This is a genomic window from Chitinophaga sp. CF418, from assembly GCF_900142925.1.
Lineage (GTDB): Bacteria > Bacteroidota > Bacteroidia > Chitinophagales > Chitinophagaceae > Chitinophaga.
On record NZ_FRCN01000001.1, the window covers coordinates 403699 to 519041 of the forward strand.

The following is a 115343-nucleotide window of genomic DNA, read 5'->3' on the forward strand; positions in this document are numbered from 1 at the left end:
GAGGCACAGGCCAAAGGCGAGCTCATTATCCCACCCCGTACTTTCACACAGGGCGATATAGACAATGCATGGCGGCAGTGTACACATGTCTTTGAAGGCAGCGTGGACATTAACGGACAGGAACACCTGTACATTGAAACACAGGGCGCTTACGCCATTCCGCAGGAGAACAACAGCCTGCGTATTTACTCCTCCACACAGGGACCAGCTGCAGTACAGCGGGCGGTGACTTCCGTTCTCGGACAGCCTATGCATCGCTTTGAGGTCGTCGTTACCCGCCTTGGAGGCGGCTTTGGTGGTAAGGAAGACCAGGCCAACACCTGGGCTGCCCTCTGCGCACTTGCCGCCTGGCTGCTGAAAAAGCCTGTTAAATATGCCCTCCACAGGATGGAGGATATGGCTATGACAGGCAAAAGGCATCCTTATGCAGCAGACTTTAAAATAGGACTGAACGATGATCATAAGATCATTGCCTATGAAGTGTCCTTCTTCCAGAATGCCGGGGCTTCTGCAGATCTTTCAACTGCAGTACTGGCCAGGACATTGTTCCACTGTACCAATTCATATTTCATTCCGCATGTAAAGGCAACAGGCTGGAGCTGCCGCACCAACCTGCCGCCGAACACCGCATTCAGAGGTTTTGGCGGTCCGCAGGGAATGTTTGTCATAGAGGCTGCTATCGCAAAAGCTGCGCAGGCTTTACAGGTAGATGCGGCCATCATCCAGAAAAAGAATCTCATTCAGACAGGGCAGGAATTTCCCTACGGACAAGTCGCTAAAAGCGAAGCGCTGGCCTGCTGGGAAAGAACAGCAGCGCTATACAACCCGGATGATCTCCGAAGAGCGGTCAACAGCTTCAATACAGCACATAAATTACATAAAAAGGGTCTTGCATGCATGCCCATCTGCTTTGGCATTTCTTTCACCAATACCATGATGAACAATGCCCGCTCGCTGGTGCATGTCTACTCCGATGGCAGCGTCGGTATCAGTACGGGAGCCGTGGAAATGGGACAGGGTGTCAATACCAAGATACTACAGGTGGCCGCGCATACATTTGCCATCGCCCCTGAAAGAATAAAACTCAATCATACCAGCACCTATACCATCGCCAACACCTCTCCTTCTGCGGCCAGTGCTACCGCTGACCTGAACGGGAAAGCTACCTTAATGGCCTGCACCGCCATCCTGGAACGCCTGAAACACGTAGCAGCCGATGGTTTGCAGGCGGCACCGGAAGATATTTCGATCGTGAATGAGCAGGTACTGGTGAAAGGCTCTCCTTCATCCTGGGACTGGCAGCAGCTTGTTACTGCCGCCTTCCGGCAAAGGGTGAATCTCTCCGAACATGCACATTATACGACCCCCGAAATATATTTCGATGATGTAAAGGAGAAAGGCCATCCTTTCGCTTACCACGTATATGGTACCGCCATCCTGGAAGTAACGGTAGACTGCCTCAGGGGCACTTATACCGTCGATACAGTAAAGGTGGTGCATGATTTCGGTCACAGTATGAATACAGACATTGACCGCGGACAAATTGAAGGCGGCATTGTACAGGGCATAGGATGGATGACGATGGAAGAAGTGATCTACGACAGAGACGGTAGGTTACGTTCCAATGCCTTATCTACCTACAAGGTACCGGATATTTATTCCGTACCAAAAACTATAGCAATAGACGCATTACAAACCATTCATGATAACCTGGCGATATTCCGTTCCAAAGCAGTGGGAGAACCACCTTTGATGTACGGTATAGGCGTATGGTTCGCTCTCAGTAATGCAATACGGGCATTCCACCCGAACGCTGATATCCCATTCAGTACACCTATGACACCGGAAAAAGTGTTGATGGCGCTATATTCAAAAACCATTCAGGAAACTAATCAGCAACATGAAGAAACAGTTAGCCACCTGGGAATTGATCTGTAAAAGCCTGCGGCAGAATATACCAGTTATGCTGCTCTATGTACTGGACAGCCATGGCAGCAGTCCGGGCAGACAGGGCTTCTTTATGGCCGTAAACCATGCGGGGGATATAGAAGGCTCCATCGGAGGCGGTATCATGGAACACAAGTTTGTGGAAATGGCAAAGGAACAACTGGGCCATTTCGCAACCTCCTACTCCATTCATCAGCAGTTCCACGACAAGGAAGCTGCCAGGCATCAGAGCGGGATGATCTGCTCAGGCGATCAGTCGATCCTGATGTATAAACTGCTGCCGGAAAGTATCTCACCAGTCAATAAGATCATTGCCTGCCTCTCACAGCATCAGCAGGGCATCCTGGAATTATCACCGCTGGGCCTGCGCTTTACTACTGAGATACACGGTGAGCCGGACTTTCATTACACCATACAATCAGAACTGGACTGGGTATACCGGGAAAAGATCGGGTACCGGGATTTCCTGTACATCATCGGCGGCGGACACTGTGCACTGGCGCTGTCGGACATCATGGAGAAGCTGGACTTTTACGTTCACGTCTTTGAAGACCGCCCACAGGTCCATACGCTGCTGCAAAACAGTTCAGCGCATGAAAAGACAGTTGTGCGCGATTATAGCCAGTTGAAAGTAATGATCCCTGCCGGAGACAATCACTATGTGGTGATCATGACCGTTGGTTACCGAACGGATGATATTGCACTGAGAGCACTGTTACATAAATCCTTCAGGTATTGCGGAGTACTCGGCAGCGCCGCAAAAATTGAAAAGATGTTTGACACTTACAGGGCGGAAGGCATCAGCGAAACACTATTGAGCAGGATACATGCACCGGTGGGATTAAACATCAGCAGTCAGACGCCGGCGGAAATTGCTATCAGCATCGCTGCAGAGCTGATCAAAGTACGGCATGACGTTCCGGTACTACATTAGCTGTGGGATGGGATAACACACTTATTCCCTCGTCACAGTCGCCACGATCAGGCCATAAGGCTCGTCAGTGGCAATGAAGATCTCATTCTGGTTCTGTATGTCAAACTGTTCCAGGTTGAATGGGATATGATGTTTATTGGGCATTTGCAGATGGATCTCCCTGATACCGTCATACGCTTCCAATACCGCCTGCCCCATTGCATACAATGTCTGCTGCACAGAAAGGCTTTTATGGCCCGCAAATGTCTGCAGCAACAACTCCCGTATGCTGTTGAACTGTGCTGTGTAGTCAGCAGGCAGTTTATCGTATGTCCAGTTTATATCACACTTTGTAGCAAAGATACGGTCAGCTGTCTCCTTTAGTGTGGTATACTTGTCTTTGATGTATTTTTCAAAACCGGAGTCGGTGGTTTTCAGGATCAGCAGATCTGTAATACCGGACTGCACGCTCACATCGGAAGCATTCTTTATCACCTGGGCCGTCTTTTTTTCAGATCCTCCACCAATATAGGCATGCGGATGTTCCACCCCATCAAACTGCATGCGGTGATAAAGGTGTTCTGTTATTTCAATAGTGGCCGTTTCTACCTGGGGCTGGGTTGTCACAAAGTAATTCGCCAGGTATAAGGCAAAGTCTTCTATAGAAGTCTTAAAATGATCTTTCGCCAGGGCATATACGGTGTTCTTCTGTGTATCTGTCGGCAGGATCTTACTGTTATCTCCTGTTGTATGCGCCTCATCAAAATCCCCCTTCAGCGATACGTTTACCGTTACCTGCCGGAATTCGTGATAGGCAGGGTGGCGGATGATCTTTGACAATTGTACTGCGTTCTTACCGTAGCTGTTCTCTCCTAATTTGATTTTCATAATGGGGCATTTTATTTGATGATAACATACCCTAATATAAAGAATTAATTGCCTACTTTTACTTAGAACCCCTCGATATGTATGACCTCATTATAAAAGGAAACAATATACTCACACCTGATGGTTTACAACAGGCGGTGGTATTGCTCAAAGACGGCAGAATACACGCTATTCAGGCCGATCTGCCTGACAATGCCTCCAGCATCGTTGATATAGGCGATAAGGTCCTGATGCCGGGTATTACCGACCCTCATGTACATATTAACGAGCCGGGCAGAACAGACTGGGAAGGCTTTGACACCGCCACACGCGCTGCCATAGCCGGTGGTATTACCACACTGGTAGACATGCCCCTGAATTCCTCACCCGTTACTACTACCGTACAGGCGCTGGAGCAGAAGATCGCTGCCGCTGCACCACAGTTACATGCGGACTGCGGTTTCTGGGGTGGTGTTATTCCGGGTAATGAAAATGAGATTGAGCCACTGATCAATAAGGGCGTTCTGGGCTTCAAGGCCTTCCTTACGCATTCCGGTATTGATGAATTTCCCAATGTTACAGCAGCTGACCTGGAGAAGGTCATGCCCATCATTGCCAGGTATAACCTGCCTTTACTGGTGCATTGTGAACTGATAGCGGAAGGTCAGCATCTTCCGGTGCAGGAGAACAAACGTTCCTACCGGCAATATATGGCTTCCCGGCCGCAGGCATGGGAGCAGGCAGCCATCAACCTGATGATCCGCCTCTGTGAAAAATACCGCTGCCAGGTACACATTGTGCATCTTTCCGCAGCAAATGCTATTGGAGAGATCATAACCGCAAAGGAAAAAGGATTGCCATTAACTGTTGAAACTGCCCAGCATTATTTGTATTTTAATGGAGAGGAAGTACCCGATGGTAATACCAGTTTTAAGTGCGCCCCTCCCATCCGGGAAAGGGAAAATAATCAGCTGTTGTGGGAGGCTTTGAAAGCAGGTGTGATAGACTTTGTTGCGACAGACCACTCCCCTTCCCCTCCTGAGCTGAAAGCACTGGAAACCGGCGATTTCACCAGTGCCTGGGGCGGCATCTCCTCCCTGCAGCTTGCACTGCCCGCATTATGGACGGCAGGCCGGAGCCGGGATGTGACCTTAACTCAGATAGCACAATGGCTCTGTGAAAAACCGGCGATACTGGCAGGTGTACAAAACAGGAAGGGTAAAATAACGGCGGGATATGATGCAGACTTTGTCATATGGGACCCGGAACGGTTATTCACTGTAAATGCTGAAGATCTGCACCATAAGCATAAACTGACGCCTTATGTTAACGAAACGCTTTATGGTGTGGTAGAACAGACTTATATACGTGGTGTAAAGGTATACGACCAGGGAGCATTTACATCCCCCTGCCAGGGGGAAACGATATTGAAGCGTGATTGGTAAATCTGGATTCCGCCCGTTTATATCCGGGGCTACAAACACAACTCCGGGGAAGAACGCACCTACTGGTAATGTAGGGTACGAACCCGGAGCTGGTCTGACGATAATGAGTTCTTAATTCCCAAACGTCTGACATGGATTATTTACAAAGAGCAAACGCAGTATTGTCCAGGATCCACGAACTGGCATGCATCAGTGAAGATGCTCATTGCGTAACCCGTACATTCGGTTCTTCCGCTTTCATCAGCGGTTGCAGTAAAGTGCTGTCGTGGATGCAGGAAGCCGGTTTACAGGCCAGAATAGATAATATCGGGAATGTAAGGGGACGATGGCCCAGCAATGAACCCAATGCCCATACGCTGGTCATTGCTTCGCATATAGACACGGTGAAAAATGCCGGTAAATTCGACGGTCCCTTAGGAGTAACCATGGCGCTCGACCTCATTACACATCTGCAACAGGAAGGCGTCAACCTTCCTTTCAACATAGAACTGATCGCCTTCAGTGATGAAGAAGGCGTACGCTTTCACACCACCTATCTTGGCAGTGCAACGGTTACCGGTCACTTTGACGCGAAACTGCTGGATAAGACTGACAGCGCCGGTATCACACTCAGGGATGCCATTAAGACCATTGGCGGCAATACAGATGCACTGGCGGCAGATGCAATTCCTGCGGAAGAATGGCTGGGGTACTATGAGATCCATATAGAACAGGGACCTGTGTTATACGACCAACACCTCCCCGTTGCCGTAGTGCAGGGTATAGCTGGTCAGCAACGTATCCGCGTGAGGTTTCACGGCAGCTCTGGCCATGCAGGCACGGTGCCGATGGAAATGAGGAAGGACGCTTTATGTGCTGCAGCAGAGTTTATCCTGGCAGTGGAACGCATAGGCCTGCAATACAATGACAACCTGGTGGCCACCGTGGGCCTTCTGGAGATCACCAATGCAGCCAGCAATGTCATACCGGGAGAGGTGACCTGTTCCCTCGATATCAGAAGTACAGATAAATTACTGCTTAAAAAAGTACGCCGGTCGCTAAAAGATGTTGCTTCGCAGATCTGTGCTGAAAGACAGCTTACTGCCGACTGGGATATCATACAAAAAATAAAACCGGTGGAATGTGATACCGCACTCAATCATCTGCTGGCACAGTCCATCACGGCAGCAGGTTACAATGTGAAAGAGCTGGTGAGCGGCGCCGGACATGACGCGGTTGTAGTAGCCGCCGTAGCACCGGTGTGTATGCTGTTTGTAAGATGTTACAAAGGCATCAGCCATCATCCGGAAGAACATGTGGAAGCAGCAGATATCGCCGTTGCTATACAGGTATCAGATCACTTTATTCATCGCCTTACAGAGGTATACAAAAAGCGCTAATATGGAAATATCAGCATTGACGAGATCAGTAGTAAAAAGAAATCATGCAGTCATCTGCCCGGACGGATATGTGAACAGTGTGGTGCCGGGATGGACACATTGCAAAGTGAACGTTATCATCAATGAACAGATGGGCGCAAGGCTGGGACAAACACTGATCACAGCTGAAAAGGACTGTATCATTGCTGGTGATACCGAAACTGCACAGATCTTTTTCTATGTCATCTCCGGTCAATGCTCCGCAAAGGCAGACATACAAACAAAGGTGCTGACCAGCGGACAGTTCTTCTATGTTCCCGCCAGACATCCTTACCGGCTGGAACACTTCACCGAAGGCACACAGATCGTCACTTTTCACAAAGTATATGAAAAACTGACGGGACATGAACATCCACCTGTGATATTCGGAGACGCAGCTACCGTACCAGGACCATTTTTTCTCGGAGATCCCGCATTACGCTTACAGGTACTGCTGCCGGAAGATCTTTCCTTTGATATGGCCGTGAATATCTTCACCTACGATTCCGGCGGACATCTCCCTTTTGTAGAGACACATATCATGGAACACGGACTGCTATACCTGCAGGGCCAGGGCGTTTACATGCTGGATCACGAATGGTATCCTGTTAAAAAAGGAGACGCTATCTGGATGGCCCCTTACTGCCAGCAATGGTTTACCGCAATGGGAAAAGAACCTGCCGTTTATATCTATTACAAAAACGTGAACAGGTTCCCCACTACTATATAAATTCCACCCAATGACTTTGACAGCGCTTAACGCATTAACACCAGAACAATTAAAAGAAACGCTCAGCACCTGCTGTGGCGCTACCGCATGGATTGAAAAAATGAAAAAAGAATTTCCTGTAACAGATGAAGACACCCTGCTGGCAGCCGCGGCCAAACACTGGCACGCATGCTCGGAACAGGACTGGCGGGAGGCATTCAGCCATCACCCGAAGATAGGCGACCTGCATGCCCTGCAGGAGAAATTTGCCACTACAGCACAATGGACCGCACGGGAACAGGCGGGGACTATTGACGCTTCTACCGTTATTCTGCAGGCACTTGCAAAGGGGAATAAACTGTATGAAGATAAATTCGGTTACATCTTTATTGTATGCGCCACAGGCAAGTCTGCTCCTGAAATGCTGTCTATTCTTACAGAACGGTTAAAGAACAGTCCTGAGGAAGAAATAAAGATCGCTATGATAGAACAGGAAAAGATCACTGCCCTCAGGCTGAAAAAACTATTAAGCGCATGAGCCAGATCACTACACATATTCTCGATACCTCCAGCGGTAAACCTGCACAGGATGTAGCCATCAGCTTATTCCGGCAGGAGGAACAACTCTGGACCTGCGTGGTAGAAGGCATTACCAATAAAGATGGCAGGGTCACAGACCTGCTGGCAAAAGACGTGATCATACCTGCTGGCATTTATAAGCTCAGGTTTGAGACGAAGATCTATTTTGAGAGTCGTGGCATCACTACTTTCTATCCCTTCATAGAAGTAGTCTTTTATATCAGCGGCAGTGAGCATTATCATGTTCCCCTGTTAGTAAACCCATTTGGTTATTCCACTTACCGTGGTACTTAAAACATCCATAAGACTATGCAACTGGCAATAGCAGACAATGAAAAAGAACAATTGCTGCAGGAACTCCGGAAGGCCAACCTGCGATTCCAGCAGGTATATCCGGGCGATAAACCTGACAGGCAGCCCGTACATACTGTATATGGCGGCGCTAATCTCTTTAAGGCCGATACCTGCGTACGGATGGGAGAAATTGCACTGAGACACCTGCATACATATGCGCCCAACTTTGTAGCCCTGGCCAGGGCCTTGCAACTGGAAGGACATGACCAGTTACCCCAACGGCTGGCAGATATCGCCCGCCTGGAGGAAAAGCTGGAAGGACTGTCTGATACGGCCAGAAAACAGGAACCGGCCTGGCTGTATTATACCGTATACAAAAAGATAGCAAGGAAACTTTTTGTGGAAGGAGTAGAAGACTTCCGGATCGACTTTGAGGATGGATTTGGCAACCGTCCGGATGAAGAAGAAGATGCCACCGCCATTGCTGCAGCAAAGGAACTGGCGCAGGGCATGCGGAACGAAACGATCTCCCCATTCATAGGGATCCGTATCAAACCCTTTACGGAAGATCTTAAACATCGTGCTGTACGCACACTGGACCTCTTCCTGGCAACGCTTTTAGATCAGACAGGCGGCATATTACCGGATAATTTTGTGGTGATGTTACCCAAGGTTACCATCCCCGAACAGGTCACTACACTGGTAAGACTGTTTGAGTTGCTGGAAAAAGCGCATGGCCTCACACCGGGTTCCCTCAAAATGGAAACAATGGTAGAGGCTACGCAGATCATCATGGATGATGAAGGCCGGAATCCGTTGATGCGCATCATACGGGCCAGCGAAGGCCGTTGTATTGCGGCTCACTTTGGCACATACGATTATACAGCCTCCTGTGGTATTACAGCGAAGTATCAGACCATGGCGCACCCGGTATGCGACTTCGCACATCATATGACGAAGGTGGCGCTGGGCAGCACCGGTATCTTCCTGTCAGATGGCGCTACCAACGTAATTCCTGTAGCACCTCATAAAGGCGATCACCTCACGTTTGCACAGTTGCAGGAGAACGATGACAACGTACATCATGCATGGCGTATAGGGTACGGACATACCATGCACTCCCTGATCAATGGTTTCTACCAGGGTTGGGATCTCAATCCGGCACAATTGCCGATGCGTTATGCCGCTACCTACCACTTCTTCCTGAGCAACTATGATGACGCCCTTTTCCGGCTGAAAACTTTTGTAGAACGTGCCGCCATCTCTACACTGACAAAAGACATTTTTGACGATGCAGCTACCGGACAGGGCTTGTTGAACTTCTTCCTCAAAGCCATCAATTGCGGCGCTATTTCAGAAGAAGAAGTACTGGCTACCGGCCTCACGCTGGAAGAGATCAGAAGCCGCTCTTTTTACAGGATACTGGAAGGCAGGAGAAAGCACCGCTGAAGCCGCTGACATTGGCCCGGCAATTGTATGACGGATAATATGCCTTCATCTGTTGTGTATAGGATGCATTACGACAGAGATACTGCTACTTTGCGGGTCATCTTCGTTTCAGGACTTGTTTACGACTATAAGAATGTCCCGGAAGAAGTGTATCACGCTATGAAGACTTCCGGCTCCAAAGGCACTTACCTCAACAAATATATCAAGGGGCATTACGAATATGAAAAGGTAGTTGAAACAGGTCACTAGCAGACGTATTGTAACCGGCTCAACGTCTTCCCAGCCACAGCAATGCATCCAGTGTGAACTGGTCCTGTTCTTTATTCCCAAAAGTAAGTGAAAGGTCTTTGTTGGTATGATGCTCGTAGTCAATATCATTATGCCCCATGTTCATATAGATCATCCTGTATTTCCTGTTGGTCCATGCCACAGGATAATAGCCGCTGTGCCAGATCTCATGCTGCTTGGGACCGGTACCAAGCGGGAAACTAGTGGAGTCTATAGACAGCAGAATCGTAATGTCTTTATTGGCCTTCAGATCATTAGACCAGCGATACCATTCATTGGGAGAGGATTTGAAGGTAGTGTGCATATGCTTCAGGGCAGGATGCTGCGGCTGCTCGACCCGCAGGATAGCGGAAGTAGGCCGCCAGGTATTACTGCCATAGGAACCTGACCCCAGGAATACATTATGATACCAGTCCCAGTTCTGTGGATAGTCTGAGGGCGTGAGCGCAAAAGCAGAAAAGTGAAATCCCATCCAGGCGCCCCCATTTTCCATATACTGCCGGAAGGCTTCCCGCTGTGCAGGGGTATCTGGTCTTGTATCAAGAAATAAAACTACCTGGTAATGGGACAGGAATGCGGGGGTCATCTTACTCCAATCATTGGTAGAATCGTAAGTAAAGTTGTATTCTCTGGCTTTGGCAGCAAACCAGCGGTTGGCTTCGTGCACAAAACTGATATGCGCCTGATCGTGCAGGGCAGTATAAAAACCGATCACTTTAAATGGTTTCCCTTTCTTTTGGGCACTGACGATTATAAAAGCCAGACAACAAAGACCTGTTAATATGAGTAGCCATATTCTTTTCATGAGACGTGGATTAATATAATTCCAAAATATAACTTTATCTTTAGGTACACAACATAGCCCAGCCGTCTTCAAACCTCACATTTGCCATGAAAAAGTTATTATGCCTCCTTTTCCTCCTCGGTGGCTTGCACTATGCGCATGCCCAGGATACTACAATCGCAAAGCTGGATACCTTGCTCAGCACCTACAACAGACTGTACAAATTCAACGGTACAGCATTGATAGCACAGCATGGCAGGATACTGCTGCATAAAGGCTACGGCTTCCGTAATATAGCCGAGGGTACCCGTGATGATACAGGCACCATCTTCCAGCTTGGCTCTGTTACCAAACAGTTCACCGCCGTTGTCATACTGAAACTGGAAGAAGAAAAGAAGCTCAGCGTAGAGGATAAAGTATCAAAATACTTCCCTGATTTCCCCAAGGGAGACAGCATTACGATACAACATCTGCTGACGCATACTTCCGGTATCTACAACTATACCAACGACAGGACTTTCATGGAAAACGAGGTCTTTCAACCTGCCAGCCGTGAAAAGCTCATGGCCCTGTTCAAAGACAAACCGCTCGATTTTTCTCCCGGCACCAAATGGAATTATTCCAATTCAGGTTACTGCCTGCTGGGATGTATTGCAGAGAAAGCGGCCAACAAACCTTATGAACAGCTGGTAAGGGAATATATTTTTAATCCCCTGCACATGACCAATAGCGGCTTTGATTTCAAACGCCTTAACAATAAGGAAAAGTCCACCGGCTACTTTTTCATCAACCAGGACAGCAGTAAAGTGGCGCCTGGCGTAGACTCATCCGTCTCATTTGCAGCGGGCGCCATGTACAGTACCACCAGGGATCTGTACAAATGGCATCAGGCTGCACAACAATATAAGGTCATCTCCAAAGCTGACTGGGAAAGAGCTTATACACCGGTCAAAAACAATTATGGCTATGGTATGATCATTGATTCCACGGAAGGCAAGAGAAAGATCTCCCATGGCGGCGGCATTCATGGCTTTATTACTACCCTCATCAGGATCCCTGAAGATGATGTATGTATCATCCTGCTGGACAATGCTTCTGACAATACTATCGGTAGAATAAGCGAATCCGTCCAGTCTATACTCTATAACAGGCCTTATACACTTCCTAAAGTGCGGAATGCCATAACGGTACCTGAGGTTAAGCTACAGCAATATACAGGCGAGTATGATATGAAAGGGTTTACGATCACAGTTGCTGTGAAAGATGGTATCCTGACAGGACAGCCCAGCGGACAGCAACCAACTCCCTTATATGCAGAAAAAGAGGATTTCTTTTTCCTGAAGATAGCTGATGTACAGATCAAATTCACCCGTGGCGAAAAAAATGAAGTGAACGGTATAATCCTCTATGAGAATGACAGAGAGAGAACCGGCACGAAGATAAAATAACAACTACAAGCCTGTCTGGCATTGTTGAAGTTGGGCCTGAGCCGGACTCACATAAGTCCATCTCAGGCCCAACTCACATCTGCCCAGGTGCACCTCAAATCCAGGCCGAAAAGTTCTATATAGGCTTCTTAATACTATTGCTTCACCATCTTTCCCGAATACAGGTTATCTCCGTCCTTCAACTGCTCCATATAGATTCCCCTCGCAAACAAACCTATTACGGCAGTTCCCTGCATTCTGTTTACGCCAGATGGATATTTTCGACTACCGCATGTTCCAAAGGTTGCTGCCGGAGCGCCAGGATCACATTTTTTGCGGCAATCAAGGCCATGGCATTGCGTGTATCTACAGTGGCAGAGCCGATATGTGGCAGAATGGCAACGTTCGGCATGTTCAGTAAGGGATTATCTGCCGCCATCGGTTCAGGATTTGTAACGTCCAGACCGGCTCCCCAGATGGTACCATTTTCCAGTGCCGCTATCAGGTCTTCTTCATTATGTACCCCGCCTCTGGCGGTGTTGATAAAAATAGAGGATGGTTTCATTTTACTGAATGCATTCTTATCAAAAAGACCTTTCGTTTCCGGCGTCAGGGCCGTATGTACGGACACCACATCACTTTGTTGCAACACCTCATCAAAAGAAACCCGTACTGCACCAAATGCTTTTTCCGCTTCCTCATTTCTACCACGGTTATGATAGATGATCTTCATATCATATGCACCCACACATCGCTTTGCCAGTTCAAAACCGATCTTGCCCAGGCCGACAATGCCTAATGTTCTGCCACCCAGCTCAAGACCAAGGTTCGCTGTAGGATCCCAGAAATTCCAGTTGCCACGTATAATTTCCTTATGCATGTGGAATGCTTTCCTGGAAGTAGCCAGCATTAACAGGAAGGCAGTATCTGCTGTTGCACCGCTTAATACGCCAGGCGTATTTCCTACGGCAATGCCTAACGTTCTTGCAGCTTCAGTATCAACATTATCGTAGCCGACTGACATCAATGAGACTATTTTCAGATGACGGCAGGATTCCAGGAAATAACGGTCCACTTTTACCGGACCGGATACCAGGACCGCGTCGTACTGCTGCAACACTTTAATCAGCTCTTCTTCCGGCTGGTGGTACATTTCCGTCCATACCGTAATGTCAAGACCGGCGCCTTTTAACAGCTTCAGCCCTGCTTCGGGAATATTCCTTGTTATATACACTTTCATATCACTATATGGTTTGCATTTACATTCAGTAACAAAATACATAAATGCCGGATTTCAGGGATGTTTTCGACAAACTTGTTCAAGTAATTTTGCACCGCATAACAAAAGATCGCCTTTTCCCTCGTACCATTTGAGAACACAGGTCAATGGTTAAAGCGCTTAGTTTATTTGTTTATTTTTAGTCTAGTCGGGGAAAGCCTTTTAAGTTTTACTTAAGAGGCTTATCCTTTTTGAATAAATTTACAACCCTACAGTTTATTAAGAGAAGGCCATCTTGTTAAATAGCCATGCACTTCTTATAGTTTTGTTAAAGCGCTGAATTCCGTCCCATACAGTTGCAATAATTAGCGAATAATGATAACTTGCACACGGTTCAATTGCCCGCCCATACAGCGTTAACAATTGATTTAAGATACTAACAATCCGTTTAAAATCATAACAATTCATTTAAGATTCTTTAGTATGAGGACGTTCCTGACAGCTATGTTCATTATTGCGATGGGCGGGAAACAACTATATGCACAACAGGTGAAGAGTGAGATACTATCCCCGGCAACTACGTCAACAATATTTACAGACGATGTCATTAAGCAATTCAACCTGCAACACCCCATCAGAAGGGTGTACAATTATCAGGATCAATCCGGCGCCTACTATCTTGTCCTTTGCGAAAGCATAGATGGAGTAACCAAAGATGACACACTCCATCAGAAGATAAACGCTGTCAATCTGAAGAAAGATGGTAACGGTCTTGTCAAAACATGGGAACTGAAAGATTTTATCAACAGCAATAATGCTAATAGCGGCCAGGAAACCTCCATATGGTTCTGGACAAAGTTCTGTGAAGTGAAAGACCTTGATGGTGATGGTAATGTTGATCCATTGATCATTTATGGTAGCAGTGCTGATGATGGGTATGATGATGGAAGGATCAAGTTTATTCTCTACTATAAAGGACAAAAAGTTGCTATCAGACATCAGAACTCAACGATGGATGAAGGACGGAATATCCAGATAGACGCAGCCTTTTATACACTGCCACAAGCGATACAGCAACACATCAAACAACTGATGAAAATGTTGTCTGAAAAGGATTTTGCGTTATACCCAAATGAGTACGAAAAAGCGATGGCCCAAAAGAAGCTGCTGATAGATTAATGAAACTCACAAAACTTTGTATGAAACCAAACTGCTATAAACCTGTTGCCCTGCTGGGCCTACTTTCCCTCCCTCTTTTCATGTCTGCTCAAACAACAACGGCAGCGAAAGACGCTGTACCTGTAGTGAGTAAAGACGCCACACACGAGATCATTGAAAAGATCAGCAAAGGGCTGGATGAAAGCTATCCATTCCCTGATATATCAAAGAAATATATCGCCGCTTTAAAAAGCCAGGAAGCGAAGAAAGCATATGAGAATCTCCCGGCTGACCAACTTGCAAAAAAGCTCACAAAAGACCTGCGCGAGGTGCATAAAGATGTGCATCTGACAATATTCTTCAGTAAAGATTATTTTGAGCAGCTTACCAGAACATATGCCAATACCAGTACGCCGGAAGACGAGCAGAAGGAGCTGGAAAAGAAAAGACGGAATAACTACGGCTTTGATGCAGTTGAACTGGATAAGAAAACATCTACTGCTTATATCAAAATATCCGGTGGTTTCCACGGAGAACAGGAAGCATTCGAAATGGCTGCCAATGCCATGAACATGGCTGCCTATTCAAAGAACATTATTATTGACATCAGGGATAACGGCGGTGGTACCGGTATGATGGGCCGCTTCATCGCTGGTTATTTCTTTAATCCGGGAGATGAGCGTTATTACCTGCATGGCTATCATAAAGACAGAACAAAAGATATCCAGGAATGGACATATCCTTTTGTACCAGGCAAAAGAATGCCAGACAGCAAACTTTATATACTGGTAAATAAACGTACTGCTTCTGCTACAGAAGGTTTCGCTTTTGCTATGCAGAAGATGCACAGGGCTACTGTCATTGGCGACACCACAGCCGGTGCCGGTATTGCAGGCTCTATGATACCGCTGAAGGAAAACCTGGTAGTATTCCTGCCGGTGAAAATGGTAGCAGCGCCAGATTCAGACCAGGGCTGGGAAGGTATTGGTGTGCTGCCTGATGTAGCAGTAAAAGGCGAGGATGCAAGAACTGAAGCAGAACGCATCATCAAAAAAGAGCAGGAAGAAGTAGCGGCAAAGACTAAATAGATAAGCGTAATATCCAACTAGAAAGCGGCTGTATCATTATACGATACAGCCGCTTTTCATTCAGGTACCTGATGGAGGCGGATAATCATGGATGTTGTGAATAAGCAACAATAGAAGCCTTTGCAAGCAGGTTTAAATTGAGGAACACACCTACAAGTGCAGCGGGCGCATTTTTGTCCAGCTCCAGTTTTGTTTTTAATGCGTATACTGTGATGAGATATTGGTGAGGAAGTCCGGGAAGTGGTGCAGGACCGATATAACCAGGTGCTCCTGTATCGTTGATACCGTTTACAACACCACCAGGTAAAAGGTTGCGGCCCAGGTCACCTGCACCGGCTTTTAATTCCTTTACATCTGCCGGAATATTATATACCACCCAGTGCCAGAATCCGCTTCCTGTTGGAGCATCCACATCATACATGGCAACAGCAAAACTCTGGGTACCGGCAGGTGCATTCTCCCAGGATAATTGCGGAGACACATTTTTCCCATGATATCCCATTTGATTCCATAACTGATCATTCACAAATTGTCCGCTGAGATCATTGCTTTTCAGCGTGAATGTCTGCGCCATGGCAGCAGAACAACCGAGGATGATCATCGCGATCAGTGTGCTTATTCTTTTCATAGTGCCTTGTTTTTAAGTGATACAAAGCTACTATGCAGGTACAGGTGGGTATTAGGGCTAACAGGTCAAAACCTACTGCTGAACAGTCAATTTCTGTTGTTGGTATTCACTGGGTGTAAGACCGTATATCTGTTTGAAGGACTGCGTAAAACTGGAATGGTTCTCATATCCTATCTTGTGATAGATCTCACTGGGCTTCTCCCTTCTTGCCAATAGCATTGTGGCTGCCATTTCCATCCGCTTCTGCAGGAACCATTTTGCAGGCGTTATGCCATACACTTTGCTGAACTTCCTTTTATAGGTAGACAGGCTCATATTACAGAGAAAAGCCAGCTCCTCTACCGTCACATTATTATAGAGGTTTGTTTCCGCTGACTTCCTGATAACAATATCTTCCTGCGTTTCATGTACAGCGGCTCTCAGGCTTAGTAGCTGCTGCGGATAACGGTCTGCGATGTACAGGAGCAGTTCTTCAAATTTCAGCTGCTTCATATGCCTGGATAAAGGTTTCCCTCCTTCCAGCATGAGCCATAACGAGTCTATAAAGTTCCTCAGGAATCCATCTTTATTAAACACAAGAAAAGGTTCACCTGCTGCATTATTTTCCGGCTTGTCCGCGCAGACGTGGGGGTATTTCAGAAAGAAGCTACTTAACACATTGGCCTCAAAGGAGAGCATGACGCTTTTATACATTCCGTCATCCGATATCTGCTTTTCACTCATAATACAGTTGCCAGATGATAAGAGCAGGAATTGCGAATTATCTATCACAGCATGTTTCTCTGCATAGTACACGCGCTTCTCTCCTTCCATCAGAAAACTGAACAGGTGATGCCCCAGCATGATCTTATTTCTCATCCGGTCTTCGGTGGATTGAAAAGACAATACATGGATATCATCCTGTCTGACCTCATCAGAAAGCAGGAAATCAGGAAATGAATAGCTGTCTGGAATTGCCATGGTAAGCAAAGTTACACAAATACCACATCAGGGGTATATCTTACCTGTACTGGTAGAATATGCCTTTATCGAAGGGCGTCCAAAGGCAGGCTTTTTGCCCACAGTGTTTCAGCCCATTATTTGCCCAGGTATTGCAGGTATGGAACAGGCTATAGCTTCTTTTTGCCTCGTAGAAGGCATCTGTCCTGCCATAGTTGGCGTTGGTGACAATATGTATGATATTTCCGCTGGCATCCCTGTCAAAACTCTCCCGGATATAGCTGACCAGTCTCGCATATTGTGCGCTGTCAACATTCAGTCTGATACAATCACTGCTTTCTTTGATGCCACGATAATAGGTAGCATGGATGGCAGATGTACTTAACCCGGTTGCCGCCTTAAAGGCGGTGCTGAACTTAAGATCTGCCCAGGTAGGCGTTTCCAGGTAGAAACCTTTGTCTCCCCAGCCAAAAGCGAGCCATTGGGCGGTGGTGTCTTTGCCGGTTGTATTCTCAAAAAGCACCTCTTTACTCCAGTCTATCTGCTGGTTGCGCACAGGCATTACCAGGTCAGTATGTACACCGTTGGTGAGAATATAAAGCGGGATATCTGCGCTGGCAGTTTCCTCCTTCGCCACGGAGATGCGGGACAATACATAAGCTGCTGACAGGTACAGGGCAATCAATAATACGGGGGTTAAAACTGTCCACCCAATGATCTTAAATGTTTTCCTCAAGCTGTTGGTGTTTAAGGGGCGCTTGTTCTCTGCTTCTTCTCTGCTTCTTCTCTCCTTGTTCTCTCAGCCCCCTGGTTTAAGAAATTATGAACACTTTGTTTCACAGGCACAAAGATATATATTACACGATATTAAATATAAACTACATGGAAACTTACGAGGAACACTTCGAAAACTCCTGTAAACTAAGGAATGAATACTGGGAAGCCATCGGTAAACTGGACCCCGACGTTATCGCACATCTGATCAATCCTTCCTTTATGGGCGGCCCGACCTGGCCTTCAGTCAGGCAGGCATTTGCCACTATCCGGCTGCAGGAGCATACCATCATTGCCAGCGACGGATTGAGTGATCCTTATGAGGATATGGAAAGCAACACCACCAATGCACCTTATAATGGTTTCGGCCTGGAAGTATATGTGCTGGCAGAAGAGATCACCGGCCGGGTAAATACCACCTGGGAATTTCAGCTGGCCTATCAGGCGGCACAACTAATAGCTGATCATGGAAATGTGGTGGCGCTGCTGGATGAGATGACCTACATCACTACCGAATTCTATAATGTGGATGTCCCTAAAGAATTTGTCAATGCCGAAGGAAGAGTTGGCGCCATACTGGGGCTCCCTGATGAAAAAATACCCGCCACGGTACAGCTTACACTGGAACCGGTAAAAATGGTAAATGTAAAGTTGCTGACACTTGCAGAGCTGGACTATGTGGTCATACATGGTGAAGAAGGCCGTATGAAACTGGCAGCGTTGTTAATACAACAGGGAAGTGCCGCGCTGTCAAGCTTAAACAGACCATCGGTGGTCTGAACGGGAGGCCGCACTTTACACCGACTGCGAATACTTCTCCAGTGTATCCCGTTCCTTCTTGGTAAGGCTTTTTATCCCTTTCTTATGGATTTTCTCCAACAGGAGATCAATCTCCTGTTGCCGGTCCATCCGGTCGAGGTTATACCGGTCGTCAATATCATAATCGCCGATATGGGTTTTGAAGTACTGGTTATCAACCAGCAGCAGATGGGGGCGGGTGATGATCAGATAGACGGCCAGCGCCCCAGGGAAAAGAATGGACAATATGGTGGGATAATTTTCCGCAATTGCTTCCGGTACTATACAGACAGCCACCAGCATACCGATCAGGGCACCGCCGAGATGTGCTTCATGCCCGATATTGTCTCTTTTTGATCTGATACCGTAAATGGAATAAAGCACATACAATAACCCATAGATCCAGGCGGGAATGGAGAACGGCAGCCCGAAGAACCCTATTCTCATGCCGGGAAACAGGGCAATAGACGCAAAGATGATCCCACAGACAGCCCCGGAAGCACCTACCGCGCTATAGTCGCCATGATTCCGGTGTATCAGTAATGACAACAGATTACCTCCTATCAGGCTGGCAAAATAAAGCGTCAGGAAACTGGATGGCCCCATCCGCAACTCCAGGCTTGTGCTGAAAGCGTAAAGTGCAAACATGTTGAAAAACAGGTGCATCCAGCTGACGTGCAGGAAGCCTGACGTGACCATGCGCTTGTAATCCTTGTACACAAGTATATTGTCCACCTCAAACGAGTATCTGTCAAAAAAGGAATGATCTTTCAATCCTTTGTATGACATAACGATGTTTACAACAATCAGTGCCAGGTTAATGAGACCAATGTATGCCATTCAGTGTGGGTTTTAAAAACTATAGGGAACGTCAGCCGGATATCTTGCTCACTGCAATATTGTTATTAATGCAAATATATCCAAATCTGCCGCCACGAATTCGCGCTTTACGGAAATTTATTTAATATTAGCAAAAATCGCACCCATGATATCCAAACCTCAACCTGGCGAATTTCTGCCCTACCAGGGCGTATACATTGATTGTGTGGGTAATGCCGAAGTTCCTGCTATACTCCAGGAACTGAGAGACAGCACCTATGCTTTTTTCACGGCTATTCCCGAAGAGAAAGCAGACTACGCCTACGCTCCCGGTAAATGGACCATTAAAGAAACACTGGGGCACATGATCGATACGGAAAGAGTATTTGCCTACCGGCTGTTGTGTTTTGCCCGGGGAGAGCAACAGGGGTTACCAGGCTTTGAACAGGACGATTACGTCCTGAATTCATATGCCAATGACCGCACATTGCAGGATCTGGCAGATGAATTCAGGATCGTACGTGAATCGTCTATTTACCTGTTACGTAATCTGAAGAAAGACCAGGAAGCCATTATCGGTAAGGCAAACAACAACCCTATTTCAATAAGGTCATTGGCCTATATGATCCCTGGTCATGAATTACATCACCTGAGGATATTGAAAGAACGTTACTTACCTGGACTGGGTATCCAGATCTAACCACTCATTCACTGTATTGGCAGCTGTTTCCAATACGATCTTATAATAGCCGGATGGCAGTTTTGCTACATCCAGCAGCGCATGACGGTCCTGTACGGGTACTTCTGCCAGCAGATGGTACTCGTCAGTACCGCCTGTCTTGAAAAGATTGGTCGTTGTGACCCAGATCTTCACTTTACCGGTATCCTGTAAAGCCGTCCACTTGATATCGATATGACCCTGTATAAAATTCGCTGAAGGATTTACTATCGCCACCTTCCCGATCATAGGGATGCCATCCACTTCGCGGGCGGTATGCTGAGGGATATCCATATTCAGATAACGCGCAATAGTTGGCATGATATCCACAATAGCCGGCTCATAATAACGGGCATAATCATTTGCAGGTTTGTAGCTGGTCACCATCCAGGTACTTCTCTGACGGGCGGACTGTCCACCATGATTGCGGCCGGTCTTTTCATCACGGCCATGATCAGTCGTGATCACAATCATCCAGTCTTCCGCAAAATGCTGCTGCCTGTAGGAGATCGCTTCCCAGAGGCGGCCCATCTGCTTGTCCATCATTTCCACAGCATTGTAGAACTGCGGACTGTCGCCATATCCATGCCCCATATCGTCTGTATACTCAAGGTATACCCATGTCAGGGAAGGCGCATCCTTCTTAATGCCGGCACTTGCCTCATCGATCACCTGCTCGTCAATGCGATGCATAAAATCCCTTTTCTCGTCGTGCGGGAAATGGGCAGTATCCAGTTCATAGCCATCCGCATGCAGGTCTATCTTCACATTACCAGCGTCCAGCAATCCATCACCCGCCAGTTTGGTACGGTTATCCAGCCAGCTGGAATAGATCGCGGTCTTCTTTTGCGGATACTGTGTTTTAAACAGCCGGAAAAGGTTATAATAATGATAGTTAGGCGCTTTAATGTCGTTGTCAGGCACATTGTGCTTATTTACCCATACACCTGTCAGCAGACTGTTATACCCCACCGCTGAGATGGTAGGCGTCTGATTGTAGGTACCCTTATCTCCTCCCACATGCATGCGGGTATACCTGCCGGCAGCAGCGATACGGTCAATATTGGGCGTGTTCAGTTTTTCCAGCACATCTGCCGGAATACCATCCGCAATAACAAATACTACTTTCTTCTCCCTTTGTTGCTGGGCCTGAAGGCCCCCTGCCAGCAAAAGGCTGAGGCAGGAGGCCAGGTATATTTTCTTCATCATGAACATAAAAATATAAAATACGATTTATTCTGCTTTCAGCAGCCACATTACTCCGTTGATATTGTCATCTCCTGCAAACTGGCTGTTAACAGCAGCTTCCACATTCGTCTGATTGGTCTGTAATTCCGTTACAGGGTACATCCAGCGTTTAGGTACTTTCTTGTTGTTCAGCACACCGGAACCAGATACATCAAATACCGGCAAACCAGTACGGCGCTGCTCGTAAAAGAAATGCCAGTCGCTGTTCATAAAGGAAGCAATATATTTCTGTGTCATGATCGCTGCCAGCTGGCCGGTAGCAGGGAATGGATTCAATGCCTGATAAGCATCGATGGAAGCCTGATCTATATTATAGAACAGCATAGAGGCCTGTACACCTTTCTTATAATAAGCAGCGGCATCTCCGTTGATCCAGCCACGCACCACCGCTTCTGCCAGGATGAACTGCAGTTCTGCATAACCGATGGCAATACTTGGTTCATTCACCGGGTTATTGAAGTAGCGGGATTTGATCTTGGACACTTCACCAGCCAGTACCTTGTTACTGTTGTCATTTACCGGATCGCTGCCTTTTGCACCACCATAAGCGGTAAAATCGTTATCAGGTAATGAAGCATACTTAGGCGCTTTCTCTGCAAAACGGAACAGACGCGGATCTTTCAGGCCTTTCAGCAGGTCTACAAAAGTAGCATCAAGGTAGTACGCTGTCTGCAGATCATTATCGTTGTATGTCGGGTAGCGGGTGCCCAGTACATCATAGAATACCAGCTGACCGTTATCAGCATTGCCTGTCATTAACGGATACGTGTTGGGATCATTTACGATCTCAGCGAACCGTCCTTTCACATTCAAGCTTGTATTGTTCTCTTTCAGGGATAAACTCATGAGGATACGGAGCGACAGTGTATTGATCAGTCTTTTCCACTGTTGCATAGAACCATTGTACAGGATATCGCCCTGTACTTCTGCGGTAGTACTGGTGATCAATGCATTCGCGGCTTTAAGATCATTCAGCACAGATACGTAGATATCCGGCTGTTTGTCGTATACCGGAGAGATAGTATCCTGTTCTCCCTTCAATGCAGCAGAATAAGGAATATCACCAAATGTATTGGTCAGCTGCATGAAGTAATAGGCCTTAAAGAATTTTACCAGCGGAATATATTCCGGCTTCTGCATCCTGTTAGCTTCCTGCTCCATTTTTGCCACCTGGCGCAGATCCTTATAGGTATCAAAACCCGCCCTTGTCCAGCCATAGTATTGTTCATTGGACACGCTGTTCACAAATACCATCTGACGGGTAGCGAGGGTAGCCCCCAGGGTAGTAGACTGAAGTGCTTTCTGGATCACTGTTGATAACAACAGGTCCGGAGTGGCGTTTGTTGGCTTGTTAGGATCTGTCTGGAAATCATCAAACTTCTTACAGCCTGCTGCAATGATCAACAGCAGTACCGCTATGCTATATATTTTTCTCATGGTAGCTGACATTAGAATTTAAGATTAAGGTTAACACCAATGCTTCTGGAAGATGGCGTTTGTAAGTTATCCACACCAGCATCCGGATCTACGTTTGGCATTTTGGAGAACAGCAACAGGTTACGGCCTACAGCAGAAATATCTGCTGCGCGGAAGATGTGTCCTTTCAGCCATTTAGATGGCAACCTGTAGGTGAGTGTTACCTCTCTCAGTTTCAGGAAAGTCTGTGAATAATAGTTGTAATTCACAAACTGGCTGTTGCTGGTGTTGGTCATGTAGTCTATATAATTCACCCCTTGTGTATTCGGGGCAAAAGTCCTGTTATCACTGATGATGTTACCATCCCTGTCATAGTTTGCCTGACCGGAAGTCACGATCACACCCTGTCCTACATAGGTAGATTTACCTTCATTCGCTTCATCCCGGAAGTGATTCACAGTACCTGGATTGGTACCACCCCACCACATTTTCTGATTGGTAGTGGAATACATCAAACCACCGATACGTCCGTCTACCAGGAAACGGAAGCTGAAGTTGCCATAAGAGAAGGTATTTTCCAGACCATAGATCAGATCCGGATCACTGTTACCTACCAGACGCTGTATGTTATCTGCCAGCGGGAATCCGTCAGCTCTGTAGATCACATTACCGGAGGGGTCTTTCTGATAAACAGTGGCAAAGATCTTATCAGCCCTGTCGCCTGCTTTCAGGTATCCAAGCCTGTCGCCACCAGTGATCTCTTTCAGATAACGACGGTAAGTGCTCAGATTCAGCAATACATCCCATCTGAACTTCTCTTTGCGCACAGGTGTGGCAGTAGCTACGATCTCAATACCTCTGCGTTGATAAACGTGACCGTTCTCCAGGCGGCTGGTAAAGCCACTGCCTAATGATACCGGGATCTCCAGGATATTGTTGAAGTCTTTCGTCTGGAAGTAAGTCAACTCCAGCCCCAGTTTGTTGCCGAAGAACTTAGTTTCGACACCAGCTTCCCAGCTGTCGGAAGTCTGCGGATGTAGTGACTGATTATAGATCACATCTTTGTAAGTCAGGCCAGGTTTACCGTTCCATGTTGTGCTCTTATCGTACGAAGGAAGATAACCATAGGTGTAACTGTTATCCAATGTACCACTGGATACTCTGGACACCGCACCTCTTGCCTTCAGGAAAGAGAACCACTCAGGCAGATGTACCAGTTTTGATACGATCACTGATCCTGATAAAGACGGATAGAAGAAGCTATTGTTGGCAATAGGTAATGTAGAGATCTTATCATTACGGCCTGTAACAGAGAGGTAGATCGCGTTATACAGTTCCACGTCTACAACACCATAAACACTCGCTGTTCTGCGTTCCTCCAGCGAGTTGGTTGACTGTACAGCATTCGCAGAGTTACTCAGGTTATACAATCCCGGGATGGTTAAGCCATCCGTATTGCTCGATGCGTCTTTCTGGTTCCGATAGTAGTTTGAACCACCGGCCTGTGCGTGTATTTTAAAATTATCGCCGAAAGTATGGTTGTAATCAATGATCAGGTCAGACACTATATCAAAGTAGGTGCTTGAAGTGATAGTATACTGTCCTCTTGATTTATTACCATAACCAATATAGCTCTTAGGCTCATTATAGTTACGGTTCAGGCTATGCTGGTTAATACCGGTACGGAACTTAGCATTAAAAGAAGGACTGATCTTATAGTTCAGATCAACTGATCCGAAAGTATTGTTCTTATCATAACCCCTCAGGTATTCATAAGCCTGGAAGTATGGGTTGTTATAGTAAGAAATATTGTAGTGACGTTGCTGAACACCTTCCTTACCTGGCACCCAGTAATTGCGCAGGTCACGCACATCAATATCCGGCCCTGTCCAGAGGATCAGGTTATACAGGTAGTTGGTAGGACCATAACCTGTTTCCGGGAAGTTATGCGTGTATTCTTTGTTATAGCTCATACGGCCATTTACACTGAAATTCTTACTCAGATTGTATGTACCTGCCAGGTTGAAGGAAGTATTCTTCAGGTCTGTATTGGGTACAATACCCTGCTGATAGATATGTGAGGCAGAAACTCTGAAACTACCGTTATCACCTGCTTTGGTGAAGCTCAGGTTATTACTGGTGATGATGCCGGTGCGGAAGAAGTTCTTTACGTTATCCTTACCGCGTGACAGGAATGGTAATGGTACCAGCTTACCTGTAGTAGGATCAACAGGGCTGTTGAACTGCGGCGTTTCCCAATAGCCACTTGGTGTGGAGGCATCACGCTGATCCAGTTTAGGTCCCCAGATCCAGCCAAAACCTTCAGGGCCGCTACCGGAACCGTCTATATATTCATATTCACCCTTAAAACCGTTACCATAAGAAGTCTGTACTTTAGGAATACGGATAAAGCTGGTCTGGAACTGTGTAGAGGAGTTAAACTCAACGCTCAGGTCTTTGGAACCACCTCTCTTTGTAGTGATCATGATAGCACCGTTAGTACCGATGGAACCATACAGCGCTGAAGCGGAAGCACCTTTCAGTACGGTCATGCTCTCGATATCATCTGCATTGATCTTATACAGATCGGCAGTCTGGTCGGGAATACCATCTATTACGATCAATGGTTTAGCACCGCGCAGGGAGATACCCGGATCCTGGAACAGGTCCGTCGTATTCCTGATAGTCAGACCCGCTACACGGCCTGTCAGGGAGCTAATCACGTTTGGCTCACGGGCTTTCACCAGGTCAGCACCTTTTACTTCCTGGGCAGCATAACCCACCTTTGCTTTTTCTTTCTTAATACCCAAAGCCGTTACAAGTACTTCGGACAATTTCTTTTCATCATCCTGCAGGGTTACCTGGTAACTTGCGCCTTTATCTACAGTCAGCAGGAAAGGCTGATAACCTGTAAAGAAGAATTGTAATACTTCTCCTTCATTCGCTTTGATCTGGAAGTCACCGTTCTCGTTGGAGATAGTACCGCGCTTTGTACCTTTTACCATGATAGATACACCAGGCAATGGCTGTTTCTTTGCATCAGTCACTTTACCGGAGATTGTCTTCTCCACAGGATCTTCTACTGCCGCAGGCGCTACACCAGCTTTTACAATGATGTTATTGTCCAGGCATTTGTAATTAAAGGCTGCCTGACCAGCCAGCTGTTGTAATACATTTTCAAGAGTGGTATTGCGTGCATTCAGGTTCACCTTCCTGGCCATCAGCCCGGACTGGTCCATGCAGATAATAGCATAATGCGTTTGTTGTTCGATCATTTCGAACACTTCTTCTAATGATTTATTCTGTACAATCAGTGAACAGGGCACCTTATGTAGGTCTACCCGTGCCCCTGCCTGTACGGAAGCAAATGGCAATGATAATACACAACAAAGCAACATACATAAGATTGCTTTGCTGCGTGCGATACTCAGATGTTGGTAAAAACGAAACATAATTTCAGGCATTTAGCGTGATTGATAGGCATTATTTTGTGGTGAAACGGATCTGGTTTCCGTTGATCGTGTAATCAAGATTGTCCGTTGCTTTGATCACATCCAGTATATACTTCAATGGTTTGTCATTGAACCTGGCAAACAGTTTATAACCGGCCATGGCAGGATTAGCGAAGGAGATCTCGACATCATATAATTGCTCCAGTTTATTTGCTACGACTGACAGTGGTTCATTACGGAATACCAGCAAGCGGGAAGTCCAACCTGTAGTGGCTTCCACATCATAATTCCGGGTATAGGCGCGTTGGTCATGGCTATCATAATACAACTCCTGTCCGGGCTGTAGTTCATAAAGTTTCTTTTGCGCAGGAACATTTACCTGTACCTTTCCATCTACCAATGATACTGCCGCACTGTCCACTCCTTTATAATATGTTACATTGAAGCGGGTTCCCAACACCTGCACAGACAGATCGCCTGCCAGCACTGTAAAAGGCTTGTGTGCATCTTTGGATACTTCAAAAAAAGCCTGTCCTTCCAGGAGAATGTTCCTGTCATGCTTTCCAAACTCCTGTGTATACCGGATGCTGCTCTTTGGCGCCAGATGTACAATAGTTCCATCAGGCATAGTGTCTGTCAACACCTGTCCGGGCTGTGTCTTCTTCTCTATATAAGCGAGCGTCTGATGGTGTGGCTGCTGTCTTAAAAAGAGGATGCTGCTTATAATGATACCTGCAACAGCTGCGGCTATGCCCGCCTGCCAGGAATACCTCCTTATTAATCCTTTCTGCTGATGGTGTTGAATGCGTTGCTTTACATCATGCAAAGCAGTAGCTACCTGCCCTTCATCATGCTGCTGCTGACTAGCCAGCCATATCTCCTGCAGGATGCGATAGGCTTCCCTGTTCTCTTCCGCACTCTCCAGCCATTCAGCCAGGAAGTCCTCTTCCCATGGAACGGTCTGTTCATTAAAATGCCGGGTGATCAGTAAATAAAGTTCCTTTTGTTCCAATCTTTTTTCTGTTTACAAGACTAGGACGTAAAGAATGATCCTGCTCGTGACAGAAAAAACGGAGTTAACATATTGGTAATATTGGGTAGGATGTCTTGAGGATCTTCAATGCGCGGAACATATGTGTCTTCACGGAGTTAAGGGATATATTTAACAGCTCCGCAATTTCATCATAGCTAAATCCTTCATAACGATGCATCTTAAACACCAGTCGCATCTGGGGAGGTAACTGCGTGATCAGCTGCTGTATCTGCGAAGTAATGTCTTTATATATCAGTTGATGGTCAGGTTGTTGGTGATCTTCACTGGCAGTTTCAGCCAGCACTTCTTCCGGGAGATTGAAAATAGTTTTCCGCTTGCGGTAATAGTCAAATACCCTGTTCCTCACAGAGACGTATAAATAGGCACTTAAAGTAGTAGAAATAGCAATCTGGCGGCGGTTATGCCACAGCGTACAGAACATCTCCGCGACGATGTCTTCCGCTTCGTCAGTAGGGTAAGGCAGGAGTACTTTTGCAAACTGCAACAATCCTTCATAGTAACGCTTGAAGATAGCATCAAATGCATCTTCGCTACCGGAAATGAAGAGTTGCAGGTGTTTGTCTTCGTCGAATGAATGGCGTGCCATTAGCGCAAAGCTAAGGGGTGGGAATGGGTTTCAATGTTAGGTTTTTATTAAGTCTGGGTTACATAATACTTCGGTTAAAGCTCAGTTATCTTCCGCTTAAACTTTTTTATCAATATCTTTGTTACGATAAATAACGTGACCCTATAATGAAAGAAAAGGTAATCAGAGCTTTATATGATGAGGATACAATTACTGTCTATCAGGCATACAATAAAACAATTGCACTACACGCTATAAATTCCCAGACATTTGTTTGCCCCCCTTTCAAAAAAGAGAGAATGACCTGGATCAAACCTTCTTTTCTTTGGATGATGTACCGGTCGGGATGGGCAAGCAAAGAAAATCAGGAGTATGTTTTAGCTATTAAGATAAAGAGGGAAGGATTTGAATGGGCGCTTGAAAATTCCTGTTTGTCACATTTTGACAATGCTGGCCATACAACCCTGGAAGATTGGAAAAAAAAGTTACAGGCATCACCGGTACGTATTCAATGGGATCCTGAAAGGGATATTTTCATGCAACCCTTACATGAGCAACGCGCTATTCAGATGGGATTGTCTGGAATTGCGGTTGAAAAATATATAGAGGAGTGGATTGTGAGTATTGAAGATATTACAGCATATTCACAAAATATCCGGGAACTAATAAAAGCTTATGAAATAGATCAGGCAAAGGATTTGTTGCCGGTTGAGAAGCTTTATCCTTTGCCTGAAGTATTACGTGGAGGATCAATTTTCATTGATTCCACACGCTAGTCGAGAATCAGTGACTGACTTTCAATCAACCAGCTTCTATAGTATTATATAACGGTCCAGGGCCGTTGCTATCAAAGTAATACTCTTGTTCATTACCGTTATCCATTTGACAAACGAAGTAATCAAAACCGTAAGTAGCTTTAAAAGCTTCGGCCCAATTCCTTAGTGTATCAAACTTATTTTTATAAGTGCCAATACTCAAATCCTTTAGATCAAAATACAATAACAACTCTACTTCATCTTCATCCCGGGTTAAATTAATGAATACATGAGGAACGTTAGTTTCTTGTATTACTAAATGATTAGTAGTGATTGTTCAAAAATCTCACGAAAATCCCTGTCACTCCGGCTGTGTAAATGACCCGCGTCATTCCATATTATGAATCTATTTCCGGGTTCAGTCTCAAAATTCAGCAGCAAATCAAAAAGTGCATGCCGATTTGAGCTTAATTCATAACCAACTGGCAAAGTCAAATTCGCCTGATAAACAAACGATTTAAAGTCAAGGATTAATCTTCCATATAACGGTGTTATTTCGTATCCTCCTCGTCTGGCAAGAAATTGAGTATAATTAGTAATAAACCAGATCATTTTATCACGGTTCTTTTCTATCAGAATAAAATCATTGGCAGGCATCGTTTCCAATGAACGATGCCTTTCGGAAACAGGTTGATCGATATCTATTCGTTTAAATGCATACAACAATTTAGTAACAAAGGTAAACTCGCAAAATTCAGAGTAGTATATGTATATGCGACATGGGTAATCGCACGGTGCTGATCTCAAGCTCTCTGTTATGTCAGAAATTAAAGCTCAAAGGGCCCAATTCATCATTCGTAAAAAATCGGTTATCTAAATCAAAATTAAAGACTGGCTCGTATCCACAGCAATACATTTTGGCGCTAAGATTATCCGCCAATATTTTTACAGATTCTTGCAAATCACCAATTGATATATCTAATTTGTTAAAATCACATTCCGGAAAATCTATACTGAAATCGTAACAATTATCATATTTGTATACTTGAATACCCGCATCGGGGAGCTCCAATTTATGCAATCGGAAATGGGAAAATCTAAAATAAAAGTAATCAATGAATGCGCTGTCAAAACGTTGCTTCAATTCCGATGGAGGAGGCATTTGGACGCCATCAAATTCATCCAATGTAGTTCGGTAATACTGTAGCTTGCTTTTAGTATTCAACGCTGAAAGCAATACTATAACTTTCTCTACCAAAACTTCTTCTAATAAAATTTCTATGTTTTCAGCCATACAAATACTTTATTAAATAAATCCTTTAAATGATCCGTCCAAATTAAGCCTTATTCCACGCCCATCTATCAATCTCTTTTCCAAAAAATGTATCCCTTTATCTCCTCTCACCGGTACAAATTTCCCCGGTGCACTCATTATCTCATCAAAATGTTTCATTGCCAATTTATGGTATTGAGCGGGAAGTGAGCATGTAAGGATATGGAAAATTGGGAGTATAATATCTGATGTGCCTATGAGTACCGCGGAATATGGGGCAGGAACGCTTTCTGTAGAGGTGCTGACTGATGTCAATGAATTGAAATCGGTGTCTTATAAAGATAAAAATGGCCGAGTTGTAATGACTGCCTCTCAGGGGATAAATTATCTAATAATTTAACCGCACCAGTGGCAGAGACTACAAAACTTCCCTGACGCCCGTTAAAACTAAAGTTAAAAATGTCTAATTCTCTGTCATCTATTACAGTTGCATCATGCCTGTAAAAAGGAATTTTATAGTCAAATAAAGGCATCAATGCCGCTTTGCTTGGCATTGGAGTATTGCTGTAATTACTAAACGCTCTTCCAGTAGCATACATATCACCTGTTAATTTTCCCCCAACCTGGTCATCAGGTTCTCCTCTGGTAGACCGAGTAACCATGCCCCCAACTTCCATTTCCCATCCCAATCCAACGTTTGATGCCAGATCGCTTACTCTAATACCATTACCGCCAGTATAAGTAAGACTTATAGAAGTAGATAACCTATCTCCATTACTATAATTAAACAAAGGGAAGTTGGCTAATGCTCTTCCGGTCGACAAATCTACCTGAGCAAATGACGTACCAGCGCCAAATAAAAGCACCAACAGTGACAGATAAAGGGACTTCAACATATAAACTAAGAAATAATACTAGAATTAGCTAAAGGCTAAACAATGCTCAATATAGGTCATTATACAGGGCAAGGTCAACTTAACAGACTACAAAGATATAACTCGTCCACACCAACATTGATAACACATTAGTCGTACCACATGATTATCGTACGGGTAAATCTGGGCATATCACAATATTAAAGCCTAACTGCGTCATGTATCTGCGCAATATATATTACCCCAAAACATAAAGAAACATTCACGACAACAGTATAACAAAAATTTTAGTAAATTTACTCACAATCCCCGGCATCTCTATCCCCCCTTCTGATTGTCACATCATTTAACTCCAATGATTATGAAAACGTGTATACTCATCATTTTCATGTTATATATCTCTCATTCCATACTCGCTCAGGAAAAGGACACTGCCAACCACTACCAGCAACTGAAAGAAAAATACCAGCGACTAAAAGACTCTGTCTCCCGATTATCACCTTTCATTCCAGCTGTATCATCTGTACTCATCAACCACCAGCAATTAGAGCTAAACTTCTTTGCATCTATCATTTCAGCGAATAACTACAGAGATGACGACGGACACCTTGGTGACCTCAATGCCCGTCAAACATACCTCTATCGTACATTACAGGCAACATACGGCGTATCGAAACATGCACGATTCAATGCAGGAATAGATGTCAATATTGTGATGGGAAGAATAGACCAGGACAGAACCAGTTCTATGTTTAAGGTATTTGACTCAGGTGTAGAAGGTAACAGCAGGTTTGCAAGAGCCATTACATCTGTAGCAGCAAGGATCAGGTGGAGGCCATTAAGGAGGAACTACAATTTCACAATACAAAGCAGCATCTCCTTCCCTACCGGCATCAGCCGGGAGAAGCAGCAGGTATTAGGGTACAGCCAGATCTTTCTCACGTCTCAGTTCCTGTACAATCAGCCCTTGAGTGAACGCCTGTTCCTCTTTTCCCAACTAGGCTTACAATATGGATTTGAGAGAGAGAATACCCCGGCAGTATTCTTCTCTCCCATCTCCCTGTACTTAAGTTATTTAATCCCCAGAAAAACGATCCCCTTTATTTTGTTCAATTATATTCCGATGTTCAGCAAGGATAACAGCTGGTCCTACAGTCGCTATACAATGCAGGTTGGCGGCGGACTACAATACCAGATCACCCGCCGCTTGCTGATCAATGGCTATTATGCCAATGACATAAAAGGAAAAAACTACCCCGACTTTAACACCTACAGTCTCAGCTTACGATATGTGCTACACTAATAACTCAAGGATCACATTGCAGATTAGGATCATTGGATCTCCTGTCAAACGTACATGTTGAGATCGTACCTGTCTTGGAGGAGATGAGCACCATTTTTAACACACAGGGATTAGCTGTTGAAGAGGAGAATTGTCCTGCAAAGGTTTCTCCTGTCTTCTTGTTGGTAAACTCAATATAGTTAAGGTCGTTATAGTCTTTGTTTGCATTGAAGTGATATTCATAAGTGCCGGTCACATCATAATTGAATGTGCCGTCATCGGTATTGAGATCCACGAAGTTATTTCCATCTTGCTTCGAGAACAATCCGCAGGTCCAATTATTGGAAATAGCAGGTACATAGTTGGGAGGAGGAATTGCAATAATTGAAAAGTTGACACTGGCAGGTCCTCCGGGTGGTGGTCCTGATACCTGGAAGTTGAGCGTAGACATCCCCTTGACAGTTTTCACCTTTACTGTTACCGTACCTGCAGGCAGATCTTTTGGCACTGTGACGGTAATCACCTTTTTGTTGTTGGTATAAACAACAGCGTCCTTGTCATTAAAGGTTACACTGATAGCGCCTGAAAGATTATCGCCATAGATCAGCACAGGATATTCTGTGAAGTTCGCAGCAGGAATGATCTTACTGAGTGTTGGCGGTAAAGGATCTATATTGTCCGGTTCTTTTATTACTTCAAATTGCAGTTCATTGGACTTGCCCCCGCTGGTATACACTGCTATCTTATTTACGCCTATGGTGGCTCCCGCTGGCACTACCGTCGTAATAGCAGTACTGGTATTGCCCACAATGGTAGAAGCAGTACTATTAAACGTGATCTTGTCAGCACTACCCATGTTCTGACCATTCACCGTTACAGGCTCTCCTATAATGCCTTTCACCGGAGACACCGAACTAAGCGCAGGCACCGGGATAACTTCTTTTTTGGATGATTTGCCGCACTGCGGACCGGTAAACAGAATGATCAGCAACAGCAGGAATAGCTGGTTGATCCTTACCATCTGTTTCATAAGCGTCAATTTATAGTACTGTTAATAAGCTGTCTGTTACATGGCCAATCTGCTTAAAAGGATCTGCGCCCTGTTATCCAGTTCCTGCAGCCTTCTTTCCAGTTGCAGTTGCGAAGCTTCTATCTCCCGCATAACGGTATCTTTAAAGTCCTTTCTCTTAGAGCCTTTGATCTCACCCCTGTTATATTCATTGATGTCTCTTATCTTTAAATTCAAGGTGAAGATATTGGCACTATGCAGTTCACCCAATGCATAATTAAACCATTCCCTTACCTCAGTGGCTTTCGCTTCACTTTCCCAGAGGTCCGCCACCATTTTTTCATATCCGCTATGTTTCCTGTTGATGTCCTCAAATGCTTCATTATAGCTGTTCACCGCATCTGTAAGCACCTGCATAGCCTGCGCGTCGTCAAATGCATGCCTTGCCGTGAATTTAAAGGCATCTTTCAGGTCTTTTGCCTCGTTCGTATAATTATTAATAGCAGCAGCCAGCTGCGGGTAAAAGTCCTTCCTTCTTCTGTCAAGATCTATCTGATCTTTCAGATCTTCCAGTTTAATGTTGGTCATCTTCTGGATCTCGTCTCTGAAGGCGACTAAGGACTGCTCTATACCGTCCTGTTTTACTCCCAGCTGCAACAGCCCATTCTTGATCTCGTTGTTACTTCTGGCAACAGCGCGGGTAAGAATATCCTTAGGAGAATCCCCAACAATGAATACAGTGGCAATGCTACTATCCTTCGGCACTGCTACACTTCCTCCTGGTGGGTACAGGATGCTCTGGTCACTATCCACCAGTTCCAGTGTTACCGTACTGACGTTGTTGTTAATAGGAATGATGAACTGTCCATCTGTACCGGTAGTTCCTCTACCCTGGTCCACCAGCCTGACGGAGATATTGTTCAGCGCTTTACTTCCATCGAAAAGCACTACCCTTCCTTTAAACCTTCTTACGTTCTGGCTGAAACAAAAATGAGTAAGCAATAGCAAGCATATTGCAAGGCAGCATCTCAAACATCCTTTTGGCATATGTATCAGATTAAGGGGTCTTATCTATTCTCAGATCAATTGGTATTGTTGATGAAATAGTCACTACTTCGTTGAACCTGGTGATCCCATCCGTAACAATCTTCAGCTGCGCCTTCTCTCCTGCTGGCAATGGAACTGTCAGGGAAAAATTGCCATTGGGATCTGTATAACAGATGGCCAGTCCACTGGAAAAATCAAGTAACGCATGCCCTACAGCCATGTTCTTCTGATCAAGCACGGAACCTCTGACCAATGTAGACGTTGATTCCCGGGTCCTGTTAACATGGATATCCACATAGTCATCATTTTTAGAGATCAGCACTTCATTGGAATCTGCCAGCTGATAGTTCTTAATGGAAGGTAATATCCTGACTTTTCTGTTGTTATACTTTTCGGGTATGTTATAGAACGCCACCTCACCATCATGGATATTCACTGTCTTAGGCTCTTTTCCTATATATAACGTTACCGTACCTTCATTCAAGGCATTCATGGGCTGATCATTGCTGACAATACGCATTTTCAAATCAAACTGTTCCTTCTTGTTGTAGTTTGGCATAATAAAGCCACCGCCCACAACGAGGACAAATATCACGATGGGCCCTGTCAACTGTAGCTTTCCGTAAGAGACGCTTTCATTTGATGTAAAGGAGGCATATGACTTCATGGCGCCTGCCAGGAAAGCTGCACTACTGAATCCGAGGGGGATGAGAATGATGTAATAAATATTTCCTGTGATCCCAAGGTCCTCTAACTTTTTACCATAGAAGATCAATGTGCCCGCAGCCAGGAAGGACAACAGGAAAGCCGCCCCACTGATCCATATCCAGTTCATACGGCGCCTTGGGGCTGAGCGTCCGTTTGCAACAGTCTTCATAATATCATTCGCATGAGCTTATAATCAAGCCATAGAAAATAAATGCTATTGGTGATAAACGCTATTGGTGATTGGCATACTATATCCGCCCGGCTATATACCTGGATTATTACTTTTAGTGTTGAATGAAATATGGCAGCCTCACATGTATTTCATCTTCGTGCTACGCGCTTGAACCATCATCTTATCACATTGTAGAGGAAATTGGGGTGAGGGGTCTTTATAACGAATTTGCTTATGTTAAGTTATAAATATTTTTCCAAACTGCTATCAGTATTTTTTATTACTGTATAAAATTGGCTAATAGATGAAATGCAATACCGTACAGGGCCATAGGAGATTATTATAATTTATTTATTTCAATCATCGATCCACAGTAGTGATGTTGGTAATAGAAAGAAGCCATAGACAAACACCCATATTTCATCACATTGGACACGTTGAGACTTATCTGTTCCTAATATTTAAATTGTAGCTAAATTCAATACGATTTTAATGGTGGCTAAAAATTTTGTCCACCAATTAATAATTACTTAGTTTAGTGTTGTAATTCAATATTTAAAACAAAAACTGTATTAAATGTCGGAAAGTCAATTTGAAACATTATTAGCAACCGTAAAATCAATGGAATCTAAATTTGACAAGAGATTCGATTCTGTTGAAAATAGATTAGATCAAGTTGAAGTAGAATTAGTTGGTATTAAAGGAGAGTTGAAAAGGCTCGAACATTGGACGCCTTATAATGCAAATCAAGATACTGTCACCAAATTGGCAGCTATCAATGGCCGTAAGTAAGTAAACAATTGTCTACTATACCCCTAAATGAATTGAACCTTATCAGTTACCTGATAAGGTTTTTTATTTTACAAATCAGCTTTCTTTGGTAAGACGATCTTTCTTTATAATCAATGGCTTACTTGATCTAATACGGTTCGGATCGGTAGTTTTTAAAATTGATAGACAGGCTTAAAACAGCGCTTAGAAGATAGAAAACAGAAAGAAGCTGCCAATACTTTGACGCTTCTTTCTGTTTTCCTTTATGTTGCCCCCTCTCATTGCTCCGGATGGTCATGCGGCAGGTAATGCAAACACCAGCTCTTCGACGATCGTTCTTCTTTGCAGCATCAATAGTCCTCATTCTGTTCCAGCGAAAGGTAACTATCCACTTCTGTTTGCGGGAAGGGGAATACGTAATTCTTCGGCAGGAACTTCCTGTTCACACCACCGGGATTTACAACCGCGGGCAACACTGTAGCAGCTGTCTTCCATCTCAACAAGTCGAAGTACCGCAATCCTTCCAATGCAAACTCCACTCTCCTCTCCTGCCTGATGCGCAACCGCATTTCATCCTGCGACAAACCTGCAGATAATGGAGGCTGTTGTACGCTCTTACGGCCACGCACAGCATTCACTGCGTCATATACACTCTGATCAGGACCGCTCACTTCATTCTTTGCTTCTGCATACATCAGCAGGATATCTGCATAACGGATCAGCACGAAATCCTGGTCACTGCGGGTGGAATAATCTGTCGGTGCTCTTGTGGTATCGAGGTATTTCTTTACAAGAAATCCTGTCCTGTTATTCCCATCTTTCGCCGGATTAAAGATTCCATCCGCACCATACTTCCAGGGATCACCCGGCACATAGATCGTCCTACGCAAACGGGCATCACGATTATCATAAGGATGTGCAGGATCATACAAAGGAGATTCGGTGATCTTCTTTCCATCCTTACACTCAAAAGCATCTGCCAGTCCTTTGATAGGCTGTATACGTTCCCATTGGTCCCATCCCATCTGATAATCTATTGTATTGATCAGGTTAGGCAACTGGTAACGGGCAGAAAAGATGATCTCAGGATTGTTATTCTGGCCAGGCTTTACAAACAAACCATAGAATTCATCTGCAATACGGAACTTCCCACCATCTATGATCTGCTTCGCAGTAGCTGCAGCTTCTGTCCATCGTTCGTTATACAACAATACTCTTGCCTTCAGTCCAAGCGCTGTTGCCTTAACGATCTTACCACTGTACACTTCATCCGGCAACGACAACAAAGCAGTGTCTATATCTTTCAATACCTGCTCTACCACCTGCGCCTTCGTGCTCTTCTTCATATCCTTTGCATAGTCCAGCTCCTCAGGTTTCAATGTGATGATCACACCTCCATATGTCTTGCATAACTGGGAATAATAATAAGCCCGCAGAAAATATATCTGTGCTTTATATTGTGCTGTTGTAGCAACATTCAGTCTGGCTTTATCCACATTTGCCAGAAAATAATTGCAGGTAGCGATCGCCTTATAATTCAGATTATACATATCATTCACTATACCGCCTGTAGTCGCTTCCAGTTGTGAAGTAGCAATACTGTTGAAAGCTCCGGTACGTGGCCAGGCATCATCAGAAATACCATCCCAGTACATGGTGAATGCACCAAAGCCTTCGGATATGGTGTTATTGTCAGACTGTGCAGACAGCAGCGCATAACAACCCGTGAGCGCCAGTTTTACATCTTCTTCTGACTTCCAGAAATTGTTACCAGATACTTTATCAAGAGGGTCTTTGTCGAGGTAATTGCTGCTGCAGGCCATCATGCCCGATAGCAGCAAAAAGTATATAATGTTTTTCATGACGTGTTTTTTAATGATCAGAAAGTAACCCTTCCACCGAAGGAATAAACTTTATTCTGTGGATAGTTCACAAAATTGCCACCTCCGCTCCGCTCAGGATCAAGCCCCGGATAGCCAGTGAACGTAAGCAGATTATCTCCCGCGAAGTATACTCTGAGCGCCGTAATACCTGCTCTTTTTAATAATGCTGCTTTCACATTATATCCCAGCTGCACATTCTTCAAACGGAAGAAGGAAGCATCTTTCAGGAAGAAGTCAGAAGGAGATGAAGAGATAGGGCCATAACCCTGCACATAGATATGTGGCAATGTGGCGCCTTTATTTTCAGGCGTCCATGCGTCTCTCCATTCAGTGGTCGGCGGTGTGGATTGCCTGAAAGGTTCCAGTCCCCAGCCAGTCACATAAAACTTCTGTCCTTGCACACCATAGAAGAATGCAGAGAGATCAAAATTCCGCCAGGCTGCATTGAGATTAAAAGAGTAGTTAAAATTAGGGAACGCACCATCTACATAAGTCCTGTCAGACGCGTTGATCTTCCCGTCGTTGTTCACATCCCTGTACTTCAGATCACCAGGTTTGGGAGTGTATTGTTGTTGCGGAGAATTTTTAATCTCATCATCCGACTGGAAAATACCTGTTACCTGGTACACGTAAAAAGTCTCCCAGGGCACTCCTTCTTCCCTGATAGCAGTTCCTGTTATCTCACGTGCGCCGAATTTCACCAGCTCGTTCTTATAGGTCTGGAAATTCACTCCCACGCCATACGAGAACTCTCCTATCCTGTTGTTGTAGTTAACACCAAACTCCCAGCCGACATTCTGCATGGTACCTCTGTTCACAGTAGGAGCGCTTAATCCCAGCCATCCCGGCACCTGCGCGGCCCGCAGGATGTTGAAGGTGCGTTTGTTATACCAGTCGGCCGTTATACTGAGCTTATTCTCAAGCACAGCAAAGTCTACTCCGACATCAAACACCTGGGTAGTTTCCCAGCGGATGTTCTGGTCAACAAGGGCTGTACGTAAGACGCCCGGCGATAATACCGTGTTATCCATCGGATAATTATATCCTACTGTCAGGATGCTCTGATAAGGATAGTTACCTATATTCTGATTGCCCAATCTACCCCACGATGCACGCAGTTTCAGGTCGGTGAGCCATGATGATCCTTTCAGAAAAGGTTCCTGTCCTATGCGCCAGCCGGCAGAGAAAGAAGGGAACAATCCCCAGCGGGTATCTTTTTTGAAACGTGAAGAGCCATCATATCGCACGTTTGCTTCGAAGAGATATTTATCACGATAATCATAGTTCAGACGACCATAATAAGAACGCAATGACCACTCATAAGCCGTACCTCCGGTAGTTTGTCCGTCGGCGCCAGCGGCATTCAATTCAGACAGATCATTGTTGGGAAAGTCCCGCCTGTAACCATTCAGACTTTCCTGTTTAAAATATTCCTCCTGCGCTCCTCCCAATACTTTGAAAGTATGATCACCAAACTTTCTGTTGTAGGTCAGCTGTGTGTAGATGATAGGATAAATGTTGTTGTTGTCTGTAACGATCAGTCCTTTGGTACCAACATCCAGGTTAGTGGCAAATTGGCCGGTAAACCAATCATATTGTGGAATCACCGGGCGGAAGTCTTTTACCTTATTAAAGTTGAAGTTAAACCCTCCTCTTGTTTCCCAGCTCAATCCTTCCAGCACTTTTACATTCAGAAAGAGATTGCTTTGCAGATAATAGGCGCGATCTGAAGCCTGCACATTTTCAGCAATAGCAACGGGATTCTTGTTGTGATATACATAAGGGTCTCCTCTGTAGGTGTAATGTCCGGTACCATCAGGCACTACAGGTCCATACATAGGCGCCTGTGATAAAGCAGCGAGGAACTGGTCCTGTGCACCCTGACGGGGGTATTTACGGTCATTATAATTGAAGTTCATGTTCACGCCGAATGTGACTCTTTTATTCACTTCGGAGGTCAGGTTGAACTGTAATGTGTATTTCTTATTCGCAAACCCCAGCATGGTACCCGGTTCATCTGTGAGGCCCATTCCCACCGTATAGTTCGTACCTGCCCTGCCACCGCTGACATTCAGGTAATGGTTCTGTACATAGGTTGTACGAAAGAGTACATCCAGCCAGTTCACATCCGGGTAGCGTGTTTTGTCCGTAGCATTACGGTACTGGTCAATGAAGCTGGCAGGATATGCGGCCGCCTGACCGGAATGCACCAGGGCTTTATTGTATAGCTCCATGTATTCTACGGAATTGGTGATCAGCTTCAGCATACGGGTAGGGGAAGTGATACCCATATTGTAGCTGTATTCCAAATGCAGGCCGTTTTTAGCGCCTTGTTTTGTTGTGACGAGTATAACGCCATTAGCAGCACGGGTGCCGTAAATCGAAGCGGAAGCGGCATCTTTCAGCACCGTGACGGACTCAATATCATTTGGATTAAGCGCCGTAAGGTTACCCGGTATACCATTTACGATCACCAGCGGATCATTACCGGCGCCACTGTAAGTGCCTTGTCCGCGAACGCGCAGGCTGACACCCTGGTTGCCCGGCTCTCCGGAGTTCTCTACCACCGTCAGACCAGGAAGCTTTCCCTGTAACATAGTGGCCGGATTTGTCACTACACGTTTGTTCAGTTCTGCTGAATTGACCGTTACAACAGCGCCCGTCAGGTTTACTTTCTTCTGGGTGCCATATCCTACTACGATGACGTCATTGAGAGCAGTCGCGGTTTCTGCAAGGCTGACGTTTAATTCCTTCTGTCCGGCCACAGGAATACGCTCTTCCTTATAACCGATAAAGCTGAACTTCAGCGTTCCTGAGGCCGCGACATTGATCCTGAATTGGCCGGCGTTGTCGGTCTGTGTTCCGGTCTTCTCATTACCGGCAACGGTGACCGTTACTCCGGGCATTGGGTTTCCCCGACTGTCTTTTACAGTACCGGTGACGATTGAAGGAGGGCTTGACTGTCCCCAGAGCATAAGGGGGAGGATCAAGAGTAGAGTCAACAGGGTTTTGATTTTTTTCATAGCGTGAATTTTTCAGATGAGGGTTTCTGGCTACAGTAGTGGAAATGAGGGCTTTTGTGGAATTTAGCTGTACTGAAATTAAGTATTATGCAAACGTTTTCATAAGTCAATGCACAAAACAGGAATATCATATCATAAATTGTTAAAAAACAATCACAGACATGAAAAGAGGCAATGCTGAGTGTAATTGAAAAATGCACCAGATGCGTTCGCAACGGAGACTGATTAGGGAACACGCTTGGTATTACGGAGGGAACAGAAGCGATATGGTGTGAAGTAATGCAGCGAGGGGCCAGATATCCTCCTATGATTGATTTATGCTAATTTTTCCACGAAGTACTCAAGCGTGTTGAATGGTCCATAAGATTCCCATTTCCCACTCCGGATAAACTCTTCTACTAAGGAGATAAACTCACCGCGTTTATTCCATTTGTATCTATTATTACGGTTCAGGATAATAAAGTTGAACTCAGCCAAAGGCTCATTCAGATCTGACGTCAACATTCCAAACGCCAGAATATCTTCGGGAACGCTGATCAACTTTCCATCAACAGCACATATGTAGTTAGCTGCCACTCTTACTTTATCACCCCGTTCAATATGATAAAGCAGGCTTTCCTTCAGAGGATGCTTATTCAAACAGCTGATGTGCAAACCGGCATCACCGAATACAAACAGCGGGTCTTTAGTATTACTTGTCAACGGCGGCGTCAGCATAAACTCCTTGCTACTATCCAATATTTGCCCGCATAGTGGACATTGACTTAATCCTTCAAATACGATTGCCATTTGGAAATTGTATTAAAGGCTTCAGAGAAATTCCGAAGCCTTTTAGTATTGTCAATTAAAATAGATATCAATGTAATCCACAACATTATTCCCTTCACAATTCTCCATCTCCTGCAGCCTCCAGTATTTTCTCGCGCCTTTGGCAAGGAAATGATAGGTACCAGTCCTTTCACACACATTCCCTGCGTTAATACTTTCGTACAGGCTTTTGATAGTTCCCGTGAATATCAGCTCACTGGCAGAAGTGACCTTCAGGGTTCCATCAATCGTTACAAAGCTCTTACTTGCTGCATCCCGCTGCTCCCCTTTGATAGTATAAGTACTCTTTTTCTTTTTGCGGATCTGTACTTTACCGGGCTTGTCCCAGCTGATCCATTGGAGGGTGAAATTGTGAGCGCCTTCGCGGAGGGCAGGGGCAACTTTTTTCTGGGCATAGGTGCTGTGAGTAGCGGTCAGGATAAAAACCACCAACAGCCAGGCGGATATTTTTTTCATGTTCAAATGAGTGATTTACGCGCTTAAATTTATACAAATTAATGGGAGTTCTATATATCAGTGTTCTGTCGGGGTTATTATTGTGCCTTTATTATCTGTCGTCATTTTAAAACCATAACCGGCCTGCTGGACTCTTTTTTTCATATTGCCAAGCCCATTACCACTTGCTATCTGATTGATATGGGAGGGTGGGGCAATACCTCCCTACAGTGGTTCAGATTTAATTACTATCTTACTTCAAACACCAATCCCTATGCACAAACTCTTTCTTATCCTCATTACCATGCTCTCCCTTGACACCTATGCTCAAATCGAAGAGACGCCAATCAATGCTCCTAAAAGACCACCGACTACCGCCATCGGCACACAAACCTGGACAACTTCTAACCTCGATGTTGAACATTTCCGCAACGGTGATGCCATCCCTGAAGTGACCAGCAATGAGCAATGGCAAAAGGCATGGAATGACGGTACACCGGCCTGGTGTTACTATGAATACGACAAAGCTAATGGCATTAAATACGGTAAATTATATAACTGGTATGCTATTACTGATGCGAGAGGACTGGCTCCCAAAGGCTGGCACATTCCCCGTATCACGGAGTGGGATACGTTGATTAACTATCTCGGCAAAGACCAGGTATTTGACAAAGTAGTAGACAAAACCGGCTGGATGACAGGCTTATCCAAAACATCCAATGCAAGTGAGTTAAGCATCCTTGCAGGAGGCATGAGAAGCATGACCGGTTTCGCAGGGATAGATACTGAAACCCATTTCTGGGCCTTCCCAAAAGATGTGAAAAATTATTCTAATGCACTTATCATCATGATCAGCATCAATTCAGCGCCGGGGATTGATAAGGCATATGGCATGGAGAAGGATGGCATGTATGTGCGCTGTGTGAAAGACTGAACACTCCGGTTCGACCATGCTACAAATAAGGATACAATCAGGTATTAACTTCGTTTCTCCTATGTCCATCTTACGTTCATCCTAGGTTCAAAGACGTAAGATGAACGTAAGATGGACATAGGAGAAACGAAGCTTGATCCTTGTCTTATGCTTATTAAAAGCTTACATCAAAAAGGCTCCAATTCGCTTATGATGGCCTTGAGATCCGGTAGAGACTATAGCCTATAGGCGCTCTACTATAGCATTATAGGCACTGTTCTATAGCCAACGCTATACAAAAGCTATTGTAATGCAGGACTAGAGAGCCTATAGATAGGAAGTCGAAGCGAATCTCAAGCGAAGTCGGACCGGATCCAGACTGGGTTTAAAACGGGAGCACCTACCTCCCCAGCGGGTAATTTGACCCTTACAGGCGCAAAATATCTAATATATCCACTTTGCAGAACAAAGCAAATATGCTCTTATGACGCGATTTTGACGGCTCGTGATCGATTTTCGCCGTCTCGTGTACTTTTTTTTTAACCGCTTTTATATCATCCCTAACATTGTACTGTGAATCACAAAAGTGCAGTGACCGGGTGAAGAAGCGTCCCTTTCCCGGAGTAACGAACGGCAACAAGTTCTTTGACATAAAAAAGACCGCCTCAATGAGACGGCCTTTCTAAAAATTTCATGAAAGCGTGTTACTTCTTCTCGAGCTGATATTTGGGTATCACCAGGAAGTGTACGATCGTGTGGGCTGCCAAAGACAGCACGACCACGATACCGGGAATCAGCAATTGTTTACCCGGCGTATCAAATACATCCAGTATGCCTGATTCATTCTTACCGGCATACAACACAGCCAGTAAAAACGCCAGTCCGCCTGCGATCCATAAGGTAAGATGAGAATAAAAGTATCTCAGCTTCCGGTACCCGCTCTTTCCAAACGAGGTGAACAGCAGAAAAACGTGGGCAATGAAAAATACCAGTGCCAGGGCAAAGAGGGAGTTAAAAGCAGTCATAAGTGTCTTTTGAAGTTGTGAGGTTTTGTAATAGTTAATACGACAACAGGTAGATGTATCTATATAAAGATATCATATTTAACTATTCCCTCCAAACACTGATTAATGCTGCTGAGGCGCCTCCTGCGTTACCGGTGGTGTTGGTGGTGCCGGTGGTGCTAGTGATGCGGGCGGTTTAGACGCCGGTTCCTTCTGCCCGTTGTGACAGGTATAACAGGTTATTGTCATCATCGGCGCGCCCTGTTCATCCTTACCGGATTTGAAATATTTCTTATTGATGCGCATTGTCATTTTCAGCATCTCCCGGGCTGTTTCTTTTTCTTCCTTATCGTCACTGGCAAAATCCAGCTTCTTCGGATTGTCTGTCTGTCTGACATGGCAAAAGTCGCATTTTACACCCAGTGCCTTGTTATAACTGCGCATCTCTTTCTCCAGGTCTTCATGGCTGATGTTTTTAGGCAATACTTTCAGATTCTTTGCTCTTTCTTCCTGGGGTAGTGATAGTGAACATAACGTCGCTGCCAGCAACAGGGACAGCGGTACAAGATAAGACCGTTTTAAATGCATAACTGTTATAATATTAAGCTTCCTTAAATTCAGGCTAGGAACTTACAAAAAAGTATTTACACTCTTGCAATTTATTATATGACTCCCAGGATTCTATGTTTAAGCGCCGAAAAACGGTATCCGAATGTGATGGAGAAATCACTGTTCTGCAGGTGAAGATGGGCCGCCGGCAGGTGATTACGGGTATAGTCATGGCTGGCGCTGAGATAGCTAAAAAAATGCTCGCCATTATATCCGCAGTTCACACGTCCCAGTGCACTGTATACCAGCGTGATCTGCTTCGGATTAAAACGGCTGTCGTACAGCGGATATTGACCGCCAGCGCCGAGCAGTAAGGTCGGACTGATACTCCAGTGCCCGTCATCCATCACCAGGTTGTAGGAATAACCTACATAACCGATCGCGGAAACCCAGGTAGGTTGTGGCTTTACGAGCTCATACACCATAGAGTCCTTATACTCGTCGCCTATCAGGTTTGCATGTGAGAAGCTGAATTGCTGGTATTCAGGGCTGATCATAAACATCCAACTACCGGCGGAGCGCTGCTGTAATTTGCTGTAATAATTTGCAGCAGTATAGGAAAAGTGTTTAGGGTTAGCAAAGAGATAAAGGTTTAATGCATATTTCCGGTAGCGGATATCTTCAAATGTAACAGGCGGCTCATTGCGACGACGGCGAACTTCAAACAGCATCCCGTTCACATGCTGATAACCGGCTTCTATTCCAAACCGGCTACCGAACTGCGACAATTCCAGGTTACGGCTACGCAGGCCTGTTTTCCGGTCGGCCAGACTGGTATAAGGCAGTGTGAATTCGTAAAAGAGTGAAAGGTATTTGTAGTTGACGTTTATCCCGGTATAGCCGCTGTTATTGGCCAGCAGGTGCAGAAAATCACGGGGCGTCTTCTTGGTCTGGAAAATGAAGCTGCTGCCGGCATAACCACCGTACAGCTGTATATTATTATCTTTCTGAAAAGGCTTTACCCATGCAGTATCATTTGCATGCTGAGCGTACAAACAGCCTGCTCCCGAAAATAGAAAAAGAAGGAACAGGCTGATGTGCAGTTGTAGGTTTAAAAAAAAATACTTCATCTCATCTCAAAGTCAACTCTATCACAGGTATTTCTACCAAAGGCTTTTTTACAGGCAGTGAAAGCACAAGATCCTTACTTCCCTGATTTTCCGTTCCAAGATACTTTATTTCTGAATTATCATGCAGGAATTGGACATATTTAACTTTTTGATCAAATCCTGGCAGTACCAGTTTACCGAATGGATATACCAGTACGTGTACATACAATTTCCTGGTTACAGGGTTGTAAGTCAGCATAGTGCCGGGAGGCGCCTTGAACTCGTCCGGAGCCTGTGTACAGCCATATATGGACTTACTGTTCAGCTGCATCCACTCCCCCATCGCACTTAATGCATCCTTTGCACGGTAATCGAACAAACCACGGGCAGTAGGCCCCACATTCAGCAAAAGGTTACCGCCCTTGCTTACAGACCCGATAAGAAGCTGTAATAGCTGATCGGGGCTTTTCCAGCTATCTTCATCCCGGTGATAACCCCAGGAGCCGGAAAAGGTCTGGCAGGTCTCCCAGGGCACCTTTTTGCCATTTACTGTGGGCCAGTCTGATACCACCACCTGCTCCGGCGTTACGAAGTCAAATCCGTCTTCATAATCGTCCAGATCTAAACGGTTATCCACAATAATGCCCGGCTGGAGTTTATGCATCATCTTCATCAGTTCCTCAGCGCCCCAGTCATCATGGCCTTTCCCATTCTTGCCAGGATAGGAAAAGTCAAGCCACATAATATCGATCTTGCCGTAGTTGGTCAGCAGTTCTCTCACCTGGTTATGCAGATATTCACGGTATTTGCTCATATCCTTGCCCTGGTTCAACCGCGCATATGCAGTATCGCTGTCATTGGGCGGCTGTTGCGGATGATGTTTATCCACCGTAAAATCAGGATGGTGCCAGTCCAGCAGGGAATAGTAGAAACCTACCTTCAGCCCCTCAGCGCGGAAAGCTTCTACCCATTCCTTGATAAGGTCCCGCTTCGCGGGTGTATTAGTAGCTTTATAATCAGTGAATTTCGAATCGAACATGCAGAAACCCTCGTGATGCTTGGTAGTGATCACAGCATACTTCATACCGGCCGCCTTCGCAGCTTTCGCCCATTCCTTCGGATTATAGAGGTCAGGGTTGAACTGTTCAAAATATTTCTGATAATCCTCATTTGTCAGTTTCTCATATTTCTTCACCCATTCATGGCGGGCCGGCAAGGCGTATAAGCCCCAGTGAATGAACATACCAAAGCGGTCATTCGTCCACCAGGCAAGCCTTTTCTCCTTGTCTCCCGGCTTTTCATAGCCAATTCGTTTCTGTGAAAATGCAAAAGAGGAACAGCATAAGATTGCTATCAGCAATAGGTAACGTTTTCTCATAACGGAATCAAAAAGTGGCTTTTAAGGAAAGTGATCCTGTAACATATGTCCGGACCTTAAAACAAGATCCGGAATTCCTAAAATAACAAACTATTCCTGAATACCCAATACAAAATAAAGTAACCTGTAAAAAGAACGAAGCCGGAACCTGCATAACAGGCCCGGCTCCCTTGCTTTAAAGTGCCCCTATCCTAAAATGTTGGATCGTCCGGTATGTTGGTATTATCATTCCTCTCTACGAAAGGGAATGGCAACCAACTGCGTTTACGTTCCGCCACTGGTCTGCCGAACCTGCGCTGGTCTTCCAGTTCAAGTCCGCTCATGAACAGTTCTATATGACGATGCTTGTAGATCAATTCCAGCAGTCTGTCCTTCGTGGCCGCCACTTCAGCAGGCAACCCTGCTCCCACGCCAAACGGATCTGCTGCAGGTTGTTTGGTCACTACTTTGTTCAATTCCAGCAAACCGCTTACCAGGCTGTCTTTACGGGCATAACATTCTGCTTTGATCAGTGTGATCTCGCCGGGCAGATATACAGGAATGCTCTGGGTGGTAGCAGTAAAAAATCCTTTCACACGAAAACGCGGATTGGCGCCGATGCCTACGTAAAAAGGCACACGCTTATCTGCCAGATCAGGCTGTAATCCGACAGGAAGCCCCATTGCTGAATCCACCACCTGGTAAATGTTATTGGTAGCTGTTACCAGTGTGAAGATCGGGTTTGTGATCAGTGAATTGTAGTTGAAGGTGGAATAAACTGTTACCTGGTTGGCAGCGGCCAATGCAACATCATAATCGCCTGCAAATAAGGCATAACGCGCCTTCAAAGCATACAGGGTATTCACAATATCAACGCCTGCAGGTACGTTCGCTTTGAAGCCCGTGCTGATAGCATTGGCATTCACAACTGCCAGCGCATTATCAATCACGCGCACTGCCTTTCTGTATCCTTCCTGGCTGGTGATGAAAGACACGTTAACACCGGTAGTGTCCGGAACATGTGTCCAGAACATTGCAATATTACCCAGCGCAAGCGCCTTATACATCGAAGCATAAGCGATCACACCACTGGCATACCCTGGCTCCGTAATAACACCATTTGCAGCATTCAGCACACGGTTTGCATCAAAGATGATCTTATTGGACACTGCCCACATTCCTGTAACGACGGCATTCGTATTCTGCACAGCAGCTGCGCCGGTATTGAGCTGTCCTTCATCTGCATTACCGGCGTTGACAACATAGGTGCCGCGGGTCAGCAGGCTGGCTGTAGCAATAGATGTATATAAGGTACTTGTCCTGTTCGCAGTATACCAGTTCTGCAACCCTACGGCTACGTCTGTCAACGCATTTGCCGTACTGACAGCATCATCTGAAGCTGGCCCTGAGGGATCTGTATATTCTTTTTTACAAGATGCGGCCACCAACAGCAGCATACCTGCCAGAAAAGAACGGCTGTATTTATTGAGATACATTTTCATAAAACTACTTTTTGATGATTTAGAATCTGGCGCGAAGCGCTACATTATATGTCCTGGGAGCAGGCACGCTACCGAAATCAATACCACGCAATACAGTGCTTTGTCCTGCCGCATTTACCTCAGGATCATACCCTTTGTAGTTATCCCATGAATACAGGTTACGGCCGCCTACGCTGAGCGTCAGGTCACTCAGTCCTTTTATCTTACCGAAATTATAACTGAAAGCTACTTCTCTCAGTTTCACAAAAGAGCCATCATCTATCCTCCATTCCTGGATATTATAGCTACCTGCAATGAATCCACGGGGCAGCTGTCCCAGGTCTTCCTGTTCGGCTATCTTACCATTATCCACCCCTTGTCTTGTTCTGAAATCAGCGTTAAATACATCTACTCCCTGTACAATATCCAGTTGTGTATGCAGACTGAGTCTCTTATAGCTGAAATCGTTGGTGAGGGTACCTGTCCAATCCGGATTAGGATCGCCTATTTTCTTCTGTAAGGCAGTTACACCTGCAGTTGGCGGTAAACCAGTATTCGGATCTCTTGCAGGAGTATAGGAGAATGGTGAATGCTGTACACCGGCTTCTGTAACAGGAATTCCGTTAGGTTTTGTCAGCTTGTTACCATTCGCATCACGTGCGAAGAAGGTACCATAGAAGAAACCGATAGGCTCTCCGTTAGCAATAGCAACGGGGGCGCCACTCACGGTAGAATACAGGAGGATGGACTGTCCGATGTCGAGTGCTTTGTTCCTGTTACGGTTGAAGATAGCAGTCATGTCCCAGTTGAAACTTTTGTTCTTCACAGGCGCTACATTCAACACTACTTCAAAACCTTTGTTCTGCAATGAACCGATATTATCCAAACGGGTGCTGTAACCCTGTGTTGGCGCGATGGCGCGGGCTATCAGCAGGTCTTCCACCTTCTTGCTATAGTAGTTAACGGAGAGATTGATACGGTTATCCCAAAAGGCCAGATCTGTACCAAACTCCAGCTCCTGTTGTCTTTCAGGTTTGATACCAGGATTGGTGTAAGTAGTCGGAGATGTAAAAGATGCAGCACCGATAAAGGCAACTGCTCTATAGGTATTAAAACGGCCATAAGCAGGAATACCTGTCAGGTTGCCCGACTGACCATAAGCAGCCCTGAGTTTGAACAGGTTCCACCAGCCGGATACATTCAATGATTTCCAGTAATCAGTACCTGACAATACATAACTACCACTCAGCTTTGTATAGATCTGGTTACGCTCATCTTCACCAAATACGGAAGAACCGTCCATCCTCAACGCACCTGTGATGAAGAGCTGGTCGCGGTATTTGAAGTTCTGTTGTATATACTGACCGGAGATAGACAAACGGGTACGTTCATCTGCACCGGTAATAGGCGTAGCAGCACCACTCACTGTCTGCACAAACGGAGGCAAGCCTCTGCCCTGTTGCAGGGAATAATGACCACGTTGATATTGCAGGGAATATCCTACCTGTGTGACAGATGACAGATCAGGTGTGATCTGCGCATCGTAAGTAACATTCACATCATGGTTGATCAGGAAAGAATTATTAACACCTGTACTGGCATAACCATTCTGTGTAGGATCGAGTGTAGCGCCACCGCCAAAGAAACCAAGGCTTACATTGTATGCAAAAGGAGGAATAAAGGTGGTACCGTCCTGGCTGTAGTTATCGATACCCATGTGATAATCTATAGTCAGATTTTTAATTGGTCTCAGTTTAATACCAGCACCGGCAATCAACCTACTGGTCTGCTGTTGCTGTTGAAAATCCTCAATAACAGAAACAGGATTCACACGCCCGCGTTCTCCTACTGCCAGTAAGTTACCCAGTGAATTGCGCTGGTGAATATCATAATAGTTACCAATGATGGTTACTGAGTTGGTCGGAGAAAAGAAAGAGTTACCGTCGGGTTTTTCATTTGTTTTACTGTAGATGTAGTTCATAGTAGCATTAAAGCTGACCCATTTGTTGAGCTCCTGGTCCAGGTTTAAGCGGAAGCTGTAACGATTGAAATCTGTATTTCTTACTATGCCCTGATTATACAGATAACTGGCAGATGCATAATATCTTGTTTTGTTCTGCCCACCTGTTACAGATACATTGTTGTCTGTACCTATGCCTGTACGGAAGATATAATCCTGGTAGTCGTAACGTTTTACCGGAGTTGTACGCACGATGGTATCTGTCAGGATAGTTTGGGTGGAAACATCAGGTGTACCACCAAACTTAACAGGCGCCTGGTTTACGTCCAGTTTCTTACGTAGCTCGTTAACATTAAAGCTGGTAGAAAAGCTTACCACAGGAGCACCGCCTTTACCTTTCTTTGTAAAGATCTGCACCACACCTGCGTTGGCGCGTGAACCATAGATAGCAGCCGCAGCAGCGCCATTCAGCACTTCTATGCTTTCAATATCCGCAGGATTGATATCTACCATACGGTTCTGACCAACGCTACCTGCGAAGTTGCCACCAGCATAGGAAGCGTCTGCATTCGTTACACGGGTAGTGGAGTTATCAATGATCACGCCATCGATAATATACAGTGGTTCGGTAGAACCGCTGATAGTGCTGATACCACGCAGCTTTACGGACATACCACCTGCAGGATCGCCGGAATTCTGTGTGATCTGCGCGCCTGCGGTTTTACCTTGTAAAGCTGTCAATACGTTGCCGGTAGCACCTTTGGAGAGTTCATCAGACTTCACCGTACTGATATACGTACCTAGTTGTTTACGTGTAGTACCGAGAGATGCACCTGTTATTACTACTTCATCCAGTTTAGACACAAATGGGACCAACTGTTGATTGAGTGTATAAGATGCAGCAGTACCAACTGTTACCACACCTTCTGTCTGTGTAAAGCCTATCCCTGTAAACACCAGTGTATAACTGCCGGGCTTCAGGTCAGCATTGATGGTATAGACGCCATCTATTGAAGTCGTAGCGCCCAGTTTGGTTCCTCTGATAGCTACAGTAATACCGGGCAGGGTAGCGCCCGTTTCATCTGTTACTTTACCCGACAGCTTTACCTGCGCGAAAGCAGCAGAGGCAGTAAAACATTGCACGACCAGCAAAAGCAGCAGATACCTGCATCTGGCAAGCCGGAATAATTGATAGATTCTCATAACTAATTTTTAATAGTAAGCGAAAAGTAATGGCATGGATATTCCAGGTCATTCAGCAGCATTAGCGCTGAATAACTGATTGACCACACATTGGTTGATAAACGCGTTTACATGTACAATGAATTCCCCGTTATAACCGGGATAGTTAATAAGTTCTCATAACCAATTTTTAATAATTAAAGCGATAAATATTAGTATGGATATCCCTTGTCATCCGGGAATATCCGCAGTGAATAACTAATTGACTACAGGCTGGTTGATAAGCATGCGTTTACATATCACAATACATTCCCGTAATGTGGCGGGAACAGGTAATAGCTGTTTTATTATAAAATTTGAATGCCCTTCTTTTTATATGGCTGCAATTTTTTAGCATCAGGCGGCAGCTCAGTAATTAATATATCTATTTCATCCACATCACAGATCTTTAACTGTTCGGATGCATCTATCTTTTCTGAAATGGTCAATACCACTACTTTCTTCGCGGTGCTGATCATGGCTCTTTTTACCTGTACTACATCCCAGTCATTGTCGGTTAACCCATCTTCTACGTCAATAGCATTGTTTCCAAGGAAACACAGGTCGGCTTTGATCATTTTTATCTTTGAAATAGCCTCTCCACCTACTGTGATCTTTGATCCTTTGGATAGTTTATCACCTATCACGATCACTTCTATATTCGGGTGATTGGCATATTCAAAAGCAGCAGGGAGGCTAACGGTAATGAAAGTGGCCTGCAGTTCCCTTGGTAGCACGCGTGCCAGCTCTGCGATCGTAGTCCCCCCTGTAGTTAATACAAACATACCGTCGTGTATCAATTCGACGGCTTTTAAAGCTATGGTCTTTTTATCTTTTACCGCGTATACATCCTGTGATGCTATACCCTGATGAAATGAATTGGAAAGCGCGCCGCCGTGCACCTTTATGATCTTCCCCTCCTGTGCTAACTCTGCGAGGTCACGGCGAATGGTATCTTCCGATACCTGTATCTGTTCACTCAGATGGGAAGACAACACCTTGTTATGCAGGTTTACCTGGTGAAGTATGTATGCGTGACGTTCTTCCTTTAACATCTGGCAATGATTACTTTGGTTGAATATTAGATCAATTTCTGCAAAAAAACGCAGAAAACAAAATATAACCCGCACTTTCTTGCTGCTTTTAGCAGGATTGAAAGAAAGGATGCGGGTTTATGCAGGAAATGATAGTTTTCCCATAGTAATTGCCGGCATACCGGGTTTACCGAAATTGATGCCTTCTCCACAAACGGCTTCATTGGCGAGTATTGCAAACAGCACGGCTTCTTTAGCATCTCCTGCTATGCCTAATTCATCGGTGGTATGCAATTGCAGACGTGGTAACCTTTCCGTAATCAGGCCTGTCAGTAAAGGATTATGCGCTCCGCCGCCGCTTATGTATACTGCATAGTCTTTGTCTTCCTGCAATACACTTTTTAATGCATCCGCAATCGTATCTGCACTAAAATGAGTCAGCGTAGCCATGATATCATAAGGGGATAAACCCGTCGTATCACTACGCTCCTGTGCTGTTTTCACATATGCTTTACTGAATAACTCCGGACCTGTTGTACGAGGGAATGGCTCTTTGAAAAATGGATCATTCTTCAACGCTTTTAATAGAACTTCATTTACTGCACCCTGTTTAGCAAACAAGGCATCTTTATCATATTCTACCTGAAATAGCTCTCTTGCAAAAGCATCTAACAGTGTATTGCCCGGGCCTGTATCTGTTACAAACACGCCTGATGGATCAAGATTACCAGGCAGAAAAGTAAAGTTGGCAATACCGCCCATATTCAGCATGATCCTGTCTACTCCTCTTTGGGAGAACAGACAGTAATCTCCATATAAAGCGAGTGGCGCTCCTTCTCCACCCGCAGCAATATGTTTCTGTCTGAAGTCACTTAGGGTAATGATGCCGGTCTTTACCGCAATATGATCACCATCTACGATCTGCAAAGTAGCATTCGGGAAATCAGGCAGGCGATGTAATATCTTCGGACTGTGATAAACAGTCTGTCCGTGAGAGGCGATCAGGTCTACTTCTTCCGGAGTAACATTCCATTTTTGCAGGCACTCCAGTATCCATTGTGCATGCAGGTTTGCCAGCCATGGGTTCAGCAGACAAAGCTGTTGAAAAGAGATCGTATCCTTCGCAAACACTTTCCTGATCTCATCTTTCACAGCTACGGGATAAGGAACGGTATCAAAATGTTCCAATGTAACCTGAGTTTCCATTCCGCTACCGCTGATAGCACACAGTGCCACATCCAGGCCATCCAGTGATGTACCCGACATCAGGCCGATAATACGCCTTACAGGCTTTTGCGCAATTGTAAATAGATGTTGGAGATTTCTGTTCATGATTTTCTGCTTTCAATAGCTGCCCTTACACTTCCTTTTTCCGCTATCAGCTGACGGGCGGTGGCTTCATCTATATTCAGTTCACTCATCACCATCCGTGTAGCGCGGTCTACCAGCTTATGATTACTCAGTTGCATATCTACCATCTTATTTCCCTTCACTCTTCCTAACTGTATCATGATGGCAGTAGAGATCATATTCAGGATCAGTTTCTGTGCCGTACCTGATTTCATGCGGGTACTACCGGTAAGGAACTCGGCGCCCACTTCAGCTTCCACAGGATATTCCACCGCGGCGGCCAGGGGACTGCCTACATTACAGGTTACACAACCTGTCACAATACCTCTTTCCCGCATGGTTTTTACTCCTCCTATCACATAAGGCGTAGTACCCGATGCAGCGATGCCTATTACTACATCCTTATCGTTGATGTTAAAACTATCCAGGTCTTTCGCAGCCTGTTGCCTGTCGTCTTCTGCAAACTCCACTGCTTTACGAATGGCTTTGTCGCCTCCGGCGATAATACCTACTACCAGTTCATGCGGCACACCAAATGTAGGCGGGCATTCTGATGCATCGACGATACCCAGTCTTCCGCTGGTACCGGCGCCTATATAGAACAGGCGGCCTCCTTCCCTCATCTTCTCTACTGCTGCTGTTACCAGTTTCTCTATCTGGGGAATTGCCTTCGCTACTGCCTGTGGCACCGTAGCATCTTCACTGTTGATCCCTTCCAGCAGGGCGCGGACACTCATCTTCTCCAGGTCATTAAACCGGGAAGACATTTCAGTTGTAAGCATAGTTCTAACATTAATTTTTACAGATCAGGACAGCATTCCTTTTTTCTGAAAGTTCCCGGAACTCAGCCATAAACCGATGAACATAAACAATCCGTTAATGACAAGTAATTCCAGGCCTATTTTATAGTCTTTGAAAAGATATGTCTGAGTCATTTCCAGCAGATAACAGAGCGCAGGCGCTGCTAATGCAATGCCCGGCACCATGTCATCATTCACGGTACGTTTAGTCAGAATGCCGAAGGCAAATAATCCCAATAGAGGTCCGTATGTGTATGAGGCCACCTTCAGTATTACGGAGATCATACTCTGGCTGTCGATATGTTTAAATACCAATACTATCAGCAGGAATACAGCGGTAAAACCAAGGTGCACGATACGCCGGGTCTTTTTCTTTTCTTTCTCTGAGAGATCACTTCTTCGCTGAATGTTCAGGATATCGATACAGAAAGAAGAGGTCAGCGCTGTGATAGCACCATCGGCACTGGGAAATAATGCAGAGATAAGGGCTATGATAAAGATCACTGAAATAGCTGCCGGCATACGCTGGGCGTCCAGGGCCAGTGTAGGGAACAGCTTATCCGAAGCGGCAGTTACGCCAATGGTTTCAGCATACAGGTATAATAATCCACCGAGGAACAGGAACAAGAGTATCACCACACCAAAGATCAGGCTTAATGTCATCACGTTCTTCTGCGCATCCACCAGGCGTTTAACGGAAATATTCTTCTGCATCATCTCCTGGTCCATACCTGTCATGGTAATTGTAATAAAGGCCCCGCCGAGGATCTGTTTGAAGAAGAACAGAGGACTGTTCGGATCTGTGAAGAAGATCTGCGACATGCCTTTACTTCCCATTGCATGCAGGCTGCTGCCAATGTTCATGTCGAGGCGGTTCAGGATATACACAATACAAATGATGAGGCCCGCCAGCATACAGGTGGTCTGCAGGGTATCTGTGTACACGATCGTCTTCACGCCACCTTCAAAGGTATAGAGCAGGATCATCAGCAGGATGATCAGTGTGGTCAGCCAGAAAGGCACCTGGAACTGATCTTTAAATGCTTCTTCCAATAAATTCTGCAGGATGTTTACCACCAGGTACAACCTGGCAGTGGCGCCCAGGGTTCTTGATAATATAAAGAATGATGCGCCTGTTTTATATGACTTCGTCCCAAAGCGGGTACTGAAATAATTATAAATAGAGGTCAGTTGCAGCCGGTAATACAAAGGCAGCAGCACGAAGGCGATGACTACGTATCCCATCATATTCCCCAGCGCCACCTGAAAGTAACCGAAGGCAGTCTTACCCACATCTCCCGGTACACTCACAAAAGTGACGCCGCTGAGCGAGGTACCTATCATCCCAAAAGCCACCAGCATCCAGTTACTGTTACGGTTGCCTATAAAGAAAGACTCGTTGTTTGAATTACGGCCGGTATACCAGGCTACGATCAATAGGATAACGAAATACGCAATGACAATAGAAAACAAAAGGCCTGGTGTCATAACAAGGTAGAATTTCAATTGATTAAAACCGCATAAAAACGCATATTCACATTTCAATATAAACACAAAAACGCAAAAAACGCAGAATTGTATGCAGAAAAACGAATAAATTTATATTTTCACAGTACTCCACTAAAACCGCGTATATATGAAAAAGCTGTTCCTGCTGGTATTATCCGCATTTATCAGCCTTCCGCTTCTTGCAGACTGGATACGCATTAACCAGCTTGGTTATGCGCCGCATAGCAGCAAGGTGGCAGTATGGTGCAGTAAAGAACAAGATACATTAAAATATTTTGAACTGGTCAATGCCCGCACAGGCCAGGTAGTGTTCAAACACGCTACAGGCAGGGCTGCCGGTGCTTATGGGCCGTTCCGGCAAACCAGCAGACTGGATTTCTCATCCTTTACCTCGGCGGGGCAGTATTATTTACAGGCAGGTGGGGCGAAGTCACCGGTATTCGCCATTAGTGATACTGTATATAAAGGTACTGCCGACTTCTGCCTGCGGTATATGCGCCAGCAAAGGAATGGCTTCAACCCTTTTCTGAAAGATTCCTGCCATACGCATGACGGCTTCCCGGTATATGGGCCGGACAGCGTGTTTGTGCCGGTTTCGGGTGGATGGCATGATGCGTCCGACTATCTGCAATACATCACCACATCTGCCAATGCTACCTGGCATCTGCTGGCAGCATACCGTGACTTCCCAAACGTATTTACAGACTCACTACAGGCCAATGGACTGTCGGGCAAAAATGGAGTAGCTGATGTCCTAGATGAGGCGAAATGGGGTCTGGATTGGCTTATTAAAATGAATCCTCAGGACGACAGGATGTATAACCAGGTGGGAGATGACCGTGACCACCAGGGTATGCGCATTCCCCGGCAGGACACTAATTTCTATGGCCACGGACTGGAACGTCCTGTTTACTTCTGTACCAGCGAGCCACAAGGTTTGTTAAAGTATAAGAACCGCAGTACGGGTGTAGCCTCTACCGCCGGAAAGTTCAGCAGCTGCTTTGCATTGGGCACGCAGTTGTTTGCGGGTTTACAGCCATCTTATGCAGATACGCTGAAGCATAAGGCAAGAGCCGCTTACGAACTGGGCATTCAAAAACCAGGGGTCTGTCAGACCGCTCCGGGACGTTCTCCCTATTTCTATGAGGAAGACAACTGGACGGATGATATGGAACTGGCCGCGGCTTCCCTGGGAGGTTCCTATCTCCCTAATGCATGGAGCTTCGCACGACAGGAGCCTGTTACTCCCTGGCTCGGACAAGACACCGCCCGCCACTATCAATGGTATCCATTCGTCAATCCCGGTCACGCAGAACTGGCCAGGTTATCAAAAGGCGTACAAAGGGATACATTGATCCATTACTATAAAGAAGGTATTGACCGTGTATGGCGGAAGGCTTCGCAGAATGCTTTCTACCGGGGTATTCCTTTTATCTGGTGCAGCAATAATCTCACAGTAGCCTTTGCCATCCAATGTTACTGGTACAGGCAGCTGAGTGGCGACAACACTTATATACAACTGGAACAGGCCTGTTTTGACTGGATATTCGGCTGCAATCCATGGGGTACAGCGATGGTGTACGGCCTGCCGCAACATGGCGATACGCCTACCGATCCTCACTCATCCTTCACTCATCTGAAACAATACCCGATAGACGGCGGATTGGTGGACGGGCCTGTATACACCAATATCTTCAAAAACCTGATCGGCATACAACTGCAGGATGCTGACGAATATGCTGACTTCCAGAGCGACCTGGCGGTATATCACGATGACTACGGCGACTACAGCACCAACGAGCCTACCATGGATGGAACGGCAGTATTAATCTACCTGCTGGCGGCACAGGAAAACGCCGCCAGGCAAAAGGGTTATACCGTCACACAAGGCGGCATCACAAGAATGGACAGCACTAAAAAGGAAATTGCGCTGGTGTTTACAGGGGATGAATTTGGTGAAGGTTTAGCGCATATCACTAATGTATTGGGGCAACAGCAGGTAAAAGGTTCTTTTTTCTTTACAGGGAATTTCTATAGTAATACCCGATTTCAACCGCATATTAAAAAGCTATATGCCAATGGACATTACTTAGGTCCGCACTCAGACAAACATCTGTTATACTGCGACTGGCAGCAACGTGATAGTCTGCTCGTTTCACAACAGCAATTCACCACTGATATGCAGGCCAATCTTTCGAAGATGCAGCAGCTGGGTATCGATACAGCCAAAGTGCATACCTATATTCCACCTTATGAGTGGTGGAATAATGCTATTGCTGAATGGTCTGAAAAGATGGGATTACAGATCGTTTGTTTTACACCAGGTACCGGTAGTAATGCTGATTACACCTACCCCGGGATGGGAGCTTCCTATAAAAGCAGCGAGACGATCATCAAATCTATAAAAGCATTTGAAAAGAACAGACCGGGAAAACTGAACGGTGTTATTCTATTGATACACACGGGTACAGATGCCAGGAGAAAAGACAAGTTATACCTGCGCTTAGATGCATTGATAAAATATCTAAAACAACAAGGGTATCATTTTAAAAAGGTAGATGAGCTGGTTATCTAACCTGCCCATCTCCTCTTACAAACCATTTTTCAGTTACGAGTTTCTCTAATGCAAAAGGTCCTCTTGCATGTAATTTCTGCGTAGAGATGCCTATCTCTGCGCCTAATCCGAACACACCCCCGTCTGTAAATCTTGTGGAAGCATTCACATATACAGCAGCAGCATCCACTTCATTGAGGAAACGTTCACTGATTGTAGTATCCTTTGATATTATAGCTTCAGAATGTTTGGAAGAATATTCCTGAATATGCTGCAGGGCCTCATCTACACCATTCACCACTTTCACCGAACACTTGAAGTCCAGGAACTCACGTCCGAAATCAGCAGGTGTAGCGGGTATCAGGTAAGGATATTCCAGCGCATGTAGTATGTTGTACGATACTTCATCTGCAAATATCTCTACATCATAATCCCGCAGAGAATCAGCCAGCAGTCGCAGTAATCCGGGTGCAGCCGGTTCATCTACCAATACTGTATCCAGCGCATTACATACGGAAGGGCGGGATACTTTTGCATTAGTGATCACTTTACTGGCCATTTCAAGGTCCGCAGTCCTTTCCACATAGGTATGACAAACGCCGGCGCCAGTTTCGATCACGGGTACCTTGGAATTGGCACGCACATAATCGATCAGCTGCTGGGAACCGCGGGGAATGATAATATCAATGTACTTTACTGCTGTTAGCATTTCTCCGATCAGGGCTCTGTCTACCGGCAACAGCTGTACCGCGTTCACATCTACCTTAAACGCTTCCAGCACCTCTTTGATCAGCTTCACGAGAATAATGTTCGTATGGAAAGCGTCTGTGCCGCCACGCAATACGGCTACGTTACCGGATTTGATACACAGGGCTGCGACATCCAGGGTCACGTTCGGGCGGGATTCATATATTACGCCTACCACTCCCAGCGGAGCGGTGCGCTTCTGCAGCTGCAAACCATTGGCCAGTGTTCTTTCCAGCAGCAGCTGGTTAGCAGGGTCCGGTAAGTATGCTATATCTTTCAGACTGTCCGCCAGTTGCTGTATACGGCTGGCATTCAGTAATAACCTGTCTTTTTTCGGATCCTCGTCAGACATCTTGTCCAGGTCCTTTTTGTTTTCCGCCACAATATCAGCGGTATGCGCTACAATCCGGTCGGCCAGCTGCAGCAACAATTGCTGCTTATGCTCATCAGGCAGCGTCTTCACAGAACGTGTGGCTGCCTGCGCCTGCACCAGTAAAGGTTGTATGGATTCCATCTTCCGCTAGTTTTACTTTGTTTGTTTTATAACAGCACAATATCATCTGCATGTGCGATCTCCAGGTTCTGCGTTTTACCGTCTTCCGACAGCAGGTCAGAAGAAACCTTGGCACGTGCTACCGCGATCACATTATGTTCTTCGTCCACGATCTCAAATACCTCACCGCCCTCAAATCTTTCCAACACGGTCAAGACGCCGACAGCCAGCAAGCTACGTCTTTTCTGCAGAGCTGTCAGTGCACCCTCGTCTACCAGTACCCTACCGGTCACCAGGCTGCCACTGGCCAGCCATTTCTTACGGGCCGGCATACTGCACGGCTGCGGCAGGCATAAAGTACCTGTTTTCCCCACGATGGCATTCAGAATACCATCCGGGGTATGGATACCAAATATCACTACTTTGATGCCCATGCGGGTAGCCAGACGGGCAAAGGTCAGCTTGGACACCATTCCTCCCAGTCCAAGGTTGGATTTTTTCGTATCTGCCAATGACAGCACCGATTCATCAATAGCATCGATCTGCGGCACCACCTGACCTTCTCTGTTCAACACCCCACCTACCGAAGTGCTGAACAACAGCATGGAAGCACCGAAACCTACGGCTATCAGGGTAGCCAGTTCATCATTGTCGGAGAATTTCAGCTCCAGGTCACTCACCACGTCATTCTCATTGGCCACGGGTATTACGCCGCTGGCCCAGAGTTCTTCATATGTTTTTTTCAGCTGCAGGAACTGTGCCCTGTTACTGAAATGCCTGCGTTCACAAAGACTTTGCGCAATAGCAATGTCGTACGGGGCAAAATACCGGGCGTACTTGCTGAGCAACAAAGGGTTACCGATGGCTGCTGCCGCCTTACGCTCACTCATTGTGCCACCGTAATGTTTCAGGTACTTCTTACCTGCGGCAACCGCCCCTGACGATACCAATACGATATTATATTCTTCCTTCAGATCTGCCACCTGCCTGGCTATGGCGGCTACTATTGTTTCATCCAGCTCCCCGTTTTCATGTGTAATGGAAGCTGTCCCAAATTTTATTACTAATATCGGTTTTGTCACTGCTCGCTGAATTTGCCGACAAAATATTGAAAATGCACCATTTTTTCATTATTTACATTTCATTTAAAGTCTTTTACCCGGCTGTGACATCCTGTTTATACCGGAACTATTACTTTGCAAGGTTATCTAATCGTTAAAACACTTATTGACAATGGGCTCACGCTTGGCTACCCGTCTTTCTTTATTCACTGCATTTTCCATATGCACCCAGCTTTCCCTGCAGGCGCAGGACAAAAACCTGGTACAGTACGTAAAACCCATTATCGGTACAGAAAAAATGGGACATACCTATCCTGGCGCTACTGTTCCTTTTGGCATGGTGCAATTAAGCCCGGAAACAGATACGCTTCCTTATGAAATGAATGGACGTTACAATCCGGATGTCTATAAATACTGCGCAGGGTATCAGTATGTTGATAAAACCATTACGGGGTTCAGCCATACGCATTTCAGCGGCACCGGTCACTCCGACCTGGGAGATTTCCTGATCATGCCTACAACAGGTAAGTTGTACCTGAATCCCGGCACTGCCAGCAATCCTGAAAGCGGATACCGCTCCACTTTTTCACATGATAACGAAGTAGCCGAAGCGGATTACTATAAAGTAAAACTCGATAAATACAACATCACCGCTGAATTGACCACTACCAACAGGGTGGGATTTCATCAGTACACTTTTGCAGAGGCAACAGACCAGGCACATATTGTGTTCGATCTGATGGCCGGCATTTATAACTATGGTAATAAAAATGTGTGGACATTTGTAAGAGTGGAGAATGATACACTGGTAACAGGCTATCGTCAAACTAACGGATGGGCGCGTACGAGGATAGAATATTTTGCTATGTCCTTCTCCAAACCTATTTCACACTATGGCCATCAGAACTATGCCAATGATGTATACAGGGGTTTCTGGCGCAAATTTGATGTAGCACACGATTTCCCTGAAATGGCGGGCCGTAATATCAGAGCCTGGTTCGACTTCAAAGTGCAGGCAGGAGAAAAGATCAAGATCAAGTTTGCACTGTCTTCTGTAAGTACGGAAGGCGCACTGGCCAACCTGCGTGCTGAAATACCGGGATGGGATTTCGAAAAGGTAAAACAGGACGGACAGGCACAGTGGAATAAAGAACTGCATAAGATCACCGCACAGCTGAACAGCGACGATGAGATGATCAACTTCTATACTGCCATGTATCATGCGTTCCTGAGCCCAACTACTTATATGGACATTGATGGCAGCTACCGTGGCCTGGACCAGAACAATCACAAAGCAGCGGGTTTCACCAACTATACTACTTTCTCCCTGTGGGATACTTACAGGGCATTACATCCTCTGTTCAACGTAATACAGCCTAAACGTAATGCCGACATGATCCAGTCAATGCTGGCGCACTACGATCAAAGCGTACAGCATATGTTACCGGTATGGTCACACTACGCCAATGAGAACTGGTGTATGATCGGTTATCACAGCGTATCCCTCATTGCAGATGCGATCATTAAAGGAAATGCACCTTTTGATGCAGAAAAGGCCCTGGCAGCATGTGTAACTACAGCCAGACACCGCACTTATGATGGTCTGGGCTATTACATAGACAAAGGTTATGTACCCGAAGATAAAAACGGATCTTCTGTATCCAAGACGCTGGAGTATGCCTATGATGACTGGTGTATAGCGCAGATCGCGAAGAAACTGGGCAAACAGGATATCTATGACGAATTCATCAAACGTTCCCAGAACTACCGCAATGTGTATGATGCGAGTATCGGTTATATGCGTCCGCGTTTGAACGACGGCACTTTCCGTGCAGCATTCGATCCGTTAAAAACAGATAACCAGGGCTTTATTGAAGGGAATGCGTGGAACTACAGCCTGTATGTGCCACAATATCCTGCAGAACTGATTGCGCTCAACGGTGGCAAGAAGAGGTTCTCCGGTCATCTGGACAGCCTGTTCACCATGCACCTGCCGGACGAGTTCTTTGCTGAGACTGAAGATATTTCCCGCGATGGTATTATCGGCAACTATGTACATGGTAATGAACCATCTCATCATGTGGCTTACCTCTACAACTGGACAGGCGAGCCATGGAAGACACAGGAAAGGGTGCGTATGATCCTGAAGAAGATGTACCATCCTGGTGCAGATGGTCTGGGAGGTAATGACGATTGTGGCCAGATGAGCGCCTGGTATATATTCACCTCTCTTGGTTTTTATCCGGTGTGTCCTGGTTCTGACCAGTATATACTGGGAAGTCCTGCGGTAAAGGAAGCCACTATCCAGCTGGAGAACGGCAAGACTTTCACTGTGGAAGCGCCTGGTCAGAGTGACAAAAATGTATACGTGCAGAAAGTAACGCTGAACGGACAGCCTGTGCTGACGAACAGTATCAGCCATGCAGACATCATGAAAGGGGGCCGTCTGGTGTTCCAGATGGGAGCGAAACCGAAGAAATAATACCCTTCTGCATAGAAAAAGAGGGATGGATACGGAGGCAAGTCCTCTCATCCATCCCTCTTACTTTTTGCGTAAATTTATATATACTAACCCGTATATATGAAAGCAATCCCACATCAACACAGCTTCAGGTTCCACAACCTGGGCATTGGTGATATACAGCTGGGCAAAAAGCCGGAACAGATACCCGGCATGCTACCTTTTCCCTCCTATACCGGTAAGAATAATTTCCTGGTTTATCCTGATGCCGCTCATTATCATGCATTTAACGGAGCTGCCAGGGGCACTATTGAGAAAGATGACCCGGGCATTGACCTCCGGCACCTGTTCACCGGCGTCAACGAAGATGGGTTTATTAACCGCATATTTCTTTATCCACAGGAAGCCAATGAGCAACTGGCATGGCGATTAAGTCAGTTATACGGCGAGCCGTTTACGGGGAGGGTGCCATCAGGTGTACAAAACACCTGGATCACAGAGAGTGAAACGGAGGTAACGTTATTCAATCCGGTGGCTAACCAAACCGCCTATACGGTCATTTCATTCCGCTTTTTTTATGACTTTTCAGCATTGAAGGAATATATCATTGAAGGTAGAACGTAGTTAGTTTATGAAAAAGAAAAGGCCTGCTAAAAAGCAGGCCAGTTATGGTACTTTGGGGGGGACAATACAATTAGGGTTTTCAAAGGGTACAATATTTTAAATCAGCATTCAGGCTTAATTGCCTTCTCAATATTAGAGAAAATAAAGTTCTGGAAGTTGTCATTAAAAGCGTATACGCGACATGTGAATGCTCACTTTGAGATACCTGTTACAACACGAAAACGAATGCCAATAGAGCAAAATGCCTGTGAGTCATGCCGATAGAGCATTTCAAAGAGATAAATACCTGATAAACAGCAATTCCTATACGGGTAATTGGGGAGAAAAAACCGGCAATGAATCAAGAGGAAATGTATAATGATGTAAATCTAAACTGCGTAAATCACGGTAAATAGGAAACCGGTATTTCACGGTATCCGGCAGACCGATTTTCAAGCCATATATAGTATGTACCCGATTTTGAGGTTAATCGCCCGGAAAAAGCAATTCTTATATGTGATTTTTTTTCACCACCGATATTATCCGGTAAATTTACACCGTTATTAACGCATAATTTTCTTCATATTTATACAAAAAAAAGGAATAAATACACGGATTTTATATTATAGAAAATTACATATAACTTGAGCCAAAAGTAATTATAAATTTCCTATGTTTGTAATGTTGTGATTATCATAAACTTACAATGATTTTCCCATGCTTTAAAACCTAGTTTTAGGTTGTTAATGAGATTGATAAACCTAAATACAATATCTTATGTCAGCCGCTAAAACCATGAAAGTAGGTCAGTTCGTAGACAACAAGCACGTCACTATGCTGCGCGAAAATTATACAGAGAAGAGATGGAAAGCGAATTCTGAGCGTCTTGGCAAACCCGATTCTCTGAGCGTATGGTATAGCCTGGACGAACTGAAACAATACATCGCTACCGCTGAAGAAGCTGGAGCTGACGGCATCAGGGTTTATTTCGGGGTATACCCTTCTGTTTTTCCGGAAAACATTTTATTGCAGGATAAACAAACTATCGTTTTTGTGGCTACAAGACAGAAATCCAGTGAAACCGGTAAAACCGAAAACAAAGACATGTATGTTTCCACACCGAGAGGGCCAGAAATGGTGGCATTCAACTTTGGATTGCCCTGCCCTCCCGGCTGTGTAGGCGACCCCTACAAGAAAAGCGTTTGTGAAACTGTAGAGCTTCAGCCTGCGAACCGATAGCGTTTCCCCATCCTCATAAATCAAGTTCTAAGCTGCCGGATGGTATCCGGCAGCCTTTTTTATAGTATCTGAGTTTATTTTATCGCCACTTTTACTAATTTACCGGCCGCATCAATGTCATTAATAACCGTTTAAAATATTTGCCACCAATATTCTATGTCATGTGCACATACATATATGCTCTTGATTTCTAAAGCGGTTCTATCACGAATACCTATGCATGTATTTATTATCATTATCTGCTTTATCATTGCATTGCTGGCTAAGCTTCAGAAAAACCCTCCACGGTACCTGAACACGTTTATCATATATATCCTGGTGACCATTGCTGTAGAAATGATGGCCTGGTGGTATAACATACATAATAAGCACAACCTGATCTTCTATAATTTTTACGCGATTATCAACTTCACTTACCTGATCTTTCTGCTACGTTCATTCATGGCCAATAAGAGAATGATCAATGTAATGGGAGTCCTTATGATCATTTATCCAGTATTGGCACTTATTAACCTGGTCTTTATACAAAAACTGGACACTTTCAATACCTACACATTTCTATCGGGTTGCATCATAGTGGTAACAGCCAGCATCTGTTACTTTTATGAGCGTATCAAATATCCGGGGCCGCATAGCCTGCTACAGGAGCCCGCCTTCTGGGTATCCACCGGCCTGCTGTTCTTTTATACCTGTAGTCCTCCGCTAACGGGGGTACTGAATGCCATCTCACTAATGCCATTCTATAACTATAAAACGCTTTATATCATAAATCTTATGGTAAATATTATCCTATATTTATTGTTCAGCATTTCGTTCATATGCAATCTGATTTTCAGGAGGTATTCCTAGTCATTTTTACATCCCTCTTCCTGCTCGTTTTACTGGTAGGCTTCATCGTTATTATGTTGATACTGAATCAGAAGAGCAGGCAGGCACAGGCGCAGGAACTCAGATTAATGAAAGAAAGGTATGAACAGGAACTATTGAGATCACAACTTGAAATCCAGGAGAATGTGTTCGGACACCTATCCCAGGAAATACATGACAATATCGGACAGTCCCTCACATTCGTAGCATTGTCATTATTAACAGTACCGGTAGAGAACAACAGCGAGGCGCAGGAATATATAGAAGAGAGCAGGAAGGCTTTGCAAAAAGCCATCACAGAACTAAGAGATCTTTCCCGCAGTTTACATACGGACCGCGTCACCGAAGTAGGCCTTGCCAACTCCATTGATTTCGAACTGGAGAGACTGAAGAGGACCAATTTGTACGAAACTTCTTTTAATTTTGCCGACATACGGAACCTGCTGGACCATCAGACAGAAATCATACTTTTTCGCATCGTACAGGAAATGCTCAACAATATCGTGAAACATGCCAAAGCGAGTAGAGTAGACGTCAGACTTTCCCATAAAACAGATATCCTTGTCCTGGAGATCAAGGATAATGGCGTAGGATTCGATCCTGAAGCCCTGTTTGCCAAACAGGAAAGGTTAAAAGGACTAGGACTGATGAACATTCGAAAAAGAGCATCCCTGATAGGAGGCACATTCCATATCAATAGTGCGAAAAATAGCGGGACCGCCATTCGTATCACTATACCCGTAAACAAACAATCATTTCATGAGCATAACCAGGAAAGCGAAATATAGTGTTGCCATTGCCGATGATCATGTGCTGGTAAGGAAAGCACTTGGCAGGCTGATTAATACCTTTACTGATTACTTCATACTTTTTGAAGCCAGTAACGGAGAGGAGGTGATCAAGATCATCAATAACCGTGAGTTACAATTGCCAGATATACTGATACTGGACGTAAATATGCCCGGCATGAACGGTTACGAAACTGCTACCTGGATAAATAATCATTTCCCTCAGATCAAGGTACTTGCGCTCTCTATGCTGAACGACGAGTCCGTGATCATCAAGATGTTAAAATCCGGTGCCAAAGGCTATATCATGAAGAACGTTGAGCCTGACGATCTGAAAGAAGCCTTTGATTCTATCATAAAGAAAGATTTCTATCTGCCTGACTATATTTCCGGAAAGGTGATATCCGGCTTACAACGGGATGTATTATCACTTAGCGAAAAAATAGAACTGACACCTAAGGAAAAGACATTTCTGCAATTCCTTTGTACAGAATTATCCTACAAGGAAATAGCACAGAAGATGTTTGTAAGTCCCCGAACCATTGATGACTATAAGAGCAGTCTTTGCGACAAACTGAAAGTTAAAACCCGTGTGGGTCTTGTTATTTTCGGTATCAGGTATGGACTGATAGACATCAATACCGACTAAAGCGCATGGTCTTTCTTCACTGTTTTGCCCGCCCATGCTTTTTGTCCGGTCCACTCTTCGGGGGAAGCCGTCCAGAAAGCATTTTTTTCTGGCAGTCCCAGTGCCAGGAATCCTGTAGTACACAGGTATAAACTGCCGGTGGATGTATATACATCTGCTATTTCCGGCTGATGGCCACAAAAGCCTAATTGCAGCCAACCATCTTTGTCGAACGTACCAGGCGTTTCAAAGATGTTTTTCATCACTGCGGTCAGGGCCGATCGTACCTGGCCAGGCTTCAGCTCTTCCGGCAGCTGCTCATGCAGTGCCAGCTGCACCAGCGGCTGAAAAACAGCATTCCGGTAGGTCATGGAACGGCCTACCACCGGAAAAGTACCTTCAGGAGAGATCAGCCTTTCCTGGATCACGCCGTAACGCTGCATCCTGACAATGGCCAGATCGTATTCTTTGGGATCGATCTTACCTGCGTCCGACAATACTTTCAGAATGTCTGTCAGCATTGGTTGTATGACAAAACCGTTGTAATAGTCGAAATGGAAATCAGCCCCGTCTCCATACATACCATCTCCCTTATACCATTCCTGGTGCTTTTTCACTGCATAATCCACCCGCATGCCATCCCATTCTTCTCCAAATAAGAGCAATGCGGATTCAATAATGGCAGCAAACAGCAGCCAGTTATTGTATCCCGGCCTGATACTGCGCAAACTCTTAAAACCGGCTATCACCTGTTGCTTAACAGCAGCAGGGAGAGGCTGCCATAACTGTCTGGGCGCCCGGATAAAGGCATGTGCCAGAAAAGCGCCGTCAACCAGGGGCTGTCCGTCAAATTGCCCCGTAAAGTTCATCATATCAGGCCCTTCGGGGTGTACTGCCTGTTCAGTGGCCTTTAACGCATAATCGATAAAACGAGCCCTTATTTTGCCCTCAGGGGTAGTGTCGGCACCCAGCTCCAGCCAGGAAGAGATCCCGGCCATAGTGCGCCCAAAAGCCTCAAGGTAGGTCACCTTTTCAACCGGCTTGTTGTAACCGGGAGCTTTCTCGGTCGGCATTTTTTGCCGGAGCTGCCCCAGGCTCAGATTTTTCATGACCGGTTCTGCTATGCGGGTTAGCAATTGCACCCAGTATTCGCGGTCTGCCTGAAAAACAGCACTTCCTGCAGGCTGTTGTGCTGCCTGCAGGAAGTTGCCTGATTTTACCGCTCCGGCCATGCCGGCCAGCGGAATAGCCTTTATGAAATGACGTCTGTGCATTATTTAGCCCATTTCTTGTATCGTAATAACGCCTCTACAAAATAATAGTCTGCATAAGTCAGCGGCACATCTACCTCTGATTTATGAGGAAGAGAACCTACACTATGCATCAGGATGAAGTTATTGTTCTCACCTTCCTTTGCCAGATAGCCAGGTCCACACAGGCTTGCCAGCATCTTCTCCCCCGCTCTCCAGTACCGTAAAGCTACATCGCCTTTAACATAGGCGCTCAGTTCCAGTAAGGCAGAAGCTGCCACGGCGCCAGCTGAAGCATCTCTTGGAGCGTTTGGAATGCCCGGAGCATCATAATCCCAGTAAGGGATCAGGTCCTCCGGCATACGCGGATGATTGAGGATATAATCAGCAATGTGTTTTGCCTGGTTAAGATATGCCTTGTCTTTCGTCTCACGGTACATCATGGTATAACCATACAGTCCCCATGCCTGTCCCCGTGACCATGCAGAAGTATCATTTGCGCCCTGGTGTGTATTTCTTGCCAGCACAGCGCCCGTAGTGGAATCATATCCTATCACGTGATAGGAACTATAGTCAGGCCGAAAATGGTTCCTGATGGTGGTATTAGCATGCGTACGCGCAATCTGGTCAAAAGAACGGTCTTTACTTACTCTGGTAGCCCAGGTCAGTAACTCAAGGTTCATCATATTGTCAATGATCACCGGGAACTCCCATTGGCCATGGTCCCATGACTTGATACATCCTACTTTCGGATTAAAGCGAGTAGACAGGGAACGTGCACTTGTCAACAGGACTTCCTTATACCTGGGATCTTTGGTGATACGGTAAGCATTTCCCGCACTGCAATACAACATAAAGCCCAGATCATGCGTGCCCTTATTGTTTTTTTCTATTTCCACCTGCGCAGTACGTTTCAATGCTTCCTGCTTCAATGTATTATCTTTTGAATATTCATACAGGTACCAGAGCGTACCGGGATAGAATCCTGCAGTCCACCAGTTTGTTTTAGCGGTAACAAGACTACCGTTTGTATTGCTGGTAGTACGTGGTAATACACTGTCAGGTACATGTTGCATCATTAGCTTATACTGATGTACGGCCCGGTCCAGTGCATTGTTCACAAGCACGGTCATTTCCGGCTTGCCAGGGCTATTCTGGGCATATACAGTACTCATACTACCCGACAACAATAATCCACAGAAAAGGAGTTGTAGTTTTTTCATCTCGTGTAATTTTATGACCGCATTACTGATTCGGCGGCTACTTACCAATTATATTTACGCAATCGTTTGCACTTAAGCAGATAGTGATAGCAGGTCTGCTGCATACAGCACACCTGCTTTTATTTTACTTTCTTTTTTACGGTTGTTTTAGGCTTTGAAACGGGCGCCGCTGAAGAGCCCCTTTCTATCAGCTGGATAGGCACCAATTCTTCCGAGTAACGCTGTGGCGTTGTTCCTGGTTGTTGCAACAAGTCCAGCAATACGTTGGCTACCCGCTCTCCCATAATAGCCGGGAATTGATCAACGGAAGTGATCGAAGGTGTAATGATCTCTGCACGTGGATCATTAGAGTATCCCACTATCTTGAGATCTTCCGGTACCCGCAGATTTATCTTCCGGCAGTACTCCAGGATGGTAATGGCAGTCGTATCATTCGCGGCAAAGATGCCATCAGGATAAGGCGGTCTGGAAAAGATCTTCTCACAGGCCAGTAAGGCATTTTCTTTGGTTAGCTCCTGATAGAAAACCCTTGATTTCCTGAATGGGATCTTATGTTTACGCAGGGCATTTTTATATCCTGCCACACGTTCTGTGTACAGGTTACAGGTCAGTGGTCCTGAAATGTGCACAATATCCTTACAGCCTTTTTCTATCAGGTGTTCTGTTACGGTATAACCTCCCAGGTAATCATCTCCCTTTATCACTTTCACCTTATAATCTTTCGGTACGCGGTCAAAGAAAACGAGTGGAATATTATTATCCTTGAAGATATCAAAGTGTGAAAAATCGGTAGTATAAAGTGTACTGGAAACAGCCAGTGCATCAATTCTGGTAGAATACAGGGTCTCTGCCAACGCTATTTCCTGTTCCAGGGAATCATTGGATTGACAGATCAGCACATGATACCCGTGCTCATGCAGTTTATTCTGGATAACGGTACTGATGGTAGCAGGAAAGAACATAGATATACGTGGTACTACCAGTCCTACGGTACGGCTTTTACTGTTTCGCAGACCGGCGGCCATCGCATTGGGGCGATATCCGAGCTTGTTCGCCATCTTCTTTACCTTCTCCTTTGTGCGGGTGCTGATATTCGGATGATTGTTCAGCGCGCGGGAAACGGTAGATACGGAGAGTTTCAGCTCTTCCGCAATATCAACGATTGTCTTTTCTGTTCTTTTGCTCATAAATCAATATTCAGGTGCATTTTATCGCCCCATCCATCCTCCGTCAACGGTCAGAACGGTACCATGCACATAGTCGGATGCCGCAGAAGCCAGGAACACAACTGGTCCTTTGAAGTCAGCCGGTTCTCCCCAGCGGCCCGCAGGAATACGCTCCAGAATGGAAGCACTGCGTTTTTCATCTGCACGCAATGCAGCTGTATTGTCTGTGGCAATATATCCCGGAGCAATCGCATTTACATTGACCCCCTTACCGGCCCATTCATTGGCAAAGGCTTTTACCAGTGAACCTACCGCTCCTTTACTGGCGGCATAACCAGGTACATTGATACCCCCCTGGAAGGTGAGAAGCGATGCTGTAAAGATAATCTTTCCACTGCCACGCGCTATCATTCCTTTACCGATTTCGCGGGTCAGGATAAATTGCGCATTCAGGTTGATATTGATCACTTCATCCCAGTATTCGTCCGGATGTTCTGCCGCCGGTTTACGCAGAATGGTACCGGCATTATTCACCAGGATATCTATAACGGGATGCTGTTCCGTAATCTCTTTGATGAAAGCGTACAAGGCCTCACGGTTACCCAGGTCGCACTGGTAACCATAGAACTTCCGCCCTGTGGCATTTACAGCCTTTTCCACTTCGCTACCTTCCTTCTCCAGCGATGCTGATACACCAATAATGTCAGCTCCTGCCTCTGCCAGCGCAACTGCCATCCCTAAGCCTATTCCTCTTTTACATCCTGTTACCAGCGCGGTTTTACCTGTCAGGTCAAATGATTGTAAGATCATATAAGTGTCTATGCTTTTTACTGATTGATGTTTACTTCCAGTGGAGTGGACAGCTTTTCGGCAAATGTCTGCAGATAAGCAAACCATTGCGCAGCACTGGTATAATGTCCCGCCTTGTTCCAGGCCGCACCGAAATAATATACAAAAGGCTGTTTACCACTTGCTTTGGCATGCGCAAGCAAATGTTGCGCTGTTACCTGCATAGACTCCTGATGTACCGGCAATACCAGTCCCAGACCGGTGATACCGTCTGCTCCGTGTTCCGGCTCCCAGTAGCCTGCAATGCCTGTTTTCTCATCCAGCAGGATGGTGCCGGGCGCAGGACGTTTCACTATACCTGCTACTACGGGTAAACTATCCCCCTGTTTCAGGGTGTATTGTACACTCATTTTATTGAGCTGGGAACCTGCGTCCAGCGAGACCGTTTTCACGACAGACACCGTTGTGTTACCCACCTGCCAGGCTTCATAGCCTAACTGGAAGGTACAGCGCAAAGGGCCGCTGTCCAGTACTTTCCAGGTTCTGTAATTACGCGGATAACAGATAGAGTCATTCACATAAGGCGCAATATCACCACCGCCCAGTGTCATACCCACGTGATAATAGTCAAGTCCCTGGCCATTATCATGGTGATAATCATTGGTTTTATACCACTTATTCAGCACAAGCTCACTGGTGCGTTTTGTCCATACGTCTATGCCATGTGCATTTTCAGCCGGGAAGTGCTCCAATGCCGCCCCATACATACGGAAGGCAATACGGTCGTTCTCCCAGGCAAAATCATCCTTCCGTTCCGGTACATAGCGCGCATAGGTATGGGTTGCTACTGTAGCCGGTTTCCCTGGTACTGCGGCAATAATTATATTACCATGGGCTGGGACGCTTACCTGCACCAGCAATAACTGAGGTTGCGGAGCGCCTTCATATGCCAGCTGGTAGGGCACTTCCTTTCCTGTTTGTTTGTTAATCAGCTTAAAAGGGCCGGTAACCGCATTTAGCCTGGCATAAGGTATCTCCACAATTTCTTCATTGCGGGCAATAGCAGAAGGATTCTTAATTGTAATGCTTACCGGTGCAGCAACCGGTTTCTCCGTGGAACTGGCCATCAGGCTGGAATGCCATAAGCCTGTGACCATTAACAATAAAAATATCCGCTTCATGGTTTTTATTTGAGATCAGGTATTGCGCAAACATCCATATCGCCATAATCCAGGTTCTCACCAGCCATACCCCAGATAAAGGTATAGTTGCTGGTACCTGCACCGGAGTGAATAGACCAGGGGGGAGAAATTACTGCCTGTTCATTCTGCATCCAGATATGCCTGGTTTCCTGTGGTTGCCCCCAGAAGTGGCATACAGACTGCCCCTGCGGCACTTCGAAATAGAAGTAAACCTCCATACGCCTGTCGTGGGTATGCGCAGGCATTGTGTTCCATACACTACCGGGTTTCAGCTCGGTCATTCCCATCTGCAGCTGACAAGTGGGCAGTACGGTACTTACCAATAATTTATTGATAGTACGGTGATTGGCTGTTTCCATAGTGCCAAGCGTCACTACTTCTGCATCCTTACGGGTGATGTGACGGGTAGGATATTCATGATGAGCCGGTGTTGAGTTCAGATAAAACCTGGCTGGAGCCGCAACGTCTTTGCTGCTGAACAGTAGTTCCTTCCTGCCTTTCCCGATGTATAATGCTTCTTTGAAGCCGATCTCAAACGTTTCGCCATCCACTTTTACCACACCAGTGCCTCCTACGTTGATAATACCGAGCTCTCTCCTTTCCAGGAAATAAGCAGCTTTGAACTGGTCTGGCGGCGTAAGCGCCAGGGCTTTACTCACCGGGAAGATCCCGCCGGTCACAAAGCGATCATAATGACTATACACCAGTTTGATTTCGTCCTGTACAAAAAGCTGTTCTATCAAAAGTTCCTTCCTGGTCTGTGCGGTGTTCCAGCTCAGCACTTCTGCCGGGCTGGAGGCATACCTGGTTTCTGCAGTCATAAGTCTCGACATATTAAATTAAGAAATGATAATTCATTGTTGGGGATGCTGTATCAGTTGCATCTTTCTTCATAACCTGAATGAAAGGTAACGCTTAATGCCGAAAATTGCAAACGTTTGCATAAAATACCGGAAATAACAGGAGCGCTAATCTCACATGGCTAAAATGTTTTAGCTAAACACTTGTGCTGTCTGGAGTGTTCTAAAGGCAAAATCTCATCAAGGATTAAGATTTTAGTATTAACAGTGGGTGTTGTTATTTCATACTTTAGCTTATTATGAATACGTTTCTACAAATACATCCTGACGACAATGTACTGGTAGCCCTGCAGGACCTGCAGCATGGCACAGAGGTCAGGTTTAATGGTTCCACAATTACTTTGCTGAAAGATGTTCCCGCTAAACATAAATTCATGATCTCCGACATTCAGACCGGCGATCCTATTACTATGTACGGTGTACTTGTTGGTAAAGCAAATACCCCCATCCACAAGGGAGAAATCGTTACTACTGAGAATATTAAGCATGATGCCAACGCCTTTCACGAAAAAGACGACATCGTTGAATGGCAAAAACCTGATGTCAGCAAATGGAAAAACCGCACCTTCATGGGCTTTCCGCGTAAAGACGGACAGGTAGGTACCCGCAACTACTGGCTTGTGATACCACTGGTTTTCTGCGAAAACCGCAATGTAAGTGTGATCAAAACTGCCTTTGAAAAAGGATTGGGATTCGCTCCTACAGAAGTATATAACGAGCAGGTACAGGATCTCGTATCCCTGTACAAAAGCGGTAACCTGGATGCAATAAAAACTTACAAGGCAGAAGCAGTAACGTTGACCAACAAACGTAACACTGTCTTCTCCAATATCGACGGTATTAAGTTCCTGACACACGAAGGTGGTTGCGGTGGTACACGCCAGGATTCAGATGCGCTCTGCGCACTGCTGGCCGGTTATATACACCATCCTAATGTGGCGGGTGCTACAGTGTTAAGCCTGGGATGCCAGCATGCTCAGGTATCTATACTGAAAGCCGCACTGAACAAATTGAATCCGCAGTTTGACAAGCCGGTATTGGTATTTGAACAGCAGAAAAGCGCTTCCGAATTTGAGATGCTGTCAGATGCAATCAGAGAAACCTTCCTGGCACTGGTAGAGGCTGATAAGGTTTCCCGCCAACCAAGCCCAATCTCCAAACTGGTAATTGGCCTGGAATGCGGTGGTTCTGATGGTTTCTCTGGTATATCAGCCAACCCTGCCGTAGGTCACACATCTGACCTGCTGGTGGCTTTGGGCGGCAGTTCTATCCTTTCTGAGTTCCCCGAGCTGTGTGGCGTTGAGCAGGAACTGATCAACCGTTGTATTGAGAAAAACACTGCTGATAAATTCATCCACATCATGCGGGCTTATGAAAGTCAGGCAGAGTCTGCAGGCTCAGGTTTCTATATGAACCCTTCACCTGGTAATATCAAGGATGGCCTCATTACGGATGCTATTAAGTCTGCCGGAGCTGCTAAAAAAGGCGGTATTTCTCCTGTAGTGGATGTGCTGGACTATACAGAATATGTCACTAAACCAGGACTGAACCTCCTCTGCACCCCTGGTAATGACGTTGAATCCACCTCTGCGGAAGTAGGTTCCGGCGCTAACATAGTATTGTTCACCACAGGTCTCGGTACGCCAACCGGCAACCCGATCGCTCCTGTTTTAAAACTGGCTACCAACACCAAACTGGCGAACCGAATGCCAGATATCATTGATATCAACACCGGTACTATCATCAGTGGTGAAAAGACTATCGAGGAAATGGGAGAAGAGATCCTGGAATATGTGATCAAAACTGCCAGTGGAGAGCTGAAAACGAAAGCAGAACAGTTAAATCAGGATGATTTCATTCCATGGAAACGTGGGGTGAGCCTGTAAATCTTATCATATTAAACTAAAAAAGGCTCATTGTATAATGAGCCTTTTTTAGTTTAATATGATAAGCACTTAGAGCTTTACCTGCTCCATCCTCGGTGCGAAAAGATGCATTGTGAGCCAGGCCAGCAAATACATTGAACCACTGATCAGGAACAGGATATTATACCCTGCTCCAATGTTGCCCTGCGCTTTATAATAGTCCAGCAAATACCCTACTAATATGGGGAACAGACTACCTCCTATCGAACCGGCCATTCCACCGATGCCTACTACTGAACTAACCGCATGTTTAGGGAACATGTCTGAAGCTGTTGTGAAGATATTGGCAGACCATGCCTGGTGTGCTGCTGCTGCAAGACTGATCAAACCTACCACTACCCATATGTTGTTAGTGGTTTTGGCAAACATAATCGGCACTACACAGATTGCAAAAAGCAACATGGATGTTTTACGTGCTTTGAACACCGGCCAGCCAATTTTGATCAGCCAGGAGGACAGGTATCCCCCACCGATACTACCGACCGTAGTAGCCGTATAAATAACGAATAACTGCAGGTTAGGCTTTTTGAAATCAAGATTGAAGGTAGTGGCAAAGTAAGAAGGCAACCAGAAGAGGAAGAACCACCAGATAGGATCGGTGAGCAGTTTGCCAAATACAAATGCCCATGTTTGTTTCACTCCCAACAGCTGTTTCCAGCTGATACTTTTCTTTTCATGCGGCGCAGATGCAGAAGCCACAGCTGCTGCGGTTACCGGCTTAACACCGGCAGGGAGCTCCTCAGTAGCCGGCGTATCATCACTGTGAATATGGTCATATTCTGCCTGTGTCAGTTTCTTATGCCGGGCAGGAATTTCATACATAACCGCCCAGAATATCAACCAGATAAATCCTATCAATCCCGTCCAGATAAACGCATGTTGCCAGCCGTAAGTACCTGCCAGCCAGGGAACTACAATAGGAGCAATTACAGCCCCGATATTAGCGCCTGAATTAAAAATACCGGTGGCCAGTGCACGCTCTTTCTTGGGAAACCACTCTGCGACGGTTTTAATTGCCACAGGAAAGTTCCCGGATTCTCCCAGTCCAAGGAATACACGCGCCAACCCGAATCCAAATGTTGTTTTAGCCAGTGCATGCCCCATCGCGGCGATACTCCATACAATGATGGACAAAATATATCCCATCTTGGTACCTATCCTGTCTACCAGGCGGCCGAATACCAACAGCCCTACTGCGTATGCTGCCGCAAATGCAGACATCATACCGCCAAAATCCTTCTCCGTCCAGTTGAACTGGTCCGGAGCCATCAGTATAGGTTTCAGCAGACCTATTACCTGACGGTCTATATAGTTAATTGTAGTAGCAAAGAAGAGTAATGCACAAATGCGCCAACGATACTTGCCAATTGTAGTGGAATCCATGCCTTTCATTTTGGAATTTATAAAGCGTTATCAATTTACAACACTCCGGTGAATAATGCAAACGTTTGCATCTTTTACTGCTGTATGCGGGTTTTCCTATTTATCCAGCAAGGGAAACGGTATGTTAATTTTTTCTGATTTCCTCTGCCTTCCTGCTTTTCTTTACCTGAGGGTACGCTGGCTGTCAATTTTCTCTACCGTCCTTGGTGCTTTTGCACCACAGGAAAGTCGTACGCAGTTTTCAGATGGGCTGTCCATTTCCTCCAACTTCCTTGTTCCTTTTACACCACAGGAAAGTCGTACGCAGTTTCAGATGGGATCCCTGGCTGTAGTTCTTTGAAGCTCCTTACTATCTGGCATTGGAAGACGTGTTGCGCTTTGATATTTCTATTTAACCCCTGCTGCGTCGCATCAGCATACTTCAAATAACTAAGGCCAGGGATCTCCATCTGAAACCGCAGGATTTATGTTCTCCCGCTTATATTTATGAGATACCAGTGGGTTGCTTGTCACTTCGGAAACTGGCATTTGTATTTCCTGACTATATGCCTGTCTATGAGCGGTTATCTCCTACAGTGTTTGTGCTAACACTATAGTTAACAGGGCAACTACTGGCTATTTACTCAGGCTTTTTACCAGTTCTACGAGACCAGACATCTGCACCCGTAATGCAGTCCAGTCCTTTTTATCAATCAGTTCCTTATTCAACAGGTTGGAGCCCATTCCGACACATATTACACCTGCATCCAGCCATGATTTTACACTCTCTTTAGTTGGTTCCACTCCTCCCGTTGGCATGAATTTCATTTTAGGGAACAATGGTTTAATAGCTTTTACGAAACCAGGTCCCAGTACATTACCGGGAAACAACTTTGTCAGCGGTGCTTCATGTTTTTCAGCTACTGCAATTTCAGACGGGGTCATACAACCGGGTATCCATACGATATTCTCCTTCCGGCAACTATCTGCCACGCCGGCATCTATGATAGGGCTTACGATAAAATCAGCACCCATATCTGCAAATACCTTTACATCTTCCCCATTTTTAATGGTGCCAATACCCAGATACATGTCAGGCATAGCTGCTTTCTTCTTCTCCTGCATGGCGGCAAAATTGCGCCGTGCACCTTCTCCGCGGTTAGTAAACTCAAACACACGGAGTCCTGCATCATAACAGGCCTGCAATACTTCTACACATACTGCGGCGTCATCATGATAGAATACGGGAATTACTTTACTGCGCTCAAATGCGGTGATGATCTCTGCTGATGCTACTGCCATGTCTATATCAGTTTTAAGATGTCTGCTTTATCTGTTAAATTAAAATCTCCCTTGACGAATAACTTCGACCAGGCTGCTGCTGCTGCAAAAGAAATGGTCTGCTGAGCATCCATTCCGCTTACCTGCGCGTGTATCAGCCCCGCCATAAAACTATCTCCACTGCCCACACGGTCTACCACTTCGTTCGTCTCATATTGTTTTGATACCTTCAGTTCTCCTCCTTCATACCATGTGGCATAGTAGAGGTTATGCGTAAATGCATTGGAAAAACGGAAAGTGAAAGCCACCTGCTTACAACGGGGATACTTCTCTGTAATTTCTTTGGCTACGGATGCGGCTTCCGTGAGGTATGTTTCTTTTGTTGCTGTTTCCAGCGCTACGGTATTTAGGGTGGTATCCAGCATCTGGTGAGCGGCCCAGATATTTCCCATCACTACATCACAATACTGTACCAGCTCCGGCATCACAGCAAATGGCTGTTTGCCATACTGCCACAGCTTACTGCGATAGTTAAGGTCTGTCGATATCTTCAGGCCTTTACGGGATGCGGCTTCTAATACTTCTTTACAGATAGCGGCTGTATCTTCATTCAGGGCGGGTGTCAGGGCGCTCCAGTGAAACCATTCTGCGTCTCCCAGCAGGCTGTCCCAATCCACTGAACCGCGTTGCATCTGGCTGAAAGATGAATATTTTCTATCGTATACAACACCTGCATTTTTCAGATCGGTGCCTTGTTCCAGGAAATAGATCCCAATGCGGTCACCTCCCTTCAGCATACGGTCGGTCGCTATGCCCAGTCCTTCCAGCTGCTCCAGTACCTGTGTTGCAATACCATTGTCAGGTACTTTACTGATATATGAAACTGGTGTGCCCCAACGTGCCAATGCGGCGGCTACGTTAGCTTCTGCACCGCCTACAAACAGGGCTGCGCTGTTTTTGTTCCACTCCGGTGATAAGCGTAATAATATCTCTCCAAACGAAATTACTTTAACTGGCTTCATGCTCTTGTAGGGTCTAAAATCCGAAATACGATCTGGCATTATTGTAACTGATGTCCTGCACCATCTTGCCTAACCACTTGATATCTGCGGGCAGCTCTCCATTCTCTACATCGTTACCTATGAGGTTACACAAAATACGGCGAAAATATTCATGTCGTGAATAGGAAAGAAAACTTCTTGAATCCGTCAGCATTCCCACAAAGCGGCTTAATAATCCCATATTACTCAATGTATTCAGCTGTTTCTCCATACCATCTTTCTGGTCGAGGAACCACCAGCCCGATCCGAACTGCATTTTTCCGGGTACGGTGCCATCCTGGAAATTACCCACCATGGTGGCGAATACCTCATTATATGAAGGGTTCAGGTTGTATACTACCGTCTTCGCCAGTTTGTCTTTTTTATCCAGTCTGTCCAGGAATACAGACATTGCTTGTGCTACCTGCCAGTCTCCAATGGAATCCACACCAGCGTCTGCACCTATCCGGCTCACCAGGCGACTGTTATTGTTGCGGATGGCACCTACGTGAAACTGTTGCACCCAGCCACGCTCATGATTCCATTCACAGATAATATGCAGGGTACCTGCTTTAAAAGCATCCGCTTCTTCTGGTGTAAGCAACTGTCCTTTACGCAGTTTTGCATAGGATGCGGTCAAGCCTTCCTCCGTGAAATTGCCTGCATAAAATGTACTGATTCCATGATCGGACAAGCGTCCGCCATTCGCATGAAAATAGTCATGCCGCCTACGCAACGCATCTATGAACTGACTGTAGGTATCTGTATTGATTCCTGCAGCGGCGCCCAGTTTATCTGCATAAATATTGAATGCTGCCACATCCTCCACACCTATCGCCTTATCGGGCCTGAAGGTGGGCAATACGCGTACTTTAAAAGAAGATTTGCTGATGGCCTGATGATACTCCAGTGAATCACAGGGATCATCAGTTGTACACAATGCATCTACCTTAAAATGTTGTAATAAGCCCTGGGTAGTCCACTTAGGCAGCTGGTCATTGCAATACCCGTATACCCATTCTGCACTGTCCTTATCCAGCAATTGCTTTACGCCAAAAGGGTTCAGCAGTTCCATATGCGTCCAGTGATACAGGGGGTTCCGCATGGTATAAGGCACTGTTTCCGCCCATCGTTTGAATTTTGTATAGTCATCTGTATCCCCGGTGATATCTGCCTCTGCCACTCCATTTGCACGCATTGCGCGCCATTTATAGTGGTCTCCTTTCAACCACATAGCGGTCAGGTTTTCATACTGACGATTAGCCGCTATTTCGTCCGGTGGCAGGTGATTATGATAATCGATGATAGGCATCTCTTTTGCATAATCGTGGAATAACTGTTTAGCCGTTTCTGTCTGCAACAGGAAATCAGCATCTAAAAATTGTTTCATAAACGATCTGGTTCCTTATAATACTTTACTGTAGCTGTCTGCATATACCTTTACGCCTTCCTGTAACATTCCCTGCAGATGTGCGGATACTGTTTCTACAAACCCAGGGATCTGCGACAGATCGCTTTCCCACAAACGCTTGTCTGCACTGATGGCCAGGACCATTTCAGTAATGGCCTCACTTCCCTTGCCTGTTGCACCCGCCCAGTACGCTGCAAAGATGGCGATATTATCGTCTGTGATGGCATAATATTCTGTTCCCCGCTGACCAAAATACTGTCCGTTTTCCTGCTTTTCTGGCCTCAGGAACAACAGCATGGCGGCAAAGCCAAGACACATGGAAGCCGGTAATGTCTTCTGCTGTTCATAAAAGCGGGTAATGGTGCGCACGTTCCGCGCATTCATCTTCATGCTTTCCTGGAAGGTGATACTCAGCAGTTTATGCGCAATATTCGGATTAGCAAAGCGGTCCAGCACATCTTCCGCAAATTCAGACGCCTGCGGACAAATCTCCCTGATCGTAGGCAGGATCTCCTCGATGATGACCGTCCGGAAGAAGGAGCGCATATAAGCATTCTCCATACATTCAAAAACAGTGTTTAGCCCACAGAGATAACCCAGCGGCACTGATATCGTATGACTTCCGTTGAGAATTCTGAGTTTCTGTTCACGAAAAGGCGTGATATCCGGTGCTATCAGCATCCGGGCATCGGTCTGATGGAATCCCAGGATTTCCCTGACACGCTCATCTCCCTCTATTGCCCAGAGCAGGTAAGGTTCTGTGTCAATCCACAAACCATCGCTGTATCCCACCTTTGCTTCCAGGGCAGTCAGGTCTTTCGGTTTTCCCGGTACAATCCTGTCTACAAGAGAGCTGCAGAAATAGTTATCACTCTCTACCCATTGCAGGAATGCCTGTGGCAAGCCATTATATTTAGCCAGCTTCAGTACTATCTCCTTCAGTAACAGTCCGTTATTAACCACCAGCTCCGTTGGTACGATCACAAAACCGGTATGTGACGCCCCTTTAAAGTAATTGAATCGCTCCCAGAGTACTGCCAGCAATTTTCCGGGGAAAGAGGCCGGTACGCCGTCAATTTTCTCCTCTACATACTGGATTCCCACTTCGGTAGTATTGGATATGATCGTTTGCAGGGCCGGCTGGTGTACTGCATCCAATATCTGCCGCCAATCTGCATTCGATTGCAAAACACGACTAAGAGAAGCATTGATCAGTACATCATTTACCAGTTCCCCCTGGGAAACGCCCCTGATATTTGTAGTATATAGGTTGTCCTGCTGGCTGAACTCTTTGGTATCGCCGCCGGTAGATTTTACCACCACAATTCTTCCCTCGTATACTCCTTTTTTGTTGGCTTTATCCACCAGGTAATCCACCAATCCTCTCAGTAATACGCCTGTGCCGAACTGTAATATTTTCTCCGGATAGTTAAAATAGCCCTCAGACACCCCCAGTTCCGGATGCTTCAATACATGAGCTTTATTTAAAATAGGTAACATATTAGTTTTTTTATTAAACGCAGAACTCTGACCATTAAATATAAAACGAATACTTGACAGTCCATAGTCCCTACTCAATATCGGGTTAGAATTACTCTTTCCCATTCATGTCATAATATTACCCCTGGGGAGGCTTCTCGACTAATTTCTGTAATTTTGCGCACTTAATATTATTAACAATGAGCAGACATGGTAAGGTTCTGGTTGCGATGAGCGGCGGTATAGATAGTACCGTTACCGCCCTGATGCTCCATGAACAAGGGTACGAAGTGGTGGGAATCACCATGAAGACCTGGGATTATGCATCTGCCGGCTCCAGCAAAAAGGAAACCGGGTGCTGTAACCTGGATTCCTTCAATGATGCCCGTGCAGCAGCCGTACACCACGGTTTTCCTCATTTCGTGCTGGATATCAGGGACGAATTCGGGGATTTTGTTATTAATAACTTTGTAGACGAATATATAGCAGGCCGCACTCCCAATCCTTGCGTTCTGTGCAATACCCATATAAAATGGCGTGCGTTGATGAAACGTGCAGACGCCATGGACTGTGCTTTTATTGCAACAGGACACTATGCACAGATCAGGGAAGAAGACAGCCGCTTCGTACTCAGCAAAGGTATTGATGACCTGAAAGACCAGAGCTATGTATTATGGGGACTTCAGCAGGATGTGCTGGCCCGTACGATACTCCCCCTGGGTAAATACCGCAAGACAGAGATCCGCCAGATGGCGTTTGATTTCGGTTATCCGGAACTGGCAAAAAAAGCAGAAAGCTATGAGATCTGCTTCGTGCCGGACAATGACTACCGCGGTTTCCTGAAACGTAAAGTGGATGGACTGGAAGAAGAGGTAAATGGCGGCAATTTCGTGCTGAGAGACGGCACGATCGTCGGTCATCATAAGGGTTATCCCTTCTATACTATCGGACAGCGTAAAGGGCTGGATATTGCCCTGGGACGCCCGGTATTCGTAACCGAGATCATCCCGGAAACCAATACTGTAGTATTGGGTAACGAAGATGAACTGAACCGGAACGAGATGACCGTTTCAGGCATCAACCTTATTAAGTATGATCACATTCCGGAAGGCATGGAAGCCACTACCAAGATCCGTTATAAAGATAAAGGAGCGCTCAGCAATCTTTACAATGTAGACGGAAAAGTGAAAGTGAACTTCTACGAACACGTGAAAGGTATCGCTCCCGGACAGTCCGCAGTTTTCTATGAAGGAGACGATGTGATTGCAGGCGGTATTATACAGAGAACTGTATTGCAGTAATAGCGTTGCTTTCAAATATTACGAAGGTGCTTCAAATAAACTGAAGCACCTTTTTATTTTCTCGCTATTAGGCTTTTGCTGCTCTCCAGGAAGCAGATTGAAAAATCCTGAAGTTTTATCTGTAAGTGATTTTTCTTGTCGTTGTTGCAGAACTTTTTTTATCGCCTGCCTGTTCTTTTCGGCTTATCCAATTTCCCTTATTATCATACGTATATTCAACTGTAAAACTCCTGGCCTTATATAATTCATCTGAGATGCTCTTGCGCGTGCTATCTCCCTGATGATAATCAAAAGCTATAAGGTTTCCATGATCGTCATATTTGCTAACCAATTTAGTCTCCACTACTGCGCCAAAAAAGAAATATGTTGTAACCAACTGGTTCAGCTTGTTATATTCATCCACCGTTGAGTACCCTTTGCCATCTTTAATTAAATTACGCTTCACCATTATGGCATCCCCTTTTTGTTCCATCACGATGCTTTCTATGGAATTTTCATCTCCATCCAAAACCAACAATGAATCTCCTGTTTTATACTGATATAAATGGCGTGTTTCGGTACTGTAAATACGGTTTATTTTCTCTATTCGTCTGCCATTTGTGTCATATTTAAAGCGATCTGCATTGTAAGTACTGAAATCATCTGAATTAATCAGTGCTAATATTCTACCTGCAGTATCATATTGAATGGTAAGTGTGTCGTTCAACATTCTCCTGGTAACCGTAGCTATCTGGTGCAGACGCTGGTCTTTAAATAAATATTCCTTTAGAATGGTATCTTTCTTTATATAAGTGTCAGCTGCCTCATCTTCCATATAAGTCGCTTCTGAAATATGCACGATGTCTCCCTGAAATATCTCAGGACGGAATGTCACGGTAATATCGTTATTCAACACCTTCTCCTTGATCTCCGCGATCCTGTCCACTTCTTTATCAGATGATGCTTTACATGCTGCCAGCAATAGTAACAAATACAATACTCTCTTCATAAGGTTATAAGGCAATTACTTTTTTAACATCTTTACCGCAAACATACTATCCGCCCGCTGTTCATAGCCTGCTATCACCCCGCCTTCCTGTATCTGCAATCCACTGCCCTCTTCCAGGAATGTTACCACTTCCTCGTTCTCTTTCCTGAATACTGAACAGGTAATATAGATCAGTGTTCCTCCCGGTTTCAACAGTTGTACCACATTGGCAGCGATCTTCTTTTGTAACTGCTGATATTCTGTGATCTGCTTTTCACTGAAGAAAGAAAGACTTTCAGGCGTACGTCCCCAGGTACCTGATCCCGAACAGGGGGCATCCAGGATAATATGATCGAAGCGACGGTCTTTAATGACTGATGATGACACGGGGGCTGTCAGGTCCATCACAACACTTTCGTAGTGCCGTATTCCAGCCTCTTTAAACCGCTGATGCAGGTTTTGGATGATAGAGGTCCGGATATCACTTGCCAGCAGTTTTACACCCGGCTGTTTGTCCAGCAACAGGATCGATTTTCCACCGCTGGCAGCACAGCTGTCCCACCATTGCTCTCCTACTTGCGCATTGAACAGCGCACCTGCTTTCTGTGAAGATGCATCCTGTATCTCATACCAGCTCTTGTCGGTAATGATCGCATCTATTTTTGTACTGTTAGGTAGTGCGATGGTATCTTCTCCAAGTACTTCAAATGCAATAGCAGCCTTCTCCAGCAGCCGCAATATCGAAAACTGTTTGTTGTTGCGCGTCCTGATAAACAGATGCGGTTGTACAAAGAAAGAGCGACTGAAAGCGAGACTATCTATGCCATCAGATAATTCTTTTGTAAACGGAAATACATCTGTCACATCATCATGTCCCAGTAATAATAGTTTCTCATCCACAGGTAATTGGATCTTTTCATTCAGTTCCGGATGAAAGAACCGTAATATTTCATTCCCTTCCTGTTCACATAAAAAGCAGCCCATCAATATTCTTTCAGAAGTGCTCTTCGCACCCTTCCACAGGTTTCCCAGCCGGTAATACTGGTATACCAGCTGAGAGATCTGTCGCCTGTCCCTGCTGCCCATATAAGGATGCTGCTTAAAGAATCCTTTCAGGAAGTGATGCAATGGCAGGGAGCCATCGTAAGCGATTATGACCTTCTCGGCAGCAGCTAAATAATTTTCCCAACGGATCATATTACGATTGATGCGGTTGCTTAAAATGCAAAACGCTTAACGCGATTGGCAATAAGGCAATCAGGCGTTAAGCGTTTCCGCAATTATACGTTCCGCGTTTTGCGTTATTTATAATTTCAGTAATGCTTTCAGCGGATCTTTACCGAACAGTAACTGCTCAGGATTCTCCAGCATTTCTTTCACACGCACCAGGAAGCTTACAGACTCGCGGCCATCGATGATACGGTGGTCGTAGCTCAGCGCCAGGTACATCATCGGACGGATCACTACCTGTCCGTTGACAGCCATCGGGCGTTCCTGGATCTTGTGCATACCTAAGATAGCAGACTGAGGAATGTTAATGATCGGAGTACTCATCAGTGAACCGAACACGCCTCCGTTGGTGATAGTGAAGGTACCACCGGTCATTTCCTCCATAGTGAGTTTATTGTCACGGGCTTTGGTAGCCAGTTCCACTACTTTCTTTTCAATCTGCGCCATATCCAGGCTTTCTGCGTTGCGGATCACCGGTACTACCAGCCCTTTCGGTGCTGATACGGCGATAGATACGTCGCAGAAATCATGGTATACCAGCTCTTCTCCGTCGATATATGCATTCACAGAAGGGAATTCCTTCAGTGCAAAACAACATGCTTTGGTGAAGAAGCTCATAAAGCCCAGGTTCACTTCATGCTGTTTCTTGAATACTTCTTTGTACTTAGCGCGCAGGTCCATGATGTTAGTCATGTCCACTTCGTTGAAGGTGGTCAGCATCGCTGTCGTATTCTTCGCTTCCACCAGACGGCGGGAAACGGTCTTACGCAGGTTGCTCATCTTCTCGCGACGTTCTGTGCGGCTGAACATTTCCTGACCGATAGCTACACCCGGATTCTGGAGTGCTGCATATACGTCGTCTTTCATGATCTTGCCATGAGCACCGGAACCCTTGATAGAGGATGGATCCACATGCTTGTCTGCAATTACAGCAGCAGCAACGGGACTAGCCTTTACATCATTAGGAATAGCAGTCACCGGCGCCTGTTGTACCTGCGGAGCAGCCTGTGGTTTTGCAGCAGGAGCAGCTGAAGCAGCTGGCTGTGCTTTACCTGCAGGACGGCCTACACTGGTATCTATTTTAGCGATAGGATCACCTACCTTTAATACATCTCCTTCTTTACCGAGCGTCTGTAATGCACCGGCTTCTTCGGCATTCAGTTCGAAAGTGGCTTTCTCTGATTCCAGTTCGCAGATCACTTCATCACGCTCTACGTACTCACCATCTTTCTTCAGCCATTTTATCAATGTCACTTCACTGATGGATTCGCCCACAGTAGGCACTTTCATCTCAATGGTTCCTTTATTTACCGCAGGTGCTGCAGGAGCAGCTTCGGCAACAGGAGCAGGTGCAGATGCAGCAACAGGCGCCGCTGCGGCCGGAGCGCCAGCACCCGCAGGAGCAGCAGCATCCGTATCAATTGTACAAGCGACATCGCCTACTTTTAAAGTAGCGCCTTCGGGGGCTGCAATTCTTAATACCCCTGCCTTTTCTGCATTCAGTTCAAAGGTGGCTTTTTCAGATTCCATTTCACAGATCACCTCATCCTGCTGCACATAATCTCCGTCTTTCTTCAACCACTTTGCAATTGTTACCTCGCTAATAGATTCTCCTACCGTAGGAACTTTGATTTCGATAGCCATATTTCTAATTTCTGTGTGCAATCAATGTTTAAAAGTGAAATCATTCTTCACTTTGTTCTCTATTCATCTAAATGTTAAATGCAGTCTCAATGATTTCGAGCTGCTCACGCGCATGTACCTTCGCATATCCTGTCGCAGTTGCTGCACTTGGATTACGGCTGATCACACCATAGTTGATCTGTTTCAGGTTCATCTGCAGATAGGAAGCTGCGCCCATATTCAGCGGCTCTTCCTGTACCCAGAACCAGGTAGCAGCTTTATACTTCTGGTTCAGCGCCTCCAGTTGTACTACCGGCAGCGGATACAGTTGTTCCAGCCTTACAATAGCCACATCTTTCCTATTCTCTTTCTGCTGTTTTTCGCTCAGGTCAAAGTACATCTTACCGGTACACAGCAGTACTTTTTTCACTTTAGATGGATCATCGATAAAATCATCATCCAGTACTTCCTTAAATCCTCCTTCTGTGAAGGCTGCTATCGGCGAGTAAGAACCTACGTGCCTTAAGTTGGCTTTAGGTGCAAAGTTCACCAGCGGCTTGCGGAACGGCCAGGTTAACTGACGGCGCAATGCATGGAAGAAGTTGGCAGATGTTGTGATATTTGTAACGATGATATTGTATTCAGCACATGCCTGCAGGAATCTTTCCGGACGGGCATTGGAGTGGTCTGGTCCACCGCCTTCATAACCATGTGGCAATAACATTACCAGGCCATTCTGCGTTGTCCATTTCTGCTCTGCACTGCTCAGGTACTGGTCAATCACTGTCTGCGCACCATTGGCAAAGTCACCATATTGTGCTTCCCACAGTACCAGTGAATTCGGATTGGCCATTGCATAACCATATTCAAAACCCAGTACGGCAAATTCACTCAGCAGAGAGTTATAGATGCGGAACTGACCCTGTTTTTCCTGCAGTGAGCCCAGCCTGTTATAAGTAGCATTGGTATTTTCGTCAAACAGGATAGCATGTCGGTGGGAGAAAGTACCTCTCTTCACGTCTTCACCGCTCATACGCACGTCCTTGCCTTCAGTCAGCAAACTGGCATATGCCAGCAACTCACCGGTAGCCCAGTCCAGCTTTCCTTCTGTTTCGAACAGTTTTATTTTGTCCTGTAGCAGCTTTTCAACTTTACGTAATGGAACGAACTCTTTAGGCCATTCCATCAGCTTGCCAACCAGGCGTTTTACTTCTTCTTCCTTAATAGCGGTCACCGGTGATTTTTCAAAATCTTCCGGCTGCGATTTACGCAATTCAGCCCACCACAGCTCCGGTTTCTGGTAAGTGTAAGGCAGCGGGTTCTGTCTTACCTCATCCAGGCGTTCCTGCAGGTCAGCCCAGAAGCTCTTCTCCATTTCCTTCGCCAGTTCCTGTACTTCCACTTCACCTGCCTGTAACAGTTTCTGTGTGTACACTTCCCTTGGGTTAGGGTGCTTATCGATCAGTGCATACAGGCTTGGCTGGGTGAACTTAGGCTCATCGCCTTCGTTATGCCCGTGCTTACGATAGCACAGTAAGTCGATAAAGATATCTGAATTAAATTCCTGTCTGTAACGGGCTGCTATCTCAGCTACTTTCGTCACAGCTTCCGCATCGTCGCCATTCACATGGAATACAGGCGCCTGTACGGTAGAAGCGATACTGGTACAGTAGTCGGAGGAGCGGGCATCGTCAAAGTCAGTGGTGAACCCGATCTGGTTGTTGATCACCAGGTGCATGGTACCGCCGGTGTAATAACCCTTCAGGTTGCACATCTGGATGAGCTCATATATCACGCCCTGTCCTGCTACCGCGGCATCACCGTGGATCAGGATAGGCAGTATCTTGTCATAATCGCTGTTGTAGATCACATCGGCTTTACTGCGGGCATAACCTGTTACCAGCGGGTCTACCACTTCCAGGTGGGAAGGGTTAGGGAGCAGCTGGAGATTTACCTTGTTGCCGGATGGTGTTTCCACGAGGGAACGGAAGCCCAGGTGATATTTCACGTCACCGCTACCCATTGTCAGATCCGGTACGGCATGTCCTTCAAATTCATTGAAGATCTGCTCATACGTTTTACCGAGGATATTTGCCAATACGTTCAGACGGCCGCGGTGCGCCATACCGATCACCGCTTCCTGCACGCCTTCGGCAGCAGCAGTGTTGATGATAGCGTCCAGGGCTGGGATGGTATTTTCACCACCTTCCAGGCCGAAACGTTTCTGACCTATATATTTGGTGTGGAGGAATTTTTCGAACATTACACCCTGGTTCAGTTTTAGCAGGATGCGTTTCTTCCCATCCAGGGATACGGGCTGCTGCAGGGTGGTTTCCATCTCACGCTGTAACCACTCCACTCTCTTTGCATCGTTGATATAAGTGAATTCCAGCCCCACTGCCGCAGCATATACCTGCTTCAGTCGGTTCACGATATTTTCCAGGCTTGTTTTACCAAGGCCCAGTACCTGACCGGCATAGAATTCTGTTTTCAGATCTGCTTCTACAAGGCCGTAAAAAGAGATATCCAGGTTGGCATGCCTGTCCTTTCTTTCGCGGATAGGATTTGTTTTCGAGATCAGATGCCCCTTTTTACGGTAGGCCTGTATCAATCTGTAAACATTGAGTTCCTTTGTTAACTGGTCACTGCTTACCGGAAGACCGGCGCCCGCCGCTCCCGGCGCTCCTGCTTTTCCATTAACGTTATTTACCGCAAAGTCAAATCCTTCAAAAAACTTGCTCCATTCCGGGTCTACTGCGCCAGGGTCTTTACGGTAATCCTGGTATAAAGATTCTATGTAGGCAGGATGTGAGTTGGTAACAAATGAGAAGTCCTTCATTTACAACGAGTTTTGCTAAAGCTTCGATTCAAATTGCTATTCTGTTGAATGCCCCGTATATAATATATGGGATTGCAAATATCGTAGCTTTTTTGTTAAAGAAAAACGGAAAAATGCTGAAGCTTTAAAGCTTAATCAGGAACACTTAACCTGCTTTTCTTATATTAACCTGTTTTCACTTGATTTTATTCAGTTTTACTAATTTTGTGTCTATAGTACGGAAATCCAGGCAAATATTCCAGGAATTTCGTTTTTATTTGTTTTCTATTGAAGTAATGTATACCTTTGCCGTCCGAAACTTGAAATAAGAAAAATGGCAAACCATAAAGCAACGAAAAAAGACGTACGTCAGAGCAGAAAACGGAATGAGCGTAACCGTTACTACGGTAAAACTACCCGTAATGCTATCCGTGATCTGAAGAAATTGACTGAAAAGGCGGCTGCTGACGATAAGTTGTCTGATGTGATCTCTATGATCGACAAGTTGGCTAAACGTAATGTTATTCATAAAAATAAAGCAGCCAACCTGAAGAGCAAACTTTCTAAGAAAGTAAACGCCCTCGCATAAGCGCTTTAGTCTAAAAATAATTTAGCTCTTCCTGCCAGCAGGAAGGGCTTTTTGTTTTGCCGGTCCATTCCACAAGACCTATCACCGTCGTCTTCTCTCCGTCTTCTCTCCGTCTTCTCTCCGTCTTCTCTCCGTCTTCTCTCCGTCTTCTCTCCGTCTTCCCGTTCCCCGGTTGCCACCGGGAGCTACAAATACACAACTCCTAACAGCGCTGATCCACGCGACCTTTCCAGACCTCCCCGCCGCCCATGTAATTCTCCCTCCTACACACACAACAGATATATAAAAACCAAAGATATTCCACTATTTTGTTGCCCCGGCATTGATAATATGCCGCCTGCCTTGTCATACAGGCGCAATACAATAAAGTCAACCAACACTATACAAAGTTCGCTTTTATACATGAAGAAAATTATCAGAACCGCCACCCTGCTGGCGCTATGCTACTCCTGGCTGCCCGCAGCAGCACAAGACCTTACCACCCGCTTCGAGAAAACACAGGGACAGGAAACAGCTACTTATGACGAATGCATCACTTATTACCGTGAATTAGACAAACGCTTCCCCCAGATCTCCATGCGGGAAATGGGCCCTACGGACGCTGGATACCCCCTGCACCTGGTGGTCTACTCCCCTTCCGGCGATTTCAACTTTGCCAGCCTGCGCAAAAAGAATAAACGTATTATCCTCATCAATAACGGTATCCACTCCGGTGAACCCGACGGTATTGACGCATCCATGATGCTGCTGCGTGACCTCGCGCTGGGTAAAAAGAAACTGCCCGATAATATCATCCTGGCCGTCATTCCTATATATAATATCGGAGGCGCACTGAACCGCAGCACCAATTACCGGGTTGACCAGAACGGACCTGCTGCCTTCGGTTCCCGTGGTAATGCCAGGAATTACGACCTGAACCGTGACTTCATTAAAGCCGACTCCCGCAATGCCCGCTCCTTCCAGCAGATCTACCAATTGACAGATCCGGATGTATTTATAGACAACCACGTGAGCAATGGCGCTGATTATCAGCATGTCATAACCTTGCTATCTACGGAACATCACAAAATGGGCGGCGTCATGGGCGACTTCCTCCATGGGGAATTCGAACCCGGTATATACCAGCTCATGAAGGAAAAAGGTTATGACCTCGTCCCTTACGTCAATCACTTTGGCGAAACTCCGGAAAATGGCTGGATCACTTATGCTGATGGTCCCCGCTATTCCAGTGGTTACACCACCCTCTTCCATACCTTCGGATTCGTTCCCGAAACGCATATGCTGAAGCCATATCCTCAAAGGGTACAGGCTACCTATGCGCTCATGGAATCATTCATTAGCTTCGTGAGTACGCACAGCGACAAGATCAAAACACTCCGCGCACAAACCAAAGAAAAAGAAAAGACGCAAGCCTACTTCCCACTGGAGTGGAGGGTAGATACCACGCTCTTCAGCTATATCAATTTTAAAGGATATGCTGCCGGCCATAAACCCAGTGAGATCTCCGGACAACCACGCCTGTATTACGACCGGACCAAACCTTTCGAAAAACAGGTGAAGTTTTATGACTATGTAGCGGCAAAAAATGATATCCAGAAACCTGAAGCCTACGTCATTCCTCAGGGCTGGTGGAACGTGCTGGACCTCCTGAAGAACAATAATGTGCAGATGAGACGCTTTACGCACGATACGGTCATCTATGTGGAGACTTATCATATCGATGATTATAAGACTGCCCAGCACCCTTACGAAGGACATTACATCCACAGCGATGTGAAGGTATCTGTTACCAAAGACACTATGCACTTTAGAAAAGGGGACTATTACATTCCCATGGACCAGGTTGCCAACCGCTACCTCATCGAAACACTGGAACCAACCGGAGGTGACTCCTTCTTTGCATGGAACTTCTTTGACCCAATCCTCGCCAGGAAAGAAGGATATTCTCACTATGTATTTGAAGATATTGCTGCGGATTATCTAAAATCAAATCCGGCGTTACAGGAAGAATTGAAGCAGAAAAGAGCTACTGACAGCACTTTCGCGAAGAGTGGTGAAGCACAGTTACGTTTCGTCTATGAACATTCACCTTATGCAGAACCAGGATATCTCAGGTATCCGGTGTTCAGGATCGCCAGATTAAAAGCTCTCTATAAATGATTTTTTAAAGGCTGTCCGCTATTCCGGGCGGCCTTTTTACACCGCCTGCACCAGCATAAACGTATGCTGTTCTCCAAAAAAGTGATTATAGATCAGGATATTCCGCAATCTCGCAGGCTGCTGCTGCAACATCGGGAACCATTGTGAAGGAATCTGTTGTTGTTTCAGCATCTGCGCTGCCAGCCAGAGGGCAAAGGCGCCCGCGGTTTCATAGTCGCCGCTGAGGTGTTTGAATGGTAATTGTGGGCATTGGGTACAATCATTCAGTACCTGGTAATAGTGTGCATGATTGCTGTCTGCATTTGCGCCGCTCAATACCAGGTCTATATCTGCGGCCTGCAGACCATGTTGCTGCAGGAATTGGGGCAACGCGGTTTTTAGTTTCTCGGGGGATGGCTTATACAACATCTCCAACCCTCCTATTTGTGCATAACTCTGCGCCGTAGCTGTGGGGGCCAGTAAAAAGAATACTGCTCCTTCTCCGGAAATCGTCCCGGGAGAAACATGCTCATACAGTGCATCATTGGACACCGTTTCCTTCTTCCAATGACCAATACGTCCTTTGATGAAAAAGTGTTCCGGCGTGATCTCGTCAAATGCGCCTGCTAATACATCAGACGTGCCTTCGTGCAATAACAGCATACTGTCCAGCAGGGCATGTTCAAATGAAAAACCCCGGTGAACGAACGTGTTGTTGTACCGCGTACATTTCTGTTGTAATGCGATCAAACCGTTGACTGCATTGTAAGTGGATTGAATGAAAGGAGTAGGATTCAGGGCTCGCTCCTCGTAATCGCGGATCTCTTTGATAAAACGTTCAGTGTCCTGCAGACTACCCTTACCGGTACCGGTCACAATTGCGCCGGGAATTGCAATACCGCTGTCCTGCAGGCATTTCAGAGATGCAGTCAGTCCCATTCTGAGCACACGCGTCATTCGGCGCAAGCTGTTGGGGGCGATAAACGAACGATAATCGGGCTCTACGCAGGAAAGCATATTCCCCCGGGTAACTACCATCGGCTGCGACAGGTCTCCCTCAAACGTATGCTGGGGTGTAATAGCCGCCAATCCCTGTATGTAACACTTACCCTTCATATTTGCTGATCAGCAGGGAGGCATTGTTGCCGCCAAAACCAAATGAATTTGACAGCACATGACGCACGGGATATTGCTCCAGCAACTGGGTTTCCGGCGTAATGTACAATTCCTGCATTTTATCTTTAAAGTGGAGATTAGGAAATATTATCTGATGAGAGATAGCCAATACGGCATAGATAGCTTCTATCCCTCCTGCAGCGGCCAGAGCATGACCGGTAAATGGTTTGGTACTGCTGAACTTTGGCACATCATCACCAAACAAACGTTGTAAGGCCATTCCTTCCGCTACATCATTGCTGAGTGTAGCTGTGCCATGTACATTCACGTACTGGATATCCGCAGGTGTACATCCACCCATTTCCATGGCTGTTTTCATAGCGGCATAGGCGCCGTCGCCTTCAGGAGAAGGGGCTGTAGGATGGAACGCTTCATTGGTATTGGCATAGCCATTCAATGTGGCCAGTACTGTGGCATTCCGCTCTTTTACAAGCGATTCGCTTTCCAGTACCAGGTAAGCCGCGCCCTCTCCCAGATTCAGTCCGTTACGGTCATTATCAAAAGGACGGCAGGGGCGTTTATCTACATTTTTAAGCGAGTTAAAACCATTCAGGGTAAAACGGGTCAGCGCTTCCGTACCTCCACAGATCACGCGGCGTACTAAGCCGGCTTTGATCAGTCTTGCGCCATACATCAGCGCATTTGCAGACGAAGAACAAGCCGTACTGATCGTGGTGATAGGCCCGCTGATGCCCACTACATCAGCAATTTGCTGTGTACAGTCAGCACAGTCCAGGGTATCAATGTATTTGTCGAAATCACCCGTTTTTGTGGGGTCAGCAATGTCGAAATAAACATTCTCTGTATCACACATTCCACCTACGGTAGAAGCATTGATAAAACCAGTGGTTTCATCCTCCAGGTTGCTGAGACCTGCATGTCTTAAGGCTTCCTGCATAGCAATCAGTCCCAGTAAAGTAGTACGGGTATATCCTTCCTTACCGGCTACACCAGCCATTTCGCTAAGTGCTGGCGAGGTATGCTTTACTTCTGCTACCGGTAATACTTCCTTGTAAATAGTATCCAGCTGCCTGGTGAAATCCAGACCACTCTTTTGCGCGCGCAGGCTCCGGAGATTCTCCGCGACGTTATCACCAATGGCGGTGATCATTCCTAACCCTGTTATAAACACTCTTTCCGCCATGCCCGGATTCCTGCTTACGCAGGTTGTTGTTTGGATTGAATAAATTCTGCCATGGATTGAACAGACTGTAATATCTTTCTTCCTTCACGTGGATCTTCTACTTTGATCTGGTATTGCCTTTCCAGTAAAACCATCAGCTCAAGCGAGTCGATGCTATCCAGACCCAGACCTTCACCAAACAAAGGTGCATTGTCATCAATGTCTTCAGGACGTGTGTCCTGCAGGTTCAACGCCTCGATAATCTGAACTTTCAATTTCTGTTTTAATTCTTCCATAGTATTGTTGCAGGTTTATGTCCCTATTTATTAATCCCGGGAACCTGGCCACCGTCCGCAATTTTCACGCCAGGCACCCGTAAAAATACAGTTTTACCTCCAATAGTCAATGCACGCAGTACTCCGCCGGAATTCCCCTAGCTGAGCCTTCTCTTCTCTATCACAGCGGCGATACATAATAACGTTACCGCAAATAATACCAGTTTGCCCACATGCCCCCAGATATGCCCCACGCCGACATTCCGCAGATAAATATCGTTGATAGCATCCAGTCCCCAGCTGAGTGGCGAGAGGTGACCAATGAACTGCATATGCGATGGCATGATCTCCAACGGTATCCATATACCGCCAATGGCAGAGAGGATAACAATGGAAATGGCGCCAAAATTGAGGGCCTGATTGGGCGTCTTAAATACAGTACCAACCAGTATGCCATAAGATGTAGACGCCAGGCCAATCCCTACCGCTACAATGAATGCCGCCAGCAGGCTCTGTCCCAGCACCAGTTTGGGCAACCCCAGCAATGGCAGCAGGTAAATGCCTACCTGCATCATCAGGTAAAATTGCACTACACATACCGCTACGAAGAACAACATCTTACCCGTCAGAACAGCCAGGTAAGAACCCGGTATCAGTTTCATTCTCAGCAGACTGCCGTCTTCCCTTTCCCTGATCATATTGCCCGCTATGGGGATTACAATAAAGAACATGGCAAAGATGCTCCATGCCGGCACATTGTGCTGCACAGAATTGGATATCACGTCTATTTCCTGTGAAGGTCCCGTCAGCTGCTCTTTCAGCCCTACAGCCTTGAGCTGTATCACCATAGAATCGCCTTCCGGAACATCCTTCCTTTTTAACTGCTGTTTGATCCTTTCCAGTAGCAGGTCTGTTTCCACCTGCGTCAGGAAATTATCCAGTGCCTGATGAATAGCGCTTTTAAAGGCTTTCTTCGAAGCAGGATCAAAATAAATGGTCACGTTCAATGAGTCTTTACGGCTGCTTACCGGTAAAACACCAGGCATGCTCATACGCTTCAAAATATCATTGACGATCTTATTCGCATTGCTCACAATAGCGCCGGTAGCGCCGGAAGGAATGATAATACAGATCTTATATTCACCTTCATTCACCAGGTTCCTGGCCTGCTGCTCCATAATGGGCTGGCCTTTCATCGAATCTATCACCCGGAATTGTTCGCTGTATTCCAATCCTTCCCTGATATATTTTCCCAGTCGGCCATGATCATTATCCACAGTCAGGATGTCAAATCTCAACTCCTGGTAATCGCGAAAAGGCGCATCTTCTATCATGGCCATTACCGTAATCAATATTACCGGCATGGCGAATAACAGTGTCAGCCCTGTCCTGTCGCGCAACAGCAATAACCATTCTTTTCGTATAGTAGCCAGTAGTCGTAACATCCGGTTTTTATTAGTCTCTCAATGCGTGTCCGGTATACTGCAGGAACACGTCTTCCAGGTTGCGGCATTCAGGATGCCTTGCTATCAGCTCATTTGTCTCACCCTGTACTACTGCCGTTCCCTCATCTATGATGGTTACTTCCTGACAGATGGTCTGTGCTTCATCCAGCAGATGCGAAGTATATACGATACTTACTCCCTGCCGGTTATAATCACGCAGAAACTGCAATATCATACTGCGCGATTGTACATCCACACCAGCTGTAGGCTCGTCCAGCACTAGCAGCTGCGGCTGATGTAGGATAGCTGCTATGATGTTGGTACGGCGTTTCATACCACCTGAAAAATGATGCACCTGTTTATGGGCGTTCTTTTCCAGCCCGAATACCTGCAGGTATTCATCAATGCGGCTACGCAAAGGCTTTCCTTTCAGTCCATACAGGTTGCCGAAGTATTCAAGGTTTTCAACAGCAGTAAGATGGGGAAATAATGCGATCTGCTGGGGCACAATACCTATCAGTCCTTTAATGGCTTCCCGGTTCACAGCATTCTGCGGCAGATCGAAGATTTGTACCTGACCTGCATCTGCTTTTATCAAACCGCACAGGATGGAAATAGTAGTAGTCTTACCAGCGCCGTTAGGTCCCAGCAGGCCCACGATGGATCCTTTCGGGAAACTAAAGCTCAGGCCTTTCAATGATGGTTCCAGCGCTCCTTTGTATGTTTTGTGCAGGTCCTGCACCAGAATGCTGGTCATTATAATTTTACTTTCGACAATTTACGGAATAGCACTTCTTCCTCTGCGGCGCATTGCATCAACATTTCACTGAGTTCCGCATAAGATACATTATTCACGCTTCTGCTCTTACATACCCTGCCTGCATTGAAGGCAAAGTTGCGCCAGGTGTCTCCGATGCGGGTAAGTTCCGCTGAGATCTCTGACAATTCATCCCGTTTCAGAATGCCTGCCGCTTCCTGCAAAAAAGCAGCGTACATAAAGCGGAAACCTGCACCACCGGTACCGATCTCCTCCTGCATACGGATAATATTCCCCAGGTATAACACGGCTTTCCTGTCTCCCACCTTCTCAGGATAATGCTTCAGTCGCTTCGCCAGGAAACGCATCCCTTTTACACCAAAAAATGGCAGCGGAATATGCAGCATGTCACTGCATGCCTGTTTAATACCTTCACGTATAGGTTGCTCCAGCGATACCTTCTTAGGTACTTCCACCGGATAATACATTTTTCCTTTCGGAGCAGGGAAACCTTTTGCAAAGCGGGCCTCCGCCAGACTTTTAGCGTCTATCTGCGTAACAGTTTCCATGATCGGATCACTGATACGGTAGTTATCTCCGTCCTTGCCAAACGCCACCAGGTTGTGCGCATTGAAATGGAAACGGTATGCAGGCGGAAAATAAGGCAGGTAATATACACTGGAGAGCAATCCCACAGGTTTACCTGTTTCCAGCACACGGTCCAGCGCTTCCATGCCTTTCTCCGGACTGGAAAAGGTCTGTGATTCTATTTTAACTCCCAGCCGTTTGCAGACTCTCTTGAATATAGCCCCCGGCACCACGCGGTAAGTCGTACCCGGAACTCCGTTCACCTTCACAAAAGGCAGGTGTCCGAAGAAAATACCGGCTCCTATACCAAACGCCATCGGTTCACTGATATGTAAACCATAATGACGGAAGATATTTGAAATAACCCCACTCTCGCAATGGGCAGTCTGCTCGTGGCTGAACTGAATATCACTCATAACTTCCAGTACCTCATCCATTTGGATATAATTTATTGAACGTCCCCCAGGATTGGTCCTGCAGGATCTGTCTACACTTGATTATTTGATATTTTTCAATTCCTGTACACTGACCTTGAATGCTGCCGCATACTTGCGCAACATATTATCGCTCAGCTTATTAAAAACGGCTGGTTTCATATGGCGTTTTACCTGCCACTGAAACTTACCTACATAACTGGCCAGCAACGGCAGATCCATGATAGTCTTTTCCATGTAGTATACTACCGGACTGACTTCACCGGCCACCACCTGCGCCCTGGCTTTTTCCACACGTTCATTGATCTCTTCCCACGCCTGCTTCATCGCTACATTCTCAGGCTCCCAGCCTACACTGGTTACCGGTACGTACTGACCCGCATTGTCGGTGGCATAAAACAACTGTTTGAAAGTACCTTCATGCATGTTGTCACCATCCTGGGGAACTTCCTCTTTTTTCATGTGTACTATGTTTGAGCCAAATTTACATTTATATTATATATCATATACCAAAAAAGAAAGGAGCCTTCGCCCCCTCTTAATTATTTAAGGATCAGGAATTAACGTCGGATGTCCTGATATCAAACTCAACCAACTCCATTGGGAATTAACCTGTTTACAACACGCTGGCGACCGGAAAAACTGACTCCGCAGGAGTCTGTTTTTGTAGCGCGGGGTTTCAACCCCGGGTCCTACGTTCGTTCCGGGACCGCAACGAACGTACGCCATGTTTGTAACACATATTTTGCCCATGGTTCACCACATATACCATGTTAAACGTTTAACGGCATTCCCGGGTTTGCAATCCGGGGCTACAAACACGCCCCCCTAACGAGGTTGTATCCGCGTTTTGTTAATCCCTCACATTCAATCCGCTCATTCAATCCCGATCTCTGACCAGATAATTTATCTTACACTACCGTAATATGTGCATAAGCATATGAGAATCTTGCACTCTCAGGCACCATCATTACGATAGTCTGTCCTTTTTTCAGCATATTATTATTCATCAGCTCTTCCAGCATAAAATAAGGAGATGCTGTACCCACGTTACCTACTTTGGTCAGGTTGGTAAACCATTTTTCCTGTGGAATAGGTACTCCCAGGCGGGTGATCTCTTCATCTATTTTAAAACGGAAGAACTCAGAAGACAAGTGTGGCAGGAAATAATCCAGTTTATCGAGGTCGATGTTATGACGCTCTACCAGCTCCTTCCACATTTTTGCACCGGACGGAACAATGTTCTTACCCAGCAGGCGGGTATCCTGCTTGAAGGAGAATACGCTATGCTGTGCCCACTCTTCCGGCGTCATATCTATCCAGCCTTTGGTGGAGCCATCTTCATTCTTGATGGAACCGGCATACATACAGGTTTCCAGTTCGTGCGCATAGGAGGCTATTTCCACCCAGTCTACGCGCAGGGAAAGACCTGTTTCATTAGGTTTATCCTGGAACAGGGCTGCACTGGCGCCATCAGAGAGCATCCAGCGGAGGAAATCTTTTTCAAAAGCGATGATCGGATTATCTTCCAGTTGTTTCAGGTTATCGGTTTCGGGCTGGAATTTCTCCGCCAGCATCCAGCTGGAGAATTTCTCAGAACCAGTACTTACCGCATTGCTGGTATTACCGCATTTAATGGACATCCAGGCATATTTGAATGCCTGCATACCTGCAGCACAGGCGCCTGTGGCTGCTATTAATTCTACCGGCTGGCATTTCAGCAAGCCATGCACCATAGCGGCATGGTTAGGCAGCAGCTGATCGGGCGAAGTTGTACCACATGCCAGCAACTGCAATTTGCTGATAGGGAATTTATCATCAAACAGATTGTTTACAGCCGCGGCTGTCATTTCAGCGTTCGAATGAGTTGATTTTCCTTCTTTATCCAGTGAATAATAACGTGTTTTGATCTTATTATTTCCCAGAATTCTCAGTCGGGCGCGGGAGGGCTTTCCATCCACCATGCCCAGAATGCTTTCCATTTCATCATTCCCTACAGGCTCATTTGGCAAAAACTTAGATAGCCTTGTAATATAAACTTCCTTCATTTGAAATAGATTCCTGTTTTTTTAAGTTGATGCCTATCCTCCTTTAAAGACTGGCTATTGATTTACAATGGTATGTTATCAGTGCAAACTCGCGGCCCTTCATTCAGACAGGTCATCTCCCATTTACGTATGTTACATTGGTTACATGAATGTCCAGTTGGCCCTTCCTCAATCCTTCTGATACTGGCAAATCATCCCCCGCGTTACTTATTATATGAAATGTCCGATTTGCCCCCTCTTCATCCTTTTGAAATACACAAACGCCCGTAAATATAGAATACTCTACGGATATTACCGTAAAACAGTCAATTACATGTTGTCCCGGATAATAATTACACGATAAGTATTACATGACCAACGGCTGGGCTTAGCGCAGATGTATGCCTTTATAGTACTCGACGTCCTCCTGGAGCTGTTTTTTATTTAACGCCAGCTTTAAAATAGATGTTATTTTGGCTATAGGCGATAATACAAAAATACCGATCAGCAGCAATCCTCTGTACATCGTTACCCGTCCCTGGCGTTCCGGTGCTCCCGGACCTCCTTTGGCGCTGATGAATTTCGACCAGTAACGGAAAGCCCTGATACCTCTTCCTTCCAGCAGGATCAGATTAGGTAACAGGTCAATGGCGCCCAATTCCAGCAACGCTGGTTGTAATGTATCCCACTGTCTGGTTTCCAGTGCTTTACCTATCGGTTCCGCAAACCGTACCGATTCAACTATATCCTTTTCCTGTACACCTGCAGGCGGTAACAGTGATGTTGCTTCTTTCTTTCCTTTGAACTGCCATCTCAATACCGTAATCAGTGCCACAAGGTTCGGCGACGTGTCTTTCAGTACAATATTGCCAACCAGTTTCGCTCCGGCCTTCTGTAGATATTCTTTCACTCTTTCCTGCGCATTCAGCCACATATTGCGGCACCCCATTAACGTGATAACAGGTTTGCCTTTCAGCAGGCGGCCTGCTATATCACTCTGCAAAAATGCTGCCGTAGGTTGAGATGGAGACAGGAACCAGGGTTGGTAAGCCAGGATAACAAGGTCAAAATGCTCATCCGGATTCACCTTTAGTGGCTCAATACCTCTTGGACGTCCTAACACCGTTTCCGGCATTGTATCATAAAAAACCTGTTTTTTCCATGGGAACTCAAATGGTTGCAATGGTTTCAATTCTTCATATACAATGGTTGCTTTATCCTGTAAAGGGCCAAGCACTGTATCGATGATTCTTTTCAGTTGCCCCGTTTGCGTATAATACACAACCAGGATCTTAGGTCGTTCAATCATAAAAGGAATAGGAGGTTCAACAATATTGAAGCCGTAAACTTACGAAAAACAATATTAGGCAAAAGATATTTTTTTGTTATATGAATAACGGTCGTTAGTAAACGCTTGTTCAAATATCAGGGAATATCCTGTTCTCATCCCTGACAGATCACTTGTTCTACCTAAAAGTAACGCCTGCGGGAAAGCGTAGGTTGCTTTTCCGCAGGCGTTCTATCTCTTAACTGTGATGTAAGGCAATTACCCCCGACATAAACAGCATCAATAATCGTCATCATCAACTCCTATCTTGTGCCTTAGCCAGGTACTGCCGTATCCTCTGCATTTTGTTTACAGCAGTACCGTGGCCAAAGGACTTAATTAGTTGTTTAACAGGTACAAAGATGCTGTATTGTACAATAACATAACTGTTAAAGTGAACTTAAAATTTTATTCCACGTAAACAAATATTCTCTAACTCCACCATCGTACTGCCGTCACTTGACATTCTGGGCGCCTCCATCCCGGTCTTTACCTCAATGTCCCTGAATCCATTCGCTTCCAGCAATGCTTTAGCCTCTTCTGCACTATACAAGGTAAAGCCATGAGAGCTGAAAGACAATTGCTGCATGGTTTCCCTGGAACGGATAGCCAGTACCAACTCTCCCCCGGTATCCAATACACGATGTATTGCATTGAGAGCCAGGGCAGGTTCGTCCCAGAAATACAACACATTCACCGCAAATACCTTCGTAAAGGCTCCTGCTGCAAATTGCATTTCCTCTGTTCTGCCCAGGTACAGTTCCACGCTACCATCTGCAACGCGGGCCTGATTTTCCCGGATGGCTTCTGCTACCATTGTCTCAGACATATCAAGGCCGGTGTACCGGATTGGGGTCCCTCTTTCAAAGAGCGCAGGAATGAAATGCCCGTTCCCAAATCCTATTTCCAGTATCCGCTCGCCGGGCTTTATCTCCAGGAGGCCCAGCACCATCTTATAAAGAGCTGCATTCGACTTATTCATCGCAGTGCCCACTCTTAACCCATTTTCACCTTCCGGCCTGCGCAACTGGCTGGCCACCTCTTCGGCGGTCATCGATGGCTTCTCCATAATATATTGTCTGTTTACGTAGCTTATGAACGATCCTGAATTACATTATATATACAGAGCAGGGTGAATCTTAGCTCTTACGCACGGATCCTGAACCGGCGATTTTGGAACTTACTTCCGGGGTGCCTTTATATCTTACATCGCCGGAGCCTGCGATCTTCGCTTCCAGCTTCACACTGGCATGTACGTCTACGTTGCCACTGCCGGCAATGCTGATCTGGGCATTTTCAGAATGCAGGTCGCTGCCCTGAAAATTACCGCTGCCTGCCAGGCTTACTTCCAGGTCTTTGGTTTCACCGCTCAGCTTAATATTACCAGAGCCAGCTGAAGATGCCTCTACTTCCGGGCTGTTCACTGCGCCGTCAATATTACCGCTGCCTGAAAGCTTCAGACGTACCCCATCGGCATTCTGCAGTGTATTGGTAATATGTATGTTACCGGAGCCGGCGAGCGACAGAAAGTTTACATCGGGAGCAGTCAGTTTTATCTTGATGCCCTTACTTGTCTTTACCGAGATATGGTCCTTCAGGTCCACTACGAGCTCACTTCCATGCAGTTCCAGCCGCACATATTGAATGATGTTGTCTTCGGCTTCGATCACTGCCGGTTGGGCCGGTCCCTGAGTGAATTCTATATCCATGGCTCCTTTCAGCACTACTTTCTCATAATCTCCCACGGTATGGGTTTCTGTAGTCACGTTGCCGCTGCCGTTGATGCGCTGGCCATCGCAACTGTATTGAGTTACAAGCAATAGAGTAATAGCTGAAAAACAAATGATCTTTTTCATAAGGGTAATATTTGTTTGGGTTGTAAAATGGCGATTTATACACATGTATATTACGAATATAAGAACAATCATCTATAGACTATTCCCATTTTCAAACTTGGGATTTCATATTTGGCCTTTATCTTTGCACCACCATGACAGAAAAGATACTTATACTAGACTTTGGCTCTCAATATACGCAGCTGATCGCACGCAGTATCAGGGAGTTGAACATTTATTGCGAAATCAAGCCTTGTCTTCAGCCGGTACAATGGGATGATACAGTAAAAGGCATTATTCTCTCCGGTAGTCCGTTCTCGGTGAACGATGCCGGTGCACCAACCGTTGACATAGCTGCCATGGCGGCAAAAGTTCCTGTACTCGGCGTTTGCTATGGCGCCCAGCTCACAGCAAAAGTATTCGGCGGCGAAGTAGCCAAAAGCTCCATCCGCGAATATGGCCGTGCATTTATGGACCATGAGAACAAGGAAGAAAAGCTCCTGTATGATATCTCTTCCCGCAGCCAGGTATGGATGAGCCATTCAGACACCATCGTGCGTATGCCCGAAGGATTTGAGATCATCGCCCATACTGACAACATCCCGGTAGCGGCCTTCAAATCTGAAACCGTAGCCAAACACCCTATCCTGGGCCTGCAGTTCCACCCGGAAGTGACCCACTCCCTGGAAGGTAAACAACTGCTCCGCAACTTCCTGGTACACATCTGCGGATGTAAACAGGACTGGACGCCGGCAGCATTTGTTCAGGAAACCATCGAAAAGATCAAGGCACAGGTAGGCGACAAAAAAGTAATCATGGCGCTTAGCGGTGGTGTTGACTCTACCGTGGCAGCCGAACTGATACACAAAGCGATAGGAAGCAACCTGTATTGCATATTCGTGGATAACGGCCTGCTCCGTAAGAACGAATTCGAAACCGTACTGGATTCCTACAAGCACATGGGCCTGAACGTAAAAGGCGTAAACGCCAAAGATCTCTTCTACGGAGAACTGAACGGCGTAAGCGATCCTGAGAAAAAACGTAAGATCATTGGCCGTCTCTTCATCGAGGTATTCCAGCAGGAAGCCAACCAGCTGAAAGATATCTCCTTCCTGGGTCAGGGTACTATCTACCCTGATGTGATAGAATCCGTTTCCGTAAATGGTCCTTCTGTTACAATCAAATCCCATCACAACGTAGGCGGTCTGCCTGAAAAGATGAACATGGGACTGGTAGAGCCGCTGCGTTTCCTCTTCAAAGACGAGGTAAGACGCGTAGGCCGTGAAATAGGCATCAGCGACATATTCCTGGGCCGTCATCCTTTCCCTGGTCCGGGTCTGGCTATCCGCATCCTGGGTGAGATCACCCCTGAGAAAGTTGCTATGCTGCAGGAAGCAGACGCCGTATATATCGACGGACTTCGCGAAGCGGAGCTGTACGACAAAGTATGGCAGGCTGGCACCATCCTCCTGCCGGTACAGAGCGTAGGGGTAATGGGAGACGAAAGGACCTATGAATTCACCGTAGCCCTCCGTGCAGTAACCTCGGTTGACGGTATGACTGCCGACTGGGCACACCTGCCACATGAATTCCTGGCTAAGATGTCTAACGATATTATCAATAAAGTGAAAGGTATTAATCGTGTGGTATACGATATCAGCTCCAAACCACCGGCTACCATCGAATGGGAATAATTCCCTGAGCTATGAGTAGAAACGCTTAACGCTGAGCACTTTATATATTTGCACCTCAGTGTTAAGCGTTTCTTGTTCAACGCCTGGGAACGATTTTTGTAATTAATCATCGCTATGAGTAAATCCAAAATATGCAGTCTGATGGTCACTGCATGCGCACTGACCATTCTGCTGTCTGCCTGTTCGCTGTTTAAAAGCAGTAGCAGCAGCAGCACCACTGCTCCGCCAACAACTGTCACAAAGCCTAAAGAGGAAGAAAAGAAAAACGAGGACAAAAAGAAAGATGAAAAAGCAGCCCCTTTCAACGTACCGGCATTTGCCCGTGAACTGAAAAAAAGCTCCTACAACGTTGCACTCTTTGCTCCACTCTATCTTGACTCCGTTTTTACAAATGGCACAGAACTTTCAGGCCGCACCCTGCCCCGTTATGTATTGCCTGGCCTTGATTTTTACGAAGGCGCCCAACTGGCGCTCGACAGCCTGCAACAGCAAGGTGTAAAGCTCAATGTACACGTATATGACAGCAAATCCAGGGCTAATAGCATCGATAACCTGACAAGGAGTAAATTGCTGGACAGCGTAGATCTCATTATCGCTGCGGTAAGCTCTCCTGAGATACAGGAACTCAGCAATGTAGCCCGTCGGAGAGAGGTCAACCTAGTATCGGCCACTTATCCAAATGATGGCGGTATCACGGCCAATCCTTTCCTGCTGATCACCAACAGCATGCTCAGGACGCATGGAGAAGCACTTCAACGTTACCTGCAGGAAACATTTGCTACCAAGAACATCCTGCTGTTCCATCGTAACAGCGCCTTTGAGAAACGCATCGCAGCCGATTTCAAGGCCGACTACGAAAAGATGCAGAATCCGAAGAAATCACATATCCGCGAAGTGATCTGGAATGATGCCATGACAGATGGGGAATTGTCCCAGTTCATGCTGGCAGACAGACCTAACCTCTGTATCATTACCGCCCTGGATGAGACCAATGCAAAGGCCATCCTGCGTAAACTCAGCGTGCAGACCGGCACCTATCCTATCCAGGTTTACGGTATGCCTACCTGGGATATCATGAAGTTCAAAGAGCCTGAGTTCAAGGACATGCAGATCTACTACACTTCTCCCTACTTCAATGATAAGACCAACGCTTACAGCCGTTATATCACGGATTATTTCAAGCGCATCTACAAATCCCGTCCGTCAGATATGGCTTTCAAGGGATTTGAGCTGACCTGGTATTTCGTAAAACAGCTGACTGATAAAGGTGTTTACTTCAACGGTAGCCTGAACGATCCTTCTAAAAAAGTGTTCAACAATCTCAATTATCAGCCGGTATACCTGAAAGATGGCGCCACTATGCCTGATTACTTTGAGAATAAGAACATCAACATCATACAAAAGAACGATAGCAGCGATGTGAGGATGAATTTCCAGTAAACATTACTGTTGTTTCTTTAACGCAAAGAGGGTGTCGAATTACAAAGGCACCCTCTTTGTTTTTCTACCCATTCCGTCCGGCGGCAGCCCTTTCCCGCACCCTCAGCTGCCATTGACAATAGTCTTGTTATAAAAGATCCCAAGCGGTTTTGTAACAGCCGCCAATCACATCCTGGAAGCATCCCACCCTATTCATTTGCTGTTCACAATGCAATGTTAGGAAAGAATTCAAAGCGGTTTAAAGCAATGTATACGAAGGCCACTTATGTCGTCATAAAAGCCCCTTATCCCGTTATAAGAGCCTTTCGTGATTGCTATGACAAAGTCAGTATCTCCGTTTAACCAGCATACAAGTTGCATATGACCAGGATCTTCCTCCGTTCTTCCTCCGTTTTTAACGGAAGAAGAACGGAGGAAGATCCTGGTCATATGCAACTTGTATACAACTCACGTGAACCTTGTCTTAGTCCTGAAAGTTTACCTTTTCAGAGCATTTGAATTCGCTTTGATATCGCTTTGATAACGCTCATTCTACGTTGATCTTACGTTCATGAACGTAGGATCAACGTAGAATGAGCGTTATCAAAGCGATATCAAGCCGGCTATTAATACACACTTTGTAAACTTTAAACACGACTACCGGGCTGAAGATGTAAACCTGCATCAGGACCAACGCAGAATGTCCCGTACACCAAAAAAGGATGCCCCCGACTACTGGGACATCCATTCTCCTAAATATGGCTGAGAGGGGGTTAAATTGAGGATTCAAGGCCGGGTATAATGCAGATAATATTTTTTGTTGCTCTTTACTATATAGTCAGCGAAAGAGCTCAAATCTTCGCGCCATAATACAAATTTCTCCATCTTTCCACCTGCTAATTCCATTTCAAGTCCAACTTAAAGGCACGTATAAAGCATATATAAGGCAGACATACAGCATACTCATGGCTGATTTAAAGGTATTTTATAATTTTTTTTTGAAGATTTCATCCGCAATATCAAAATAGTATCAGAACTACCCCTCATTACGCATGAAAATTGCATACTTTGCTTTCATATGCAGGTGTTACAGTTTACGGACAAGGGTATTTACTGCCCGGCAGGTGATTTTTACATTGATCCCTGGCAACCTGTGGAACGGGCTGTCATTACCCATGCCCATTCCGACCATGCCCGGTATGGTAATAAACATTACCTCTGCCATCATGATAGCGTTCCGCTCCTGCAGTTAAGGCTTGGTCAGGATATCAGCGTACAGGGCGTCGCCTTCGGCGAAAATATCCGCTATAATGGCGTCACAATATCCCTGCACCCGGCAGGGCACATTATTGGGTCGGCACAGGTGCGGATACAACAGGAAAACGAAGTATGGGTGGTGAGCGGTGATTATAAAATGGAAAATGACGGCATCTCAGGACAGTTTGAACCAGTTCCCTGTAATACATTCATTACTGAATGCACCTTTGGGCTTCCAATCTACAACTGGCAACCACAGGGTGTCATCTTCAGCAATATCCGGCAGTGGATAAAGGACAATCAGGCGGCAGGTAAGCACAGCGTACTGCTGGGTTACAGCCTGGGAAAGGCCCAGCGACTGCTGTATAACCTGAGGGACGTCACCCCGCAGATCTGGGCGCATGGGGCGATCTATATCCCTCACCAGCTGCTGAGAGAAAAAGGTTGGGACCTCCCGGAGATCCATCGTATTACGCCGGAAACGCCTGCATCTGCCTATAAGAACAATCTGATCATCGGTCCGCCGTCCGCAGCAGACAGCTCCTGGATGCGCCGTTTCAATCCATACGCCCTGGGCGTGTGCAGTGGATGGATGCAGGTGCGGGGACATATGCGCCGCCGTAATGCGGACGCCGGTTTTGCCCTGTCAGACCATGCCGACTGGACGGGCTTATTACAGGCGGTGAAAGCCACGGGCGCTGAGAAGGTGTATACGACCCATGGCTTCAGCAGCGCTTTTGCCCGCTACCTGACAGAAAACGGGATTCCGGCACAGGAAGTGAAAACAGAATTCGGTGACATGGATGAAGAAGCAGGCATGCCAGAAACCATTACTAATGACCAATAACGCCCGGTTATGAAAGAATTTGCCGCACTCATAAAAATACTGAGCAACAGTACCAAGACCAATGAGAAGCTGGATGCACTGAGCCGCTACCTGGCTGTTGCAGCTGCTCGTGACCGCCTCTGGGTGCTGGCGCTGTTCACCGGCCGGCGTCCTAAACGAACCGTCAATACCACCCAGCTTAGCACCTGGTGCCTGCAAATGACGGGTTTACCGGCCTGGTTATACGAAGAGTGCTATCATACAGTAGGTGACCTGGCAGAGACCATCGCTCTCCTGTTGCCCCCGGGTAAGAGCCTCTCCGCCCATCCTTTGCATTATTGGATAGAACAGCTTATACAACTTCAAAACGCGGACGAAGCCACTAAACAAACCTTCATCCTCAGGGCCTGGGAAGAACTGGATACCAGTGAAAGGTTCGTGTTCAATAAACTGATCACCGGCGGTTTCCGCATTGGCGTATCCCAGCAAACCATGGTGAATGCCCTGGCCAGTACTTACAACATCCCCGCTGCTACCGTTTCCCATATGATCAGTGGGAACTGGGACCCGCAGCAAACCACCATAGAAACCCTGCTCAGCGAGAACATCACAGAAGCCGATGCATCCAAGCCTTTCCCTTTTTACCTCGCTTATGCTTTAGAAAGCGATCCTGCTGAACTGGGCGCACCCGAACAATGGCAGGCGGAATGGAAATGGGACGGTATCCGCGGACAGATCATCAAACGTAACGGACAATTGTTTGTATGGTCGCGCGGTGAAGAACTCATTACCGAAAAGTTTCCTGAATACCAGCCCTTGCTGGATGTGCTTCCGGAGGGCACGGTACTGGACGGAGAGATCCTCACCTTTGCCGATGGAGCGCCCCTGCCCTTTCAGACCCTGCAGACCCGCATAGGACGGAAGAACGTAACGCGCAAACAATTACAGGAAGCCCCGGTGGCCTTCCTCAGTTATGACCTGCTGGAGTGGGAAAGTCAGGATATACGAACAACCGCGCTGCAGGAACGTCGATTACTTTTGGAGAAGGTGGTGGAGCAGATCAATCACCCTACCCTTCGGCTGTCGCCCGCCATTACTTTCCACGACTGGGATCAACTGGCCAGTTTCCGCCTGCAGGCCAGGGAAAAAGGCAGCGAAGGACTGATGTTGAAAAAGCTGGATTCCACTTACCAGGTAGGTCGTAAACGCGGAGACTGGTGGAAATGGAAAATAGATCCGCTCACCATTGATGCGGTCATGATCTATGCCCAGAAAGGACATGGACGCCGTTCTAATCTGTATACCGACTATACTTTCGCCGTCAGGGATGGAGACCAGCTGGTATCATTTACCAAGGCCTATTCCGGTCTCACAGATAAAGAAATCAACGAAGTGGATAACTGGGTGAAAAAAAATTCCCTGGAGAAATTTGGCCCCGTCAGGACCGTGAAGCCGGAACTGGTATTTGAGATCGGCTTCGAAGGAATTGCAGCCTCCAACAGGCATAAGTCAGGCGTGGCATTGCGTTTTCCCCGTATACTCCGCTGGCGGAAAGATAAACCGCCTACAGAGATCAATACCCTTGAAGATTTACAGCAGCTACTGCGGACACATAAATAATAATGAATTTTGAAGGAATACTAAAGCAAATTAGTATATTGTACTTAATTTTGCTTTTGAAACGGAACATTATTCTATACTGATATGAATAACCTGGGAAATAACAAAAAAGAGAACGCAACTGAAAACATTGCGCTGGATGAAAAGGATATCGCCATCCTCCAGTTGCTGGAGGAAGATGCCAAGATGACCATCCGCGACCTGGCAGCAAAACTGAACCTGAGTGCCACTCCCGTTTATGAACGTATCCGTAAAATGGAACAGGCAGGCGTTATCAGGCAGTATGCCGCCATTGTTGATCCCAGTAAGATTGATAAAGCCCTGACTGTATTATGCTACATCTCCCTGAAAGAGCATGGTAAAAAGGCCGGTACCAAATTTATCAAAGAGATCACCTCTTTCCCTGAAGTAATGGAATGTCTCAACATTTCCGGCCAGTTTGACTTCATGCTGAAGGTGCAGGTAAAAGACATGTTTGCCTATCATGAATTCAACGTAAACAAACTGGGCGAACTGGATAATATCCGTCACATGGAAAGCGTGTTCGTGATGTCAGTGATCAAGGCTACGCACAGGGTGGTATATTAAGCTTATAATTTTTTTAGGCCTTCATATCCAGGAAAGAGAATATAGGTATTGATATCTTCTCCCTGGGGATGTACAGTAATGGCGGTACATAACTGCTTACCACCTTTCTCTGTTGTCATTTCAAATGCGATACCTGCTTTACGCACATCGTACAACGTGATCTTCCTGCCTTTCAGTTTATCCTGATACTGTGCCACGATCTTGATAGCGGGAAATAGTTTTTTCACTTCGATATAAGCGCTGCCCACCCTCAGTCCTTTTTCCGTTGTAAAGGAAGATGTGTTCACGCGGACCTGCTTTACTACCATTGCTTCCTTACCGCTTGTTTCTTCCCTTACGGAATAAACAGCCAGGTACCTGGTGGAATCGATACTCTTATCTTTCTTGTGACTGTACCAGATGCTCCATGCCTTTCCCATAGCAGCATCGCCGCCATCTGCGGGGCCCAGCATAGCGGCCATATCATCCGCGGTAGCGCCTATTTTTGTATTCCCGATATATTGTCCCGGCTCTATTCTCCAGGCTGTTTGTGCCATTGCCGGCGCTATCATCAGCAGAAATGCCGCCCCTAAAATGTAAAGGTGTTTCATGGTTATTCTTTTATACAAAGAAAGACAAAAAACAGACCATATCGCTTATAAATAATGCTTACATTAATGTTATGAATCGTAAACACTTCCTGTCAGCACTGGCCACTACAGCAGGACTCACCACCTTACCGGCGCTCACCCGTTTACAACAGGCCGCCGCTGCCCTGCAGCCGCATGAAGAAAGATTATTGATCCCACCTTACCTCAGGCCCGGCGATACGATCGGTATTACCTGTCCTGCAGGACACATCACCCTGGAAGAGATAAAACCAGCCATCAGCATCATGCAGAGCTGGGGTTTTAAAATACGTGTGGGCAGTACCGTTAATAAGACTGACTTCAGCTTCGGCGGCACTGACCAGGAGCGCCGGCAAGATATACAGGAAATGCTGGACGATCCCGCCATCAAGGCTATCATGTGCGCCCGTGGCGGTTATGGGAGCGCCCGTATTGTCGATCAGCTGGATTTCTCCCGCTTCGCACAACAGCCAAAATGGATCATCGGCTTTAGTGATATTACTGTATTACATTGTCATATTAATCGTCTGTATGGTATCGCTACTTTACATTCAAAAATGTGCAACAGTTTTCCTGATGATTTCAGCAAGGCAGAACCTATCGTACAACAAACTATTTCTTCCATCAGGGATGCCTTGTCAGGTCAGCAACTGCACTATACCACTTTCTCCGATTCCCGCAACCGTACGGGCACCGCGAAAGGCGTACTCGTAGGTGGCAATCTTTCAATGATCCAGAGTGTGCTTGCTACTAATTCAGAACTGGATACCATCGGTAAGATCCTTTTCCTGGAAGAAGTAGGCGAATATCTTTATAGCCTTGACCGCATGTTCAACAGTCTTCAACGCGCACACAAACTGGATAATATTGCGGGATTGATCATTGGTGGTTTTAACCGCATCAAACCTGATGATCCGGGAGAAGAATTCGGCAGGACAATGTATGATATCGTGATGGAGAAAGTGAAGGATTTTAAGTATCCGGTATGCTTCGGTTTCCCGGTGGGACATCAGAAAGATAATTATGCATTGAAGTGTGGTATCATGCATCAGCTGACGGTGGGGCAGCAGGAAGTGACGTTGGATGAGTTGAGAGGATAGGCCCTCTATTCATGCAAGGCGATGAAGATAGTGTCAATTTTCAACAGTATGTAATTGATTTGTTGTTGTTTCATTTTTCTACTATCTTTGTACAGTCCTTAATTAGCTTAGTAACCTCAGCGGAATTGGACTGCTGTTTGCTAAGCCAGTTAAGGATTTTTTCTTTGTCATAATACTCCATAAGTCTGTCTTCGCCGATCCAACGTAACACATCTTTGATGTTATCTTTTGGATATATGCTCCTGACGTCATTTACTTTCCTGTTGCCTTTTATTTTTTGCATTTCAATTGCTACCACAAAATTGATTCCCTTATCTTCCATTTCTGTTAAAATCACTTTGCTGTCAATCCTTGTTTTGCTCTGAAATATAGCAACTGGGGCCGCTAAATATTCCGGCATATCTACAACTGAAACTAAGGAGAAGGGATGGTTCGCCTGGAGTTTTTTATCAATCAACCGCTGCACTGACATTTGTATAGGAATATCAGGAAAGCCACAATTAAGAAAATGCAGGCATGGCCTTCCCAATTCCAGTGGCGAATAATCACTGTTCTTTCCACTAAGAATTACTCTCAGCCTTTCATTGAAATCATTACAAATGTCCTTTAACCTACGTTTGGAAATGGTTAACTCACTTTTAGCACCTGCAACAGGTGTTCCTGGCTTGGTCATCAGTTTTTCAATTAAAGATTTTGGGGGCACATTATCTTTAGAGATAAATGGCAAAGACAGCAAATAACGGTGTATTGATTGACATATCCATATTTGTTTTTACTCCCCGTCTTTATATCTTACGCCAGCGAATCTCCCTTCCATGAAAATATACATAACTATACTTATATCTTGCGTCGCAATCCTTATATCCTGCAAAAAAGATGACAATGTCCATGTCATGCGGGAAGGTATCTATACCAATAAAAGCCTCGCTACTGCCGGTCCTATCACACTATATGTAGGCGATAAAACCATCACAGAACAGACATTCATCCACAACTTCCTGGAAAGAAGAATCAACAGCTGGCTGACGGATAGTACATTCAGGGAACAACCAGGCATTAACACCCCGTTTATCTTCACTTCGGTAAGCATCCAGGGAGAAATGGCCTACTACACACAAGATCCGGGCAACAGGTACCAGGACACTTTCCATATAAACAGTCTTTCTACCAATACCAGGCTGCTTATAGCCAATAGGGAATCTATTATAAAACCGACAGTGCTGGGAGAATTAAGTTGTGCGAACGTGGCAAAATATGTGCGGCGCAATCCGCCCACATATGCATGTAGTTACTTCAACTATCCGGACAGCTATTGTACCGGCCATAAACAGCTTCAGCTGAATGTAGAGAAAGATTACCTCGTGATACCGGTACTGACATATTACTTCGCCCGCCCTATTGCTCCAGGCATTTTCTGCCATACTTACGAACGTTATATCAGCGATGACTTTAACAAAGATATTCTCAGTAAATTACGTCCCGAAGATACGCTGGCCGTGCAAACCTATTTTGTAAAACTCTATAAGCAATAATCCTTCAATATGAAACCATTCTTGTTACTAATATGCGTATTGCTGCTTTGTTATGGCTGTGGGGGCGATGATGTGACACCTTACCCAACCGGTAATTATGAAAGCGCCGCTAATATTAAAAATGACCCGGTAGCGCTGTATACAAAAGATAAAATCATTACAGATGTTGTTTTCATCCAGGCATTTCTTGAACGCAACCAGATATATGGCTTCTTTGATCTGACAGCAGGTACCGCAGAATCTCCCATCCATGTGACATTTGATAACAGGGTTTCTGACAGTGTTTATTTCAG

99 protein-coding genes (2 of these 99 only partly in view) are annotated in these 115343 nt (G+C 45.9%); 37 read left to right on the forward strand and 62 right to left on the reverse strand.

Annotated elements, in window-relative coordinates; genetic code table 11:
* Nucleotides 1-1938, forward strand: the 3' portion of a protein-coding gene (locus F3I09_RS01675) for a xanthine dehydrogenase molybdopterin binding subunit (RefSeq protein ID WP_149693302.1). The gene continues 372 nt to the left of window position 1, outside the view; 1938 of the gene's 2310 nt are visible here — the last part of the coding sequence; its start codon lies beyond the left edge, outside the window; its stop codon occupies nucleotides 1936-1938.
* Nucleotides 1901-2881, forward strand: a complete 981-nt coding sequence (locus F3I09_RS01680; protein ID WP_149693303.1) for an XdhC family protein — start codon at nucleotides 1901-1903, stop codon at nucleotides 2879-2881. The genes F3I09_RS01675 and F3I09_RS01680 overlap by 38 nt, the downstream gene beginning before the upstream one ends.
* Nucleotides 2882-2902: 21 nt before the next feature.
* On the opposite strand, the gene pucL is transcribed toward F3I09_RS01680, so the two are convergent.
* On the reverse strand, nucleotides 2903-3748 hold the full coding sequence (gene pucL, locus F3I09_RS01685; protein ID WP_149693304.1) for a factor-independent urate hydroxylase: 846 nt from the start codon (nucleotides 3746-3748) through the stop codon (nucleotides 2903-2905).
* 77 nt (nucleotides 3749-3825) lie between these two features.
* Between pucL and allB the strand changes: the two genes are divergently transcribed.
* From allB to F3I09_RS01720, 7 genes are all read left to right on the forward strand, one after another.
* Nucleotides 3826-5172 (forward strand): allantoinase AllB, encoded by a 1347-nt coding sequence (allB, locus tag F3I09_RS01690; protein WP_149693305.1) that lies wholly within the window; start codon nucleotides 3826-3828, stop codon nucleotides 5170-5172.
* Between the two features lie 131 nt (nucleotides 5173-5303).
* On the forward strand, nucleotides 5304-6551 hold the full coding sequence (locus F3I09_RS01695) for an allantoate amidohydrolase (protein WP_149693306.1): 1248 nt from the start codon (nucleotides 5304-5306) through the stop codon (nucleotides 6549-6551).
* Between the two features lies 1 nt (nucleotide 6552).
* Entirely contained in the window at nucleotides 6553-7299 is a 747-nt protein-coding gene (gene allE, locus F3I09_RS01700; RefSeq protein ID WP_149693307.1) for a (S)-ureidoglycine aminohydrolase, read from the forward strand.
* Between the two features lie 10 nt (nucleotides 7300-7309).
* Entirely contained in the window at nucleotides 7310-7816 is a 507-nt protein-coding gene (uraD, locus tag F3I09_RS01705; RefSeq protein WP_149693308.1) for a 2-oxo-4-hydroxy-4-carboxy-5-ureidoimidazoline decarboxylase, read from the forward strand.
* Nucleotides 7813-8151, forward strand: a complete 339-nt coding sequence (uraH, locus tag F3I09_RS01710; protein WP_149693309.1) for a hydroxyisourate hydrolase — start codon at nucleotides 7813-7815, stop codon at nucleotides 8149-8151. The genes uraD and uraH overlap by 4 nt, the downstream gene beginning before the upstream one ends.
* 15 nt (nucleotides 8152-8166) lie before the next feature.
* On the forward strand, nucleotides 8167-9600 hold the full coding sequence (locus tag F3I09_RS01715; protein ID WP_149693310.1) for an aldolase/citrate lyase family protein: 1434 nt from the start codon (nucleotides 8167-8169) through the stop codon (nucleotides 9598-9600).
* A 39-nt stretch (nucleotides 9601-9639) separates the two neighbouring features.
* Entirely contained in the window at nucleotides 9640-9849 is a 210-nt protein-coding gene (locus tag F3I09_RS01720) for a KTSC domain-containing protein (protein ID WP_149693847.1), read from the forward strand.
* 19 nt (nucleotides 9850-9868) lie between these two features.
* Here F3I09_RS01720 and F3I09_RS01725 read toward each other — a convergent pair whose 3' ends face one another.
* On the reverse strand, nucleotides 9869-10693 hold the full coding sequence (locus F3I09_RS01725) for a ThuA domain-containing protein (RefSeq protein WP_149693311.1): 825 nt from the start codon (nucleotides 10691-10693) through the stop codon (nucleotides 9869-9871).
* 86 nt (nucleotides 10694-10779) lie between these two features.
* Here F3I09_RS01725 and F3I09_RS01730 point away from each other — a divergent pair, with 86 nt between their 5' ends.
* Nucleotides 10780-12120, forward strand: coding sequence for a serine hydrolase (locus F3I09_RS01730; protein WP_149693312.1), 1341 nt, complete (start codon nucleotides 10780-10782; stop codon nucleotides 12118-12120).
* Between the two features lie 241 nt (nucleotides 12121-12361).
* On the opposite strand, the gene F3I09_RS01735 is transcribed toward F3I09_RS01730, so the two are convergent.
* The gene (locus tag F3I09_RS01735) at nucleotides 12362-13339 is read right to left on the reverse strand and encodes a D-glycerate dehydrogenase (RefSeq protein WP_149693313.1); all 978 of its coding nucleotides are present in this window, start codon (nucleotides 13337-13339) and stop codon (nucleotides 12362-12364) included.
* A gap of 462 nt (nucleotides 13340-13801) precedes the next feature.
* Here F3I09_RS01735 and F3I09_RS01740 point away from each other — a divergent pair, with 462 nt between their 5' ends.
* Complete coding sequence (locus F3I09_RS01740; protein ID WP_149693314.1) at nucleotides 13802-14497, forward strand: M949_RS01915 family surface polysaccharide biosynthesis protein; 696 nt, start codon at nucleotides 13802-13804, stop codon at nucleotides 14495-14497.
* A gap of 20 nt (nucleotides 14498-14517) precedes the next feature.
* Complete coding sequence (locus F3I09_RS01745; protein WP_149693315.1) at nucleotides 14518-15564, forward strand: S41 family peptidase; 1047 nt, start codon at nucleotides 14518-14520, stop codon at nucleotides 15562-15564.
* A gap of 85 nt (nucleotides 15565-15649) precedes the next feature.
* Here the strand turns inward: F3I09_RS01745 and F3I09_RS01750 are convergent, their stop codons facing one another.
* The 3 genes from F3I09_RS01750 to F3I09_RS01760 all read right to left on the reverse strand — a co-directional run bounded on the left by F3I09_RS01750 (nucleotide 15650) and on the right by F3I09_RS01760 (nucleotide 17867).
* The gene (locus tag F3I09_RS01750; protein ID WP_149693316.1) at nucleotides 15650-16192 is read right to left on the reverse strand and encodes a YbhB/YbcL family Raf kinase inhibitor-like protein; all 543 of its coding nucleotides are present in this window, start codon (nucleotides 16190-16192) and stop codon (nucleotides 15650-15652) included.
* Between the two features lie 72 nt (nucleotides 16193-16264).
* Complete coding sequence (locus tag F3I09_RS01755) at nucleotides 16265-17152, reverse strand: AraC family transcriptional regulator (RefSeq protein ID WP_149693317.1); 888 nt, start codon at nucleotides 17150-17152, stop codon at nucleotides 16265-16267.
* Nucleotides 17153-17192: 40 nt separating this feature from the next.
* Complete coding sequence (locus F3I09_RS01760; RefSeq protein ID WP_149693318.1) at nucleotides 17193-17867, reverse strand: TIGR02117 family protein; 675 nt, start codon at nucleotides 17865-17867, stop codon at nucleotides 17193-17195.
* A 146-nt stretch (nucleotides 17868-18013) separates the two neighbouring features.
* Between F3I09_RS01760 and F3I09_RS01765 the strand changes: the two genes are divergently transcribed.
* Complete coding sequence (locus tag F3I09_RS01765) at nucleotides 18014-18685, forward strand: suppressor of fused domain protein (protein ID WP_188133643.1); 672 nt, start codon at nucleotides 18014-18016, stop codon at nucleotides 18683-18685.
* A 15-nt stretch (nucleotides 18686-18700) separates the two neighbouring features.
* On the opposite strand, the gene F3I09_RS01770 is transcribed toward F3I09_RS01765, so the two are convergent.
* Nucleotides 18701-19543, reverse strand: a complete 843-nt coding sequence (locus tag F3I09_RS01770) for a rhomboid family intramembrane serine protease (protein WP_149693320.1) — start codon at nucleotides 19541-19543, stop codon at nucleotides 18701-18703.
* Between the two features lie 145 nt (nucleotides 19544-19688).
* On the opposite strand from F3I09_RS01770, the gene F3I09_RS01775 reads away from it, so the two are divergent.
* Nucleotides 19689-20222: a DinB family protein gene (locus tag F3I09_RS01775; protein WP_149693321.1), complete on the forward strand. Its 534-nt coding sequence runs from the start codon at nucleotides 19689-19691 to the stop codon at nucleotides 20220-20222.
* On the opposite strand, the gene F3I09_RS01780 is transcribed toward F3I09_RS01775, so the two are convergent.
* The 5 genes from F3I09_RS01780 to F3I09_RS01800 form a co-directional block, all read right to left on the reverse strand.
* Nucleotides 20196-21449, reverse strand: a complete 1254-nt coding sequence (locus F3I09_RS01780; protein WP_223233105.1) for an alkaline phosphatase family protein — start codon at nucleotides 21447-21449, stop codon at nucleotides 20196-20198. The genes F3I09_RS01775 and F3I09_RS01780 overlap by 27 nt on opposite strands.
* Nucleotides 21450-21473: 24 nt before the next feature.
* Nucleotides 21474-22925: a SusD/RagB family nutrient-binding outer membrane lipoprotein gene (locus F3I09_RS01785; protein WP_223233106.1), complete on the reverse strand. Its 1452-nt coding sequence runs from the start codon at nucleotides 22923-22925 to the stop codon at nucleotides 21474-21476.
* A gap of 11 nt (nucleotides 22926-22936) precedes the next feature.
* Nucleotides 22937-26356, reverse strand: coding sequence for a SusC/RagA family TonB-linked outer membrane protein (locus F3I09_RS01790; protein ID WP_149693323.1), 3420 nt, complete (start codon nucleotides 26354-26356; stop codon nucleotides 22937-22939).
* Between the two features lie 31 nt (nucleotides 26357-26387).
* The gene (locus F3I09_RS01795; protein WP_149693324.1) at nucleotides 26388-27368 is read right to left on the reverse strand and encodes a FecR family protein; all 981 of its coding nucleotides are present in this window, start codon (nucleotides 27366-27368) and stop codon (nucleotides 26388-26390) included.
* A 64-nt stretch (nucleotides 27369-27432) separates the two neighbouring features.
* Nucleotides 27433-27996, reverse strand: coding sequence for an RNA polymerase sigma-70 factor (locus F3I09_RS01800; protein ID WP_149693325.1), 564 nt, complete (start codon nucleotides 27994-27996; stop codon nucleotides 27433-27435).
* Between the two features lie 146 nt (nucleotides 27997-28142).
* Between F3I09_RS01800 and F3I09_RS01805 the strand changes: the two genes are divergently transcribed.
* Nucleotides 28143-28751 (forward strand): DUF4291 domain-containing protein, encoded by a 609-nt coding sequence (locus F3I09_RS01805; RefSeq protein WP_149693326.1) that lies wholly within the window; start codon nucleotides 28143-28145, stop codon nucleotides 28749-28751.
* Nucleotides 28752-29550: 799 nt separating this feature from the next.
* Here the strand turns inward: F3I09_RS01805 and F3I09_RS01810 are convergent.
* Together F3I09_RS01810 and F3I09_RS01815 are read right to left on the reverse strand one after the other, a co-directional pair.
* On the reverse strand, nucleotides 29551-30024 hold the full coding sequence (locus F3I09_RS01810; protein WP_149693327.1) for a hypothetical protein: 474 nt from the start codon (nucleotides 30022-30024) through the stop codon (nucleotides 29551-29553).
* 290 nt (nucleotides 30025-30314) lie between these two features.
* On the reverse strand, nucleotides 30315-30899 hold the full coding sequence (locus F3I09_RS01815) for a hypothetical protein (protein ID WP_149693328.1): 585 nt from the start codon (nucleotides 30897-30899) through the stop codon (nucleotides 30315-30317).
* 340 nt (nucleotides 30900-31239) lie between these two features.
* Between F3I09_RS01815 and F3I09_RS01820 the strand changes: the two genes are divergently transcribed.
* Entirely contained in the window at nucleotides 31240-32181 is a 942-nt protein-coding gene (locus F3I09_RS01820) for a hypothetical protein (protein WP_149693329.1), read from the forward strand.
* 4 nt (nucleotides 32182-32185) lie between these two features.
* Here the strand turns inward: F3I09_RS01820 and F3I09_RS01825 are convergent, their stop codons facing one another.
* The 3 genes from F3I09_RS01825 to F3I09_RS01835 are packed head-to-tail and all read right to left on the reverse strand — an operon-like array spanning nucleotide 32186 to nucleotide 35093.
* Nucleotides 32186-33190: an IPT/TIG domain-containing protein gene (locus F3I09_RS01825; protein WP_149693330.1), complete on the reverse strand. Its 1005-nt coding sequence runs from the start codon at nucleotides 33188-33190 to the stop codon at nucleotides 32186-32188.
* 36 nt (nucleotides 33191-33226) lie between these two features.
* Entirely contained in the window at nucleotides 33227-34171 is a 945-nt protein-coding gene (locus F3I09_RS01830; protein ID WP_149693331.1) for a hypothetical protein, read from the reverse strand.
* Nucleotides 34172-34226: 55 nt separating this feature from the next.
* Entirely contained in the window at nucleotides 34227-35093 is an 867-nt protein-coding gene (locus F3I09_RS01835) for a hypothetical protein (RefSeq protein WP_149693332.1), read from the reverse strand.
* 579 nt (nucleotides 35094-35672) lie between these two features.
* Between F3I09_RS01835 and F3I09_RS01840 the strand changes: the two genes are divergently transcribed.
* Nucleotides 35673-35888: a hypothetical protein gene (locus F3I09_RS01840; protein ID WP_149693333.1), complete on the forward strand. Its 216-nt coding sequence runs from the start codon at nucleotides 35673-35675 to the stop codon at nucleotides 35886-35888.
* Between the two features lie 329 nt (nucleotides 35889-36217).
* On the opposite strand, the gene F3I09_RS01845 is transcribed toward F3I09_RS01840, so the two are convergent.
* The 4 genes from F3I09_RS01845 to F3I09_RS01860 all read right to left on the reverse strand — a co-directional run bounded on the left by F3I09_RS01845 (nucleotide 36218) and on the right by F3I09_RS01860 (nucleotide 42057).
* Entirely contained in the window at nucleotides 36218-37729 is a 1512-nt protein-coding gene (locus F3I09_RS01845) for a RagB/SusD family nutrient uptake outer membrane protein (RefSeq protein WP_149693334.1), read from the reverse strand.
* 17 nt (nucleotides 37730-37746) lie between these two features.
* Nucleotides 37747-40773, reverse strand: a complete 3027-nt coding sequence (locus F3I09_RS01850) for a TonB-dependent receptor (protein ID WP_149693335.1) — start codon at nucleotides 40771-40773, stop codon at nucleotides 37747-37749.
* A gap of 315 nt (nucleotides 40774-41088) precedes the next feature.
* Nucleotides 41089-41562 carry a hypothetical protein gene (locus F3I09_RS01855; RefSeq protein WP_149693336.1) on the reverse strand — a complete coding sequence of 158 codons (474 nt, stop codon included), beginning with the start codon at nucleotides 41560-41562 and terminating at the stop codon, nucleotides 41089-41091.
* A gap of 51 nt (nucleotides 41563-41613) precedes the next feature.
* On the reverse strand, nucleotides 41614-42057 hold the full coding sequence (locus F3I09_RS01860) for a hypothetical protein (RefSeq protein WP_149693337.1): 444 nt from the start codon (nucleotides 42055-42057) through the stop codon (nucleotides 41614-41616).
* 253 nt (nucleotides 42058-42310) lie between these two features.
* Here F3I09_RS01860 and F3I09_RS01865 point away from each other — a divergent pair, with 253 nt between their 5' ends.
* Complete coding sequence (locus F3I09_RS01865) at nucleotides 42311-42970, forward strand: fibrobacter succinogenes major paralogous domain-containing protein (RefSeq protein ID WP_149693338.1); 660 nt, start codon at nucleotides 42311-42313, stop codon at nucleotides 42968-42970.
* Nucleotides 42971-43653: 683 nt separating this feature from the next.
* Here the strand turns inward: F3I09_RS01865 and F3I09_RS01870 are convergent.
* From F3I09_RS01870 to F3I09_RS01915, 10 genes are all read right to left on the reverse strand, one after another.
* Nucleotides 43654-43974 (reverse strand): hypothetical protein, encoded by a 321-nt coding sequence (locus tag F3I09_RS01870; protein ID WP_149693339.1) that lies wholly within the window; start codon nucleotides 43972-43974, stop codon nucleotides 43654-43656.
* 102 nt (nucleotides 43975-44076) lie between these two features.
* Complete coding sequence (locus F3I09_RS01875; protein ID WP_149693340.1) at nucleotides 44077-44541, reverse strand: c-type cytochrome; 465 nt, start codon at nucleotides 44539-44541, stop codon at nucleotides 44077-44079.
* 74 nt (nucleotides 44542-44615) lie between these two features.
* The gene (locus F3I09_RS01880; RefSeq protein ID WP_149693341.1) at nucleotides 44616-45632 is read right to left on the reverse strand and encodes a DUF4421 domain-containing protein; all 1017 of its coding nucleotides are present in this window, start codon (nucleotides 45630-45632) and stop codon (nucleotides 44616-44618) included.
* Nucleotide 45633: 1 nt separating this feature from the next.
* Entirely contained in the window at nucleotides 45634-46989 is a 1356-nt protein-coding gene (locus F3I09_RS01885) for an alpha-L-fucosidase (RefSeq protein WP_149693342.1), read from the reverse strand.
* Nucleotides 46990-47180: 191 nt separating this feature from the next.
* The gene (locus tag F3I09_RS01890; RefSeq protein WP_149693343.1) at nucleotides 47181-48470 is read right to left on the reverse strand and encodes a RagB/SusD family nutrient uptake outer membrane protein; all 1290 of its coding nucleotides are present in this window, start codon (nucleotides 48468-48470) and stop codon (nucleotides 47181-47183) included.
* A gap of 19 nt (nucleotides 48471-48489) precedes the next feature.
* Nucleotides 48490-51612: a SusC/RagA family TonB-linked outer membrane protein gene (locus F3I09_RS01895; protein WP_149693344.1), complete on the reverse strand. Its 3123-nt coding sequence runs from the start codon at nucleotides 51610-51612 to the stop codon at nucleotides 48490-48492.
* 326 nt (nucleotides 51613-51938) lie between these two features.
* Complete coding sequence (locus F3I09_RS01900; protein ID WP_149693345.1) at nucleotides 51939-52685, reverse strand: DeoR/GlpR family DNA-binding transcription regulator; 747 nt, start codon at nucleotides 52683-52685, stop codon at nucleotides 51939-51941.
* Nucleotides 52686-52802: 117 nt separating this feature from the next.
* Nucleotides 52803-53996: an anhydro-N-acetylmuramic acid kinase gene (locus F3I09_RS01905; protein WP_149693346.1), complete on the reverse strand. Its 1194-nt coding sequence runs from the start codon at nucleotides 53994-53996 to the stop codon at nucleotides 52803-52805.
* Complete coding sequence (murQ, locus tag F3I09_RS01910) at nucleotides 53993-54811, reverse strand: N-acetylmuramic acid 6-phosphate etherase (protein ID WP_304487121.1); 819 nt, start codon at nucleotides 54809-54811, stop codon at nucleotides 53993-53995. Before murQ ends, F3I09_RS01905 begins: the two co-directional genes overlap by 4 nt.
* A 9-nt stretch (nucleotides 54812-54820) precedes the next feature.
* Nucleotides 54821-56302 carry a sodium:solute symporter gene (locus tag F3I09_RS01915; protein ID WP_149693348.1) on the reverse strand — a complete coding sequence of 494 codons (1482 nt, stop codon included), beginning with the start codon at nucleotides 56300-56302 and terminating at the stop codon, nucleotides 54821-54823.
* Between the two features lie 148 nt (nucleotides 56303-56450).
* Between F3I09_RS01915 and F3I09_RS01920 the strand changes: the two genes are divergently transcribed.
* Complete coding sequence (locus F3I09_RS01920) at nucleotides 56451-58898, forward strand: glycoside hydrolase family 9 protein (RefSeq protein WP_149693349.1); 2448 nt, start codon at nucleotides 56451-56453, stop codon at nucleotides 58896-58898.
* On the opposite strand, the gene F3I09_RS01925 is transcribed toward F3I09_RS01920, so the two are convergent.
* Together F3I09_RS01925 and proB are read right to left on the reverse strand one after the other, a co-directional pair.
* Nucleotides 58891-60138 (reverse strand): glutamate-5-semialdehyde dehydrogenase, encoded by a 1248-nt coding sequence (locus F3I09_RS01925; RefSeq protein WP_149693350.1) that lies wholly within the window; start codon nucleotides 60136-60138, stop codon nucleotides 58891-58893. The genes F3I09_RS01920 and F3I09_RS01925 overlap by 8 nt on opposite strands.
* A 26-nt stretch (nucleotides 60139-60164) precedes the next feature.
* A complete protein-coding gene (proB, locus tag F3I09_RS01930) occupies nucleotides 60165-61199 on the reverse strand; it encodes a glutamate 5-kinase (protein ID WP_149693351.1) in 1035 nt (344 codons plus the stop codon).
* A gap of 151 nt (nucleotides 61200-61350) precedes the next feature.
* Here proB and F3I09_RS01935 point away from each other — a divergent pair, with 151 nt between their 5' ends.
* The 6 genes from F3I09_RS01935 (at nucleotide 61351) to F3I09_RS01960 (ending at nucleotide 67785) form a co-directional block, all read left to right on the forward strand.
* Complete coding sequence (locus F3I09_RS01935) at nucleotides 61351-63660, forward strand: GH92 family glycosyl hydrolase (RefSeq protein WP_149693352.1); 2310 nt, start codon at nucleotides 61351-61353, stop codon at nucleotides 63658-63660.
* Between the two features lie 99 nt (nucleotides 63661-63759).
* The gene (locus F3I09_RS01940; protein WP_149693353.1) at nucleotides 63760-64263 is read left to right on the forward strand and encodes a hypothetical protein; all 504 of its coding nucleotides are present in this window, start codon (nucleotides 63760-63762) and stop codon (nucleotides 64261-64263) included.
* Between the two features lie 756 nt (nucleotides 64264-65019).
* Nucleotides 65020-65481 (forward strand): hypothetical protein, encoded by a 462-nt coding sequence (locus F3I09_RS01945; RefSeq protein WP_149693354.1) that lies wholly within the window; start codon nucleotides 65020-65022, stop codon nucleotides 65479-65481.
* A 216-nt stretch (nucleotides 65482-65697) separates the two neighbouring features.
* A complete protein-coding gene (locus F3I09_RS01950) occupies nucleotides 65698-66330 on the forward strand; it encodes a hypothetical protein (RefSeq protein ID WP_149693355.1) in 633 nt (210 codons plus the stop codon).
* Nucleotides 66300-67136, forward strand: a complete 837-nt coding sequence (locus F3I09_RS01955; protein ID WP_149693356.1) for a sensor histidine kinase — start codon at nucleotides 66300-66302, stop codon at nucleotides 67134-67136. The genes F3I09_RS01950 and F3I09_RS01955 overlap by 31 nt, the downstream gene beginning before the upstream one ends.
* On the forward strand, nucleotides 67108-67785 hold the full coding sequence (locus F3I09_RS01960) for a response regulator transcription factor (RefSeq protein WP_089834730.1): 678 nt from the start codon (nucleotides 67108-67110) through the stop codon (nucleotides 67783-67785). The genes F3I09_RS01955 and F3I09_RS01960 overlap by 29 nt, the downstream gene beginning before the upstream one ends.
* Here F3I09_RS01960 and F3I09_RS01965 read toward each other — a convergent pair.
* The 6 genes from F3I09_RS01965 to kduI form a co-directional block, all read right to left on the reverse strand.
* Nucleotides 67782-69038 (reverse strand): DUF2264 domain-containing protein, encoded by a 1257-nt coding sequence (locus F3I09_RS01965; RefSeq protein WP_149693357.1) that lies wholly within the window; start codon nucleotides 69036-69038, stop codon nucleotides 67782-67784. The two genes, F3I09_RS01960 and F3I09_RS01965, sit on opposite strands and share 4 nt — an antisense overlap.
* Nucleotides 69038-70237, reverse strand: coding sequence for a glycoside hydrolase family 88 protein (locus F3I09_RS01970; RefSeq protein WP_149693358.1), 1200 nt, complete (start codon nucleotides 70235-70237; stop codon nucleotides 69038-69040). The genes F3I09_RS01965 and F3I09_RS01970 overlap by 1 nt, the downstream gene beginning before the upstream one ends.
* Before the next feature lie 119 nt (nucleotides 70238-70356).
* Entirely contained in the window at nucleotides 70357-71424 is a 1068-nt protein-coding gene (locus F3I09_RS01975; RefSeq protein WP_149693359.1) for a LacI family DNA-binding transcriptional regulator, read from the reverse strand.
* Between the two features lie 21 nt (nucleotides 71425-71445).
* Nucleotides 71446-72210: a 2-dehydro-3-deoxy-D-gluconate 5-dehydrogenase KduD gene (kduD, locus tag F3I09_RS01980; RefSeq protein WP_188133683.1), complete on the reverse strand. Its 765-nt coding sequence runs from the start codon at nucleotides 72208-72210 to the stop codon at nucleotides 71446-71448.
* Nucleotides 72211-72230: 20 nt separating this feature from the next.
* Complete coding sequence (locus F3I09_RS01985) at nucleotides 72231-73373, reverse strand: DUF4861 family protein (RefSeq protein WP_149693361.1); 1143 nt, start codon at nucleotides 73371-73373, stop codon at nucleotides 72231-72233.
* A 5-nt stretch (nucleotides 73374-73378) separates the two neighbouring features.
* Nucleotides 73379-74215, reverse strand: coding sequence for a 5-dehydro-4-deoxy-D-glucuronate isomerase (kduI, locus tag F3I09_RS01990; protein WP_149693362.1), 837 nt, complete (start codon nucleotides 74213-74215; stop codon nucleotides 73379-73381).
* A gap of 278 nt (nucleotides 74216-74493) precedes the next feature.
* Between kduI and F3I09_RS01995 the strand changes: the two genes are divergently transcribed.
* Nucleotides 74494-76140: a UxaA family hydrolase gene (locus tag F3I09_RS01995; RefSeq protein ID WP_149693363.1), complete on the forward strand. Its 1647-nt coding sequence runs from the start codon at nucleotides 74494-74496 to the stop codon at nucleotides 76138-76140.
* Between the two features lie 69 nt (nucleotides 76141-76209).
* On the opposite strand, the gene F3I09_RS02000 is transcribed toward F3I09_RS01995, so the two are convergent.
* The 5 genes from F3I09_RS02000 to F3I09_RS02025 form a co-directional block, all read right to left on the reverse strand.
* Nucleotides 76210-77562: an MFS transporter gene (locus F3I09_RS02000; protein WP_188133644.1), complete on the reverse strand. Its 1353-nt coding sequence runs from the start codon at nucleotides 77560-77562 to the stop codon at nucleotides 76210-76212.
* A 615-nt stretch (nucleotides 77563-78177) separates the two neighbouring features.
* Nucleotides 78178-78843, reverse strand: a complete 666-nt coding sequence (locus F3I09_RS02010; RefSeq protein ID WP_149693365.1) for a bifunctional 4-hydroxy-2-oxoglutarate aldolase/2-dehydro-3-deoxy-phosphogluconate aldolase — start codon at nucleotides 78841-78843, stop codon at nucleotides 78178-78180.
* 2 nt (nucleotides 78844-78845) lie between these two features.
* A complete protein-coding gene (locus tag F3I09_RS02015) occupies nucleotides 78846-79844 on the reverse strand; it encodes a sugar kinase (protein ID WP_149693366.1) in 999 nt (332 codons plus the stop codon).
* Nucleotides 79845-79857: 13 nt separating this feature from the next.
* Nucleotides 79858-81252, reverse strand: a complete 1395-nt coding sequence (gene uxaC / locus F3I09_RS02020; protein ID WP_149693367.1) for a glucuronate isomerase — start codon at nucleotides 81250-81252, stop codon at nucleotides 79858-79860.
* Nucleotides 81253-81267: 15 nt separating this feature from the next.
* A complete protein-coding gene (locus tag F3I09_RS02025) occupies nucleotides 81268-82773 on the reverse strand; it encodes a tagaturonate reductase (RefSeq protein WP_149693368.1) in 1506 nt (501 codons plus the stop codon).
* A gap of 179 nt (nucleotides 82774-82952) precedes the next feature.
* Here F3I09_RS02025 and mnmA point away from each other — a divergent pair, with 179 nt between their 5' ends.
* Nucleotides 82953-84053, forward strand: coding sequence for a tRNA 2-thiouridine(34) synthase MnmA (gene mnmA / locus F3I09_RS02030; protein WP_149693369.1), 1101 nt, complete (start codon nucleotides 82953-82955; stop codon nucleotides 84051-84053).
* A gap of 115 nt (nucleotides 84054-84168) precedes the next feature.
* On the opposite strand, the gene F3I09_RS02035 is transcribed toward mnmA, so the two are convergent.
* The 4 genes from F3I09_RS02035 to F3I09_RS02050 form a co-directional block, all read right to left on the reverse strand.
* A complete protein-coding gene (locus F3I09_RS02035) occupies nucleotides 84169-85041 on the reverse strand; it encodes a hypothetical protein (RefSeq protein ID WP_149693370.1) in 873 nt (290 codons plus the stop codon).
* A 15-nt stretch (nucleotides 85042-85056) separates the two neighbouring features.
* Nucleotides 85057-86217 (reverse strand): RsmB/NOP family class I SAM-dependent RNA methyltransferase, encoded by a 1161-nt coding sequence (locus tag F3I09_RS02040; RefSeq protein ID WP_149693371.1) that lies wholly within the window; start codon nucleotides 86215-86217, stop codon nucleotides 85057-85059.
* A gap of 108 nt (nucleotides 86218-86325) precedes the next feature.
* On the reverse strand, nucleotides 86326-87894 hold the full coding sequence (gene odhB / locus F3I09_RS02045; RefSeq protein WP_149693372.1) for a 2-oxoglutarate dehydrogenase complex dihydrolipoyllysine-residue succinyltransferase: 1569 nt from the start codon (nucleotides 87892-87894) through the stop codon (nucleotides 86326-86328).
* A gap of 67 nt (nucleotides 87895-87961) precedes the next feature.
* Nucleotides 87962-90712 (reverse strand): 2-oxoglutarate dehydrogenase E1 component, encoded by a 2751-nt coding sequence (locus tag F3I09_RS02050; RefSeq protein WP_149693373.1) that lies wholly within the window; start codon nucleotides 90710-90712, stop codon nucleotides 87962-87964.
* 313 nt (nucleotides 90713-91025) lie between these two features.
* On the opposite strand from F3I09_RS02050, the gene rpsT reads away from it, so the two are divergent.
* Both rpsT and F3I09_RS02060 read left to right on the forward strand, forming a co-directional pair.
* A complete protein-coding gene (gene rpsT / locus F3I09_RS02055; protein WP_089834712.1) occupies nucleotides 91026-91280 on the forward strand; it encodes a 30S ribosomal protein S20 in 255 nt (84 codons plus the stop codon).
* 402 nt (nucleotides 91281-91682) lie between these two features.
* Entirely contained in the window at nucleotides 91683-93440 is a 1758-nt protein-coding gene (locus tag F3I09_RS02060) for a M14 family metallopeptidase (RefSeq protein WP_149693374.1), read from the forward strand.
* 36 nt (nucleotides 93441-93476) lie between these two features.
* On the opposite strand, the gene F3I09_RS02065 is transcribed toward F3I09_RS02060, so the two are convergent.
* The 11 genes from F3I09_RS02065 to F3I09_RS02115 all read right to left on the reverse strand — a co-directional run bounded on the left by F3I09_RS02065 (nucleotide 93477) and on the right by F3I09_RS02115 (nucleotide 104427).
* Complete coding sequence (locus tag F3I09_RS02065) at nucleotides 93477-94535, reverse strand: beta-ketoacyl synthase chain length factor (protein WP_149693375.1); 1059 nt, start codon at nucleotides 94533-94535, stop codon at nucleotides 93477-93479.
* Nucleotides 94525-95739, reverse strand: a complete 1215-nt coding sequence (locus tag F3I09_RS02070) for a beta-ketoacyl synthase (RefSeq protein ID WP_149693376.1) — start codon at nucleotides 95737-95739, stop codon at nucleotides 94525-94527. The genes F3I09_RS02065 and F3I09_RS02070 overlap by 11 nt, the downstream gene beginning before the upstream one ends.
* A 14-nt stretch (nucleotides 95740-95753) precedes the next feature.
* Nucleotides 95754-96014, reverse strand: coding sequence for a phosphopantetheine-binding protein (locus F3I09_RS02075; protein WP_089834708.1), 261 nt, complete (start codon nucleotides 96012-96014; stop codon nucleotides 95754-95756).
* A gap of 137 nt (nucleotides 96015-96151) precedes the next feature.
* Nucleotides 96152-97438 (reverse strand): ABC transporter permease, encoded by a 1287-nt coding sequence (locus F3I09_RS02080; protein WP_149693377.1) that lies wholly within the window; start codon nucleotides 97436-97438, stop codon nucleotides 96152-96154.
* A gap of 10 nt (nucleotides 97439-97448) precedes the next feature.
* Nucleotides 97449-98195, reverse strand: coding sequence for an ABC transporter ATP-binding protein (locus tag F3I09_RS02085; protein ID WP_188133645.1), 747 nt, complete (start codon nucleotides 98193-98195; stop codon nucleotides 97449-97451).
* Nucleotides 98195-99220: a BtrH N-terminal domain-containing protein gene (locus F3I09_RS02090; protein WP_149693378.1), complete on the reverse strand. Its 1026-nt coding sequence runs from the start codon at nucleotides 99218-99220 to the stop codon at nucleotides 98195-98197. The genes F3I09_RS02085 and F3I09_RS02090 overlap by 1 nt, the downstream gene beginning before the upstream one ends.
* A gap of 60 nt (nucleotides 99221-99280) precedes the next feature.
* Nucleotides 99281-99679: a hypothetical protein gene (locus F3I09_RS02095; protein ID WP_149693379.1), complete on the reverse strand. Its 399-nt coding sequence runs from the start codon at nucleotides 99677-99679 to the stop codon at nucleotides 99281-99283.
* A 449-nt stretch (nucleotides 99680-100128) separates the two neighbouring features.
* A complete protein-coding gene (locus F3I09_RS02100; protein ID WP_149693380.1) occupies nucleotides 100129-101265 on the reverse strand; it encodes a beta-ketoacyl-ACP synthase III in 1137 nt (378 codons plus the stop codon).
* Nucleotides 101266-101632: 367 nt separating this feature from the next.
* Entirely contained in the window at nucleotides 101633-102553 is a 921-nt protein-coding gene (locus F3I09_RS02105) for a dialkylrecorsinol condensing enzyme (protein WP_149693381.1), read from the reverse strand.
* Between the two features lie 418 nt (nucleotides 102554-102971).
* Nucleotides 102972-103640, reverse strand: coding sequence for a class I SAM-dependent methyltransferase (locus F3I09_RS02110; protein WP_149693382.1), 669 nt, complete (start codon nucleotides 103638-103640; stop codon nucleotides 102972-102974).
* A 70-nt stretch (nucleotides 103641-103710) separates the two neighbouring features.
* On the reverse strand, nucleotides 103711-104427 hold the full coding sequence (locus F3I09_RS02115) for a head GIN domain-containing protein (protein ID WP_188133646.1): 717 nt from the start codon (nucleotides 104425-104427) through the stop codon (nucleotides 103711-103713).
* Nucleotides 104428-104561: 134 nt separating this feature from the next.
* On the opposite strand from F3I09_RS02115, the gene guaA reads away from it, so the two are divergent.
* Both guaA and F3I09_RS02125 read left to right on the forward strand, forming a co-directional pair.
* A complete protein-coding gene (guaA, locus tag F3I09_RS02120) occupies nucleotides 104562-106100 on the forward strand; it encodes a glutamine-hydrolyzing GMP synthase (protein WP_149693384.1) in 1539 nt (512 codons plus the stop codon).
* Nucleotides 106101-106214: 114 nt separating this feature from the next.
* Nucleotides 106215-107540: an ABC transporter substrate-binding protein gene (locus F3I09_RS02125; protein ID WP_149693385.1), complete on the forward strand. Its 1326-nt coding sequence runs from the start codon at nucleotides 106215-106217 to the stop codon at nucleotides 107538-107540.
* 228 nt (nucleotides 107541-107768) lie between these two features.
* Here the strand turns inward: F3I09_RS02125 and F3I09_RS02130 are convergent, their stop codons facing one another.
* A complete protein-coding gene (locus F3I09_RS02130; protein WP_149693386.1) occupies nucleotides 107769-107969 on the reverse strand; it encodes a hypothetical protein in 201 nt (66 codons plus the stop codon).
* A gap of 628 nt (nucleotides 107970-108597) precedes the next feature.
* Between F3I09_RS02130 and F3I09_RS02135 the strand changes: the two genes are divergently transcribed.
* The 3 genes from F3I09_RS02135 to F3I09_RS02145 all read left to right on the forward strand — a co-directional run bounded on the left by F3I09_RS02135 (nucleotide 108598) and on the right by F3I09_RS02145 (nucleotide 111810).
* Nucleotides 108598-109623, forward strand: coding sequence for a ligase-associated DNA damage response exonuclease (locus tag F3I09_RS02135; RefSeq protein WP_149693387.1), 1026 nt, complete (start codon nucleotides 108598-108600; stop codon nucleotides 109621-109623).
* A gap of 9 nt (nucleotides 109624-109632) precedes the next feature.
* The gene (locus F3I09_RS02140; protein WP_149693388.1) at nucleotides 109633-111222 is read left to right on the forward strand and encodes an ATP-dependent DNA ligase; all 1590 of its coding nucleotides are present in this window, start codon (nucleotides 109633-109635) and stop codon (nucleotides 111220-111222) included.
* A gap of 84 nt (nucleotides 111223-111306) precedes the next feature.
* Nucleotides 111307-111810 (forward strand): Lrp/AsnC family transcriptional regulator, encoded by a 504-nt coding sequence (locus F3I09_RS02145; protein WP_149693389.1) that lies wholly within the window; start codon nucleotides 111307-111309, stop codon nucleotides 111808-111810.
* A gap of 2 nt (nucleotides 111811-111812) precedes the next feature.
* Here the strand turns inward: F3I09_RS02145 and F3I09_RS02150 are convergent, their stop codons facing one another.
* The gene (locus tag F3I09_RS02150; protein WP_149693390.1) at nucleotides 111813-112400 is read right to left on the reverse strand and encodes a hypothetical protein; all 588 of its coding nucleotides are present in this window, start codon (nucleotides 112398-112400) and stop codon (nucleotides 111813-111815) included.
* A gap of 71 nt (nucleotides 112401-112471) precedes the next feature.
* Here F3I09_RS02150 and F3I09_RS02155 point away from each other — a divergent pair, with 71 nt between their 5' ends.
* Nucleotides 112472-113518 (forward strand): LD-carboxypeptidase, encoded by a 1047-nt coding sequence (locus F3I09_RS02155; protein ID WP_149693391.1) that lies wholly within the window; start codon nucleotides 112472-112474, stop codon nucleotides 113516-113518.
* Nucleotides 113519-113588: 70 nt separating this feature from the next.
* Here the strand turns inward: F3I09_RS02155 and F3I09_RS02160 are convergent, their stop codons facing one another.
* The gene (locus tag F3I09_RS02160) at nucleotides 113589-114191 is read right to left on the reverse strand and encodes a hypothetical protein (RefSeq protein ID WP_188133647.1); all 603 of its coding nucleotides are present in this window, start codon (nucleotides 114189-114191) and stop codon (nucleotides 113589-113591) included.
* Nucleotides 114192-114411: 220 nt separating this feature from the next.
* On the opposite strand from F3I09_RS02160, the gene F3I09_RS02165 reads away from it, so the two are divergent.
* Both F3I09_RS02165 and F3I09_RS02170 read left to right on the forward strand, forming a co-directional pair.
* On the forward strand, nucleotides 114412-115050 hold the full coding sequence (locus tag F3I09_RS02165; protein WP_149693393.1) for a hypothetical protein: 639 nt from the start codon (nucleotides 114412-114414) through the stop codon (nucleotides 115048-115050).
* Nucleotides 115051-115059: 9 nt separating this feature from the next.
* A protein-coding gene (locus F3I09_RS02170; protein ID WP_149693394.1) for a hypothetical protein crosses the window boundary here: on the forward strand, nucleotides 115060-115343 show its beginning. The gene runs 421 nt beyond the window's last position; 284 of the gene's 705 nt are visible here — the first part of the coding sequence; the start codon lies at nucleotides 115060-115062; the stop codon falls past the right edge of the window.

Coding starts and splice junctions, on each gene's coding strand:
- allB (WP_149693305.1), top strand. CDS start 3,826: ATGTATGACCTCATTATAAAAGGAAACAATATACTCACACCTGATGGT.
- F3I09_RS02095 (WP_149693379.1), bottom strand. CDS start 99,679: ATGAAAAAAGAGGAAGTTCCCCAGGATGGTGACAACATGCATGAAGGT.
- F3I09_RS01750 (WP_149693316.1), bottom strand. CDS start 16,192: ATGAAAAGAATAAGCACACTGATCGCGATGATCATCCTCGGTTGTTCT.
- F3I09_RS01875 (WP_149693340.1), bottom strand. CDS start 44,541: ATGCATTTAAAACGGTCTTATCTTGTACCGCTGTCCCTGTTGCTGGCA.
- F3I09_RS01775 (WP_149693321.1), top strand. CDS start 19,689: ATGATATCCAAACCTCAACCTGGCGAATTTCTGCCCTACCAGGGCGTA.
- F3I09_RS01800 (WP_149693325.1), bottom strand. CDS start 27,996: ATGGCACGCCATTCATTCGACGAAGACAAACACCTGCAACTCTTCATT.
- F3I09_RS01810 (WP_149693327.1), bottom strand. CDS start 30,024: ATGGCTGAAAACATAGAAATTTTATTAGAAGAAGTTTTGGTAGAGAAA.
- F3I09_RS02040 (WP_149693371.1), bottom strand. CDS start 86,217: ATGATCCGTTGGGAAAATTATTTAGCTGCTGCCGAGAAGGTCATAATC.
- F3I09_RS01820 (WP_149693329.1), top strand. CDS start 31,240: ATGAAAACGTGTATACTCATCATTTTCATGTTATATATCTCTCATTCC.
- F3I09_RS02125 (WP_149693385.1), top strand. CDS start 106,215: ATGAGTAAATCCAAAATATGCAGTCTGATGGTCACTGCATGCGCACTG.
- F3I09_RS02025 (WP_149693368.1), bottom strand. CDS start 82,773: ATGTTACCTATTTTAAATAAAGCTCATGTATTGAAGCATCCGGAACTG.
- uraH (WP_149693309.1), top strand. CDS start 7,813: ATGAGCCAGATCACTACACATATTCTCGATACCTCCAGCGGTAAACCT.
- F3I09_RS01765 (WP_188133643.1), top strand. CDS start 18,014: ATGGAAACTTACGAGGAACACTTCGAAAACTCCTGTAAACTAAGGAAT.
- F3I09_RS01995 (WP_149693363.1), top strand. CDS start 74,494: ATGAATACGTTTCTACAAATACATCCTGACGACAATGTACTGGTAGCC.
- F3I09_RS02075 (WP_089834708.1), bottom strand. CDS start 96,014: ATGGAAGAATTAAAACAGAAATTGAAAGTTCAGATTATCGAGGCGTTG.
- F3I09_RS02140 (WP_149693388.1), top strand. CDS start 109,633: ATGAAAGAATTTGCCGCACTCATAAAAATACTGAGCAACAGTACCAAG.
- F3I09_RS02070 (WP_149693376.1), bottom strand. CDS start 95,739: ATGGCGGAAAGAGTGTTTATAACAGGGTTAGGAATGATCACCGCCATT.
- F3I09_RS01785 (WP_223233106.1), bottom strand. CDS start 22,925: ATGAGAAAAATATATAGCATAGCGGTACTGCTGTTGATCATTGCAGCA.
- guaA (WP_149693384.1), top strand. CDS start 104,562: ATGACAGAAAAGATACTTATACTAGACTTTGGCTCTCAATATACGCAG.
- F3I09_RS02130 (WP_149693386.1), bottom strand. CDS start 107,969: ATGACCAGGATCTTCCTCCGTTCTTCTTCCGTTAAAAACGGAGGAAGA.
- F3I09_RS02035 (WP_149693370.1), bottom strand. CDS start 85,041: ATGAAGAGAGTATTGTATTTGTTACTATTGCTGGCAGCATGTAAAGCA.
- allE (WP_149693307.1), top strand. CDS start 6,553: ATGGAAATATCAGCATTGACGAGATCAGTAGTAAAAAGAAATCATGCA.
- F3I09_RS01920 (WP_149693349.1), top strand. CDS start 56,451: ATGAAAAAGCTGTTCCTGCTGGTATTATCCGCATTTATCAGCCTTCCG.
- F3I09_RS02115 (WP_188133646.1), bottom strand. CDS start 104,427: ATGAAAAAGATCATTTGTTTTTCAGCTATTACTCTATTGCTTGTAACT.
- rpsT (WP_089834712.1), top strand. CDS start 91,026: ATGGCAAACCATAAAGCAACGAAAAAAGACGTACGTCAGAGCAGAAAA.
- F3I09_RS01860 (WP_149693337.1), bottom strand. CDS start 42,057: ATGAAAAAAATATCCGCCTGGCTGTTGGTGGTTTTTATCCTGACCGCT.
- F3I09_RS01835 (WP_149693332.1), bottom strand. CDS start 35,093: ATGAAGACTGTTGCAAACGGACGCTCAGCCCCAAGGCGCCGTATGAAC.
- F3I09_RS01950 (WP_149693355.1), top strand. CDS start 65,698: ATGCATGTATTTATTATCATTATCTGCTTTATCATTGCATTGCTGGCT.
- F3I09_RS01965 (WP_149693357.1), bottom strand. CDS start 69,038: ATGCACAGACGTCATTTCATAAAGGCTATTCCGCTGGCCGGCATGGCC.
- F3I09_RS01880 (WP_149693341.1), bottom strand. CDS start 45,632: ATGAAGTATTTTTTTTTAAACCTACAACTGCACATCAGCCTGTTCCTT.
- F3I09_RS01960 (WP_089834730.1), top strand. CDS start 67,108: ATGAGCATAACCAGGAAAGCGAAATATAGTGTTGCCATTGCCGATGAT.
- F3I09_RS01955 (WP_149693356.1), top strand. CDS start 66,300: ATGCAATCTGATTTTCAGGAGGTATTCCTAGTCATTTTTACATCCCTC.
- F3I09_RS01845 (WP_149693334.1), bottom strand. CDS start 37,729: ATGAAAAACATTATATACTTTTTGCTGCTATCGGGCATGATGGCCTGC.
- F3I09_RS02060 (WP_149693374.1), top strand. CDS start 91,683: ATGAAGAAAATTATCAGAACCGCCACCCTGCTGGCGCTATGCTACTCC.
- mnmA (WP_149693369.1), top strand. CDS start 82,953: ATGAGCAGACATGGTAAGGTTCTGGTTGCGATGAGCGGCGGTATAGAT.
- odhB (WP_149693372.1), bottom strand. CDS start 87,894: ATGGCTATCGAAATCAAAGTTCCTACGGTAGGAGAATCTATTAGCGAG.
- F3I09_RS01805 (WP_149693326.1), top strand. CDS start 28,143: ATGAAAGAAAAGGTAATCAGAGCTTTATATGATGAGGATACAATTACT.
- F3I09_RS01825 (WP_149693330.1), bottom strand. CDS start 33,190: ATGAAACAGATGGTAAGGATCAACCAGCTATTCCTGCTGTTGCTGATC.
- F3I09_RS01725 (WP_149693311.1), bottom strand. CDS start 10,693: ATGAAAAGAATATGGCTACTCATATTAACAGGTCTTTGTTGTCTGGCT.
- F3I09_RS01815 (WP_149693328.1), bottom strand. CDS start 30,899: ATGTTGAAGTCCCTTTATCTGTCACTGTTGGTGCTTTTATTTGGCGCT.
- F3I09_RS01790 (WP_149693323.1), bottom strand. CDS start 26,356: ATGTTTCGTTTTTACCAACATCTGAGTATCGCACGCAGCAAAGCAATC.
- F3I09_RS01865 (WP_149693338.1), top strand. CDS start 42,311: ATGCACAAACTCTTTCTTATCCTCATTACCATGCTCTCCCTTGACACC.
- F3I09_RS02110 (WP_149693382.1), bottom strand. CDS start 103,640: ATGGAGAAGCCATCGATGACCGCCGAAGAGGTGGCCAGCCAGTTGCGC.
- F3I09_RS01680 (WP_149693303.1), top strand. CDS start 1,901: ATGAAGAAACAGTTAGCCACCTGGGAATTGATCTGTAAAAGCCTGCGG.
- F3I09_RS01740 (WP_149693314.1), top strand. CDS start 13,802: ATGAGGACGTTCCTGACAGCTATGTTCATTATTGCGATGGGCGGGAAA.
- F3I09_RS01890 (WP_149693343.1), bottom strand. CDS start 48,470: ATGAAAATGTATCTCAATAAATACAGCCGTTCTTTTCTGGCAGGTATG.
- F3I09_RS01850 (WP_149693335.1), bottom strand. CDS start 40,773: ATGAAAAAAATCAAAACCCTGTTGACTCTACTCTTGATCCTCCCCCTT.
- F3I09_RS01985 (WP_149693361.1), bottom strand. CDS start 73,373: ATGAAGCGGATATTTTTATTGTTAATGGTCACAGGCTTATGGCATTCC.
- F3I09_RS01770 (WP_149693320.1), bottom strand. CDS start 19,543: ATGGCATACATTGGTCTCATTAACCTGGCACTGATTGTTGTAAACATC.
- F3I09_RS02065 (WP_149693375.1), bottom strand. CDS start 94,535: ATGAAGGGTAAGTGTTACATACAGGGATTGGCGGCTATTACACCCCAG.
- F3I09_RS01945 (WP_149693354.1), top strand. CDS start 65,020: ATGTCAGCCGCTAAAACCATGAAAGTAGGTCAGTTCGTAGACAACAAG.
- F3I09_RS01925 (WP_149693350.1), bottom strand. CDS start 60,138: ATGGAATCCATACAACCTTTACTGGTGCAGGCGCAGGCAGCCACACGT.
- F3I09_RS02090 (WP_149693378.1), bottom strand. CDS start 99,220: ATGGATGAGGTACTGGAAGTTATGAGTGATATTCAGTTCAGCCACGAG.
- F3I09_RS01755 (WP_149693317.1), bottom strand. CDS start 17,152: ATGGCAATTCCAGACAGCTATTCATTTCCTGATTTCCTGCTTTCTGAT.
- F3I09_RS01915 (WP_149693348.1), bottom strand. CDS start 56,302: ATGACACCAGGCCTTTTGTTTTCTATTGTCATTGCGTATTTCGTTATC.
- F3I09_RS01870 (WP_149693339.1), bottom strand. CDS start 43,974: ATGACTGCTTTTAACTCCCTCTTTGCCCTGGCACTGGTATTTTTCATT.
- F3I09_RS02160 (WP_188133647.1), bottom strand. CDS start 114,191: ATGACCAAGCCAGGAACACCTGTTGCAGGTGCTAAAAGTGAGTTAACC.
- pucL (WP_149693304.1), bottom strand. CDS start 3,748: ATGAAAATCAAATTAGGAGAGAACAGCTACGGTAAGAACGCAGTACAA.
- F3I09_RS02085 (WP_188133645.1), bottom strand. CDS start 98,195: ATGACCAGCATTCTGGTGCAGGACCTGCACAAAACATACAAAGGAGCG.
- F3I09_RS01695 (WP_149693306.1), top strand. CDS start 5,304: ATGGATTATTTACAAAGAGCAAACGCAGTATTGTCCAGGATCCACGAA.
- F3I09_RS01935 (WP_149693352.1), top strand. CDS start 61,351: ATGGGCTCACGCTTGGCTACCCGTCTTTCTTTATTCACTGCATTTTCC.
- F3I09_RS02105 (WP_149693381.1), bottom strand. CDS start 102,553: ATGATTGAACGACCTAAGATCCTGGTTGTGTATTATACGCAAACGGGG.
- F3I09_RS01780 (WP_223233105.1), bottom strand. CDS start 21,449: ATGATGAAGAAAATATACCTGGCCTCCTGCCTCAGCCTTTTGCTGGCA.
- F3I09_RS02000 (WP_188133644.1), bottom strand. CDS start 77,562: ATGGATTCCACTACAATTGGCAAGTATCGTTGGCGCATTTGTGCATTA.
- F3I09_RS01730 (WP_149693312.1), top strand. CDS start 10,780: ATGAAAAAGTTATTATGCCTCCTTTTCCTCCTCGGTGGCTTGCACTAT.
- F3I09_RS01855 (WP_149693336.1), bottom strand. CDS start 41,562: ATGGCAATCGTATTTGAAGGATTAAGTCAATGTCCACTATGCGGGCAA.
- F3I09_RS01720 (WP_149693847.1), top strand. CDS start 9,640: ATGCCTTCATCTGTTGTGTATAGGATGCATTACGACAGAGATACTGCT.
- F3I09_RS02155 (WP_149693391.1), top strand. CDS start 112,472: ATGAATCGTAAACACTTCCTGTCAGCACTGGCCACTACAGCAGGACTC.
- F3I09_RS01840 (WP_149693333.1), top strand. CDS start 35,673: ATGTCGGAAAGTCAATTTGAAACATTATTAGCAACCGTAAAATCAATG.
- F3I09_RS01905 (WP_149693346.1), bottom strand. CDS start 53,996: ATGAACAGAAATCTCCAACATCTATTTACAATTGCGCAAAAGCCTGTA.
- F3I09_RS01975 (WP_149693359.1), bottom strand. CDS start 71,424: ATGAGCAAAAGAACAGAAAAGACAATCGTTGATATTGCGGAAGAGCTG.
- uraD (WP_149693308.1), top strand. CDS start 7,310: ATGACTTTGACAGCGCTTAACGCATTAACACCAGAACAATTAAAAGAA.
- F3I09_RS02100 (WP_149693380.1), bottom strand. CDS start 101,265: ATGAAGGAAGTTTATATTACAAGGCTATCTAAGTTTTTGCCAAATGAG.
- F3I09_RS01895 (WP_149693344.1), bottom strand. CDS start 51,612: ATGAGAATCTATCAATTATTCCGGCTTGCCAGATGCAGGTATCTGCTG.
- F3I09_RS01745 (WP_149693315.1), top strand. CDS start 14,518: ATGAAACCAAACTGCTATAAACCTGTTGCCCTGCTGGGCCTACTTTCC.
- F3I09_RS01885 (WP_149693342.1), bottom strand. CDS start 46,989: ATGAGAAAACGTTACCTATTGCTGATAGCAATCTTATGCTGTTCCTCT.
- F3I09_RS02015 (WP_149693366.1), bottom strand. CDS start 79,844: ATGAAGCCAGTTAAAGTAATTTCGTTTGGAGAGATATTATTACGCTTA.
- kduI (WP_149693362.1), bottom strand. CDS start 74,215: ATGACTGCAGAAACCAGGTATGCCTCCAGCCCGGCAGAAGTGCTGAGC.
- uxaC (WP_149693367.1), bottom strand. CDS start 81,252: ATGAAACAATTTTTAGATGCTGATTTCCTGTTGCAGACAGAAACGGCT.
- F3I09_RS02080 (WP_149693377.1), bottom strand. CDS start 97,438: ATGTTACGACTACTGGCTACTATACGAAAAGAATGGTTATTGCTGTTG.
- F3I09_RS02150 (WP_149693390.1), bottom strand. CDS start 112,400: ATGAAACACCTTTACATTTTAGGGGCGGCATTTCTGCTGATGATAGCG.
- F3I09_RS02145 (WP_149693389.1), top strand. CDS start 111,307: ATGAATAACCTGGGAAATAACAAAAAAGAGAACGCAACTGAAAACATT.
- F3I09_RS02010 (WP_149693365.1), bottom strand. CDS start 78,843: ATGGCAGTAGCATCAGCAGAGATCATCACCGCATTTGAGCGCAGTAAA.
- F3I09_RS01735 (WP_149693313.1), bottom strand. CDS start 13,339: ATGAAAGTGTATATAACAAGGAATATTCCCGAAGCAGGGCTGAAGCTG.
- F3I09_RS01900 (WP_149693345.1), bottom strand. CDS start 52,685: ATGTTAAAGGAAGAACGTCACGCATACATACTTCACCAGGTAAACCTG.
- F3I09_RS02050 (WP_149693373.1), bottom strand. CDS start 90,712: ATGAAGGACTTCTCATTTGTTACCAACTCACATCCTGCCTACATAGAA.
- F3I09_RS02165 (WP_149693393.1), top strand. CDS start 114,412: ATGCGGGAAGGTATCTATACCAATAAAAGCCTCGCTACTGCCGGTCCT.
- F3I09_RS01715 (WP_149693310.1), top strand. CDS start 8,167: ATGCAACTGGCAATAGCAGACAATGAAAAAGAACAATTGCTGCAGGAA.
- F3I09_RS02135 (WP_149693387.1), top strand. CDS start 108,598: ATGCAGGTGTTACAGTTTACGGACAAGGGTATTTACTGCCCGGCAGGT.
- F3I09_RS01940 (WP_149693353.1), top strand. CDS start 63,760: ATGAAAGCAATCCCACATCAACACAGCTTCAGGTTCCACAACCTGGGC.
- F3I09_RS01970 (WP_149693358.1), bottom strand. CDS start 70,237: ATGAAAAAACTACAACTCCTTTTCTGTGGATTATTGTTGTCGGGTAGT.